We start from the raw sequence: 83,950 nt of genomic DNA on the forward strand, positions 1-83,950 counted from the left end.
GCTAGGAAGCCTAGCCAAGTAGTTCCCTGGCTCACCAGCCGCCCGCGGCAAAGAAGACACTGAGAAAGCGATCGTAGGAAGCTTGAACAGATGTCGCACTTGTGCTGGAAGTGAAAGCGAAGTGTATTTTCCGTAGCGGTCAAATTCACACCACCAATAAGATTTGCTCACAATAAAAGATCCGAACAAATATTGTTCGGATCTTAACATCTAAAATACTTTTGTCCCAGGCTTCATTTCTATATCCTAGTGACCACTTACTTCTGCTCCATCATCTAGGCCATCTTCTGTAACTTTGATATAGCCAACAGCTCCTTTAGTAGCGTGGTTAAATTGGTGTGTTACAAATGGATAGACGCCCTCTTCTATGACTGTGAACTCAACTACAGCTCCACCACTCGCAGGCAGCATAACTGTTTGCATACCTTCTAATCGGTTTGCAGGGTTTCCATCTAGGTAGACATCATCAAAGATGGTTCCTACGACGTGAAAGCTACTTACTTCATTCGGACCTACGTTATTGATGTAAATTCTTACTTTGTCGCCAACTTTAGCTAATAGAGGCTCATCCTTCAGTGCTGTAACAGTACCATTTGTATTAGGTTGACCTTCATGTAATGCTTTAGCAGAGAACACTACTTGAGAAGGTTCATTATTTGTCATGTCATCTAAATCATTGTATTTATACCATTCATTTTGAATAATCACAAATTCTTTATCTACTTGATCATCTGTTGGGTACCCATCTGCCGGTTTAACAATGATGACGCCGTGCATTCCATTGGCAATGTGAGATAAGATAGGACCTGTTCCACAGTGATACATGAATACCCCAGGCTTAGTAGCTTGATAAGTGAATGTTCCTTCCTCATTCGGCATTACATTCGCAAATCCTTTGTCTGGTGCTGTGTGTACTGCATGGAAGTCCATACTATGAGGAATAGCAGGGTCTTTGTTCTCAAGTGTAAAGTGAATGGTGTCTCCTTCGTTAACAACAACTAGTGGACCTGGTGCCTCACCATTAAAAGTCCAAGCTTTGTAATTGTATCCTTCTTCAATTTCGATATCAGTAATTTGAGCAGTCATATTTATATAAACATCAGTTCCGTCTCTTTCCATATCTAATGGAATCGGTGCATCATTTAAACCTTCATGTGGTTGAAATACAGCTGGTTCCATTTCTTCAGCTTGAACTGTATTGATTGCATTATCATTTTCAGGTGATAGTTCTTGTTTAGCTCCATCTGCTCCACTACAAGCAGATAATAAAATTGCTGCACTCAAGGTAACAACTACGCCATAACCAAACTTTTTCATCATACTAATCACCTCATATTGTTTAATAGATAAGATTTTTTCTATCTCTCCTAAGTAAATCTTATCTTCAATTACATTGTACTTCGACAACTAGCTTCACCCTGTGACGCACATCACACCTAACCTGTTCAATTATGAACAAACTATGACGTTATTAATTTACTAATAAAACCTTTAGTATTTTATAATTATTAGTGAAATGCAATCCATAAACCTTTTAAATCTGTGAAAATATCACAATGTAAATTACCATATATTAACATAAGGGCCACTTATCAGAGTACAAAAAGATCGCATAGCAAAATATTTCTTCTTTGCTATGCGATCCTATTCTTTTAAACACAAGCTATCCAGCATCATATTCTAATGTCTTCCTAAGCACCGACTGATTCGTTTGTAATTTTAACAGTTTCAAAAATACCTCTTCAAGACTTTCACAATTATTTCTAGCATAGATTTCTTCTAGTGATCCGTCTTCCTTTATGGCACCTTCAAAGAGAATAACGACTCTATCTGATATTTCAGCAACATCACGCATAATATGGCTGCTTAATAATATCGTTTTTCCTTCACGTTTTAAATCATGAATAATTTCCTTAAATTCTATTACCCAATATGGGTCTAGGCCATTAGTGGGCTCATCTAAAATATACACATCTACATCTGCTAATAAAGTTTGCGCTAAGTTTACGCGTTGTGACATCCCTTTTGAGAAAGACCCGACCTTCTGATTTCGTACATCCCACAACCCAACTCGCTTTAATAATTCATTTATTTTATCTTCACTAGCATTTAAAAATTTCCCATAATACTTCAAGACTTCAATCGCTGTTAATTCTCCTGGAAAATCCATGGCATCAGGCATAAAGCCAAATTTTTTCTTGTTATCTACTTTAAAAGTAAATTTCCCAGTCGATTGCTTCTCAATACCGGTTATCATTTTAATCAACGTACTTTTTCCTGCACCATTTCCACCACATAGTACAACACATTCACCACGTTTCACCTTTAAATCTACTGGATGAAGAACTTGTTTTTTCCCGTACGTTTTTGATAGTTGAGAGATTGTTAAAACGATATCTTCTTTCATCTAACTCATCCTCTCCATTTCATTACTTGATTAGAAACAAGAATTGCTATGACAATCATTAAAGCAAAAGTTATCAAAATAATATTAGTAAGCATACCACTTGCTCCCCACTCACTAATTATTAAAAACTCAGGTCCGAAAATATAATCTGCATTAAGCTTTTCAATGGACCAAACACGAATGGATTCAATCGGATTTAGTAAGACCATGACTAAAACACTATTTAATTTTTGAGCATATGGTACGAGATCAATTACAGAGAAAATAACGAACTCATACACAAATACTAGTAAGCTCCATGCAAATAATGCTAGCGATAATCCTTGCATTCGCGTAACACTAATTGATCCAATTATTAAAGATAAGGCTGAAAATAAGATTACTAGAAACACATTTAGTAATAGGAATGTCATCAAGAAGGAATTTTCCATTGGTTCACCAAATAAGGAGATACCAACACCAACTACCCCATACGAAATCCCTAATGAAATGATTAACGAAAGACTTAAGGCTATAAATTTACTTAATAAGTAGAAAATATAAGGCATTTGATACGTTCGGTATAGCGCTAACCTTCCACCCTCTTTGTCGGCAATAATTGAGTTTGCTCCTAAGATCAAGGCAATAATAGGAATAATCCAGAGTGACAAGTTCATCAACATAGAAATTGCACGGTTGTATCCAACACTACTGTCAGCCGCTCCACCTCCACCTTCACCTTCCACTACCGTTTCTTCTAATCCAAAATAAGACGGGTCAACCGTTCCAATATCAATATCTGTGCCAACTGACTCCAAACCATAGGTCACTTCTACAGGATCGGTTTCTATTGATTTCAATCCATAAAAGTAAAACAGGGCTGCCATAGCAAAAAATAGGATGGTAAAATTCAGCAACCACTTGCTTCTTAGTAACAGGCGCAATTCATGGACGATCATGGAATTCAATGATTTCCATTTATTCATGAGAACCACCATGTCCCATAGCTTTCAATGCTTTCACATCAATATCTGTAATTTCATCACCCACATACATCTCTCCACCATTATCTTGTTGAAATGCTTCCGCATCTTCTTGAGACTCAAAAGCAATAATTCCGTAGCTCATCGGAGAAGAAATCGAACTATCTTGAATAAAAGTGGCATCTACCATGTCAATCCAATCATTCGAATGATAATCATGCACATACACTTTTCCAACTTCCTCTTGATTATCTACATAATACGTAAGCATACAACCAATATCATCAAATTTTTTCGGAGTACCATCATTTAAGATTATTTGACTTGAAGCACCTTTGTCTTGGATACCCATATGGCAAACATCACAACTATCCACACTTTCATCGATCTCAACTGGCTCCATTGAAACATCCTCTGAACACCCGACTAATATACCAACGCTAATAAACATAAATGCAATTAAGTAGACAATTTTACGCATCTTGTTTCCTCCTCGTCTTCCCAATAATCAAAACTGAAATACATAGTAAACCTACATAAAAGAAGAAGCTTTCCCAGATAATGGATTGTTGTTTATTTTCTTGTTTTCCTACAATATCCACTTCAATACTCGCAGGTTGTATCAGTGGCTTCTCATCAACGATAAATTGATTTGAAGGTATCGGAACATATTGTTCAACCGTATTCCATAATCGAACTGCAGGACTTCCAGTAAAAAGTTGTAGATACGGTTCATCTGATGTCAAGTTATAAAATACGTCACCACTTTTGTAGGCATAGTCATTCAATTCGTCCTGGTTAATATTTAAATGACTTTGATTGTCCCAATAGTTACCATATCCGTTACTTGTAAAACTGTTTTCGTTACTTTTATCCGAAATCACTTGCTGAGTATTTCCAATGAAATTATTTAAATTAATTTGGTTATCATTTGAATCAACACCAATTTCAATCCCAATATCATTTCCCTCAAAGGAATTAAAAAGTATTTCATTTCTAAGCGCATTTTCTAAATAGATTCCTTTGTTATTCATTTCCATAATATTAGCTGAAATTGTGGAATCAAACGTATCAAATATAAACATCCCTGCTCCATCTACAGTAGTATTTGAATGTAAATAATTTTCCTTTATCCGAATACTATAGCTTTGCATAATCATTAAACCGTTCCTACTATTAGAGATAACATTTTGTGCGATAATGACATTTTCTGAATCCATGGTGTGTACGCCATATCTAGCTTTTTTAATGGTATTTCCAGTGATTTCACAGAGATCAGAAAAAGATATATAAATCCCGTCATTTGAATCGTAAATGATGTTTTCTGTTACGATTGAATAAGGTGCTTCAATTAAATAAACACCAAACCCTTTATGTTTTGCATCAAAGAGACTCGTCATCATATTGTTCGTAATTTCATTTCCATACCCGTCTTTTACCATTACGCCATGGAAAACATCGTAGAATCGATTATTTGTAATTCTATTTCGATTAGATTTCACATAAATACCCGCGTTCTGTGTTCCACCACCGGTTATTTGCAAGTTTTCAATGACGACATCATCTGCATGTATTGTTAATACACTCCCATGATCCAATCCTTGAATGGTTGCACCGTCTTCACCGATAAGTGTAACTGTATTTTCAATAACGAAATTCCCATTATAGGTACCTTCCCCTAGTAAAATGACGTCATCTGTTTTTGCTAGATCTAAAGCTGTTTTAAGTTCTTCTTCATCCGTTACTTTAAATTCTTCGGCATGAATTTCTTTATTAACAAAGAAGATAAACAGAATCGATACTAAACCTACAATCAACAACTTCCCTCTCATTGAATCACCTCCAATGTCTCCCTTTTTGAAGTCTTCTTCTAAAGAAAAAGCCTCAATCAAAAGGGGAAAGCACCCCTTTTAATTGCAGGCTTTATACGGCTTTCCAATTACAGGTTACTAGATTAGTGACTCATAGTAGCTTTTCCGTCATCTTCTCCATCTTCTGTAACTTTCAAGATAGCTGTTGCTCCTTTTTGTGCATGTTCAAATTGGTGAGTTACAATTGGGTAGCTTCCTACATCAGTAACCGTAAATTCTACTACAGCACCACCACTTGCAGGTAACATTACAGTTTGTAAGCCTTGCATATGGTTATAAGGATTTCCATCAACATACACATTATCAAAAACAGTACCTACTACGTGGAAAGAACTTACTTCATTAGGACCAACATTGTTAACATAGATTCTTACACGATCTCCAACTTTTGCTAATAGTGGTTCATCTTTTAATGTGAAGGTATCTCCATTAGTGTTGCGATCCCCTTCTTTTAGAGCTTTTGTAGAGAAAACTACTTGGTTCGGTTCACCATTTGTGAAATCATCTAAATCGTTATAGTCATACCATTCGTTTTGTATCATAACAAATTCGCGGTCAATTTGGTCATCGGTTGGATAACCATCTTTAGGTTTAACGATAATTGTTCCATGCATCCCATTTGCAATATGTGAAAGTGTTGGACCTGTTCCACAGTGGTACATGAATACACCTGGATTATTAGCTGGATATGTGAATGTTCCTGTTTCATCCGGATCTACATTCGCAAACCCTTTTGATGGTGCTGTATGAACAGCGTGGAAGTCCATGCTATGCGGAATGGCTGGGTCCATGTTCTTTAACGTAAAGTTAATAACATCCCCTTCCTCTACAACAACTACTGGACCTGGAGCTTCCCCATTAAATGTCCATGCTTTATAAATAAGTCCTTTATCAATTTCAATATCAGTTATTTGTGCAGTCATTTCTACGTTAACTTCATTTTCTCCTACTCTTTCCACTTTCAATGGTACAGGTTCTTGATTTAAATCTTTATGTGGTTCAATGATGATTGGTTCTTTTTCTTGATTGGAATCAGCACTTACACTACTCACAGCATCTTCTACATTTGATGCATCATTTTGTGCTTCTGGATCACTACATGCTGCCAAAAGAATTGCTGAAGCACTTAAACCTGCTACTACTTTAAAACCTAATTTTTTCATCATCATAATAATCACCTCTTATTTTATTTGATAAGATCTTAACTATTTATTTTTTCTTTTTTGTCTTGCTGTTATCTTATCGTTAGCTTTAGTTTACTTTCGATCAAGACCTCCACCCGTGATTTGAATCACTGTTTTCATGTGAATTTATGAACAATATTTGACAAGGATTATTACTACACAATAAATGGTAAATACATTATAAACAGTGGAAAAGAGTAATATTGAAAACGTTTTCTATCTAAGTGTTTCAATCAATAATTTGTGAAGTATATCACATTTAACTCTATAACTAACGTTAGAATAGTGGAAACCATACCAATAGGGTGCGAAACCGATGACAGGGGTGGGATTTAGTGGTAGATGGGACATTTATTCCGTTATGTTGGTAGATAGGATGTATTGGGAGGGAGTTTGGACTTCTGTTCCGTTATTTATCTGAAACACTAGAAAAACCGAGGAATTCTTGGTGAATAAGGTACTGGATGTCCGTCAGATTCTCAAAATATCCGAATCACACAAAATAGCGTATCTGATGTCCAGCTATAAGGGTGAGGCTATAACAATACAAGCAGCAAGGCATTAATAGTACCTACAATAAATGCGTGTCCTTCCTTAACATAAGGGTGCCAGGGAACTTAACCAAGAAGTTCCCGGCTTACCACCCTCTAGCAGAAATCTTCTTCCGTATGATCAGTAAACACATACTGGATGAAATAAAAGATCATGCATGCAGTAATTACGAGCATTCCCCATCCTAATATTTTCTGTTCTGTTTCTAAATAGTTATTACATATTTGGATGGGTGAATCAATATAGAGCCAGGCCATTAAACCAAACATGGACAGATAATTTAAATAGATAAAACTCTTACCAATACCCTCAAGCTTTTTCCAACTATCTCGAATCAATAAACCTACAATTGGTAGACTTATAAATTTAAATATTTCCATTATATTCATTGTCAATGCTTCATCCAACGTACGGGGAATCATCCAATATGTTGTAACAATAGCAACAAATATAATTCCAGGCACCCCATAAGTATTCCATTTACTAAAAAACGAACGATACTTTCCTACAATATATTTACTAATTAACCATCCTGTAAATATAAGTAGAGGCAATTGAACTAACATATGTGTGACCATTATCGATTCTAGATATAGCCGTATTGGCGGTAGCACCAATATAGCGTATAAGAGAATACCAACGAATATCTGTCTCATATTATCAAACTCCTAATATCTACTCACACTTCGATTATTTATGCAACATCCTTTTGCTCTAATTCTCCAAATCCAGTACCACGCTCTCTCATGTAGCGTACAAAGTGTACAATAAATATTGTTGTAGCAATTACTAACAAGATTCCTGCAATACCACCAAATAATGCTGGCCCCATCCATTCAGGGAAGTGAGTTGCCCATCTTCTTGGTGTACTTAAAGCACCAGAAACTAGGAATTGAACACTTACTGCAATCATTGCTAGTGTGTATGCGAAGAAAGCAAATTTATCCAAGCCATTTGTTTTTAAGTTACTGTCAACTTTTGCTAAGTAGTACATGAAAGAGAATAGCATAACTACTGCACCCAATCCCATGTACATATGGAAGTGACCCGGAACCCATTTTGTATTATGCATTACATGGTTAACTACGATTGTGGCATCGATAATTGCTGGTACAACACCAACTGTCCAACCAAACATAGATAGGAATGCTAGTCCTGAAGCCATATCCCATTTAATACCAGATTTATACACAATCATCAATGCACCGTATGCAGTGATAACTAATACTGGTAATCCGTTAGCGTAAGATAATGCTTGTCCCATGATTAACATCCATTTAGGCATTACAGAGTCCATTAACATATGATGAGTATAGATCAATAAAGTAAATGTAGTCGACATTGTCCAAGCAATTAAGAAAATACGATTGGATTTCCAAGGACGTCCTGTATACTTAGATAGCAATTCGTACACTACAATTACACCCATATAAATAATAGAGTTAGCAAAAATATGACCAAATGCATACGTTAAATTTTTAGCTAGTAAAGGATCGAAAGTAAATGCAGGATTAATTACATTAATGATATTCATGATTAATACGGTTGCACCTGCCGTTAAAGCAGTGACATTCACGATTGTTACCATTGTACTTGCTACTACTGTTGGTGATGGAGCGTCTTTTTCTGCTTTTTTACCAGAAATAACATCCCATCCTAATCCTTTTCCTAAACTACCAAACTTCTTAATAATAGCTCTACCTGTATCAATATATAGAAGTAAGAAACCTACACCAAGAATTAACATTCCGAATAAGTAAAGTAATGCACCTACAGTTCCCCAAGCATTAGCAGATAATGCTGGTAGTGGATATAGGAAAGTCCATGCACTAGCATATTCAAAAGAAAATACGCCAACAATTACCATTAGTACTCCGATTAAAAATAATACCATATTAACTTTAAAGATTTTTTCAGATAGAGTAACGTGCTGACGTAGGAAATACCACATTACACCTGCAGCAGCAAATGCTGCTGCTCCTACCATTCCCGTACCGTGAATTGTTAAGAACTGATAAAAAGCCGCTGGTGATAAATCCAATACACCACCTTGAGCTAAAAGCATTAAGATTCCAAATACCATCATTAAAGCAATTACTACTCCACCGATTAATAGATAAGTAGAAATCATTCCATTTTTACTATTTAATTCATTTTTAACAAAAGAACTCATATTCACACCTCCACTAAATTATTCTGTGACCTCGATTGTTGCAATCATTACATGGTGAGCAAGACCACAGTATTCTAAACAAAGAATTTCATATGTACCAGGCTCATCAAATGTAATGTAAACAGTATTTGTATACCCTGGCATTGCCTGAGTTTGTGCAATTAGATTTCGATCTTCATCATAAATTCCAAATCCATGTGTTACATCTGCGCTTGTAACATCAAATTCAATTGGTTCGCCAACTTTAAATTCTTTTTCACTTATATGCCAACCAAATTGGAATGCCTCTACATCAACAATTGTTGGTTCTTGTTCATCCCCATATAAAGGTTGATTATATGGCAACTCACGTAATGTATAAATCGTAATAACTAAAAATGCGATAACTAATGTTGTACCATAGAAGGTACGAGCCTTATACCATTTTTTCTTAATTGGCTCATATTCTCTTTTTTCTTTTGACTTAATCGCCACAAATAAAAAGATTCCAGCGATTGCCGTCATGAAAATTAAACTAACTACCCATGCAACTGTTTGAATCATTTAAAAACCTCCTCAGTTGATTATGAAATATATTTTAAATTGCTGAATCAACACCTATATTAAGCAACTAAAGAGCATTTGAATGTGCAATAAGTCACACCGAACATTAATACTAATTAACACCGTTGCAACAGTTTTTACCTTCATAAAGGAGTAAAATTGAAACAATTGTAATCATAGGAGTTTTAACTTTTATTCCATAAAAAAAGAGGCTATTCATTATAGAATAACCTCTATGTTTACATTAGTTTTCACGATGTGGTGTTGATGGGAATAGTATGCCTAATTCATGATGATCTCCTTCATAAATTGCACTTTGTACAAATCGAATTTCACCATTTATATCCAACAGTTCGATCTTAAAAAATGCTCCAGTATCTTGTAAGGCCTCATAAAATTCCTGTTCATTAGAAATTCGAGTACCATTTACTTTTGTGATCGTTTCTCCAACTTGGATATCCAAACGATCAGCAGGTGAACCTGGTATAATACTTAATACTTTTAGTCCTTGATTGGATTGATAAAAAATTGGTGTTTTCGAATTATCTTCTAAGCGATGTCTATAATTGATATATTCTCTACCCAAGATTGCTATTACAATTGCAACTAACGACAACCATTCGATCATAATACTGCTTATTGCAATTAAAAGAACAAGTATTGCTAACCAAAATAGAGATTTAGACAACCTTACTGCCGCCTCGATAGAGAGCATACCTTTTACTTGATGTTTATAGCCTATAACAAAAGGAAACAGAATAAGCCCATAGTTTTCTCCACCAATTGTTAAATACGGCCAATAAGGCTCTATTGCTGGAATTAAACCAGTTGGGATTAACGTAAAAAATGGAATAATAGCTGCTTTCTTTATAGTATGTTGTCCAATCCAACTCCCGCGAGTTCCTAATGTTAATGAGGGAAAGGTTTCATTCCGTTCTGTTTTAGACAATAAATGCGACTCAACTAAAAGAAATATGGCTAATAAAATTACTAACCCTGTAAAATTAATTTCTTCAAATAAAGTCCAGCTACCGATTGAATCAAAAAATAATGGGAATACGAGTAACAAAATATAAGACAAACCGATTGTATAACTTGCCGATAATAATGATAATTGCAAAGTCACACTTAGAATTATCGTCACAAAACTAAGGATGAGCAATGTTTCTATTGAAAATACCAGTCCTAACATAATGGATATAATAGAAATAAAGATTCCTAATAATAAAGTGAGTACCCAAGTATCTCTCCATTCCGAAAAAATATCAAAAACTTTTATACCGAATTGCTTTCTTTCTTGTTTCACACGTTTATAACCCGTGAAAAATAAGAGAAGAATAAACCAATATAATAATGGATTAAGAAAGAGTCTTCCTATTCCTTTTGCTATTTCTAACAACCATTCTTCTACCATCTCATGATCACCCCACAATGATGTACCAAATTCACTATATCTATTATACATTCGATATTACTACAGCCTATTCCTTCTTTTTACATAATTAAATCCCTATAATTGTAAGATTAGTGTATTTCTCTATCAATATGGAATATATTTAGGATAACATTCGCAAAAAGAAGAGCTATCCCACGTAGAGATTGTAATCTCTATGGGATAGCTTTTTAATCTATTCATATAAAACTTCAAGCGCTCTTTCTAATTGTTGGTCATCTTCACCACTTCGAATTCGTTCGATTAACGTTGCCTCGATTAATCCTACCGTTTGTTTATCAATTTCACCTGTTACAGAGATATCATGGTCCTGTTGAAATGCTTTGACAGCATCCATGGTTTCTTGATTAAAGTAACCATCTAAACGACCAGGGTTATAACCTATACCATCTAACATCTTTTGGATATTGGCAATCTTAGAATCTGATTGATCTAAAGTTAATGTTTCATCTTCTAAATTAATTGGATTAGTATAAAAATATTCAGGTTGATCCACTTCTACTGTAGGTTCTACTCCTGTTTCATGTATCCAATTACCTTCAGGTGAAAGCCATTTATAGTAAGTCAATTTAATAGAACTTCCATCACCTAGTGGTACGGCTTGTTGGACAGTTCCTTTCCCAAAGGTCGTCATCCCCACAACATCATACCCAATTTCTTTCATTGCTACAGCTAGTATTTCTGAAGCAGATGCACTACCTTCATTGATAAGAACCGTAATTGGATAGTCTTTCTTTTCCTCTAATTTAGAAAAATATGGGGATCTATTCCCATTTGGGTCTTCAATTTGTACATAAGGCACATCACTAGGGACAAAATTCATTAAAATTTCTTCTACTGCACTTAGCAATCCTCCTGGGTTACCTCGCACATCGATGACTAATCCGTCCATCCCTTCGCTTTCCAAACGTTCCAACTCTGTATTAAAGTCTGTTGATGTTGTTTCTGAGAAATTAGTAATCTCAATGATTCCTGTATTCTTACCATTTTCACTCTTCATTTCAGCATAAATCGTTTCTAAAGGAATCGTATCACGAACAATTGTTACTTCAAATGGCTCAGATGAACCCGGACGTAAAATAGTTAGCACCACTTCCGAACCTTTTTCACCTCGTATTTTTGCCACAGCTTCGTTTAAATCTAGACCTTCAAGTGACTCACCATCTACTTCAAGGACTTGATCATTCGGTCTTAACCCTTCCTTTTCAGCAGGGGAATCTTTTATGGGAGCTACAATGGTAACAGCACCATTCATCATGCTGACCTCTGCTCCGATTCCTTCAAAAGATGATTCAATTTGTTCATTAAATTGTTCCATCACCTCTACGTCCATATAACTACTATAAGGATCACCTAATGTCGTTAGCATCCCTTGGATAGCACCTTCGATTAATTGTTGGTCTTCTACATCTTCTAAGTAATTTTGCTTAATTAAATGAAATGCTTGAACAACTTTAGTCATATAATCTGGAATTTCGTCAACTTGTTCATTTTCAGTTACATCTTCTGTATGGTTCTCATCTTGATTGGCAATTTCTTCAGTATTTTCATTCGAATTTTCTTGTTCTTCGGAATCTCCTAATTGGACTCCTGCATATGCACCAACAAAGCCAAGTACAAGGGCTCCAATTAGAATCAAAACGATTTGTGGCATTTTTAACTTCATTTTTTCACCTCAAAGACTATGATTAATACATTTTATGTTATATAAAAAAGCATACCACTATATTACGAACTTGACTAAGAATTTCTCTTAATTATTTTTACTTATCTGTTGCATATAGTAGAAAAAGGTATCAAGCTCTCTTAGAGATGATACCTTTTTTAATCAATTATTTTAAATATGGTTTTGGATCGACTGGGTTATCATAGCCACCTGGATGCACTTCGAAATGCAGATGTGGACCAGTTGAATCACCAGTATTACCTGTTTTTCCAATTACTTGGCCTTCCGTTACTTCTTGACCAACATAAACTTCAATACTACTTAAGTGAGCCATCAAAGTCGTATAACTTTGCCCATTAATATAATGAGAGATCATAATTGTATTACCAAAACCACCTGCCCACCTTGCAGTGCTAACAACCCCGTCTGCAGGTGCCCTTAAAACAGTCCCTGTAGCAACAGCATAATCTATTCCATCATGGTTCCGATACATGTGGAAGATTGGGTGCCATCTCATACCAAATGGGGAAGATTCTCGGCCAACTACAGGAGATGAGAAGATTCCATTAGGATTACTAGAGTTATTTTCAGGCTTCTTATTTAGCTGTTCTAACTCTTTCTTCTTTCTCTCTGCCATAGCAATTGCTTTCTGTTTCGCTTCCACTTCAGCAGCAATAATCTTTCTTTCTTCTTCTATATCTAACTGTATTTCATCTAAAATCTCATGCTCTCTTTGCAACTTAGTCATCAAAGATTGTTTATCTTGTTTTTGACTATCTAATTGACCTTGTAGTGCAACAAGTTCAGTTTTTTGTCCCTCTAGTTCTACTTTTTTTTCTTCTACTGTCTTTTTATTTCCTTCAACTTCTGATTTATTTTCTTCGACTACCGATTTATTTTCTTCAACCTGTGTCTTTTTATTTTGTATAACTTCCTTATCTTTTGCTAGTGATTCCATAATAGCTTCATCTTGTTTCATTACAACACTAAGAGCAGCTGCTCGACTGATGAAATCTGAGAAACTAGTAGACCCAAGTAGAACTTCTAAATATTTTAAATCGCCACCATTTTTTTGGATATTACGTAGACGATCCTTTAACATTTCTTCACGTTTACTTATTTTATTCTCTAATTCTTTTATTTCTTTTTTTAAATTTTTTATTTCTTCTCTTAAATTCTCTATTTCTACTTTTAATTCTTCTATTCTGTCATTCAGTTTGGTTATTTCTTGATTCGTTGATGTTATTTCATTTTCTTTTGATTTGATAGCAGCTTCTGTATCACTTAATTTATTCTCTAAGGAAGCAATCTCATTCGTAAGTTTTTCTTGTTCACTGAGATTTTCGTTCAATTTTTTTTCATTCTCAGACTTTTGCCCATCTAATTCATTCTTCTTATTCTCTAAATCTTGTTCTTGTTTTTCTAAATCTTTAATTTCTTTGTCCAAATCACTAACTGATTCAGCGGAAACAGACATCCAATTAACGGAAGTAAAAACAAGTAAGATTATTAGTGCGTATACCAAGTACTTTTTCATCTCATCCCACCTCTCCTTTTACTAGAATATATAGCTCGTCCAACTAGTGCGACGTAAGCCTCCGAACCTCACAAACTAACAATCTATTAAAAGAAAATACACATGATGTTTGTTTATTATGTATCAAAAGGTAGGAAAGGATTGCTTTCCTACCTGTTTGTTTAAACTTTTAGGAATTTACGGACACTCATTACTGTTCCCCATATTCCAATAAGTGCTCCTGTTGCTAATAAAATTGCAGACAGTTGCCATGCAAACGGATTGTATGGTAATAACTCAACAAATCCAATTGTATTAATTTGTTGGATGTTGTTTTCAAAGAATTTGTATCCAACCAAAATACCTACAATCGGAATGATTGAACCTAAAATTCCTAACAACATTCCTTCAATGAAAAATGGCCAACGGATAAATCCATTTGTTGCACCAACTAATTTCATAATCCCAATTTCTTTACTTCTTGCCATGATGGTCAATTTAATCGTATTGGAAATTAAGAAGATTGCTGTTAATACTAGACCCAGAATTAGTACTATTCCAATGTTTCTAGCGTAATTGTTAAATTTGAAAAGGTTTTGTACGACCTCTTCTCCATAAGTCACTTCATCTACATTAGACAAACTTGCTACTTTTTGTGCTATAGACGAAGTATTTTGAGGATCTGTTGCTTTAATGATATAAGCATGGTTTAGTGGGTTTTCTTGTTCGAATAACCGCCAACTATCGCCCAGGCCTTCAATAAGATTATCTAATTCTTCATCTTTAGATGAGAAAACTACTGAATCCACTTCTGCAATTTGTTCGATTTCATCACCAAGTACTTTAATTTGGCTATCGTCAGCCGTCGTATCAATTAACGCTTTAACGACGACATCATCTTCAATCTTTTCTGCCATATGATTTAAGTTAAGCATTAGTGCAAGGAAAGACCCTACCAATACCAGTGTCATAGTCACGGCCCCAACAGATGCTACCGTCATCCAACCATTACGAAAAATATTTTTAATACCTTCTCTTAGATGTCTTTTCAATGTTCTAAATTTCATAACCGTAATCACCTCGATGCTGGTCTCGTACAATTCTACCGTCTTCGATGGCAATAACACGTCGTTTAATTGTGTTTACAATTTCTTTACTGTGCGTCGCCATAACAATAGTTGTTCCTCTGGCATTGATTTCTTCAAAAACTTTCATGATTTCCCATGACGTATCTGGATCAAGGTTACCTGTAGGCTCGTCCGCAATAACAAGCTTCGGGTGATTGACTATTGCTCGAGCGATAGAAACACGTTGCTGTTCCCCACCTGATAATTCACTAGGGATAAATCTTGCTTTATTTTTTAAGCCCACCAATTCAAGTACATCCATTACACGTTTTCTTATATTACGTGGTGACTCGTTGATTACTTCTAAGGCAAAAGCAATATTTTCATAAACAGTTAATCTGGATAATAGTTTGAAATCCTGGAAGATTACTCCGATTTGTCTTCGAAGTAGAGGTACTTCCTTTTCTTTTAGGTCGGTTAAGTCTTTATTGTTGATTATTAGTTTTCCTTTAGATGGTTTTACTTCGCGGTACATTAATTTAATAAATGTTGATTTACCAGCCCCACTTGGGCCAACTACGTATACAAACTCACCTTGGTCAATTTCCACATTTATCCCATTAAGGGCAGTTACCCCATTATCATATGTTTTATATATGTCTTTCATTAATATCATGGTTTAGCTCACCTTTATCATGTTTTGTAGTTCTTATCACGCTTTATTCGAGTGTATAATCTTAATTCTATTACATTATAACATTTTTCAACAGGTTTTTTAGACATAAAAATATTACATTTATATTTCATGTAAATGCATATTAATAATATAGGAGAGATAACAGTATGGAAGTAGCTTTTAAGGTGTGGTTGAGTTATATAAGAGGAATCGTGCTTTTACTATATATACAAACAAAAAAAGTTTGATCCATATTTGAATCAAACTTTTTTAGTACAAATTTAATTATTGTTTTTCTGCTAACCAATCTGCAAGTGTTTGTGCATCATCATCAGACACTTGTTTTTGTGCAGGCATTCCACCGATACCGTTGTGAATGATGTCAACGATTTCATCAGCAGAATATTTTGATCCGATTGCATCTAGTGCAGGACCACCACCACCAGCAAGGTCAGCGCCATGGCATGCTGCACAGTTGTCTTCATAAATTTCTTCTCCAGCAGATGCAGTTTCGCCACCGCCATCATTGTTACCTGAATTGTTAGCGTCATCGTCCCCACCGCCACAAGCACCTAGCACAAGGGCAGATCCAAATAATACTGCGAATAACCATTTTTTCATGTTATATCCCCCTAACATTTATTTTGTGTATAAAGGTTATCATGGTTATTATACCCCAAATACAAAATAATAAAAGTAAGGGAAAAATTAATAACAGGCAAATTATGGCTATAAACATTGACACACCAACGGTTTTAGCAGATTGTGGCAATTTCATGACTTTCTTTTACACTATAAACACTGTGCAAATGTTGTTATATCAATGGTTTACGGCCGTTCAGCAGTTAAGGGATATTACCAAATTTTAGCCCATTTGCGAACGTAAATAAGCGTCAATAAATGGTTCAATTTCTCCATCCATAACCGATTGCGTATTTCCGATTTCAACATTTGTTCGATGATCTTTTACCATTGAATATGGGTGGAAAACATAAGAACGGATTTGACTTCCCCAACCGATTTCTTTTTGTTCACCACGAATATCTGCAAGTTCTTGTTGTTGACGTTCTATCTCCAGTTGGTATAGTTTAGACTTCAACATTTTCATTGCTGCTTCTCTGTTTTTTATCTGTGATCGCTCATTTTGACAAGTAACCACCGTGTTTGTAGGTAGATGAGTTATTCGAACAGCCGAATCGGTTGTATTAACATGCTGTCCACCTGCACCACTAGCACGATACGTATCTACCTTAATATCTTCTGTTTTAATTTCAATATCGACGTCATCTGTCATTTCAGGCGTAACTTCACAAGAAACAAAGGAAGTATGGCGACGACCAGATGAATCAAATGGCGAAATACGTACTAAGCGATGAACACCTTTTTCAGCCTTTAGATAGCCATAAGCATTATGTCCTTTAATTAGGAGCGTAACACTTTTCACACCTGCTTCATCACCTGGTAAGTAGTCCAATGTTTCAACGGAAAAACCTCTATCTTCTGACCAGCGTTGATACATACGTAACAGCATGCTAGCCCAATCTTGAGACTCTGTTCCTCCAGCACCAGGGTGTAACTCTAAAATTGCATTATTTGCGTCATAAGGTTCACTTAATAACATTTGTAATTCAAAGTTATTTATGTCTTTTTGTAAGGAAACAAGTTCTTCATTCAATTCTTCAAATAGTTCTTCATCATTTTCTTCTTTTACAAGTTCATAGGAAACTTCTAAATCATCTAGACGGGATGATATTTTTTCGAATCCATTTACATAGCTTTTTAACCCATTTGTTTCATTGATGACCTTTTGGGCATTTTCTTGATTATCCCAAAAATCTCCTTCAGTCATCTGTTGTTCTAGTTCGGAGATGCGTTCTTTTTTATGGTCTAAGTCAAAGAGACCCCCTAAATTCAGCTACTCGTACACTCATTCTTTCTAGTTCTTGTCTAATTTCTGTTAATTCCATATAGTTCACCTCTGTGTGTATTAATAATTATTATCACGCAAAGAAGCTGAGACAAAAGGAGTGTATCAAAAGAAAGTCCGAACAAAATAAAGGTTAGTCATATACCCTCCGCTCCAGAAATATACTTCGCTTTCCGTGGGGGAGTGGTGAGCCACCTACGTGCTACACACTACGGCGTCTCACCTATCTCCTACTTCCCACAGGAGTCTACGTATATTTCCTCCGCTAGTTTATCATTCTGTTCGATTTCATTGATAATCTTTAATTTATGTCCCAGCCTCATTGAATTTTTTCTTTAATATCTTGTTTAATTTCCGTGACAGTTTTTGTATTTCTTACCACTACCACATGGGCATGGATCGTTACGACCTACGTTTGTTTTCTTGATATAAGGTTTCTTAACTTTTTTCTTCTCGTCTTGGCCACCAGAAACTGCTTGTGTATTTTTCACTACAGCTTGACGTTGAAGGTTGTCACGAATCTGTGCTTTCATGATATACTTCGCAACCTCATCTTCAATACTTGCAACCATCTCTTCAAACATTGCAAAGCCTTCAATTTGGTATTCACGTAATGGATCATTTTGTCCATAAGCACGTAGATGGATACCTTGACGTAATTGATCCATTTGGTCAATATGATCCATCCATTTTGTATCAACAGAACGTAAGAGGATAACTTTTTCAAATTCACGCATTTGTTCTTCTGATAGTTCTTCCTCTTTTTGATCATATTTAGTACGAACTTTTTCCATAACAGCTTCAATAATTTCTTCAACATCTTTACCTTTAATGTCATCTTCTGTTATATCTTCTGGAGTAAGAATGTTTCCATGTAAATACTCAACGATTGCTTGGATATCCCAGTTAGCATCGTCTTCATCTTGCGTATGCGTATCAACAACACGCTGCACAGATGATTCAATCATATTTTCAATAATTTCACGAAGTTCATTTCCTTCAGCATCGATTACTTCAAAGCGTTGCTTATAAATAATTTCACGTTGCTCACGTAGAACATCATCATAAGAAAGAACTGTCTTACGAGCATCAAAGTTATTACCCTCAACACGTTTTTGAGCTGATTCAACAGCACGAGAAACCATTTTACTTTCAATTGGTTGTGTATCATCCATACCAAGACGTTCCATCATATTCGATAGGTTGTCAGAACCAAAACGACGCATCAATTCATCTTCCATTGATAGATAGAATTGGGATAAACCAGGATCCCCTTGACGTCCTGCACGACCACGTAACTGATTATCAATACGTCTTGATTCATGACGTTCCGTACCAATAACAGCAAGTCCGCCTAACTCTTTCACACCTTCACCTAGTTTGATGTCGGTACCACGACCTGCCATATTCGTCGCAATAGTTACAGCACCTTTTTGTCCTGCATTTTCAATGATTTCTGCTTCACGATAGTGATTCTTCGCGTTAAGAACATTATGCTTCACGCCAGCTCTCTTTAATAACTGAGAGATTAACTCTGAAGTTTCAACAGCCACCGTACCAACTAGTACGGGTTGTCCTGCTTCATGACGTTCTTTAATGTATTGGACAGCTGCTTTAAACTTACCTTCCATCGATTTATAAATCATATCCGGTTTGTCATCACGAACAATCGGTTTATTCGTTGGAATTGCAATAACATCCATATTGTAAATATTACGGAATTCTTCTTCTTCTGTTTTAGCAGTACCAGTCATACCGGAAAGCTTGTTATACATACGGAAGAAGTTTTGGAATGTAATAGATGCTAAGGTCATACTTTCATTTTGGATTTTCAAGCCTTCTTTTGCTTCAATAGCTTGGTGCAATCCATCACTATAACGACGACCTTTCATTAAACGTCCAGTAAATTGGTCAACGATGACAACTTCATCTTCTTCAACGACATAATCCGTATCTCTATGCATCGATACATGTGCTTTTAAAGCTTGATTAATGTGGTGTGTTAAAGAAACATTACTCAAATCATATAAGTTTTCAAGATTGAAATAACTTTCTGCCTTATTGATTCCCTCTTCGGTTAACTGAACACCCTTTGTTTTTTCATCATACGTATAGTCAGTTTCATTTTTCAACGTAATAACAAATGAATTAGCTTGTTCGTATAACGAAGCTGATTTCTGTTTGGAACCAGAAATAATTAATGGTGTTCTCGCTTCATCAATTAGAATAGAGTCAACCTCATCAATAATTGCGAAGTTTAATGGGCGTTGTACCATTTGTTCTTTATACAAGACCATGTTGTCACGTAAATAATCAAAACCATATTCATTATTTGTACCATAAGTGATGTCACAATAATAAGCTTCTCTTTTTTCTTCTTTTGTTAGACTGTTAGCATTAAATCCAACTGTTAAGCCTAGAAATTCAAATAGTTGGCCCATTTCTTTAGCATCACGGTCAGCTAAGTATTCATTGACTGTAATTATATGAACACCTTTACCTGATAATGCATTTAAATAAGCAGGCATCGTGGAAGCTAATGTTTTACCTTCCCCCGTTTTCATCTCTGCAATATTCCCCTCATGAAGGGCAACGGCACCCATAATCTGTACAGGGAACGGACGCATATTTAATACACGTTTTGATGCTTCACGCACTACTGCGTACGCCTCTACAAGCATATCATCTAGACTTTCTCCATTTTCATATCTTGACTTAAATTCTTCTGTTTTTTGTTTTAGTTGATCATCAGAAAGCTTTTCCATTTCTGGTTCTTTAGCTTCTATTAAATCAACATATTTCTGAAGTCGTTTAAGTTGTTTTTGGTTTCCATCACCAAATATCTTTTTTAATATACCAGCCATTAACAAACGCTCCTCAATAAATAAACAATTCTATTTCTTCTATTTCCTATCTTTTCATACTATAATCCATACTTTATAATAACACTACTCAATCATTTATGACAACAATAGTAATTGTATGTATTATTTTACGAAGAGTTGTTTAAAATAGTTTTTACCAATTATTTTTCAGGTTGCAAAAAGACGATCCCAAGCCAAGCTGAGATCGTCTTCATCATCTATGTTATGTTTTATTATTAACTGTTTGGCTCAATCAAACCATACTTACCATCTTTACGGCGATAAACTACATTCGTATCACCAGAAACTGCATCTTTATAAACATAGAATGCATGACCTAGCATATCCATTTGCAATACAGCTTCTTCAGAATCCATTGGTTTTAGATTAAAGCGTTTCGTACGTACAATTTCAATTTCATCATCAGATTCAAATTCATCAGTTTTAGCTTCTTTTTCTAATTCAGCAAAAATATGTTTTGCTGCACCATTTTGACGGAATTTACGATTTACTTTTGTTTTATATTTTCTAATTTGACGTTCCAACTTATCTGTTACTAAATCAATTGCAGCATACAGATCCATATGTTGGACTTCACCACGTAATAATAAATCTGTCATAGGGATTGTCACTTCAATCCTTTGCTCATCATTATAGACACTTAAATTTACATGGACATCATTTGTTAGTGGAGTATCAAAGTATCTTTCAAGTTTACTAATCTTCTTTTCAACATACTCACGAATAGCGTTAGTCACCTCAAGATTTTCTCCACGAATGTTAAATTTCATAAAAGTGTCCTCCTTTTTATCTTTATATTATTATTATACTATGTTTACCAATAAAAATCCTGCATAAACCAGAATCTTTTCTTTAAAATAACTAGTTTTGTGACAGTTGAGTGAAACAAGCTATTAGAATGTTTACCAATAAAAAGTGCTAACCCCTATGGTGATAGCACGTCATTGTATTCCTATACTTATTTTTTCTTATCTAAAAACATCCCATCCATTGTCTGAACACTTTGATATGGATTTACATAGTTTTTATTAGATGTTTTCTTTTTCTTCATTTGTTTAATTTCTTTTTTGATTTCAAGAAATATCGCATCCATTTTTGGTTGGATCCTTTGGTTCATGCGAACTACTTCTTTTCCCAGTTTTATCTCTTCATCTGTAAAAGGGTCAGTAGCTTCTTCCATATAGATCCCACGTTTTTCTATAAGTTGATTAATATGATTAATAAGTGCTTCTCTATCACTTGAATCTATTTCCTTATTAAGGCTATGTTCAATTTCTACTGTGATGTCATAAATTTTCTTCAAACGATTCATTAGATATGCGCACCTTGTGCATATTTTTGCTGTCTAGTTTTTAGTATTACTTGTTTCCACGTATCTCTGAATTCAACAACTAATCCTAAAACCTCTTCTAAAATAGCTGCATCATTTTTTACATTAGCTTCCTTCAATTGAAAATGCATGTAATCATATAAAGATAACATTTGCTTCGATATGTCAACCTCTTGATCTAATGTCAACATTAATTCTTGAATTATATTTTGAGCTTTTTGTATATTGGTATTCTTTGCTTCAAAATTCTTACTGTCCATATCCTTCATTGCTTGTTTAATAAATTTTATACACCCGTTATACAGCATTAACGTCAATTCACCAGGTGATGCCGTATTAACAGCATTATTTTGATAGGACTGATATGGCTTATTCATAAAATTACTCCTTTTTACGTCACATTTTTAGCTGAATTGCTAGATCATAACTTTTCATCTACTAACAAACCGATTCGCTCCATTGTGGCTGCATACAAATCTAACAATTTCTTAGGTGGGATTTCTCTGATTACTTCATCTGTATTTGGATTTACTACTTCAACATAGTATTCATTCAATTTTTCATGTAATTTAAATTGAATATTTCTATTTACCGGTTCAAGTGTCTCATTTATTTTATTTACTAAGTTCTCAGCTTCATCTTTCTTAAAATTAGTGCCATGACTTCTAAGAGTATTCTCCTGCATTACAGACTGATTTAATTCTGTAGAACGCTTGATGTTTTCGCTGTTTTGCAAGGGTTGTGATTGATTGGAAATCATATCTAATCGCATTGCCCATGCAACTCCTTATTTAATTTTTAGTGTTACTATTTACATCGGTACAAATTACTAATATTTAAAGTGATAGACTGTTATTTTTCTTTTTTATTTAATAAATCAACTAAATCATTAGGGATATTGATAGCATCATTATTTTGTTGTTGAATTTCTAGGAAAATTTCTTTTCGATAGATTTCAACTGACTTTGGTGCTTCTATTCCCAGTTTTACTTGATCCCCATCGACTGCAAGAACCTTTATTTCGATGTCTTCACCGATTTGGATGGATTGTTGTTGCTTCCGAGTTAAGACTAACATGTTACTATCCCTCCACTCCTACAAGTTTTCCGATAGGCTCTCTAATTGAATAGTCGTCTATGTTTAAAATATATTGTTTTCCACGCTTTTTCATATGATTAATTATAATAGGAGCTTTTAAGTTTATCGTACTTGTGGAGAAAGGGTCTTTTAAAGTAACAATAGATAAAACCATTACATCTTCTTCTGTGTTAATCTCTAAACTAGTTAATAGATGATCATCTAAATCAAAACTATAATCTTCATAAAAATGATAAGGATTTGCCACCACAAATGCGATATCCCGATTATGTATGGACTGTAGGATTTGAAAAACAGGTGATCCAGGAAGTTCTAATAGAATAAAACTCGTTTCCTCTATAAATCCCGGTAAACCAGAAGGAAAGTTAATTATTTTATCTTCTTCTATTTCCATTTCGCCAAAATATTTTGTTAGTATTTTCACGTTGACCATCCTTTCCACTCTAAACAACAAAATCTATTTCTAATTCTGCATATTGTTTCATGCTAATATCAATTGAACCTGGTTCATAATTATGTATTGGCTTTTGAGGTTGTACAGTAATATTAGGCTCGTTTTGCTTCACATCAATTTGAACCTCTGTAGGTTGGTACGATATTTTCACACTGTTATGCGATGGTATAAACTTGATTCCTATTTGCTTCATTGAATCATATCCATTTGCATTAGCTTGAGATACGATCGGATTTCCTCCGTTTTCAATTCTCATTAACTCATCACCTTGTTGCGCTCTCCTACTAATTCCTTCTAACAACCCTTGACGACCATTTTGAGCAAATATCTCATTACTGCGAAACACATGCATTAACCCCATATCTTCCCACGCTTGTGTCTGATCAATCGTTAACTTGGATGGGATTCTTGAAATGGATAGATCTGCTTTTGGCTGCTCTATGGAAAGTTGAGCCTTTGGCTGTTGAATTTCTTGCCTACTAGGTAATGTCTGCATTTGAATTTGGGCAAACTGTGATCTGATTTGTATTTGAGGTGTTTGCACAGTTTCAACCTCCTGTTATTCTTTGAAATGTCAAAATCCGAACTATTTTAAATCATAATGAAAAATTTTGATTCATAGTTCGGATTATTATGAGCAAAAGGTTTTCTCTCGTCACATATTATCTAAGAAAATCTAATAAGGTTGGTTGGATAATTTTAGAACCAGCAGAAAGCGCAGCACGATGAACACTCTCTTGTGTAATAAGTTCTGTTATTACCTTTTCATAATCTATATCTTCATTCTTAGACATCATTTGTGTTGCTACAATTTCTTGTTGTTGAAGTCTATTCTCTACTAAATCTAAACGATTCATTCGCGCACCTAAATCTGCACGTGCATTAATGACATTATTAATATTATCATCAATTCTAGCCATACTTGTTTGAATAGAATTCTGATCATCATCTTCTAATGCCTTTATAAACTGATCGATGTCATCAAAAAGATTACTTGCAACTTCATTTCCATCCTCATCCACAAATGTCGAATTAAATATAGATGCAGGGTCTACATTTGCTTGTAGTTTTGTCCCATTTGCTACCTCGATCATAACCGGTGAATGATCAAATGCTATGCCTTCTTCGTTCTCTCCAATTAATGGTTCGTCTGTCTTAGTCCCATTGAATAAGTATTTATCATTTACCTTTGTATTGGCAATATCAATAATATGTTCTTTTAACTGAGCGACTTCTTCTTTTATATTCTGTCTTTCCTCAGCATCATACGTACCATTACTCGCTTGCACAGCAAGCTCTCTTATTCGTTGAAGAGCTTGTGATGCTTTATCTAAAGCAGCATCAGAATTATCCATCCAATTATGCACTTCGTTCGTATTACGTAAATACTGCTTCACTTCATTCGTTTGGCTTCGATAATTCATCCCATTCATTGCAACGACTGGATCATCTGAGGGGCGATTAATCTTTTTACCTGTACTTAGTTGATCCATATATTTCCCAAGATTGGAGTAACTATTGGATAAGTTCCTCAATGTATTATTAGATAGCATCCCCTGTGTTACTCGCATGATTAATCACCTACCTTCCTACTAATCCCATGTTATTAATAATTCTGTCGATCATTTCATCCATTGCCGTCATGCTACGTGCTGCCGCATTATACGCATGTTGAAATTTAATCATATTGGTCATTTCTTCGTCTAACGATACAGAACTAACCGACATACGTTGGTCTTCTACTTGAGAGCGAAGGATTGTCGTATTATTACTCATGCGATTCGCTTCTTGTGCTCTCACTCCGAGTTTTCCTATCAGTGACTCATAAAACGTCTTTACAGATGTATTTTCGCCTAATCCATCAATGTCTCGGTTACGAAAGACTTCAGATAATTTAACAGCATTACTTCCGTCACCTGAGTTTCCACTTTCACTTGCAGCAATTAGGTCTGGATTATTTTTTATATCCTCTGAAACACCTATGGAAGCAGCAAACCCTTCTGAATCATTACCAGTGAAAAACTCTATACCTGTATTCCCTTCCAAGTCTGTTCCATCTTGATGGACTTTATTAAATTCCTCAGCAAAGACTTTTGCCATTGCATCTAAATCTTCTAGCACAGACTGAAAATTAAATGCACTATCATCGGAATAACCATGTGCATCTAGTAAGCCATGAAGGGAACCATTATTATGAGAAACTGGTAATTTGATAGAATCTTCACCAATTGTAATTTCGTTAACAACAGTAGTTCCTTCGTCATTTTCTTCTACGCTTAAACCAGTTCCATTTGTAAATGAAAGCTCATGGACTCTTGGCTCCCCATTTGCTTCTAGTAAGTGAATCGGATTCTCATATGGTTGTCCATTATCATTCACTAGTTGAATGGAGACCAGACCATCGGCAATATCTTGAGCACCGTCACCGCTTTTTTCGTATTTAACTTTTATATTAACGATATTGGATAATTCATCGATTAACCGATCGCGTTCATCATACAAGTCATTGGCAAGATAGCCATGTGGTTCTAATTCTTTAATTTGGTTATTAATTCCGTCAATTTGGCGAAGAATAGAGTTTGTATCTTCCACGGTAACTCCGATTCGACTATCTAAATCTTCTTGAACAGTACCAAGTGAATTCGAAAGATAATTAAATGTTTCAGCAACAGCTACACCACGTTGAACGACAACCGAGCGAGCTCCAGAGTTCTCTGGATTAACAGATAAATCTTGAAGGGCCTCCCAAAATTTATCCATCGTGTCAGCAAGACCATTTTCTGATGGTTCATTTAAAATATTTTCCATACGTCCTATCGAATCAGACATTGTTTCCCAGTACCCTGATTTACTATTTTCCGTTCGAAACTGTGAATCTAAAAATTTATCCCGAATTCTTTCAACTGCGCCGGCTTCTACCCCTGTACCAATCTGACCTGGAATATGTGGCCGATTACGAGAACCACTTGGATATGGAGTCGTTGATTCGAAGTTTACTCGTTGTCTAGAATATCCTTCTGTGTTGGCATTGGAGATATTATGTCCCGTTGTATGCAAAGCAGATTGTTGAGTGTATAAAGCACGCTTCGCCATTTCCAATCCACTAAAAGTTCCCATTCGTATTCCCCATTTCTTTCCTTAAGCCTTGGAATCAAATACTCCTCTATTCCGATTAGGCTGTTCTTTTTTATTCCCATAGTTCATTGTATTTAACGTAGGATTCATCAGATCCAGTGACATTTGCACAAATTGCATGGACTGTTGAATTAAAGCCATGTTTAACTCTTCTTGCTGCTTCAGTTTAACAATCGCTTCTGTTAACTCAACGGTTTGTTTCTCTAAAAGCTGTTTATCCTCATCATCAGTTAGTGCTTTCAGCATATTCGTAATCGTTGGTTCCTCAGGTGCGATTCCTTTCTGTTTAAACCAGTTCTGAACTAATTCCGTTCTTTTTTCTTCCGTACGTTCCAAAACTTGCGTATATTTACGTTCTTGGATTAATAGCGATTGTAATTGATCAGTATCTCCATCTTTAACGGCGTCCGTCTTCTGTTCAGATACTTTTAATAGATCTTGATGAAATTTTGTTAGTTTCTGTAGGTTTTGCAAGATCGCTTCCATGGACAAAATCTCGTCCTCCTTAATGCTTAGACCAGAAATCAATCATTTTCTGTGCCGTTTTTTCATAATTAATCTTGTAATCACCAGATTCAACCGCATTCTTTATATCTTGTACAAATTCTTGTCGGCTTGCTTGTGCTTTTCCACTTTCCTGCAATTGCTTCGCCTGACTCGAAATTTCTAACTGGTCTTTCTGACTCGTTTCTTTTTTCAACTGCATTTGCTTTTGCAGTTGTTTTTGGTATGGATTAAAGTTGGTTTGGTTCGTTCCGTTTATTTTCACAAAATCACCTCAATTCAATTCGAACACTTCTCTTACATCTATTATCGTCATTTTATTATCATTCTTAAATGTTTTTATGATGTTTATCTAGGGTATAATACGTATTTTTTCGTTTTTCTTCCATTTCTCTATTGCGTGAAACCTCTTCTATTTTTTCAAAGCGTTCCAATTCTTCTTTTAGCTTTTTAGAACAGTTGGAACAAAGTTTCCCGCTAATTATTGGTGTATCGCATTTTTCACAATGATACGCTAACTTAGGAAACTGGGATGTTAGCAACCGTTTCTGTTTAATAAATTTAATCACTAACTCTTCCTCTACTCCAGTTGCTTCTACAACTTCTAAGAGTGTCGATTCTCTATTTTTTTGTTGGCGTAGAAACTGGTAAACCTTTTGAAAAGCCTCTTCCTCTTCCTTGTAGCAATTATGACAAATATCCCGTATCGTTTTAACATATACAGCACCACATTTTGAGCAGTTCGCTAATTCAGTCATGTATTTTCCCCTTTTCTATGATACCACTAACCTCGGATTAAAGTATATGCGTATATGGCTTCGCAACCGACTTGCTTGAATAGTGATGCAGCATGTCGTATTGTTGTACCCGTTGTATATATATCATCGACAAGAATGACTGATTTGTTTATAGTTTTCTTTAACTTAAAGGGATTCTCACTGGAAATTCGTTGATATCTCGTTTTCTTTGATTGTTTTTCACTATGATCACGTTCCAATATCTCTTCACATGGTATTGTCAAAGCTTCTGCCAGCATTAGAGCTTGATTAAATCTCCGTTCTTCTAATCGCTCTTCACTTAATGGAATAGGAACAGCAATTATGTTTTTCATTTTGGAAAACTTCTGTTTAAATCCTTGAGAAAAGTAGGACTGAAATGCTTTTCCCACTTCATAGTCCCCTCGGTATTTCCATTTTGCGATCATGTCTTGCATATGTTGGTTATAGGTGAATAGAGAGTAATTCGATGTTAGTGGGTCTTCCCCTTTGTAATGTTCCTTCCAGTAAGTGCAATCTGAACATAATTTCATCTTGCTTTCTCTACTGCACATCATGCAGCGTTGGCCTGTAATTTTAACCAGTTTATTTTCACATGTGTCACATAAATACGTTGGTGGTTTCGGGATAAGAGTCGACCAATTAACGTCAACAATTATTTCTTCAAAACACCATGTACACTTCATTTTAATGCCTCCCCACGTTTATTCATCTTTTGAATCGAACGAATCGCTTGGACCATTGCATTTGTTTTTCCATCATGAAAAAAGACAACCTCTCCAGTTGGATCATTGCTATTTCTTCCCGCTCTGCCTGCAATTTGTACAAGGGCTGCTTCATCAAACACATCATGACTAGCATCAATTACTGCAACATCAACCGATGGAAAAGTAACTCCTCTTTCTAAAATAGTTGTCGTTAGCAGAATATCAATTTTCTTCTTCCTAAATAATTGCACCTTTTCTTCACGTTCAGGGTCCTCAGCGTGGACTGATTCAACTTTTAATTGAAAATCATGTGACTTCTTTAGGTTTTGGGCTAAATCAATTGTTGAGACGAAAATAAGGAGTTGTCGAGATGGGTTTTTGCGCTTTTGATACCATTTTAGAAAGGGTGTTGGATATTGATTTAGTTTGAGTTGTTTTTTTAAGGAGAAACAAAGGGTAAGAGTCGGTACAGGTAAAGGAAATCCATGATAACGAATGGGGACGAAGACGTGAGGGATTTTTTTCTGTTCTACGAGCTTTCGGTGTATTTTACGAGGAGTGGCTGTTAAATAAATTGTTGTGCTTGTTGTTTTTTTAGCACGATTAGCAGCAAAAGGTAAAGAAGGATCCATATGAAATGGAAATGCGTCTACTTCATCAATGATCATTAAATCAAATGCTTCCTGGTATCGAATTAATTGATGAGTAGTTGCTAATATTAATTGTGCATTCCCTGCTTTGTCTGGACTTCCTCCATATAATGCTTGAATGGACACATCTTGAAATGCTTCTTTAAATCTAGGGAATAATTCTCGCACAACATCAGCACGTGGAGTAGCTAAACAAATTCGTTTTCCCATTTTTAATGCCTCAGTAATGCCTGGGAATAGCATCTCGGTTTTTCCAGCTCCGCACACTGCCCATATGAGAAGTACCTTTTCTCTGTTTTGAATTGCTTCAACCATGCGTTTTGATGCTTTTTCTTGTACTGACGTTAACTCACCAGACCAGGTACATGGGTTTTCATGCATTTCCCAATTCGCCTCTGGACCATTCCATATATATAATGGCGTACATGTCATCACTCGTCCCATTTCTACGCATTTCCGGCAATAATAATGATTCTTTTGACAAACAGCACAAGGAATGGTTCCCAGATAATATTTTTTATTGTTACCACATCGTTGGCATTGATAGAAAAATGATTTGCTTTTAAAAGGAGGGGTTTCAGAAAATAGCTGGTGTTTTATTGCCGAGGAGAATTCATCTTGAGTCATGTCAATTTCTTGACGTAGGAGTAATTTACCAGAGTATCGTTTTGTGAGTTCTTGTAGATCGGTCGTGGAGTAGAGGGGGTTTTTAGTATTCAACATGTATCAACTCCATTTCAGTGGATTTGAATAAAGCTATCTCTATAAAAGCATAGAGATAGCTAGTAAAATAATTTATAATTGCTATACCGTATACCAACAAACTCCAATTGCACCTTCACCTAAATGTGTCCCGATAACCGGTCCAAAATAACTAAGAGTTGCTTCGGATTGTGGGTATTTTTTCAAAAAGTCATCTTTTAACTCATTAGCTGCTTCTTCAGCATTCGCGTGAATAAATGCAACCTTAAGCTTTCTATCTTTTGCATCTTCTTCCAACATTCCAATAATACGATTTAATGCCTTCTTACGAGTACGTATTTTTTCAAACGGAACAATAACCTTGTCCACAAAGTGAAGGACCGGTTTAACCTGAAGTAGGCTTCCAACTAATGCTTGCGCTCCATTCAATCGTCCTCCACGGTGAAGATTCGTTAAATCATCCACCATAAAATACGCCTTAATGCTAGCTTTAATTTGATCAAGACGTTGAATGATTTCTTCTGGAGTTTTATCTTGTTTAGCTAATTCTGCTGCTTCAAGAACATAAAATCCTTGAGCCATACAGCTAATTTCTGAATCAAACGCATATACATCAATGCCTTCTACCATATCACCAGCACTTACAATTGCTTGATACGTACCACTAATACCACTTGATAGATGAATCGAAACAACAGCATCATAATCTTTTGCTAATTCTTCAAGTTTTTCAGTTACATAGCCGATTGAAGGTTGAGATGTCGTTGGTAGTTCCTTTGCATCTTTTATCTTTTGATAAAATTCTTCTGTTGTTATATCAATTTCTTCTTGGTAGGAATCATCACCAAAAACCACGCTTAAGGGTACCATATGTATATCTTTGTCTTCACGTATATTTTTGGGAATGTATGCCGTGCTGTCAGTCATTACAGCAATTCTCATCGGTTACCTTCCTCTCATAAATAATGATTCTATGATTGCTAAACTATTTCCTTATATTTTACATGAATCCCCTAAAAAATGCATTATTTAAAGTTATATTTGTGAATAAATTATGTCGGTGATGGGTTGGTTGGATTGATTGTATGTAGTAGATGAGTGTTGGGTTATGGGTGACAATGAGGCGTCATCAGTGACCGGAGAAAATGGAAATGATGTGCTACGGGCATCGAGATGGCCTATCGATTACTGTAGAGACTGGCGGTGGCGGGCTACGGGCATCGAGATGACCTGTCGATTACTCTTTGAACTCAAGTACAGGCCAAAAGGGAATCGAGTGATCTTAATCAAACAAAAAAACCGAACTAATTCAAATCAGAACTAGTTCGGATACATAAAATTATAGTACTTCTACCCAGCCTTTTCGAATTGCCGAAACAACTGCTTGTGTACGATCATTTACGTTCATTTTTTGTAAAATATTACTTACGTGGTTTTTAACCGTTTTCTCACTGATATATAATGTTTCCGCTACCGCACGATTACTCTTTCCTTCTGCAAGCAATTGTAATACTTCACACTCACGCTTTGTTAGGATATGAAGTGGACGTTGGTATTCAACACCACTATCTAATGTTGCGGCAATATTATCTTTCGTTAAACGACGATATTCTTGAACCAGATTATGCGTTACTTTCGGATGTAAATAAGATCCTCCTTCAGCAACTACTTTAACGGCTTCAACTAATGAATTCGAATCCATTTCTTTTAATAAATATCCTTGGGCGCCTGTTTTCAAGGCATGTGTCACATAACTTTCATCATCATGGATTGATAGAATAATAACTTTGGTTTCAGGGAAATGTTTAATAAGTTCTGCTGTAGCTTGAACACCATTCATATTCGGCATATTAATATCCATTAAAACAACGTTAGGGTTATATTCTTTTACTAGTTTTGTAGCCATACTCCCATCATCACCCTCAGCAACAATTCGGAATGAAGGTTCAAATTCTAATATCCGTTTTACCCCTTCTCTAAACAACTTATGATCATCAATCAATATTATATCTATTGCTTTGTCGGTATTCATATTGTTTTTCCTCCCATTTATTTCTATTTCCCCTATTACGCCCCATGATAGAAAAAAGTCTATTTTATATAATTATTCTCTCTAAATTCATATAATCAAATGTTCTGATAAGGAACAGAAACAATAATTGTCGTTCCGCTCCCAATTTTGGAGTTGATATTTATCTCTCCATCGAACATCTCAACACGTTCACGCATCCCCATAATCCCAAATGATTTATCACGTCTTATTTTAGGGTCAAAACCTTGTCCATTATCTTTAACTACTAATGTTAGATTACTAGAACAAATTTCTATCTTCACTTGAATCAGTGTAGCGTTTGCATGTTTAATGGCATTTTGTAAGGCTTCTTGAACCAATCGGAAAAACGCTATCTCGTACTGTTGTTTTAATCGTTTATCCTCACCAATTGCTTGAAAGTCTATTTTAACATTATTATAGTCTGCTGTCGTTGCCACATATTTCTTTATTGTTGGAATTAATCCTAGATCATCTAGCGCCATAGGTCGAAGGTCATAGATAATTCTTCTAACCTCGTAAAGAGAGGAACGAACCATTCTACGTACACTTTTAATTTCTTGTAGCGCTTCCTCAGTACTACCTTCTCTAAAGGTACGATCTACTAATTCTGAACGAAGTAATATATTTGCTAACATTTGTGCTGGACCATCATGTATCTCACGGGATATCCTTTTTCGCTCTTCTTCTTGCGCCTCAATAATCTTCAAACTGAATTCCTGCTTCTCTTTCGCTTCATTCAATAATTCATTAACTTGCCTAAAATCATCTGTAATATAGGTTAGGATAACAGATATTTTATTCGCAAGCCCTTCTGCACGCTCGATTGTTTGATGTAACGATATTAAACGTCTTTCTAGCTCATCACGTTTATCCCTTAAACGCTTTTCTTCTTGGCGAACCATTGCAAGCTTTGTCTGCAGTGCATGAGTTGTTTCATAAACTTCTCGAATCTCATCTTCCGAGTAACGATCAAAGTACTTACTGACTTCAGAAAGTCGACGTCTAGAATATGCTACGTTCTGCTCCAGTTGGTCCCCTGACTCTATATATTGGATGACTTGACTCCTAGTTTCTTCTAACTCACGGGAAAGCATTTCGTGTTCTGAACGTGCTTCTTCACTTATATGAAAAATTTCATCCTTGCTATTCTCTACTACATCTACCATCTCATCCAGTATATAATCCAAATCTTTCTCCTTGGTTTTCACTGTCATTCATTTCCACCAACCTATGTTATAATTATACGAAGTAATGAATTTATTTTATAGAGGTCTTTTAGCACAAATTGAAAAACACAATCAGTACATACGACCTATTATTCTAAATTTTGTTGAAAATATATATGCTTTTACTTAACCTATTATAACATCAAAGGGGAGAAAAATGACATGTTATCGCAATATTATACGGTCAAGCCTTCAGGTTCTGATGAAATAATCATACAAAAGTCACGCTTTATTGGATATGTCCGTCGTGTGGAAACAGAAGAAGAAGCTCAAACGTTTATTCAAGAAATAAAGAAGAAACATCATGATGCCACACATAACTGTTCAGCGTATATGATCGGTGAAAATGATCAAATTCAAAAAGCTAATGATGATGGCGAACCAAGTGGCACAGCGGGAGTTCCAATACTTGAAGTGTTAAAAAAACAAAACTTAAAAGATACAGCGGTGGTAGTTACCCGTTATTTTGGTGGAATTAAACTAGGAGCTGGTGGATTAATCCGTGCTTATAGCAGTACAACTTCCCAAGCAATTAAAACTACAGGTGTTGTAAAACGTCAGTTGATGCAGGGATTTTCCATTACTGTAGATTATACTTTACTAGGAAAATTAGAAAACACGCTTAGAAACTCTGATTATATACTGGAAGAGATCAATTATTTAGACAAAGTGGCGTTTATTGTATTTGTGGAAAATGGACTGGAAGATAAGTTTATAGAGTGGATCGTTGACCTGACAAATGACCAAGCAGAAATTGAAAAGAAAGATGTAAAATATATAGAAATAGAAGTATAGGCATAGGACCTATACTTCTTTTATTTGGCTTAATGCTGCTTCATCAGCGATGATCGTAACATTTGAATGTTTTTGTAAGATAGAAGCTGGGAATTCTTCCGTCACTTCCCCTTGCACTAATTTTTTAACTGCTTCTGCTTTATTCTCACCGGATACTAAAAGAATGATTTCTTTACTTTCCATTATAGTGTCAATTCCCATCGTTATCGCATGTTTAGGAACTTCATCAATACTTGAAAAGAAACGGGAATTTGCCTGTCTAGTCGATTCATCTAACTCAACAACATGTGTACGGCTGTTAAATGGTGTACCTGGCTCATTAAAACCAATATGACCATTCAATCCTAATCCTAGAATTTGAATATCAACAGGCCCTTTTTCCTTTAGTTCTTTTTCAAATGTCTCACATTCTGCATTCATATCAGAAGTTTCCCCATTTGGGATATGCGTGTTTTCAAGTTGGATATCAATATGATCAAATAATTTATCATTCATAAAATAACGATAACTATTTGGATCATTCCCTTTTAAACCAACATATTCATCTAAATTAAAAGTTGTTGTGTTATTAAAAGAGATTTCGCCTTGTTGTTGTTTTTCAATTAAGCAACGATATAAACCTTCAGGTGTCGAACCCGTTGCAAGGCCTAATACTGGATTATCCGTAGTTTTAAGAAATGAAGTTAACTTTTCACACGCTTTCAAGCTCATGCTTTCATAATTAGCTACTTTTACTATATTCATGTTGTTCCCCTTTCAATTACGCTATTACACCGCGACAAATTGTAGTGTGTATTGTTAAATCGTGATCTACAAGTAAAATATCAGCATCTTTTCCCACCGTAATACTACCTTTACGATCAAAAACATTCAATTGTTTTGCTGGATTCACAGAAGCCATTTCGATTACGTCTTGGATAGACACTTCAGGTAGTTGCAACATTTGCTTAGCACCGTCTTGTAATTTTAAAATACTTCCGGCCAATGTACCATCTTCTAATACGGCACGGTCCTCTGTTACCACTACTGGTTGCCCACCTAATTCATAGTTACCTGGCTGCAAGCATTTGGCACGCATAGCATCCGTTATTAAAATCAATCGTTCCCTACCTACGTTTTTATAGATTAAGTTAAGCATATCTGTAGAAACATGGATACCGTCTGCTATGAGTTCTGCACGTAATTCTTCTAATTCAAATGCGGCACCTACTACTCCAATGTCTCGATGATGGATTCCACTCATCGCATTACATAGATGTGTTACCTGGCGAACCCCATGGGAAACGGCTTTCTGCATTCCAGCGAAGTCCGTACTCGTATGTCCTGCTGATACATTAATTCCAGCATCATACAGGTGCCTGATGAATGTTCCATCCTCATCATGTTCTGGTGCCATAGTAATTGTTTTAATTTTGTTCCCAGATAACGCTTGCCATTTTTCAAATTGTTCAATGTTCGGCTTCATAATATGCTGTTCGGGTTGAGCGCCTTTTTTACTTTTTTCAATAAATGGCCCTTCCAAATGCACTCCAATGACTTCTGCATAACCTCTTTTATTTTCATACTTTGCCACATTGATTAGGGCTTTATCAATATTTTCTACAGATTGTGTAATCGTCGTAGCTAAGAAACTTGTTGTTCCTTCTACAGGGAGAACACTAGCCATTGAATCCAGTGCTTCCTCGGTTGCATCCATTACATCCGAGCCATTTGCTCCATGGATATGGCCGTCAATGAATCCCGGTATGGCATTTAAATTGGATCCATCAACTATTTTTAATGGGCTGGGATAGGATTTGGGTTGTTCATTTTGCTTATAAACACCTGTAATTTTTCCATCTACCACTAATAAATTTCCGTTTACAATTATTTCATCTTCAGCATAGATTGATACATTTTTCATGTATATATTACTACTATTCATAAGAAGTTCGTTCCTTTCTAAATCTTCTTAGCATGTTTAACGTAGCATAACTTATATTGATTGTCATCTGTTTATCTATAAGAAAAACTAGCTCAAAAAGCTAGTTAGTCACCGGTCGGGATTTTCTTTTATCTAATTGTTCCGATAATTCATTGATTAAAGTTTGAACCATTTCTTCTTGAGAACTAATTCTATTCTTTTCAGTATCATCGATAATTTTCTTTAGCATTCTTTTATAAAATTCTTGCTCTCCCACAGAAACCCACCCTTATTCTAAAAATCAATGAAACTATTATACCATATATTTCAAGTTGGTGGGCAAATAGTACTAAGTCCTTATGTGTTTAGTGTTGGTACATCATATGTAATGATTTAAAAAAAGTGTTTTTGCAATCGTATAGTTTAATAGGGTTAGTTCATTGGGTTAAAACAAAGTAAAAAACCGCAAGCAGCAATGCTTTACGGTCTAGTTTTAATATTATTCTTGATCTTTTTTCCATTTGTTAAATTCCAAATATTCTTTAAATTGCTCTTTCGAAACGCCTGAATCCATAGCTTCTTTGACTATAGTTAGCCATTCTTGATCTAAATCTTCTGTTTGCTCATTAAGATCTGGATTAATTAGATCATTGATTGAAACACCTAATACTGCGCTGACCTTATCTACAAACTGGATCGATGGGTTTGACTGGAGGTTTCTTTCAATCGAACTTAAATAGGATTTGGCTACGTTTGCTTTTTCGGCTAATTCTGAAAGGGACATTTGCTTTTTCTCTCTTAAATGTTTGATTCGCTCACCGATCAAGTTTCTCACCTCTTTTAATGAAATTATACCATAATGAGATGAGAAGTTCTATTTGAAGCACATCTTTATAAAAAATTATGTATATTTCTGCGCTTCGGCCAGAAAAACCCTGACTTCTTCAACGGTCATCCCAATATCCTTTGCTTCTTTCATTAAAGCTATCCACTCATAGTCAAGTTTGACTGAATCCATTACTTTCTCCAATTACAGTCCCCCAATTATACTCCCTCGGTAATCCAGCCGTCATAGCAATGAAGCTTTAGACCTGTGACTTTGCGACCCCATCTTTCAATGGGTATGCCCTTGACTTGGGATTATTTGTTAAGACTATTATACTATACGTAAGAGTGAATGTGTCTGTCTTGTTTTGTCGGATGGTAACTAGTTTTGTAAGATTCAGACTTTAACAAATAACTATAAGTACCTCTTTTTCTTATTTACTTTTATTTTATTTATGGTAGCTACTATACTGAATAATATACCGATAGTTAACAAAATTCCACCAATTAATAATATATTAAAAATATTAGTTGCTGTATCTGGTAATGGCGATCCACTACTATCTGAATCTCCTGTACTTCCAATATTACCTGTCACATCCTTCTCTTCTTTTTTATCGTTATTTTCACCGCTGGCTGTAAAAGTTAGGGTAAATTGGGAATCTAATCCTTGATACTCATTGCCAAGATGTTCAGGCATTCTAACTGTAACATCTAATACTTCTTCCGACGAAGCTGCTAAATGCCGTACTGGAAGTGAACTGAATTCAGCTAACCTACCATTATATAATTCTCCTTCTGAATCATTTATCTCTAAAATAAATTCATTAAATAATTTGTCACTACCATTATTGGTGAGGGTCATTTGGTAAGAAAAATCTTCTCTACCTGTATTTTGTATTGTAATTGAACGAGGCGCCCAATCTCCTGGTTTCATGTTAGTGATATTAAAGAGTACATCTCCAGGTGAGATATTCAAATTAAAGTCTTCTCTTCCTTCATTTGATGAATTTTCGCCAGTACCATCAGCATTAACTTTAATACCAGTTATACTAAACAAGATTATAAGGACAAAACTTATAATTATAATTTTCTTCATTACGTCCCCCCTTTTTTGTTCCGAAAAGGTTATTATGTGGATTCTGTCACTTCTTTCCCGTCGCTTTGTTGTTTCTCAGAGGGCTCCAACTCTCTTATCGCCTTCCAAATCGTAAACCCAGCATACCCAAGTAATAATATTCCTGGAATAAGTAGTAGGAAAGCTCCATTTTGTGTTTGAGCAAAATTTACAACATAACCAATAAACGGTATTGTGAATCCAGTATACTGTGCTACAACATTATCTGAGAGCACCAGACTTGAATCTGGCGCATTGTTATTATCACCTTTTGTTTCATACATAACATGTTCGCCACTATTAACAACGTCAATCACCCTATGGGTAATGAGTTTTCCATCTTCTTCTTGAAAGGTGATAATATCGTTTTCTTTAAATCTTGTCATATCTCCACCTGGTTTAACTGCGATAATAGATCCCGTCATAAATTCTGGCTCCATTGAACCAGATAGTACCGTTTTAAGTTGATATCCCATAATTTCTGGCTCACCACCTGAAGCCTTAGTTGCTACTACTACACATGCCATAAATATGATAGCAGCCATCATTGTTATCGATATTATATTACTAATCCATTTCCTAATCTTCTTACCATTCATCTTCATTTATTCTTCACCTTCCTCTTCTATTCCGGAATTAACTTGGTTTTGTTCCACATCTTCACTATTTATTTCTTCTTCCTGATCTCCTTGTTCCATTTCATTCCCATCTTCAAGTTTGCTTTCTTCATCCCCTTCAAGTCGCTCATCTTCTGGTAGACTTTCTTCGGTTTGGTCGCTAGAATCAGTTTCCTCATCGGTTTCATGATTGGCATCTCTGTTTGTATCATCTTGTTCTTCTGATTCTGTAACTTCTTTATCTTTACCCTCTATATTATCTTCTGTTTCGTTTGTTTCCTTTTCTTCTTTAGGTTGTTTGTTTTCAATACATTTAATTTTAAACTCTTTGCTCCAAATTACACTACGCTCATCATAATTATCGTTATATCCTACACTTTGATAAGCTTTAAATACATACCAACCTTCTTCATTGGCTTCATAACTTAATTCAGTGCTTTCACCATTTTCAAGTGGGGGAATAATACCATCCCCTATATGTTCACCATGTTTTTTTGCATTTCCTTCTTGTGAAGAGTAATATACTTCATATTCAGTCCCTTTTGACATATTCTTTCCTTTATTTTTAATTTCTGCAGATATCTCGATAGTTGAACAACTTTTAATAACTTCATTACCGTTTCCTAAAAATTTTAATTTACTTCCGTCCCACCAGTCACTAGCTGTTGATATTGGGGTATTTACTGTACTTTTACTACTATAGTAAGCTACCGTATTATTTGTAAGTAAAGAAACAGAAACAATGGACGCATAAAAAATTACTATAATTTGGACTAACATTATTAATTTTCTATGCTTCTTCTTATATCTATCCAAACGAGATCTCCTCATTTTCAACCACCTCGGTGTTTTATTATTTACTATAATAAGTATTCAATTAATAAATTAAATAATCATGATAATAAATAATATATAATAAATAGTTAGAAAGGTGAGGTAGACTCACCTTTCCAACTAAATCTAATAATTATCTCTCTTCACCGTCAGTTTGGAATCCTTCAAATGTCCATTCTAGTTCTAATTGTAAACCTTGAAGATCATTTTGCCTTTCACCAGTATCGTTAAAGCGGAATTGAACATCAAAGTCAGCAGAATCATCTACATCAATACCTGTTACCTCAGTTGGAATATCATCGTATTGTGGAGGACCAACCCATCCAATAATTGGAATCCAAACTAAGCCCGGTTGCGTCATTACACGCTCAATATCAATTTTAGTAGCCAAATCTTCAGGAGAGAGATTCTTCAAGTCATATAAGGATACTTCAAATAGGACCTCATAATCATCATCACCTGATGTATTATTTAAGAATTGTACATAAAGTTGTTTTGCATACTCATTTGCCAAGTCATCATTAACAACCTGACCTTGACCATTCCTTACAGTATATTCTGTACTAAGGTCTACATATTTTATATCCAAAGAACCATTATTTTGCAGTTCAAATGACCTTGGCATCCAATCACCTGGCTTCAAGTTATTCATTGGAACTTGAACTGTTGGATTTACTGCTAAATCAATTGTTCCAGAAGTAAAATGATTCGTTTGCTCTGCTGTATCACTAAAATACGCAAACGTTCCTCCTCCTACTAACGAAATTCCTAGTGCAGCTGCTGCAATACCCATACCTAATTTTTTCTTAACGCTCATTCTCGTTTCCTCCTTAAAATTTAAAATATATTTTAGACCTATGTAGGTCAAAATAACTGAGAAGTTATTTTGTTGCATTTGAGTCACGCGCATGACTTTTTACCTAAGATAACACCCTTAGTCGTTCTCGTTAACGAATACAATTATGAGTATACATCACATATGTTCTTAATACAAAACACTAAAATCAGCTGTTTTTCTTAATAAAGAACACAAATTCTCTACTTCCCTCCATTTTGCTTACAATAGCTTAGTATTTCATTTTTTTGTATAAAATTTTCACTTTATGAATTATATAAAAAGGCTTAATAATGAGGGATATAGGCATAGTTTAAGTACTCGATACCTTCTTTATTTCTTTATTGAGAACAAAGTTTTATTATATACTAGCTTAGATATTATTAAATTTTCATAATAATACATTGTATATAAATAAAATTACTTATATACTATTTAATATAATTAAAGAGGTGAAGAGGTCTTAAAAACTTATCCGCCCATCTTACAAATTAAAATTTTAATTTCAATGGGTTATAATCAATCTAATTATTAATAAAGGTGAGATCTTAATGAAAAAACTTTCTATATTATTGATCATCGCAGGTTTATGCTTTTTAGGATTCGGTGGTTTTCAGTTAGTAAAATCCAATTTAGATCAAAATAAATCACTTGCCGAGGCACAATCACTTCTAGAAGAAAGTAAAAAATCAACCAAACAGAAACCTAACCTTCGTACAGATGACAGTACAGAAACGCAATTATCTTCTGAGGACTTTTATCCATCAGAAGGTGAAACAGTTGGTATTTTACATATTCCTAGGTTGGAATCAGACTTGCCAATCATTGAAGGAACACATGAAGATGAATTAGCAAAAGGTGTTGGTCACTATGCCGGCACAGCATATCCACAGCAAAGTGACCAGATTGTGTTATCAGGTCATCGTGATACGGTGTTTCGCCGAATGGGGGAACTTGAACTTGGGGATATTTTGACTGTTCAACTACCATATGGTGATTTTTCTTATGAAATCGTGGAAACAAAAATAGTCGATGCTGATGATCGTACAGTGATTGTACCGACTGCACCAGATGAGGTACTTACGGTGACAACCTGTTATCCATTTTCATATGTCGGAAATGCTCCAGACCGGTATATAATTACGGCATTACCAGTGTCGAAAAATGAATGATTATAGGTAAAAAGGAATAGACTAATATCATAAATTCAGATATAATTTATAGTATTAGTTTATTTTAGTAATGGAGGTAATTTTTACCTTCTTCAGAGGAGAATTTGAGTGACAGATTCTAGAGTAGAAAAGAAAAAAGAAAAGAAAAAACGTAAATGGCCATATTGGATTGGTGGAATCCTTTTGTTCTTTATCTTATTAGGTGGAGGATTTTTATGGTATATCTACGACAAGGTAGGAGATACAGTTTCTGACATGCACACTCCACTTGAACGGGATACAAATCCGGAAAGACAAAAGGAAATTAAAGAAATATTTAAAGAGAGAAAGTCACTTAATGTACTGCTACTTGGTGTTGATCAACGTTCAGGTGATAAGGGTAGATCTGATACGATGATATTAGTATCTCTAAATCCAAATACTGAAAAAATGATTATGCTAAGTATCCCACGTGATACTTATGTTGATATCCCTGGACGTGGAATGGATAAAATAAACCATGCTTATGCATTTGGTGATGTTGAATTATCATTACAAACCGTTGAAAATGCATTTAACCTTCCTATCCATTTTTATGCCAAAGTAAACATGGAAGGTTTTCAACAAGGAATTGATGCTATTGGTGGGGTTACCATACAAAACAACCAAGAATTTTCTGCTGGTGGTCATAATTTTACACCGGGAGAACTTCATCTAGGCGGAAAAGAAGCATTAAGCTATATACGTATGCGTAAAAACGATCCACGTGGTGATTTAGGGCGTAATGAAAGACAACGTAGTGTCATTACAGCAGCAATGAATGAAGCAGCAAGTTTCTCCAGCATTACAAAAGTAGGCGAAATACTTGAGATCGTTGGAGGAAATGTGACCACTGATATGGGAATGGATAATTTTCAAAATATGTTTTCCAATTATTTAGGCACTCGAAAGAATATTGAGACCTTAGAGCTAAGTGGAAGTGGACAAATGATTGGTGGAATTTGGTATTACATTGTACCAGATTCAGAATTTAATCGAATTAAAACAACCATCGAACAACATATGGCAGAAAAGTAATCAGAAGAAGTCACCTGTTAATAAGCAGCGTGACTTTTTTTATTATTTCAGATTATCTGTTAAACTGATATAATTTAAATATATTAGATTCAAGGGGGATGACCATGAAAAAAATCGCATTTATTATGTTAGTTATCCTAACTATTTTATTTGTCGGGTGTTCAAAGGATGATGATGAGGTTATAACACCAAATGATGTCTTTAACACCTACACAGACCATTGGCAAGAAGAAAACTTTTCTGCCATGTACGACATGCTTACCGAAGAATCACAGCAAGAATATCCATCAGAACAATTTATTGATCGTTATCAAAAAATATATGAAGATTTAGAGATTACTAATGTTTCCATTACATATTCCGGGTTATCCGAAGCTCAATTAGAAGCAACTGATGAAGAAGGCAGTGCTACGATTCCATTCTCTGTAGATATGGAAAGTATTGCAGGACCCATAACTTTTAATTATGAAGCAACACTCGAGAAAAAATTAGAGGGTGAAGAAGAAGAAGAAGTGAATTGGTACCTTACGTGGGATCCTGGATTTATTTTTCCAGAAATTAAAGATGGTGGTGAAATTGGAATAGATTTCACTCAACCGATTCGGGGACAAATCTTAGACAGAAATCAAATACCTCTTGCAGATAATGATGAGGTATGGGATATCGGAATTGTACCAGAAAAGCTGGGACCAAATAGTAAACAGCAAATCTCTGAGTTACTAAACATTTCGGTGTCCGCAATTGATAATTACCTAGATGCATCATGGGTAAAGCCTGACCTCTATGTTCCAATTAACAAAAAAATACCAAAATCTAATGAAGAATTAGTTGAACAGATTTTCCAAATCGATGGGGTTGCTGGTCGAACTGACGAAGGCCGAACATATCCATTTGGAGAGATTACTGCTCATTTAACGGGTTATATTGGTCAAGTAACTGCCGAAGACTTAGAAAACCTAGACCCTGACTTATATGGCCCAAATGATGTTGTAGGAAAAGCTGGGTTAGAATATCATTTTGAAGACCGCTTAAAGGGAAGAACTGGTGTTGAAATTTATGTTACTAAAGAAGATGGGGACAAACTTACAATCGCTGAAAAGGAAGTTCAGCATGGGGAAAATATCATAACAACCATCGATATTGATGTACAAGAAGAGATTTATCAATCCTATGATGGAATGGGTGGTACAGCTGCTGCCATTCAACCAAAAACTGGGGAAACACTAGCACTTGTAAGTAGCCCTGCTTATGATCCAAATGATATGGTTTACGGAATTTCACAAGAAAAATGGGATGAATTACAAAATGATCCACTAAACCCATTATACAATCGTTTTACAGCAACTTATGCACCGGGTTCAACAATAAAACCAATTACAGCTGCAATCGGTTTAGATAACGGAACTTTTACTCCAGAAGACACTGTGGAAATTGAAGGCTTAAGATGGAGCCCTAACGATGAAGATTGGGGTGATTATAAGATTGCTAGAGTGTCTGAGTCAAACGGACCTGTTGATATCCGTGACGCCCTAATACGTTCAGATAACATTTATTTTGCAATGCAAGCGTTAAATATGGGAAGTAATGCATTAGTTAGTGGACTTGAACTATATGGCTTTGGAGACAGTTTGCCATTTACTTATCCGATTTCTTCATCAACAATTTCATCAAGTGGTGCTATTGAAGATCCGATTCTTTTAGCAAATACTAGTTATGGTCAAGGAGAAATGCAGGTTAGTCCATTGCATCTGGCAACGATGTATTCCACTTTTATAAATAGTGGTAACATGGTTCGACCTATTCTTTTAGCAAATGATGAACATAATCAATTTTTACAAGAAGGACTTATCTCTAATGACCAAGCAGAATTTATCCAAGAAATATTACAGGAAGTCGTTGAACAAGGTTCTGTTGGCCGTGTAGTGGAAACTGATTTTCCTATTTCAGGTAAAACAGGGACCGCTGAATTAAAGCTAACGATTGACCAAGAAGATGGTAAGGAGAATGGGTGGTTTGTTGGATACCCATCTGATGACCAAGATATCCTAATTGCCATGATGATGGAAGAAGTTCAGGATATCGGAGCAAGTCTGTATGTTGCAGAGAAGGTTGGAGAAATATTGGGAGCTTTGAAGGAGTAGCTGATGTGTGGGGTGTTTGGTACGCTGTGGGGTTGACGGCTTGTGATGCGAGGACATTGGTTCCGTTATTTGTTAAAAAAGGGGCGTTTTTTGTTTTTGGAGGACATCGGTTCCTTTATTCACTCAAAACTACATCCTTTAAGAGTAAATCTTGTAAAATAGCGTATCATATGTCCGTATACCCTAGAAATAATACTAATTTCATAGAATAAAGGATTATTTGTCTGACACGATACCCTACAATGAAAAAGAAGTCTACCAATCCAGTAGACTTCTTTTTTCATTAGGCTTATAACTTTTTCAATAATTGTTTAAACGTTTCTTCATCTCGTTCATCTAGTGCTTTATCGATTAGTCTTTTTACATTCATTCGTTCTAATTCATCGATAATAACGTCGGTTTTATCTTGAATCGTTGTTTTATCTTCTAATTTCTTTTGTTCCATATATGGTTTCGTAATAAAGTAGAGCTTAATGAGAAAATCAGGTAAGTCAATTAGCTCTTTCATCGTAATATAAAAAGTGTCATCTTCATTATAGAATGCAAATATAGCTTCAGTATTTACAATTTTTTTCGTCTTGCGATCTATTTTAATTTCCTTTGCATTATCTGGTACAAATTCATATTGTTTGTCTTCAATTGTAATGGTGAAACACTTTTCTTCAAGCAATACGTGTATATACTTAGAGCTAATTTTTACATAATAAGGGTTAAACATGTTAACAGTAACCATTTAGTTTTTCCTCCAATTCGAGTAACTACACGCTATTGGTAAAGATATACCCGTATTATCAGATAACTAAACATGAATTTTTAATTTTTATTAAGAAAATTTCGTCATTGTTATGTGGATAATGATTTATGAAGGGAAATTGTGGGATAAAAAGGCACCCCATTTTTTAGTTCTGGGATGCCTTTTAAAGGAGCTGTACTAGTTTACGAAAAACTTCTTCATCACGTTCGTCTAGTGCTTTGTCAATCAAGCGTTTTATATTTTGATGTTCTAATTCATCGATTATGACAGCGTTTACATCTTTAATCTGTTTCGAATCCATTTGCATGCTATCATAATACGGTTTTGCGATAGAATGTAGCTGAAATAAAAAATCCGGTAGGGAGATTAGTTCGCTCATCGTCATGTAGACAATATCTTTGCCCTTTTGAAAAGCAAATCTGGCACCAACATTCTCTACTTTACGTGTTTTTCGGTTTATTCTAATTTCCTTCGCCTCAATAGGGATGAATTGATATACTTTTTTATTAATTACCACTGCAAAATACTGGTAAGCCAAAATAATTCGTACGTACTGATCATCTGCTTTTATATAATACGGCTTTAACATTTTTACGGATATCATCTGTACACCCCCCATTATCATACTCCAAATTTTCAGTTAATTAATTTTACAACATATTCACATAAAATACAAGGAAAATTTCGATATGTATGACTACAGCCTTGCTCATCATGCAAGGCTGCCTTCGTTACTGAATAATTTTACCTAGTATAAAGGTGACTATTTTACTGACATCATGTTCTTCAAAATGATATTGCATTTCGACTTCCTCATGAAATTTTCCTGCCTCTTTTAAATTTACAATTCCTTTTTTCATAAATGATTTGTAATTCGTATTTAAGGCATCAATTTCGGTTGCATACTTCTCATCAGTGCCAGGAGTTACAGCTTCCTCATACAGATCAATGATTGAATGGCCATCCTCACTCGGGAAAAATTCATGGGGATCTGTGCTATCAAAAATACAGAAATCTAATTCACGTACAAGCACCATATCAATACTACTTGGATCAAAGCTACAATGGTATAGTTCTATATCGTATCCATAGTCATGACACGCAGACATTATTTTTTTCATAAACGTCGATTTCCCTGTACCAGCACGTCCTTTAACAAAATAACATGTCGAGAGAGTCTTCAATATTTCAGGGACTTCATTAACAACGCCATCTTTCGTATTCGTACCAAATAGGCGATGATAAATATTCGCTTTTCGATTCTGCTTTTCTTTGGAATTAAGTAACTTCGTAATAAATTCTTCTGCGATCTCATTCGCCTTTTCAAAATCCATTTCATTGATATAGACTTTCTCTAAATCATCATGAATTTTTAAACCTGTTTCAAAATTTGTATAGGATTCTTCAGTTAATTGCTTTATTTTTTCCTGTTTATCCGGATAACTCTCTTCTGATCTTGCTAAAAATAAGCCTAAATCAACTTCAATAGCTCCATTTAAATCAGGCGTTGCAATTGTATCAACGACAACAGCAAATGAATGCCCACGAATAATGACACCATCTAAAAATTCACTACCTAATGGGCTTAATAAAACCTCTAAATCTGATTCACTTTCATACTTGTTTATTATTTGTTGAATCACTTTCGTTTTTAATGTTGCTGAGGGATGATTCAAAATTATGACATGATGGAAATCTTCCACATTGGTCGACAAAAAATTAACAAAACCATCCGCAGTATTTCCACTGACATAATACGCTTGTTTGCTAGGCAAGGAGACACTTCCTTTGCTAAAGATTCTTGGTTTAGTTTATGTATATGGCCTAAAAGTGGTGATATGTTTCTATTATAACATTTCATTTTTATGGGGAAAGGGAATGGAGTTGATGAGTGGGATGTATGAATGGTGCGAGTGTGTGGGATTTAATGGGGAGCGAGTTGCACCTGGGGGCGAGCGAGTTGACATCGTTGGGGAGCGAGTTTTATTCGAGAGCGAGCGACATGTGCTCGATGGGGAGCAACTCTCAACCGGCGGCGAGCGAGTTTACAGCCTTTGGGAGCGAATTCCACCGGCGGCGAGCGAATTCACATCCATGGGGAGCGACTTCCACCAAGTACGAGCGAGTTCTCTACCACGGGGAGCGACTCCCACCAGGGGCGAGCGAATTTACATCACCAGGGAGCAACTCACACCCAAGTGCGAGCGAGTTCTCTACCACGGGGAGCGAATTCCACCTAGTGCGAGCGAGTTCTCTACCACCGGGAGCAATTCACACCCAAGTGCGAGCGAGTTCTCTACCACCGGGAGCGATTCCCACCAGGGGCGAGCGAGTTAACATCGTTGGGGAGCGAATCCTCCCCAACACCGCCCCCCACAAACCCTATCTAAGATATACTCAATTCCCTCCTCTCCTCTTCCGTAAACACCCTAGACCTAGTCAAAAACCGCTTCCCTTCTGGCCCTTCTACAGAAAACATGCCACCTCTTCCATCCACTACATCAATAATTAACTGCGTATGCTTCCAGTATTCGTATTGATCCTTGGACATATAAAATGGTGTATCTCCAATGTCGCCCAAGTAGATATCCGAGTCTCCTACTCTAAATTCACCTCGTGGATAACACATTGGTGAGCTTCCATCACAGCATCCTCCCGATTGATGAAACATCAATTCTCCATGTATCGTCTTCAACTTATCTAGCAATTGAAGTGTTTCTTCCGTTGCAGTTACACGTTCCACCATACTAGCACCTCTTTTCATGATTTCTACCAATATATGCAAAAAGGAAGCCATCCATGAATTGGCTTCCTTTTAAGAAGAGCGCCGACCCGAGCACCCGCTTTACGACGTACAAAGTGATCTTGCTCCTTGTCATGAGTAACTAAGGCACATCCTTCGCTAGTCGCAGGTGCTCGGATTTAGAGTTCAGCGCTTCCAGTTTAATTAAAACAGACCAGCTGCACCTTCACTATAACTAATCAGTAGATTCTTAGTTTGTTGGTAATGGTCTAACATCATTTGATGATTTTCTCTTCCAATACCAGATTTCTTATATCCACCAAAAGCTGCATGTGCTGGATACTGGTGATAGCAGTTCGTCCATACCCGTCCTGCCTCAATTCCACGGCCAAAGCGATATGCCGTATTGATATCACGAGTCCATACCCCTGCACCTAAACCATATAATGTGTCATTAGCAATTTCCATCGCCTCATCCTTATCCTTAAACGTAGTTACGGATAGTACCGGACCAAAGATCTCTTCTTGGAATATACGCATATTGTTGTTTCCTTTGAAAATAGTAGGTTCTACGTAATATCCTTCTGCAAGTTCCCCTTCTAATTTATTCACATTTCCACCAGTAAGAACATCGGCACCTTCTTGTTTTCCAATATCAAGATAGGATGTGATTTTTTCCATTTGCTCAAGAGACGCTTGTGCCCCCATCATCGTATCCGTATCAAGAGGATGGCCAATCTTAATTTGCTTCACACGCTCAACTGCACGCTCCATAAATTGATCATAAATCGATTCATGAATTAATGCTCTTGAAGGACAGGTACATACTTCCCCTTGGTTTAATGCAAACATAACCATCCCTTCAATTGCTTTATCTAAAAAGCCATCATCTTTATCCATCACATCTTCAAAGAAAATATTTGGTGATTTTCCACCTAATTCTAATGTAACAGGAATGATGTTTTCTGAAGCATACTGCATGATTAGTCGACCAGTTGTGGTTTCCCCAGTAAAGGCGATTTTTGAGATTCGGCTGCTTGATGCTAGTGGTTTTCCTGCTTCTAGACCAAAGCCGTTAACAATATTGATAACTCCCGGTGGTAATAAATCTTGAATTAACTCCATAAGTACATGGATGGATGCTGGTGTTTGTTCTGCAGGTTTCAAAACAACACAGTTTCCTGCTGCTAAAGCTGGAGCAAGCTTCCACGTTGCCATAAGGATTGGGAAGTTCCATGGTATAATTTGTCCAACCACACCTAGTGGCTCATGGAAATGATAAGCAACTGTATCATTATCAACTTGGCTTATTCCACCTTCTTGTGATCTGATGGCACCTGCGAAATAGCGGAAATGATCAACAGCCAATGGGAAATCTGCAGCTAACGTTTCTCGAACAGCTTTACCATTGTCCCAAGTTTCTGCTACTGCTAACATTTCCAGGTTTTCTTCAATTCGGTCAGCTATCTTATTTAAAATATTCGCACGTTCTGCCACTGATGTACTTCCCCAAGCATCTTTTGCATCATGTGCTGCATCAATTGCTGCTTCGACATCATCCTTATTGGAACGAGCAATCTCGCAAAATACCTGTCCCGTAACTGGACTTACGTTTTTAAAATATTGCCCGCTTGCTGGTGGTCGATACTCCCCACCAATAAAATTGTCATAGCGCTCTTTGAAATGGACAAGCGAACCTTCTGTATTTGGATTTGCATACTTCATACGTTCTTTTCCTCCTCCTTTTTATTCGTTGAATATCTAGGTGAGGCCTCTATTTGATAGGTATTCTTGTCCATAACAAAATATTCCATATTGGTGAAAAATAATTGCCAAACAAAACACGAAAAAAGAAGCACCTACTCTAATAGGCACTTCTTTAAAATGTATGCTTCTATTCAGTTGTATAGTGATTACTTTAATTCAGGTAATACTCGAACTTCTCTTTCCATTCCAGATTGGCATAACGGACATTGTGGTTCTTCCTCAAAACTATAGGATTCGCGCATCCATCCATTACAATCATCGCTAGCACATGACCAGATATTTGTTTCCACCTCTGGTACTGGCTCTTTAGGTCCACGTGAAAAAGCCATGACGGCATCCCCTTTCATCGTACTACTCCTATTATACTCTTTTTCCTGTTACAATGAAAGGGAACCTCATCTAAGATTTGTTCGTTGCCTTCCAGTTTAGAAACTTAATATATTCTCGGAATTCCTCCAAGTCCACCTTATGAAGATCTTCGTTGAAAGCATTTTTAATGACTGTTACTAGCTCATCATCCACGTCAACTAATTTTTTCTGGTCCATAATCAACTCACCTAGCAAGTATTCCAATGTACAGCCCAAAGTCTGTGCTATTTTGGTCAATACTTGTAAAGAAGGATTTGTCCGAAGCCCCCTCTCCAAGTAACTTAAATACGACTTGGAGACACCTGATTCTTCAGCTAAACGGGATAATGAGTAACCTTTTTCTAACCTTACTTTCTTTAACCGTTTGCCAACCATAGGCATTTCCCCTTATCCAATAACTTAAAGTCTCTTATGTGCATTATAAAGAACATACCAAACTTTTAAAAGAACCAAGTTACCCAGTAAATAAGAGGAAAATAAAGAAATATAAAGCAATTTGTTCTTAATAAAGAAGAAATGGTCTTTTTTGAGAAAATGGACAAAATGATAAAAAAGCCCCATATAGAGGCTCCATCATTATAATACATATTTTTCAATTGCTTTTGCTACACCATCATTGTTATTCGTGTCTGTCACGTGGTTTGCAACTTTTTTAATTGCTTCTTGTGCATTTCCCATCGCAACCCCAACACCTGCATCTTGAATCATTTTTATGTCATTTAAACTGTCCCCACATGCCAATACGTTTTCCATAGTGATTCCAAGTTCTTTGCAAACCCTTCGTAAAGCTCTAGACTTACTCACACCTTCTGGATTCACCTCAACGTTCGTTGGCAAGGAATTGGTTAATTCTAACCCCTCCATGTAGGATAACTCTTTATTAAAATCATCGAGTTTACCCATATCATTAGAGTTACATCCGAATTTTAGCCATTCATGGGTATAAAAATCATCTGGACGATTATTATGGAAAAGTTCAGTTGTGGAAATCATCCAAGGAGAAACGCCCATCTCAATAGCTAAGTGCCACATTTTCTCAATGTCTTCTGTCTTAAGTAAATGCTGTTCGACTAATTCTTTATTCATTGTCCAGATTTCACCACCATTACAAGTTACTAAAAATGATTGTAATTGTAATGATTCTGCGTATGGATAACAGGATTCTAACCATCGCCCCGTACTCAGAACAACTTGAACGCCTTGATTCAGTGCTTTTCCGATGACTTCTTTCGTGTAGTCCGTTACCTCATGATCTCTATTTAAAAGCGTTCCGTCCATGTCTAATGCAATTAATTTAATATCAGCCATGCAAAAACTCCTTTTAATTAGCTTGTGCTAATTCTTGTTGTTGTTTCACACCACGGTCGAATATCAATGTTGTTATAAAAGGAATCACTAAAAGAATTAATAAAATAAAGAATAACAGCTGGATGTTGAATAAATCAACAACAAACCCTCCGACAACTGGTCCCATCATTCGACCTGCAGCTGCCACACTATTTACAAATCCTTGATAAAATCCTACCCTTCCTTTTGGTGCCAATTCATTTGCTAATGTCGGAATGGCCGGCCATACTAAAATCTCTCCAATCGTTAGTATAACCATCGCTACAGCAAACATCGTAAATTCCTCTGCATACATCGCTACGACAAAAGAACCAATAAAGATAAAGGTTCCGATATAGATATGTTTTTTAACCGATGTTACTTTTTCCGTAACCCACTTCACTAATGGCTGCAATAGTACGATAAGAAAACCATTGATTGCCCATAGTGTACTGTATTGCTCTAATGGTATACCTAAGTCTTGGGTATGGGAAGCAATCGTAGACTGCCACTGACTATAGGCAAGCCAAGTGATAAAAAATCCACTACTCAAAATGATTAGAGCTGTAAAAGCTGCTTTGTTTTGGATTTTTTTACTTTGAGCAAGTACTGTTGTATGCATTTGTTGGTCTCTATCTTGATCCATCTGTTTAAACGTAAAGAGTACAACCAAGAAAAACAGAAGGAAAAATGCTGCGTTTGCGATAAAGATGTAATCAAACGAAATACTTGCAACAAATCCACCAATGGTTGCTCCCAGTGCTACACCTAAATTCTGAGCAACATACACCGCATTAAAAGCACGTCTTCCACCTTCTGGCCAGACAGAACCTGCCATCGCAAACATGACTGGACCTGTAATTCCTGACCCGAAACCAATCACTACAAGTAGGATGGAATATGGCAAAATACTATGATTAAACGACAAAATAATCGCAGCAACAAGGGAAAGAAAGATTCCGAATAAAATTGTCTTATAAGCACTAAATTTATCAAATAGTGTTCCACCAATTAAATTCCCAATGATTGCTGCTCCTTGATTTAACATTAAAATAACTCCAGCAAAAGCAAGACTTTTACCAAGTTCATTATGCATATATATCGTGTTCAGTGGCCATAAAAAAGAGGCCCCTGTCACATTAATGGTCATTGCAATAACCAATAACCAAATCTTCTTAGGCATCTCCATCACTCTCAATCTATTATATCATCAACTTATTCTATTACATTGGAGTAACGGATGGCAATATAGAAGTTTTGGAAATGATTACTTTAATTTTAGCATTTTAATTAAATAATAAATTGTTGTTCCAAGTACAATTGTAATGAGTACGATGAGAAGAAACCCTGGTAACTCGACACCTTTTGCAGTCTGTATCATATAGAAAGTTAAGAATAACATTATCACTCCAACTTGGAAATTCATCACTGTTAACATTTGCCTAGCCAAGACAAATAATGATTCAGCATTTTCTTCGGTTACTTTAACAGGATAGTTATACGTACTAGGGTCTTTTGCTAAGAAATATAACAGAAGGAAAACAACTTTAAATAAAAGAGGAAAAATCAGTATGATCGCTTTATTTCCCCAATTATCCGCCTCCCCTGCTAAATTAAAATGAATTGGAATTTCATCAGGGAGACTAGGAAACGACACAAAAATATAAATGATATTCCCAATAATGATGAACAATAACAGTCGGTTTAAAATTCTCACTGTATAACTTGGTGGTAGGTTAACATCCATCTTATTTTTCAAAAGGTACACCCCTTTCTGTTATCTCGCTTTAATCATTTTTGTTATGTAGATAACAATGGTTGATATTGGGATTACAAAAATAATAATTAATAATAAATGAACAGAAAAACTATTTCCTATTTGAAATTGAATCATTTCCCAGGAAATGTAACAAAATATGACAACAGCCTCCAAATTTAGTGTCGTTATAAATAATCTTCCTAGAGAATATTGCCGTGAAACATTTTGTTCTGTTACTTCTACTAGGTAATTTAGTTTATGTGGAACTCTACTTAGAAAATACAACGGGATAAAAGTAATAATTGCTATAATAATAGGTCCAAAGATAATCCACTTGCTTCCCCATCCATCAGCCTCGCCCTCATTGTTGAAATGAATCGCAATTGTATCTGGCAGGTTTTTAATTGATAGAAAAACATAAATAATAGTTCCGATGATTACGAGGATCGATAGTGCATTCAGTATATGCTCCCATTTTGATGGTTTAACATTTATTTTCGGTTGTTTTTCCATTTTACTCCCCTTCCTAAATGAAACTGCCTCATATTTTATACGAGGCAGTTTATCGTTTGGATTCATTATAGGCAGTTAATACAGACTTTTATTGCTTTTTCTAAATCCTCTTGAGACCAACTTGGCATATTTTTTTCCACAGCCAACTTATGGGATGCTGGTATATGTATAAACCCTGATGGTCTATCAAGGTTATTTTTCTTATTGTAATATAACCCGTGGTACATCACGTTATTGCAAAGATACGCACCAGCAGTGTTTGAGATTTTTGCTGGTAAACTGGCCTCTTTTAAAGCATCAACCATTTTATTTATCGGCAGGGTAGAGAAATACCCATCATCCCCATCTTCGACTATTTTTTCACCATTTGGCTTATGTCCTCGATTATCAACCGGACCATCATTACAATTGATCGCGATTCTCTCAGGAGTAATACAATTTCTCCCCCCAGCCAAACCAAGAGAAATGACAGCATCTGGGTTATGCTTTTCTATCAAATTGAGTAATTGTTTCCCAGATTTTTGAAAGTCTACGGATAGAACCTCACCGATAATTTCATAATCATTAATCGTTTCCCCATTTAAAGACGTAGCAATTTCCGTAGTGGGATTGATTGGAAATTCCAAAAATGGTTCAAATCCTGTTAAAAGTAGTTTCTTCATCATTCCACCTCATTTTTATTTATAGCACATATTTATTTCTACCTGCGGCCATTCCAAATAGAGCGACTAGCAATGACACCACAATCAACGTGATCAAAGGTATCGTCCAAACATGAGTTACATCATACAGGTATCCAATAAATATTGGCCCAATAGCAGCAAACACATAACCCAATGCTTGCGCCATACCTGATAGTTCTGCTGCTTGCTTGGAATCTCGAGCACGCATCCCTAAAAATGCCAATGCTAATGCAAAACTGCCACTTAATGCTAGACCAATTAGAGTTGTACTAACAATCATCAATACAAAAGATGAACCTAGAAGCAGTCCACTATATCCTGTGATGGAGAACACCCCTATTACTAGCACAATGCTTCGTTGTGATTGTAAACGTCCTGCAATTACAGGTACTAGAAAACTAGCAGGTAAACCGATAAATTGGGTAAAGGATAGCATCCATCCTGCCGTCTCCATCGTTACCCCATTATTATGTAGAATTTCTGGAAGCCACGATATCGTAACGTAAAATAAGAATGACTGCAGTCCCATGTATGCTGCAACTTGCCATGCCAGAGGTGACTTCCACATTCGATTTTCACTTGGCACATACTGCCCCTCAACGTCAGATTCGCTTTGTTTTTTACGAGATAGATAGAACCAAATTCCAATTCCTATAACTGATGGAATCGACCATACGAGTAAGGCTAATTGCCAGCCCAAATCCATTCCACTAGCTAACGGAACACTTACACCGGATGCTACTGCAGCGAAAATGCCCATTGCTGTAGAATAGATACTTGTCATCAATCCTACTTTTGCAGGGAACTTCTCTTTTATAACACCTGGCAACAAAACATTACAAATCGCAATTCCTACCCCCACCAAAAGGGTCCCCACAAACAAGAAGAAAAGGACGGAAATGGAGCGAATTGAAATTCCAACTAATAAAACAATAAGCCCCCATAGCAATGCACGTTCATTTGTATAACGATTACCAATCCGAGCAACAATTGGCGACATAAACGCAAATGCAATAAGAGGCAAGCTTGTCAGCAAACCAGCACTCCAATTCGACAGCCCAATATCATCACGTATCGTACCAATTAATGGCCCAACCGAAGTAATTGCCGGACGCAAATTAAAAGCAATAAAAATAATACCAACAACTAATACAGCCCGATACCACTGACTAGAATTAGCCTTACTTTGTTGCAAATCAACCATAGCTGCGACCCCTTTCCACATCAACTAATATAGCATAAGTGGATGATGGATTGGTAAGTAATAGTGTTGAAGATTAGGAGAATGAGGTTGGAAATATGAGTTTGTATTGATGTGGGTGGAGCAAATTCGTGCTGGGATGGAGCGTGTTTTACTTGGTGGGGAGCGTATTCGTGTTGGGATGGAGCGTGTTTTACTTGGTGGGGAGCGAATCCGTGTTGGGGTGGAGCGAGTTTACCTTGGTGGGGAGCGTATTCGTGTTGGGATGGAGCGAGTTTTACTTGGTGGGGAGCGAATCCGTGTTGAGGTGGAGCGAGTTTTCCTTGGTGGGGAGCGAATTTCACACGTGGCGAGCGAGTTTGACTTAGTGGGGAGCGAGTTTCTCCTGGGGCGAGCGAGTTTGACTTAGTGGGGAGCGAGTTTCTCCTGGGGCGAGCGAGTTTGACTAACCGGGGAGCAATTTTTCTCCTAGGGCGAGCGAATTTGACTCACCAGGGAGCGAGTCCACACCCGAGGCGAGCGAATTTCCCTCACCGGGGGTGCATATCCACACCCAGGTCGAGCACACCACCTTCCTCCCAACAAAAAAAGACCACACAACACAGAAGCAATCGCTCCCATATCGTGTAGCCTTTTATAAAATTGCACTTCATAAACTTTCTTTTAAACGGTTGCTCGAACTTCCATTTCGCCGCCATCATCCTTGCGCTGTTTTTGTAGGAACCAAACAGCTGCCATAAGGACAATACCAATAGCACTTGTTAACACTTCAGGCCAGATCATCAGGATTCCACCACCGAACATAACGAGTCTTTCCCAACTCTTGGAGTGTCTGATGAAGAAACCAATAAGTGCACTACTAATTGCCATCATACCGATTATTGCTGTCGCTAGCGATATAATTAGCTTGAAGGCCGTTACATCAACTAACACGAGTATTGGGTTGTAGATAAATATATACGGTATGATAAAGGCGGCTATGGCTAGTTTAACCGCAGTAACCCCTGATTTAAACGGATTCGCCCTGGCTATCCCTGCACCAGCATATGCCGCTAAGCAAACTGGTGGAGTAATGTCAGCAACGATTCCGAAGTAGAATACAAACATATGCGCAGCAATTGGTGCAACAGCAAATTCATTGATAAGTACTGGTGCAGCAATAGTAGCTGTAACAACATAGTTTGCAGTTGTCGGTAGACCCATTCCTAAGATGATACAAGCAATCATCGTAAAGAATAGAGCAAATGGTAAAATTCCACCGGATAGAGCGATAATACCTGAAGCAAACTTAGTACCTAAACCAGTGATACTAACAACACCAGCGATAATACCTGCAGTCGCACAGGCAGAGATTACTGGAAGTGCAACACGTGCACCTTGTTCGAATACATTGATAAAACCTTTTAAATTCATTCGTGTTTCTTTGCGGATGAAGCTAATCGCTAAAGCAATGATAATTCCCCAAAAGGCTGCTCTTTGAGGAGTGTAACCGATAAGGATGGTTCCAACAATGAAAAATAGAGGTAAGAGCATAAATCCATTTTTCATCATTAGATCTTTAAATACTGGTAATTGATCTTTTGGTACACCAAATATTTTTAGCTTTTTGGCTTCGAAATGAGTACCAATAAAAATACCAGCAAAATAAAGAATAGCTGGGATTACAGCTGCTAGCATAACGGTACTGTAATCAACCGATAAGTACTCCATCATAATAAAGGCTGCTGCCCCCATTAGTGGTGGCATGATTTGTCCACCAGTTGAAGCAGAGGCTTCCGTTGCGGCAGCAAATTCTGGTTTAAATCCTGCTCTTTTCATCATTGGAATTGTAAAAGAGCCAGAAGAAACCGTGTTCCCAACAGAACTACCAGATACCATACCAGTCATTGCACTGGCAGCAACAGCTGTTTTAGCCGTACCACCTGTGTATCGCCCTGTTAATGAGAATGCTAAATCATTAAAGAATTTTCCAATTTTCGTGTGAACGAGAATTACTCCGAAGAATAAGAATAGGAAAATGAATTTTGCAGAGATTTGAATAGGTGTTCCAAATACACCACTCGTTCTGAACCATAGATTATTCGCAATATCATCTACAGCAAAACCTGCATGTGAGAGTACTTGAGTTGGAATGAAGTTTCCAAAAATCGCATAGAGAATCATGATACTTGCCACAATGATAATCGGTACACCAACGGTACGGCGCGTTGCTTCTAAAAGTAATAGTATAGCTACAATCGAAACGATCGTATCAAGCGTTGTGTAACCGGAGACAATGGCAGTAGATAGACGGTCATAGAAAAATATTTTATGATATCCACAATACATTGCAATAAATGCTAACGAAACATCATACCATGGTACCGTCTTTTGTACTTTTTGAAGTCCTTTTTTCGCTGGGAAAAGTAAAAAGATAATCCCAAGGGCTGTACCTAGGTGGATTGCACCTTGTTGTTGCGAAGGTAGAACACTAGAAGAAGCAGTATACAAATGGAATAAAGTAAAAGCAACTGCCAGAAAAGTAACAACCCATTTCCATCGACCAATTTTAGTCCTAAAATTACTTTCCTTATCGTACTTTTCCAGTATTTCCTTTGCATCCACTTGCTCTTTGCCGTTGTTATTCTCATTAACGTTTTCTGCCATCCCATCACATCCTTTCTTTTTTTGAGTAGAAAGAAAGGGATCTCTAACAAAGATCCCTTTCCAAATTCTTATGAAAATTCGATGCTATGAAACTAGGATGTTTGACTATTTAACTATTATTTTAAATCTTCAAAGCTATCAATGTCTGTAGACTCACGAGTTACGATTTGTACAACCTCTGGATAAATATGACCGATAAATGCTGCATTTTCGATTGGCGCATCGAACTCTCCTTCACCATTCACACCATCCATTGCTGGTCCGTGTACAGCCATTCCTAAGTCCATGGTTCCTTCACCAATTCGTGCCATATTTTCAAGAGAAGCACCAGTTTCTTGTGAAGTTACATTGATTCCTTCAATGTTGTCTTTCCAAATTGTTGCCATTTCTCCACCAAGTGGGAAGTAAGTACCACCAGAACTCCCTGTACCAAGTGTTAATTCAGTAACGTCCTCAGTAACATTTAATTCAGCAATTGGATTATCGAATTCTAATCCTTGCTCCTCATAGTATCTAGCAGCACCTGGATGGATTGGCATATCTTCTAATCCATTTAATGCATTGTCAAGCGTCATTTGAGCACCTTGAGCATGAGAAATATCACTTGAATTCTCAATCATAACTTTCGCTAACTGATAACCTAATTCTTCACTAATTGTATTCGTGTTCCCCATTAGAATTGCATAAGCAGTTACTGTTGTAACATCTTCCTCAAGGAATTCATAGGAATCAGCTGGGATAACCATCTCTCTATAGGCACTGTTTTCCTCAATATAAGCTACAGCTTCTTTAGACAGACTTAGCATTTTGGCATCTCCTGCAGATGCATGTAAGTTCTCAATACTACCAGCTGGTAATCCTAAAATACCAATAGAAATATCGATATTTCCATCTTGGACACCGTCAGCAGCATCTCCAAAGCCTTCTTCAAATGCCGTATAATCTCCTTCTTCAATACCATAAGCTTCCAAAATTAGTGAGGAAACGGTATTTGTCGCACTACCTGCTGGTCCAACCGCAATATTAGCCTTATCGCCACCACAAGCAGCTAGAATAAGTACTAGGCCAATTAAAGCCATTGAAATACCTACTATTCTCTTTCTCATGTACATACCCCTTTTTCTAAGTTTTTTTTAGCTTCTATTTGTCAACGCTTTCACCCACTGGCGATGTAAAAGGTCATGTATGTAATGGGCGTAAAATTAGAAGCATACTTCAATTATACTTATTTTTCTATATATTTCAATAGTTTTAAAGGTATTTTCTGATAATTGTAAAAGATGGATAAGTACAAAAGTAGGACAATCTCCTCTTCACACCAGCAAAATCCCACCTTTTTTTATATATAAAAAAGAGGCACAAGGAATCTCATCCTTATACCTCTTATCCATACTACAGTCTAAACTGACGCACGAGCTGATTTAATTCCTCAGCTAATTTCGCTAATTGGTCAGAACTACCAGCAACTTCCTCCATCGTACTACTTGCTTGCTCTGTAGATGCAGTTGTTTCCTCAACTCCTGCTGCCGACTGCTCTGAAATAGACGCAATTTCTTCGATAGAAAGATTCATATCTTTTGTTCGTTCATCAATTTCGGCTAAGTTAGTTGTAACTGTATTAATATTTGTCGCCATGTTCGTTACTGCATCTGCAATATTAGCAAATGTCTCATTCGTTATTTCAATTTGGCTGCTTCCTTCTTCTACTTCCTTGTATCCACCTTGAAGTGTATTGGCTACGTCACTGGATTCTGTTTGGATCGTTGTAACGATACCAGTAATGTCAGTAACGGAAACAGAAACTTGCTCTGCTAATTTTCGGACTTCATCTGCTACAACGGCAAACCCTTTTCCATGCTCCCCAGCACGAGCCGCTTCAATCGCAGCATTTAACGCAAGTAAATTCGTTTGGTCAGCTACATCTTTAATTACCGTTACTAAACTAGTAATTTTCTGTGATTGTTCATCAAGACCTTTTACTTTCAAGACCGCTTCCTGAACAATTTGGTCAATTTTTTTCATTTGACTTGTTGTCGATTTCATAATTTCCGTACCGTTATTAGTCATGCTTAGTACGTTATTTGAATTTTCACTGATTAAAACTCCATTTTCATTCGTATCTTTTACTTTTGTTGAGAAAGTGCTCATGACTTCTGCTAAACTACTAGCACTATTGGCTTGCGTTTCAGAACCTGCAGCTAGCTCCTGCATTGTCGTTGCAACTTGTTCGGTTCCTGCTTTTACTTCATTGGCAGATTGTGTTAATTCCTCACTTTGACTCGTTACGGTTTCAGAAACATTTGTAACCTGTTGAATCATCCGGCGTAAATTAGTACTCATCGTATGTACAGCATTTCCAAGCTTACCAATTTCATCTTTTCCATTATAATCTAGCTTCTCAACGGCTAGATTTCCATCTGCAATATTCTCACTAATATCGACTAGCTTCGTTAAGTTTTTAGAAATTCTTCTACTAATAAAAATAACGAGGGATACACCTATAAATGTTGAAATTGCAAATGAAACAATTTGAATCATAAACGTTAAAGCTTGACTCTCTTTTGCGTCATTCACTGCAGCCGTTCTTTCTTCATTTACAGTAACTCGCAGTTCTTCTAATAAATCAATCATTTCTGTTCGGACTTTATTTGCTGCAAAAACGTTATTTTCAGCACTTATAATATCATCTGTATTAACATTGGTGCGCATCGTTGCAAATAATTCATTCAACTCTTCATCCATTGAAGCAACTTGATTGATTATTTCTTTTTGTTCATCTGTATCTAAAGTTTCTCGAAGTGTTGCTTCTAGTTCGTTAAACTCTTCCCCACGAGTATTAAACTCTTCAATTAACAAAGGATTTTGTTCTTGAAGATAATTGACAATTCGAATAGCCTTCGATCGAGTAAGGGAACCCATCTCTGTAATTTGGATGGCGTGGTTTCCTTTATTCTCTACCTCTTCAATATCGTTTCCTACACCAGTAAGCAATACAGATACCAAGCTTGTTGAAATCGCAAACATGGCGAGCATGATCATTACAATAAATCCATATTTCCAACCTATTTTAATATTTTTAAATGAAAATTTTCTAGTTGATCGTTTTTTTGCTATTTTTATTTTTTTTGCCATTATTTATCTACCTTCCTGATGCGATCGATTTTTACGCTAATTTTGAAATAGCATCTTCTATTCTGTCTGCTGTAAAAGGTTTAACTATAAAATCATTAGCCCCAGCTTGGATTGCATCTACAACCATTGCCTGCTGCCCCATCGCAGAACACATAACAATCTTCACATTTGGTGCTATTTTTTTGATTTCTTTTACAGCCTCCACCCCGTTCATTTCTGGCATGGTAATATCCATCGTCACAAGGTCAGGTTGTAATTCTTTTACCATATTAACGGATACTAACCCATTTTCAGCTTCTCCTACAACCTCATGGCCCATTTTTGTTAAAATATCTTTCAGTTGCATTCTCATAAATGCTGCATCATCGGTGATTACTATTCTAGCCATTTAAAAAATTGCCCCCTATGTTATGTAATATGATTCTATGTAATCTATCTGTTTGATAGAAAGTGCATCTATGTACTATCAATCTAGTAATAAGTAAAGACCCAATTCTTCACCGGACTCTAAACGCACACGCAGATTAATTGCTTGTTTATACCCAGATAAGCTTGTATTTCCTTGTAGAATCGTTGGTGCTGTTATATCGATATTTAGTCCGTGGTCGACGATATTCGTTGCAATTCCACCTGCTACCATGTTTCCTAGCTCTCCGCTGAAAGAGGAAAGCATCTCTCCTTCTAAAGCCATTCCGAACATAACTTTTCCTATCGAACCGAAAATACTAGGTTCTCCTAGTAAAACTAGTTTTCCTTTTAAATCTCCTGTTACGCCGATTAAAACGGCATATGATAATTCTATTTTATCCTTCTGAAGGATTGGCTTTGACAATTCATGCTTCATTGGTAATACATTATTTAAAGAGGCTATTGTCCCGTTTAAAAGTACTGTTATCGACTTATTTCTTGAATGTGTTGTAGGCGCCATCATGCCACTCCTTTTTTCCTAAAAATTATTGCCTGTCTTAATAAAAAATAGCTATTCATTATAACAGAATAGCCAGGTATAATTGAAAACTATTAAGTCTAGTATACAGGACTTTTAACCCTTAGCTTATGTTCCATTTTTTCGAATGGTTTTATTTTTTCAGAAATTAGTAAATAAAATAATTCTGTAACACTATTGTAATTTTATTATAGTTCCTGTATTGTTGCAATAAATTATTAGAAATTTAAGTTTTCCAAATATTTCTGTATTAGTATTATTTGCCAATAGTTTAAAACAGGTTTATGGGGAAAAAACATTAATAGAAGTCTCAATTGTGGAGGTGACTTATGGAGAGTCAGCGTGTAGAAAATATGTATACGATTCTTGATGAGATGAGCAAAAATGAAAATAAAACGATTGTGGCAAAACTTGATGTGGATAGGTGTAAGAGAGTCATTCAAAGGTTGGATTCTTTCTCTTCTGATTGTGAGGAATGTGAAGAACATTTTGTTGACCTTGAAAGTCATTTAATGGAACTTCATGAAAAGGTTGATCATCTTGATGAGGATGACCTTAAGAAGCATGGTCAAAAATTGGAAAATATTAGCTCTCACTTAAAAAATCAACATAAGCTGGTAACGAGTGGGTATTATATGAGTATTTTTATTTCCATTGGTACTAGTTTAGGGTTAGTATTCGGACTAGTGCTATTTGATAATCTTGCATTAGGTTTACCTATTGGAATGAGTGTTGGATTAGCTATAGGCGTTATGTTAGATGAGAATGCTAAGAAGAAAGGGATGACGTTGTAATTTATTTGCAGCTATTAATAGTGAGTTGCTAGGTTCCCTATCGCTCCAGAAATACACTTCGCTTTCCGTGGGCGGCTGGTGAGCCTCCTCGGACAAGCCCTGTGGGGTCTCACCTATGCCTCTGCTCCCACAGGAGTCTACGTGTATTTCTTACGCTAGTTTTCTAGCGAAAATAATATATGCTTTTTTCCTTTGTTTTATACCAATAGCGCTAATAAAATACATATTTGTGACAATTTATCATATAAAAAAACCCGTCCGAAAATGAGTTTTTAATTGGAAGCATTCACTACTTCTTTGATTTCATTTGATTCTTCAAAGTTTAATATTTGTTCTAAATCGACTAATAGAAGTAATTCCTCTTTTAATTTGGCAACGCCACCTAAGAAGGTATCTTTTACCCCACCAATAATATTCGGTGGCTGTTCGATTGAGCTATGATCGATGTCTAATACATCCGTTGCTGCATCTACTATTAGGCCCACTTGAACATCCTGGGCTTGAACAATTAAAATTCGCGTTTGTTCAGTGAGTTCGGTACTTTCTAGTTGAAGTCTTTCTTTCAAATCAATGACTGGAATGGTCTCGCCACGCAAGTTAATAATTCCTTTGATAAAGTCTGATGTCCTTGGAACACTAGTAATTTCCTGATACTTTTCAATGGAAAGCACCTGTTGTACGTCCACTCCAAAATGCTGCTCTCTAAGCTTAAATACGATTATTTTTATGTATTCTTCCATCATGACACCTCCAGTGGAACAAGTATATGTCCCGTATTCGACAGATTTCTACCCACATTGTACCACTAAATCATACTTGTTTACTAGAAAATTATGATACTAAGTATGGTTGAAAGGCCTTGTCTAATAGTTCTTTCCTCTTTGTAAATTGAGGAATGGTGTTAAACTGTAAGACTTCTTGGATTTTCACATAATTCTCATCCTCATAACATGAAACAATTAGTTCTAATGATTCTTTTATTTTAGATGTTAGTTCATGAATTTCTGTTGAAGTAACCTCACTTGGAATCACCTGCAAGGATTTCTCAATCGTGATAAATGCTTGTACAATGTCCCCAAATAATTGGATCGTTGCCTCGCCCTTACCTTCTTTCAATAAAAATTGAATATGTTCTAGACCTTCCTGTACCGTATCTTGTAGATTCTTTGATTGGTGCATCATATCGATGTATTTTTCCATTGTGAACGCTCCTCATTTGGTAAAAAAAGATCCTAGCAGAACTAGAATCTTCTTTGGTTGTGGTAATTTTTATGATCCGGTATTAATACCCACCGAATTGTTGCATCATGTAACTCATTTGGCTATTTGCTTGTTGGATGGCTTTTTCCATGGCAGTGAATTGGCGCCAATAGCGATCCTCGATTTGTGTTAATCTGTCTTGAAAGCGACTGATTTGGTCATCCACATTTTCGATATTTCTACCAATCGTAAATTGGTTATTGGAATAAGACGACCGACCAGCTCTTTCATAGATTTTATCCATCGTTTGGTTCACAGAGTCATAGAGACGTCTAGTAATCCCTTGTTCTTCCTTCGTGTCACCATTACCACGGAATAAGTTTTCTACCGATGCTGGATCATCTTCAATTGCAGCTTTCAGTTTTGCCTCGTTTATTTCTAGCTTACCACCTGACATCCAATCTCGAGTAGTAGTAATACCGATTTTTGCCAATTGATCATATGAACCAGAAACGTTTGGATTGTCGACAGGGGCATAAAAATCAGAACGCATACTAGAAAGTGCTCCAGATAGCGTTGAATCACCTCGTAATAAACCACTACGAGCCATCTCTTCCCATTTTTCTTGTTGCTTATCCGATAACTCTTCACGTTCTTGATCCGTCAGTGGTTTATAACTACGGTGAACATCTTCGGTTAACTTGTCATTGATTGCTTCAATTAATGTATTGTAGTTTTCCACGAATTCTTTTATATTCTCAAAAACAGCTTCACTGTCGTTGTTTACAGATAGAGTTGCTGCTTCTTCATCTTCAGTAAAGGTTTTCTTTAATGAAAAAGTAACTCCAGAGATATCAAAGGTGTTGGAATGGCGCTCAGTTGTTAGTTCATTGATTGTGAATTTGGCATTTTGGCCACCGGTTTCAGTTCCATTACCAAAGCGGAACAGTGAATTCATTAAAAGGCCATCCGTTATAATTTCACGGTTATTCAGGCCTGTTACAGATTTTCCATCGAATTCATTTGCACCTTCACCATTAAAATTACCTGTTTCATTTCTGGATAGTGTCATTTGATCGGTGAATGAGTCATAGAACATCGTTAAGCCAACCTGAGATGAGTTAACCGAGCTCATGACTTGGTTAATGGAAGTGTTTCCAGATACAAGAAATGTTTCATGAGTCTCACCTTCTGATGTATGAGCACCTAACGTGAAATCTGTATAGTTTTGTTGATATGTCGCTTTAATTTCTACGTCTGAATCATCTGGTATAATATCTTTTAATTTATCTTGATTAAAATTAATTAATCCTGTTTCTTTATTTATGGTACCAATTGAGGAACCTGATGTATCTACTAAGTGAAATTCATTATCCGCTTCTTCTTTAATAGTAAACGTATTACCCTCACCAATTTGTAGTGTAAAAGCTTCATCTGCAATCGACTGTTTAGACAATCTCCATCTTTCTATTGGTTCACTGATTGTTGTCGTGTCAGTTTTACTATCAACAATATACTCGGCCCTTACTTTAGAGTTTTCTTTCAAAACCCCATCTGCAAATGTTAATTCACCAGGAGTCTCTCCATCGGCAGGTGTATACAGTACTTCATTTTTAGCTAATTCGCTCACTTCTTTGTCACGAACTACTTTATAGCCTTTACCATCTACTCGAATACTCATGGAACTATCCGGCACAGTTTCTATATCAAATTCGATTGTAGATAGTACTTTTTTATTTTCATCGACAGTTGAAGTAAAATCTTTTCGCTCAATAATTCCTTGTTTCCAAACCTCTCTGCTATTCTCCCAGTTTTCAGGTTTGACAGCAAACTTATCTCGTTGACTAAATAACCCTTTGGTCAAATCCACTTTTTCACTGTTTGGAGAGGAGATGCTTCCCACATTTCTTAAGGTAGCTGCTGTTGCTATTTGAGATACGCTTGAAATATTGTAACTAGATAGTGAGGCTGCACTACTAGCCGTTGCCGTTACCTTTGATTCATCGGATGTCGAGACAGTTCTTGAACGGTAAGAAGTTGTCATATTCATCTGCGTTAATTCCGAACGAAAATCTAGCAATAATGTATTGATAGAACGGTAATCTTCCTGTTTCCATTCTAATATTTGTTTTTCTTGTTCCATCTTATCCAACGGCATCCGTTCAACTTTCATCATATCTTTAACGATAGAATCAATATCCATCCCACTCGCTAAACCACCGACTCTAATACCAGCCATTTCTTCACGTCCTTTTATGATTACAATGTATAGTTAACTAGTTATATTTTATATTTAATCACGATTGTATTCTATATATTATATCGGATAAGATGGGGGAATGTTTAAGGGGGGATTGGTTGAATTACTAAATTTTAATGGTAACTAGTATGTTAGAGGATAAAATTCTATTTCTAAATAGAGAAACGTTCAAATATGGTAAATCAAAATAATTACTTTAGCACATTAACGTTTTATTGTGGTGGGGGTCTGACACATTGGTCCCTATTTATTCTTGTATTAAGTGCGTTGATTTCATAATCTAGCAAATCATGTTCAGCGGCATATAGCAATTCTTTTCATTTGATGGAGCTTTTCATCTATTTAATCTAGGATACGATCCTGTTCTTTCGTCCATTCTAATTGTTGTTCAAGAAACTCTTTTACTTCTCTTTATTCTTTATCCATATTGTACCTTTCATTTTGGGACGCAAAATCAGATTAATCTAATTATCAAGAGTAGGATAATTTGTCCAGCATTAATTTAAATAAAAGAATAATAGTCGGAACTTTACAAGGTTTCTACTGTTTTATTAATAAATTTACAAGTGACCAAATAAATTTAACTAATTATCTTTATAATCTTCTAAAACTTTACCTAAAAAGTTTAAGGAACCTTTTATTATTATATCTCGGACTATCTCTTTTGTTATCGACACAGTATAAATACTAAAGTTCTCTTCTCCCATTGTATATATTGAAAGGAAGGAAGTTTTCTCTTTGGGAATTAAGCCAATTTGGTCATTTCCTTCTTTTTCTGGAAAAGTAAAAAACCAATATATCCCTTCATGTGCAACCATGTTCCTTACAGTATTGAACATATCAGCTACTGTATTTATAGTTGTTTTTTCAAAAGGTTTATCACATCTTGATATACTTCTTATCAGTAATTTTTGATCCGCCTCATTAATGTAATCTTTAAAAAAGTTTCTTACTATTTCAGATTTTTTTAATTTAGAATAAGGTGTTTCAGCCTTAAAAATTGCTTCAATAGTTACAATCCAAAAAAAGACTTGAAGACTATCCTTTACTGAGCCTGTTTTTAGATAAGCCATCTCATCCGATAAAGAGATATGTCTGTATATTTGGTGTAATACTCGTTTAGGAGTTGGATTGGGATGTTCTTCACATATTTTTATAAATTCCTCAGCTTCTTCGTTGGATTTAAAATATGGCGCTAAAAATAAAATCAATTCCTCAATCAAAGCCTCTGTAACTCTTTTTTGATCATCTTCAAAAGATTTAGCAATTATTTCATCCACTTTGCTCTCTCCTTTTTTATATTTTCTCTCAAATGGTTACTATCTGGTAATTAGTTAAATTCATTGGACACTTAAAATGTAACATAAATAATTGTCTTTATAAATGTCCAAATACATTCACTAGAATCAATTGGAGTTACAAGGTTTATACACTTTGGCTTGTAATCATAATACAAAAACAAATCAGTAAAAAATAGACCCTAGTAAAACTAGAGCCTCGATATATCTGAAATTAACGAAGAAGTTGTAGAACTACTTGTGGTAATTGGTTGGCTTGAGCCAACATAGTTTGTGGCGCTTGAGAAAGAATTGAATTCTTCGTTTGTTCCATCATTTCTTTCGCCATCGTGCGAACATTTGCTTTCACAAATGACTAGACTATATCTTCACCCTCTATCAATCTAGTAGGGGTCGGCACTTCGGATTCAAAATGCTGATGAACATTGTTTCACCGACGGATTTCATCATCTTAAGCTAAACTTTTAGATGGTTTATCCTATTCGTTGAACCTTCTCCACTCTTTCGAGACAGGAAATTGGCTGCTGATTGCCCATATCTTTTCTTTTTTCAAACCATCACGCTTGTTGTTTCCAGCTACGTTGTGGTAAGAAAAGTTATCAGGGATTACCAGCAATTCACCCGATAATGTAGCAGCAGTAACTGTAACGTCACTTCCGCTTTTCTCCATCAGTCTTCAAGTTAGCAATATCACTTGCAATCTGATCAGTTGATTTTCCATTTATATCAATTACATGATCTGTCTCTAATTGTTGAGTAGCATCAGCTGAATCTGCATAAGATTTTGCACTACTATCCCAAAAAGCAAAAGCAGTGGGGACAGGCACCTTTTTCTAGGTAGTTATTATACGAATGCTGTGGCCATACTACTTCCACATGACCCAAACTCTCTCCTAATCAAAACACAAAGTGAATCACCCATCTATTCTATCAACAACACTAAATAAATACGTAGGGGTATGGTTGAATACTTTAACAGACTGATAATTATACAATTGTAGGAATTCATTAAGTTTTTGATATTCTTCTTTATTCTCTGCTTCTATATAAACTAAAGGCTTACTAGTATTTATTATCTGCCGAGCACCTTTTAATACTTCTAAACCCATACCTTCAACGTCAATTTTTAATAAATGAATATGCTTTTCTTTGTTAAAAAGGATATCATCTAATGATACAACTTTAATATTTCCGAAATCGCTCAATTCTACTTTACTCATTCCCAAGTTTGTTTGTTCCTTTTGGATAACATTTCCTCTTCCACTATTTTCAGCAACTCCTTGTTTAAAAGCTGTAACTTTTGTATTAACATCATTAAGTTCTAAATTTTTCTGTAATATCTTATAAACCGATTCCTGAGGTTCGAAAGCATACACATGTTTAGCCTTACATACTTTAGAAAAAAATATAGTATGGTTGCCAATGTTAGCTCCTACATCTGCCCCTACTTTTCCTTTTAATCCTCTTTTGTTAATATCCATAAGCATATCTTCTTCGTAAAAATTTTTATTTTGTCTTATTAACTGTTGTATATGATCATCTGGAAATGGTAAATAAAAATTCACTTCATTATCTCTATAATCAAACCTGTATACAGAACTTGACTTCTTGATTTTTAGATAGAGATTTAATTAATTTCTTCGTACTATTGATTTGTTTTTTTAGTGGATAGTTCTCAAAAATAAACTTACGATATTCCTTTGAATTATATACATCTTTTAGTATCATACTTATTGCATTATCAATTGTATTAAATAAGTACTTTTCTGACCAAACTTCTTTTGCGTAGGGAAAATTATGAATTATTGGTTTTATTCCACTAGCCATAGCTTCAGCAATAAAATACCCAAAACTTTCATGAATAGTAGGGGCCAAAATATAGTCTTTATCCTCTAGCCATTGATTAACATTGGACTGCCAACCATCAAAAACAACATTATTTTGTAAATTTAATTCACTAACTTGATAATCCCAATATTCCTTTATCAATTGATCAGTAAAAACACCCGCAATGTGCAATTTATACTTTGGATTAACATCAACCAGTTTTCTTAAAATTTGCAACATGAAGAAAGGATTTTTCCTATAATTCATATCACCTATAAAAGCTAGGTTATACCCAGATTTCCTTTCTTTAAATTGATATTTTGAAAGTTTCACACCGTTCTCAATAGTTTCTATTGATACCTTTTTCCTTATATCAGGTACCTTTTTTTCTATATAGTCTATCAAATGATTTGTAACAACAATCAGTTTATCAACATTATCCCAATGCACATTTTTTGAATTATCTGTAAATACTTCATATCTGTGAAGTCTACATATAAGTTTCCTTTCTTTTGCTAAACTATGTCTGCTACCATATGCAATAAGGTGATCACACCATTCAAACCAGCAAATATCTGCCCATTTCATTCCTTCATCTATTTGAGATAGGTTAGTAACTATTATTTTCCTTACAACATATTCTTTAGATAATTCATGAATAATATCATGTAAGAACTTATCCCCATTTTTTATAGAGAAAAACGCTAGTTTCTTAGGCTTAGGATACGTATCTACTTTTTCTGGAACTATTGAATCAAATACTCCACTTAATCTATGAGTAAGATTTCTTCTTTCAAAGTTAATAATTTTTTGACCTGCTTCAAATTTGGTAGTTTCACCATTTAGCCACTTCTTATATTCTTTTAATATACTTTCTTCTATTCCATTTATGTCTTCGAAATCACAGTTATTTCCACGTTCTGTATCTTTAATTAGATGCTCTACTACACCATCCTTTGGAGATAGAGAGATTATAGGTTTATTAAGTCTAAGGTATTCAAATAATTTACCTGGATACATAGCTTTATTCTTTTTTCCAGGTCCGACTACTAGTAATAAAGCGTCAAATTTTTGAGCTTTTTCCAAGCTTTCCTTGTGATTTAAATAACCACCAAAATATATTACACTATCTATATTTTTTTCTTTTATAAGTTTGTCCCATAAATCCTTATTCTCAGTCCATCCAAGATCTAATTTTATTTTATCCTTATTAATTCTCCCTTTGCTAATTAAATTATGAACTGCTTTTATAATTGTCTCTGGAGTTCTAATGGAATAAAAAAGGCCATTATGGAAAATAGAGAAGTAATCATTGCTTTTTACAACTCTAGTATCCAAGTTCTTAAAATCCATTTCATCATATCCATTTGTCAAAGTTTCTAACTTTCCCTTTTCCACATTAAATATTTTTTCGCAGTTTTTTGTAGACATTGGGGTAACATTTATAACCTTATCTGCAAAATGAACTATTTCTTTTTCAAGTTCAAAACTTAACTTATGATAAATATTGTTTTCATCGTAATTAAAATAAGGATTATTTGACCATTCATCCCGAAAATCTGCGACCCAAGGCTTTAAGTATTGCTGTTTTAGGTAGTAACCAATAATATGGTCTGAATACGGGCCTGAAGTACTATAAATTAAATCGATATCATCCATATCTATTAAATCAGATACCTTTCTAATCGTTTCATAAGCAAATAAAATCTGATTATCTGGAACTAGAGTTAACTGTTGTGTTTTATTAACATGGTTAACAAATTGTTCAATAACATTGTTGTCCTTAATAATTTTTTGATAAATCTTTACAATTTCATTTAAATTCTCTGTAGTTATTTTCTTTGGTTCTGAAATTCTAACAATTTCAATATCCTTTGGTAGTTCTTCTTCTAGAGTATTGTCTATTAAATCACCCTGATATTCTAAAGAGTCTACTGTAACCACAATTGGTTCCCAACCAAATTCTCTTAAATACTTCACAAATTTCAGTGTGCGTTGCACTCCTGACCCCCCCAATGGTGGGAAGAAGTAAGCAAGTACTAACACTTTTTTTTGAGTCTTACTAAAATTCTTTGTTGCCTCTATATAGTTATCTTTCAATTTACTTATTTTATCTTTAACTTCTTCACGTAATTCGTTTTCAGTAGTTAGCCGCACTACATTATTATATAATTCAACTGCCAAATCTATTTCATTATTTTGTTCATAAATAAAAGCTAAATTATATAGACAATCAACATGTTCAGGGCTAACTTCTAATCCTTTTTTTAATGTTTGCTTAGCTTCTTCATACATTTCTTGTTGCATTAGAATAACTGCTTTAATAGAGTATAATTCTACATCCTCAGTTTCCTCTAGCAATGAATCTTCAGCTAATTCCAAAGCTTTACTATAAGAATTCTGGGCAAGTAGTTTAATTATCTTTTCTTTAACATCTTCTGTTTTGGTAATTTCAACACTATTTACATTAAAAGAATTATCCACATCATGTAATATATTTTTTATTTCCTTTTTAATTTTGATTTTAGACTCTTTGCTTAGATACCTGATCTTGGTATATAGAAAATCTACCACTTCGTCTAACTTTAAAACACTTGCTTGTTTCAAAATCGATATAAATAATTCCTCTTCTAGTGCCGATAATCTTTTGTTTTTCTTATTAAACACCATATTTAATAAATTTACTATTGGACTGTCAAATTTTATAGTTTCAAGGACCCTTTGATATTTATCAATATTCATTTCCATTGATAAAAGAATAAAGTCAATTACATTAAATATCCCTTTAGATAATACTGATACAATTTCATTAGATGACTTCTTTTCTAATATTTCAACAATATCATCATTTAATCTATCTAATTGAAGATTTTTAATATACAATGCTTCTTTTTCCACAGAGGAAAATTCCGATTCTTCTAGTAATGATCTTGTTAACTTCTGAACATTTATATTAGGAACATCTAGTAGGATTTTAATAACTCTCTGTGGAGTAATACTTTTTTTATTTAATAGATTATTATTAAGAAAGTCCGTTAGTTCTTCTAATGTTGAATGTTCTGCTAACAAATTTATAAGTCTCATCCACACATAATCATCAGCATCGTTAATAGATAAAGCTTTTGAATAATGTTGAACTGCAACTTGTAACTGGCCTTCAGTCTCATAAATCTCTCCTAGGAATCTGCGAGGTAAAAACTCTAAAAAGTCTTCACTTGAATCTGCTTTATATTCGTCTTTCCTCCTAAGAATTTCCTGGAATATACCTTTTGATTTTATGAAGTCTCTTTTTTTAAAATAGATAATGCCTTTGTAAAACTTAAAATCCACCAAATAGTAATAAATATTTTCACAAGTTTCAATAATATCTAATGCATCATTATCTCTTTTAGTTCTATGAAGGGAATCAACAAGCTTTAGTAATAATTTCTTTACCCAATCTAAACTGAAATCGCTTTTTAACTTAAAACCTTTTTGATAATATTTAATCGCCTTATCTAGTTCCTCTGATTGATGATATTCATTTCCAATAAAATAGTAATCTATTGGCTCTTTTTCTTTTTTGTTTATTAATATTGTTAAATTCCTTTTTTGCTTTTCTTTTTCTTCTACAACACTCTTCATATAGCCTGAATGGAAAATTTGGAATTCAGAAACCCCCCTATTTTCCATTGAATCTTTATGCTCTAACAACTCATGAATACTTCTATAATAGCTTATTTTCCCATCATTTCTATAGATTCTTTCATGGAAATTTAAAGATGTATTCTTTCCATTAATTCCAACAAAATTGACTATTTGAACTGCTAAAATATTATAAACAGGTGGTTTTTCCATTAAATCTTTTTTGAGTTCAGAAAAACTATCACGATCAACAAATTCATCTGCATCAATTGCAAAAATCCATTCACCATTAGCTTTGGATGCAGCAAAATTGCGAGCTTTCGAAAAATCATCTTCCCATATATAGTCAAAGACCTTTTCCGTATATTCAAGTGCTATACCTTTAGTTTTATCAACTGAACCAGTATCAACAATAATTATTTCATCCGCTATTCCTATTACTGATTCAAGACATCTTTTTAGTACTTTTTCTTCATCCTTTACTATCATACACACTGATAAAAAAACGCTCATTCGCTGACACTCCTTAGTAGTATTTCTATTTAAAAAAAGATCGTATAACACATATTATACGACCCTTTTTTAAATACCTATCCCCAGCTAGTAGGGATAGGTATTCTCTTATCGTAGTAACTGTAAAACACCCTGTGGTTGCTGATTTGCCTGAGCTAGCATTGCCTGTGAAGCTTGAGCAAGAATAGAATTCTTTGTTTGTTCCATCATCTCTTTAGCCATATCAACATCTCTAATACGAGATTCGGCAGCAGTTAGGTTTTCAGATGCGTTATCTAGATTTGAAATCGTATGTTCTAAACGATTTTGCATCGCACCTAAGTAAGAACGCCCAGAAGATACATCGCCAATTAATCCATCAATACTATCAATTGCAGCTGCTGCACTAGCTTGACCACTGATATCTGCAGCGCTTGCAGTCGATACTATAGAATTTAAATTCACACCGGATGTTGTTAAATCCAGGCTTATAATATCATCTTTATTCGCACCGACTTGTAATTGTAATACACCTGAAGAGTTAACATTCGACCCTGCTCCTTCGAATAATTCTTGGGTATTGAATGTAGACTTTTCTTTAATCCTCCCAAGTTCCTCAGCTAATTCTCCAAATTCATCATTTAGTGCTGTTCTATCTTCTTCAACGTTAGTATCGTTAGAAGATTGAACTGCTAATTCTCTCATACGTTGTAAAATAGAATGAACTTCATTAAGCCCACCTTCTGCAGTTTGGATTAGAGAAATCAATTTTGTTATCGCAGCAGTTTTTTATCTGCTACTTCTTTATGTTTCCATAAAGTTCAGATCATATCTTCATCCCGTTAGGATGCCCCGCGCTCGTGGGTGGGTTATTGGTATGATTCCTCACCACCTGATCGTTACACCTTCCTAATTACATCAAACCACCAATTCATTAGGCTTGGCTCGGTATTGCCCACCATCCACATAATGCTGGTTTGGGGTTCCACCGAATTCACGGGGTTTTCATCTAAACATTACTGCTTAGAGCGGCATTTCCAGTCTACCGTCTTGAGCGTTTTTAGACGCCATATCTAATCCACGAATTTGTCCACGCATTTTTTCAGAAATCGCTAGACCAGCCGCATCATCTCCTGCACGGTTAATACGAAGACCTGATGATAATTTCTCCATCGAACTTTGTTGTGCATTATTTGCATTACCTAACTGACGATATGTGTTAAGTGCTGCAATGTTGTGATTAATTCTCATAATTTCCTTACCTCCATGTAAGTGTATTTTTACGAGTCACATCCTTGTGTCTCGTTTTATAACAACTCTTATTGAGTTATTATCCAATTAAGTATTTTCTTATGTTATGGCCAATAACATGTCATCATGATGATGTACATTACTTATATCGGCACAGTTCGATAAGGTTTTAGCTTTTTCTTTAAAATTTTTCAAAATAAAAATCCGCCCCCTATAAAAGAGAACGGAAAACTAGTAATCTACTTACCTTCACGTAGTATATTTCCTGCCAATGCGTACAACACAACTGTACTGACAAAGTGTGCTGAGTTATCATTGGCATCTTGTTGTGGATAGACTTCGACATAATCCATTCCTTGAATCCCCTTCTTAGCAAATGCATGTACTAGCTCCACCAATTCAAAGGAAGTTAACCCATTTCCATCCACAGGGCCACCGGGATTAAACGCAAAATCGAGCACATCACTGCATATACTCAAATAAACTGCTTCCGTACCTTCACTCGCAATTTCATATGCCTTCTTAGCCATTGCCTCCAAATCGCCAGCTAATCGTATATCACGGGAAGTAATCGTCGTTGCGCCGACTTTTTCTGCATACTGTCCTGTCTCTGGTTTATTTCTTGGCCCATGGATGCCCATATGTACAATACTTTCATTTCGAACACTATCACTCTCGTATATTCTATGAAACGGCGTATTCCTAGCATACAGCTCCCCTTCATAATCTGGATGATTATCATAATGAGCATCTAAGTGAATGATTCCTACTTTTCCATCTACTTCTTCACTTAATGCCTTCACAATTGGATACGTAATTCCATGATCTCCACCGAAGGCTACCGGGAACTTTCCTGTTTTCCAAACGTTTGAAGCAAATGTTTCAATTCGCAGCATCGTTTCATCTGTATCATGTGGCACCACGTCGATATCCCCTAAATCACCAACCGTATAATGCTCTAACACATCAATATGATTTAGCTCTGGCAAATAACCAGAATACCTGGCAGAATTTAAGCGAATTGCCTTTGGTCCAAGTTCACAGCCTGTATAATCTCCCCAAGTAACCGCACCTTCCCAAGGTACCCCGTAAACCAATACATCACTATCTTCTATATTCTGTAAATCTATCTTTTTCCCACCTAAGAAACAAGGCGTATTTCCATATATTTTTTCCAAAACACTCACTCTCCTTACAAAAAGGACCACCGCCCAAACGAACGGCAGCCCACTATGAATCTACTATTTAATCCCACTTACTTTGTCGTACTCTTCCAGCATGTCTTCCGATGGACCTTTTCCGACTAAACTAAAGACAATAATCGCCACACTGGATAAAATAAATCCGGGAACCATTTCATATAATGCAGACCCTGTTAATGGCCATAAGAAGACGGTAATTCCACCAACAAGAATCCCAGCAATTGCTCCATTTCGGCTCATCTTGCGCCAGAATAACGAGAACAGGATGGCTGGACCGAATGTTGCACCGAACCCTGCCCATGCATAGGATACGAGATCCAATACAGAACTTGTTTCATTCCAGGCTAAGAATAGAGCAATAATCGCAATCAATAGTACCGATGCACGTCCGAACCATACAAGTTCCTTTTGACTTGCTTCTTTTCGGAAATAACGACGGTAAAAGTCTTCCGTCAATGCACTGGATGATACCAGTAACTGTGAATCAACCGTACTCATTATTGCTGCTAGAACGGCAGCTAATAAGAAGCCTGCAACCCATGGATCATACATGAATTGAACAAGCTGAATGAAAACCTGCTCAGAATCGGCTAATGGTTGATCAAAGGTTAAAATCCCTAACATCCCAACTATTAATGCACCATATAATGGAATAACTAGTCCAAGTGATACACTAATTAAACGCGCTTTTCGTACTTCTTTATGGGAACGAATCGCCATGAAACGTGCCAGAATATGAGGCTGACCAAAGTAACCAAGCCCCCATGCTAATGCCGAAATAATTCCAACAGCACCGATTGCACCAGCTGATTCCCAAAGAATCCCACCTGGCTGATCATAGGAAGTTCCAGCAAATGCATCAACTAAACTTGAGTTAATGGAACCAAGTCTATTAAACAGTTCCCCGAATCCACCAATTTTAAACAATCCATAAATCGAAGTGAATAATAAGGCAGCAGACATCAATGCACCTTGGATAAAGTCTGTGTAACTAACAGCCAAGAAACCACCCAAGAATGTATAGGCAACAATGATTAATGCACCGATTACCAATGCCATATGATAATCAATTTCAAATGTACCTTGGAAAAGCTTTGCCCCAGCAACAAGACCGGAAGCCGTATAAAATAGGAAAAATGCTAAAATAAAGCCCGCAGAAATAACCCTTAATAAATGGGAATTATCACGAAAACGATTTTCAAAAAACTGTGGCAATGTAATCGAATCACCCGTATATTCGGTGTAAATTCTCAAACGCTTCGCAACAAATTGCCAGTTAATCATCGCACCAATCGCCAAACCAACAGCAATCCATAAACTCCACGTACCAAGACCAGCGGCATATGCTGCACCAGGCAAGCCAATTAACAACCAACCACTAAAGTCACTGGCAGATGCTGAGAAAGCTGTGACCCAACTATTTAATTTTCTCCCACCAAGAACGTAATCCGACAATGTATTCGTCATCCGATACGTAATAATCCCGATCGTGATCATCATTGCTAAATACAAAATAAATGTGACCAGTGTTGCATTCATTCGTCATCACTCCTCCTCTCCGTGTAGAAGGTAATGACTGCCCAAACCACCAACAGCGGCATAGGGACATAGAACCAAAATGCCGTCCAAAACGATAACTCACCCATCGAAGCTCCCCTTTCCAATTTAACTCCCCGTGACGGGATGGACAGGAATAACCTGTCTTATAAGTAAGACTTATGATAGGGGATGGGAGAATATGAGTGGAGGGTGGAAAAAGAGACCTCTATGTGAGAGGTCTCTACTATGTTTTATTTAGTTTTCCTTAAAAAGTTCTTCAATATCGACAGCAAATCCTTCAAGAACGATTGATTTTGCTATCCCATTATTTTTAACGACATCGATTAGATGGTAAGTTCCTATATTATTCATGTTATAGATTTGAACGGTATTTAATAGGGGATTAATGATCCAATATTCCTCAACATTATATTCCATGTATAGATTGAGCTTGGTAACCAAATCATGTGAAGGTGGAACGTGATCTTAGGTTAGAGGAGTTTTGCATGAAGTTTTAAGTAAAGTCGTTCGAGCCAGGTGGTTTTGCGCTCGGCAACTAACTCGCTCACACCATGTGCTCCCACGCTCGACAATGATAAGAATTCGCTCCACACTGCAACAAACTTGCTCGCACTAGGTACTTCCACGCTCGTCAATGAAGAGAATTCGCTCCACACAAGCATCAAACTCGATCACACCGGTTTATTTTACGCTCGGTAAATGAGAAATGTTCCCAAAGTTTCTGGGATTCTCCACGAAGTTTTTACTAAATGTCACCAAACATGCTTGCTCAAATGATGCTCTATAATATAAAATATAGTTTCTAGAATCCTTGAATAATTTAGCGTACCTAAGTTATAATAGTAATATAAAATAAAAATACCGAGTGGCTCGAACCACCCGGTAGTAGCAATTATTAACCGCATAAGAGCGGTTGACTAGGTATTATTGTATTTTCATGAAGTAACCGTTAAACCTTGTCAGTTTGGGCGGTTACTTTTTGTTTATCCAGACGACAAGCGTTACAATCAGTGTCAAAGTTGTTATTAAAGTGAAGGTAATCTGAGTAACTAGACTAAATGCTTCATATGTCGTCATGATAACCACCTCCCTTCAGAAAGGGGATGGTCAACCGCCCAAATGCTTCAATAATTGCTAATATTATTATAACATTCCTACTACTTAAATAACAGCATTTTAACGAACGTACATTCTGTATTTTCTAATCAAAATAACTTCATTTGTTTTACCTTCTCACTTGTATTTTCTTCAGTTTCTATCACATAACCTAAGGAATTATATCCTTTCATTCTTTTTTTAAACATCCTATTTAATACTTCTACATGATTATCCACGTAATCATACACCCTAACTATCTCTTTATTCTCTCGTACTCTGTGCAATCTACCAACATATTGTTGTAAGGTACCTTTCCATGAAATTGGTAAAACTAGAAACATAGTATCTAACCTATCAAAATCAAACCCTTCTCCAATATATTTTCCAGTTGAAATTACGAGTAGTTCTTGGTTATCTGGTATTTCCTTTAACATTTTTAATTTTTGTTTCTCGTCCTTTTTACTCAATCCACCAGTTATTACTACAAGATTCTTAACAAAGTTTTGGAACATGGATTCTAATATTTTCACATGTTCGATTCTTTCTGTGAGGATTATTGGACAAGAACCTTTTTCTAATTCCTCAAGAACATCATTAAATATCATTTCATTCCTGGCTTTGTTAGTCGCAAGTTCATTGTACATACTTTGAATATCTAGATCTTCTTCGCTACTTTTATAAGAACTGTTTCTAGGGATTAATACTTGTTTAAACGGTAATGTTTTCGATTGTTGTTTTGCGCTTACTTTATACCGAATAAGTCCGCATTGCATTTGCATAATTGGATGTAGTCCATCTTTTCTAGTAGGAGTAGCCGTTAAGCCATGCACATACTCTGCTTTAACCTTCTTTAAAACATTTTCAAAGCTAAATGCAGAGATATGGTGGCACTCATCTACTATAATTTGCCCATATTGGTTAACTACATCTTTTACTTTTCCCTTATAATTCAAACTCTGAACCATTGCAATATCAATAAACCCTTTAGCAGTATTCTTCCCACCACCAATTTGTCCAATCATACTATCATCAATATTCAAAAAAGCAGTTAATCGTTCTTTCCACTGCTCCATTAACTGTTTTCGATGTACAATTATTAGCGTATTAACCTTTCTCCTCGAAATCATTGCTGCAGCAACAACCGTTTTTCCAAATCCCGTAGTTGCAGATAGAATACCATTTTTTCGTTCAAGTAGAGCATTAACTGCCTTCTCTTGTTCTAGTCTTAAATCTCCACGAAAATCCACATTTATTTGTTTACCTTTATTTTCTTGATAATTTAGCTGTACCTTTACCTTTTTATCTTTTAATAGGTTTAATATTTCCTCTTTACGTCCCCTTGGTAAAATTAAATACTCTCCTTCATCCTCAAAACATTCAATAACCCTTGGAATATTCTTTGTAGAAAAACGTTGGGCTTTTGCTTTATAGTACGCTGGGTTATTTAGTGATGCTAGTTTTGTTAATTCCTGCTGCAGTTTTGATGTAATCTGATCCTTAGGAATATAGATTCCATTTTTCTCTATAATCTCAAGCTTGTCAGGTAGGTCCACATTAGTTATCTTAGTGGTTTTCTCAGAAGTTGATGAGTCAATCAAGGATAAAATCTTTTCATATTCCATTCTCTTAATTTTTGCCATATACTCCCACTGGTTGGGATAGATATTAAAATTCTTATCCACAAATACGCTATTCCCATCTTTTCTGGGATGGTGTTGTAATGGGAGAGCAATTAAATTTCCAATTCCTCCTTCGCTTAACTCATCTTGACTGGGGAACATTCTATCATAGGAATCAAATTTGCTTTGAAAGCTGTTTGTTTGTGCTTTTGTTAATAATAAATCCCCTAAATTGCGTGCTTCCTTAGCAAAGATTGCTTGTGTAAAGAAAATCCACACATGGCATCCATTTCCTGATCGTGATATTTCGAGATTAGCCGGTACGTCTAAATCGTTGCAGACCTTCAGGAGATTTTGTACATCCACACGCCAGTTCTTTTTGTCAAAATCTATAGCTAGAAACCAACATTTGTTGTTTTTCATTAATGGATATAACCCTATGGTCTTTTCTCCGGCTAGGTGTTCATAAATGTCTTGGTCTGTTAATGCACGATATCCATTACTCTCCCTAACAGGAACATATATATATTTATTATTTTTATTTCTTTGACGAACGGCATATACATCACTACGGCCTTTAAACAGACTTTTAAAGATCTCAATTCTATCCCTAATTGCCTGTTCACGTATTTGTTGTGGCGTTGTGTTCATACTACCAATAGGAATGTTATGTCTTTGCAATAAATCCTTTAAATAATTATTCTCTTTTATTAGCCGTTCATTTTCATATTGCAATTTTTGAAGTTGGTTAAGATTTTCCATAATAAACCCCACTTATATCATAAGTACTAAAGTTATTATACAAGTTAACCAACTATTCTTACTATCAAACTATATTTTTTATTTTATATTCAATCTATTTAGGAAGTACCTTGATTAAAATCACATATTTATCCTATAATAGTAATATACATTTAGAAAAGCGTAGTGTGCCCGATTTGCGACGTACGGACTGGACTGAGGCGTAGGAGATAAAGGAAATCATGCCCCTTCATAGGGGTATGCCGACGTTGGACGCATAGTCCGGTTTTAGTCGGCCTTCCTTCGTATCGGAGTCGATGTTGACTTATCGTACGGAGGCGAAGGAAGTCTCGCTAGTCGCAGGCGCACGTAGCTAGACATTAAAAGTACCGAGTGGTATGCACACCACCCGGTAGTAGCAATTACACGCCGTTTTAGAGCGGTTGACCAATGAAACGAAGTTAATCATGAAAGTAACCGCCCAGTCCACTGGTCAGATGGGGGCGGTTACTTTTTGTTTATATAGACGATCAAGCTTACAATGAACGTCAGTATCGCAATCAACGCTAACGTCACTTCAGCAACCAGACTCAAAGCCTCATATACCGTCAGAATTACCACCTCCCTTCTACAAGGAAGATGGCCAACCGCCCCATGCAACTGTAATTGCTTGTACATCAGTATACCACTTTACACCACATTTTAAAACATACGTTCGTATTTTTGGTTCAAATAGCCTACGGGGTGGAGGGATTTCCCGATAAAACCACAAATTTCACTGATACCCCAATCACTTCATCAACTCATCCAAGACTTTAAACACCAACTTGATCCCTTTCCTGTGATCAAAGAAATTATTCAAGCTGCCGATTATATAAGTTTCCAGTTCCGGATGATAAAACATGAAGCTGCCTACTATCCCAGCATTGCCCCACATTTCATATTTTTTAGGTAACACTAGTGATTTTGGAGTGAATTTCATGAGCCCATATCCATAATCAACACCTGGTGCAAATTTTGCCCAGTCTTGCATTTTTTCAAATGTTTCTTCATCAATGATTTCATTTTTTACAATAGCTTTCATAAACTTCAACAAATCCCTACTAGGAGCGACCACTCCACCACTAGCATAATCAATCCCTATACTCCTACAATCAATCATATTTTTCCCTTTATAATACACATTTGCTGTTGGGGCATCGTTTCCCGTAATCGGTTGGGAGTACTGGAGGAGGAATGAATGATTCATCTGGAGTGGTTGAAAAATGTACTCGCGCAACACGTTATGAAATGGTTTTCCAGTCACACGTTCAATAATTAATCCTAATAAATGGTAGCCTGTATCGGAATAATGAAATCCCTCACCAGGTGGGAAATGAGACCCCAGATGTTCTTTTGACCATTGAATAACCTCTGTTGGTTGCCAAAATCGATTCGGTTCATTCCATATTTTTTCATGCATTGGTTCCTCTGACTGTGGTTTATCCTCAAAATAATCATTGATTCCTGATGTATGGTTTAACAAATGCTTGATTAAAATTTTATCGGAGTAATCCGTTTCCTTATAGACATGCAATCCATATAGTAACTCATCTTCTAAGTACATCGCAATCGGATCATCAAAAGCTAATTTTTGCTTTTCCATCAATTTTGTAATTAGCACTGACGTAAACAATTTTCCTATGCTTGCCGTATAAAAAGCTTGATTGGAAGTTGCCTTTTTATCGCCTGTCATTCCTTCAGCCATATTTAAATGAATTCCATGCTTGTCAGAATGCACCAGTAAAAAAGCATTGTGAATCTCTTTATCTTTTTGCACCATTTTTCTAAAACGGTCTTCAATCGCCTGCAGTTTTTCATTTACCATAGTTGAATCACCTGCACTTTCTTAAAAGAGTTCACTTTCAAGTCCCCTACTTACATACCTATGTTCACGGTCCTGGCACTATTCTTTTCAATGCTTTTACGAATCCTACCAAATTTAACCTTAATTTCTCACTTTTCCTTCCTCTAAAAATAGTCTATGATGAAGAAGTGACATTTTTCGTACATATTTTCCAAAATAGTCTTTGTTGAACAGAATATATTATTCTTTCTATCAAAACACATGGAATACCGACAACAACATAAAATAAGAAAAGCGCAGAGCGCCCGCTTTGCGACGTACGGACTGCGCCAGCGCAACGCTGGTGGTTCGATGTTATCGCGCAAAACGATGGTTTTAATCGAACATTCCCCGTAGGAGATAAAGGAAACATGCCCCTTCATAGGGGTATGCCGACGTTGGACGCAAAGTCCGGTTTTAGTCGGCCTTCCTTTGTATCGGAGTCGAT

The 83,950-nt window shown here is 35.8% G+C and carries 80 protein-coding genes, 3 pseudogenes and 1 riboswitch; of the genes and pseudogenes, 6 read left to right on the forward strand and 77 right to left on the reverse strand.

Annotated features, from left to right (window positions below):
• Nucleotides 1-246 precede the first annotated feature (246 nt).
• The 34 genes from BUB12_RS05400 to BUB12_RS05570 all read right to left on the reverse strand — a co-directional run bounded on the left by BUB12_RS05400 (nucleotide 247) and on the right by BUB12_RS05570 (nucleotide 33,505).
• Entirely contained in the window at nucleotides 247-1,317 is a 1,071-nt protein-coding gene (locus BUB12_RS05400; RefSeq protein ID WP_072889017.1) for a multicopper oxidase domain-containing protein, read from the reverse strand.
• A 346-nt stretch (nucleotides 1,318-1,663) separates the two neighbouring features.
• The gene (locus BUB12_RS05405; protein WP_072888847.1) at nucleotides 1,664-2,407 is read right to left on the reverse strand and encodes an ABC transporter ATP-binding protein; all 744 of its coding nucleotides are present in this window, start codon (nucleotides 2,405-2,407) and stop codon (nucleotides 1,664-1,666) included.
• A gap of 5 nt (nucleotides 2,408-2,412) precedes the next feature.
• Complete coding sequence (locus BUB12_RS05410; RefSeq protein WP_072888849.1) at nucleotides 2,413-3,372, reverse strand: ABC transporter permease; 960 nt, start codon at nucleotides 3,370-3,372, stop codon at nucleotides 2,413-2,415.
• Complete coding sequence (locus tag BUB12_RS05415; protein WP_084063223.1) at nucleotides 3,365-3,850, reverse strand: nitrous oxide reductase accessory protein NosL; 486 nt, start codon at nucleotides 3,848-3,850, stop codon at nucleotides 3,365-3,367. Before BUB12_RS05415 ends, BUB12_RS05410 begins: the two co-directional genes overlap by 8 nt.
• Nucleotides 3,843-5,201: a NosD domain-containing protein gene (locus BUB12_RS05420; RefSeq protein ID WP_072889020.1), complete on the reverse strand. Its 1,359-nt coding sequence runs from the start codon at nucleotides 5,199-5,201 to the stop codon at nucleotides 3,843-3,845. Before BUB12_RS05420 ends, BUB12_RS05415 begins: the two co-directional genes overlap by 8 nt.
• Before the next feature lie 122 nt (nucleotides 5,202-5,323).
• Nucleotides 5,324-6,406 carry a multicopper oxidase domain-containing protein gene (locus BUB12_RS05425; protein WP_143155599.1) on the reverse strand — a complete coding sequence of 361 codons (1,083 nt, stop codon included), beginning with the start codon at nucleotides 6,404-6,406 and terminating at the stop codon, nucleotides 5,324-5,326.
• A 665-nt stretch (nucleotides 6,407-7,071) separates the two neighbouring features.
• Nucleotides 7,072-7,632 (reverse strand): hypothetical protein, encoded by a 561-nt coding sequence (locus BUB12_RS05430; protein WP_072888851.1) that lies wholly within the window; start codon nucleotides 7,630-7,632, stop codon nucleotides 7,072-7,074.
• Between the two features lie 38 nt (nucleotides 7,633-7,670).
• Nucleotides 7,671-9,149 carry a cbb3-type cytochrome c oxidase subunit I gene (locus BUB12_RS05435; RefSeq protein ID WP_072888853.1) on the reverse strand — a complete coding sequence of 493 codons (1,479 nt, stop codon included), beginning with the start codon at nucleotides 9,147-9,149 and terminating at the stop codon, nucleotides 7,671-7,673.
• Nucleotides 9,150-9,167: 18 nt separating this feature from the next.
• Entirely contained in the window at nucleotides 9,168-9,692 is a 525-nt protein-coding gene (locus BUB12_RS05440) for a cupredoxin domain-containing protein (protein WP_072888855.1), read from the reverse strand.
• A 244-nt stretch (nucleotides 9,693-9,936) separates the two neighbouring features.
• Nucleotides 9,937-11,157: a PDZ domain-containing protein gene (locus tag BUB12_RS05445; protein ID WP_234982578.1), complete on the reverse strand. Its 1,221-nt coding sequence runs from the start codon at nucleotides 11,155-11,157 to the stop codon at nucleotides 9,937-9,939.
• 163 nt (nucleotides 11,158-11,320) lie between these two features.
• Complete coding sequence (locus tag BUB12_RS05450; protein WP_072888859.1) at nucleotides 11,321-12,811, reverse strand: S41 family peptidase; 1,491 nt, start codon at nucleotides 12,809-12,811, stop codon at nucleotides 11,321-11,323.
• A 166-nt stretch (nucleotides 12,812-12,977) separates the two neighbouring features.
• Nucleotides 12,978-14,348 carry a murein hydrolase activator EnvC family protein gene (locus BUB12_RS05455; protein WP_072888861.1) on the reverse strand — a complete coding sequence of 457 codons (1,371 nt, stop codon included), beginning with the start codon at nucleotides 14,346-14,348 and terminating at the stop codon, nucleotides 12,978-12,980.
• Between the two features lie 161 nt (nucleotides 14,349-14,509).
• Nucleotides 14,510-15,394 carry a permease-like cell division protein FtsX gene (ftsX, locus tag BUB12_RS05460; protein ID WP_072888872.1) on the reverse strand — a complete coding sequence of 295 codons (885 nt, stop codon included), beginning with the start codon at nucleotides 15,392-15,394 and terminating at the stop codon, nucleotides 14,510-14,512.
• On the reverse strand, nucleotides 15,384-16,070 hold the full coding sequence (ftsE, locus tag BUB12_RS05465) for a cell division ATP-binding protein FtsE (protein ID WP_072888874.1): 687 nt from the start codon (nucleotides 16,068-16,070) through the stop codon (nucleotides 15,384-15,386). The genes ftsX and ftsE overlap by 11 nt, the downstream gene beginning before the upstream one ends.
• Before the next feature lie 285 nt (nucleotides 16,071-16,355).
• Entirely contained in the window at nucleotides 16,356-16,691 is a 336-nt protein-coding gene (gene cccB / locus BUB12_RS05470) for a cytochrome c551 (RefSeq protein WP_072888876.1), read from the reverse strand.
• A 244-nt stretch (nucleotides 16,692-16,935) separates the two neighbouring features.
• Nucleotides 16,936-18,037, reverse strand: a protein-coding gene (prfB, locus tag BUB12_RS05480; RefSeq protein ID WP_143155597.1) for a peptide chain release factor 2 whose coding sequence is annotated in 2 segments (ribosomal slippage) — nucleotides 16,936-17,964 and nucleotides 17,966-18,037 — 1,101 coding nt in all. Because the reading frame shifts where the segments join, the coding sequence is not laid out codon by codon here.
• 307 nt (nucleotides 18,038-18,344) lie between these two features.
• Nucleotides 18,345-20,861: a preprotein translocase subunit SecA gene (gene secA, locus BUB12_RS05485; protein WP_072888880.1), complete on the reverse strand. Its 2,517-nt coding sequence runs from the start codon at nucleotides 20,859-20,861 to the stop codon at nucleotides 18,345-18,347.
• A gap of 236 nt (nucleotides 20,862-21,097) precedes the next feature.
• Nucleotides 21,098-21,652, reverse strand: a complete 555-nt coding sequence (gene hpf / locus BUB12_RS05490; protein ID WP_072888882.1) for a ribosome hibernation-promoting factor, HPF/YfiA family — start codon at nucleotides 21,650-21,652, stop codon at nucleotides 21,098-21,100.
• Nucleotides 21,653-21,840: 188 nt separating this feature from the next.
• Nucleotides 21,841-22,194: a flagellar protein FliT gene (locus BUB12_RS05495; protein ID WP_072888884.1), complete on the reverse strand. Its 354-nt coding sequence runs from the start codon at nucleotides 22,192-22,194 to the stop codon at nucleotides 21,841-21,843.
• A complete protein-coding gene (gene fliS, locus BUB12_RS05500; RefSeq protein ID WP_072888886.1) occupies nucleotides 22,194-22,589 on the reverse strand; it encodes a flagellar export chaperone FliS in 396 nt (131 codons plus the stop codon). Before fliS ends, BUB12_RS05495 begins: the two co-directional genes overlap by 1 nt.
• A gap of 44 nt (nucleotides 22,590-22,633) precedes the next feature.
• Nucleotides 22,634-22,984 carry a flagellar protein FlaG gene (gene flaG / locus BUB12_RS05505; RefSeq protein ID WP_072888888.1) on the reverse strand — a complete coding sequence of 117 codons (351 nt, stop codon included), beginning with the start codon at nucleotides 22,982-22,984 and terminating at the stop codon, nucleotides 22,634-22,636.
• Between the two features lie 80 nt (nucleotides 22,985-23,064).
• Nucleotides 23,065-23,289 (reverse strand): carbon storage regulator CsrA, encoded by a 225-nt coding sequence (csrA, locus tag BUB12_RS05510; RefSeq protein ID WP_072888890.1) that lies wholly within the window; start codon nucleotides 23,287-23,289, stop codon nucleotides 23,065-23,067.
• Nucleotides 23,290-23,293: 4 nt separating this feature from the next.
• On the reverse strand, nucleotides 23,294-23,743 hold the full coding sequence (gene fliW / locus BUB12_RS05515; protein WP_327196133.1) for a flagellar assembly protein FliW: 450 nt from the start codon (nucleotides 23,741-23,743) through the stop codon (nucleotides 23,294-23,296).
• A gap of 10 nt (nucleotides 23,744-23,753) precedes the next feature.
• Nucleotides 23,754-24,308, reverse strand: coding sequence for a DUF6470 family protein (locus BUB12_RS05520; RefSeq protein WP_072888895.1), 555 nt, complete (start codon nucleotides 24,306-24,308; stop codon nucleotides 23,754-23,756).
• 118 nt (nucleotides 24,309-24,426) lie between these two features.
• A complete protein-coding gene (gene flgL / locus BUB12_RS05525) occupies nucleotides 24,427-25,335 on the reverse strand; it encodes a flagellar hook-associated protein FlgL (protein WP_072888897.1) in 909 nt (302 codons plus the stop codon).
• A gap of 10 nt (nucleotides 25,336-25,345) precedes the next feature.
• Nucleotides 25,346-26,881, reverse strand: a complete 1,536-nt coding sequence (gene flgK / locus BUB12_RS05530) for a flagellar hook-associated protein FlgK (protein WP_072888899.1) — start codon at nucleotides 26,879-26,881, stop codon at nucleotides 25,346-25,348.
• A 21-nt stretch (nucleotides 26,882-26,902) separates the two neighbouring features.
• Complete coding sequence (locus tag BUB12_RS05535) at nucleotides 26,903-27,385, reverse strand: flagellar protein FlgN (protein ID WP_084063227.1); 483 nt, start codon at nucleotides 27,383-27,385, stop codon at nucleotides 26,903-26,905.
• Nucleotides 27,386-27,404: 19 nt separating this feature from the next.
• Nucleotides 27,405-27,668, reverse strand: coding sequence for a flagellar biosynthesis anti-sigma factor FlgM (flgM, locus tag BUB12_RS05540; protein ID WP_072888903.1), 264 nt, complete (start codon nucleotides 27,666-27,668; stop codon nucleotides 27,405-27,407).
• A gap of 64 nt (nucleotides 27,669-27,732) precedes the next feature.
• Nucleotides 27,733-28,161 (reverse strand): TIGR03826 family flagellar region protein, encoded by a 429-nt coding sequence (locus tag BUB12_RS05545; RefSeq protein ID WP_072888905.1) that lies wholly within the window; start codon nucleotides 28,159-28,161, stop codon nucleotides 27,733-27,735.
• A 26-nt stretch (nucleotides 28,162-28,187) separates the two neighbouring features.
• On the reverse strand, nucleotides 28,188-28,865 hold the full coding sequence (locus BUB12_RS05550) for a ComF family protein (protein ID WP_072888907.1): 678 nt from the start codon (nucleotides 28,863-28,865) through the stop codon (nucleotides 28,188-28,190).
• Nucleotides 28,862-30,259: an ATP-dependent helicase ComFA gene (locus BUB12_RS05555; RefSeq protein ID WP_072888909.1), complete on the reverse strand. Its 1,398-nt coding sequence runs from the start codon at nucleotides 30,257-30,259 to the stop codon at nucleotides 28,862-28,864. Before BUB12_RS05555 ends, BUB12_RS05550 begins: the two co-directional genes overlap by 4 nt.
• 81 nt (nucleotides 30,260-30,340) lie before the next feature.
• A complete protein-coding gene (locus tag BUB12_RS05560; protein ID WP_072888911.1) occupies nucleotides 30,341-31,180 on the reverse strand; it encodes a DegV family protein in 840 nt (279 codons plus the stop codon).
• A gap of 397 nt (nucleotides 31,181-31,577) precedes the next feature.
• Nucleotides 31,578-32,270: a response regulator gene (locus BUB12_RS05565; RefSeq protein WP_072888913.1), complete on the reverse strand. Its 693-nt coding sequence runs from the start codon at nucleotides 32,268-32,270 to the stop codon at nucleotides 31,578-31,580.
• A 95-nt stretch (nucleotides 32,271-32,365) separates the two neighbouring features.
• Complete coding sequence (locus tag BUB12_RS05570; protein WP_072888915.1) at nucleotides 32,366-33,505, reverse strand: sensor histidine kinase; 1,140 nt, start codon at nucleotides 33,503-33,505, stop codon at nucleotides 32,366-32,368.
• Nucleotides 33,506-33,679: 174 nt separating this feature from the next.
• On the opposite strand from BUB12_RS05570, the gene BUB12_RS05575 reads away from it, so the two are divergent.
• Nucleotides 33,680-34,312: a YigZ family protein gene (locus BUB12_RS05575; RefSeq protein WP_072888917.1), complete on the forward strand. Its 633-nt coding sequence runs from the start codon at nucleotides 33,680-33,682 to the stop codon at nucleotides 34,310-34,312.
• A 9-nt stretch (nucleotides 34,313-34,321) separates the two neighbouring features.
• Here BUB12_RS05575 and nagB read toward each other — a convergent pair whose 3' ends face one another.
• The 9 genes from nagB to BUB12_RS05615 all read right to left on the reverse strand — a co-directional run bounded on the left by nagB (nucleotide 34,322) and on the right by BUB12_RS05615 (nucleotide 40,425).
• Nucleotides 34,322-35,056: a glucosamine-6-phosphate deaminase gene (gene nagB / locus BUB12_RS05580; RefSeq protein ID WP_072888927.1), complete on the reverse strand. Its 735-nt coding sequence runs from the start codon at nucleotides 35,054-35,056 to the stop codon at nucleotides 34,322-34,324.
• A gap of 16 nt (nucleotides 35,057-35,072) precedes the next feature.
• Nucleotides 35,073-36,215: an N-acetylglucosamine-6-phosphate deacetylase gene (gene nagA / locus BUB12_RS05585; protein ID WP_234982579.1), complete on the reverse strand. Its 1,143-nt coding sequence runs from the start codon at nucleotides 36,213-36,215 to the stop codon at nucleotides 35,073-35,075.
• A 121-nt stretch (nucleotides 36,216-36,336) separates the two neighbouring features.
• A complete protein-coding gene (locus BUB12_RS17820; protein ID WP_200801024.1) occupies nucleotides 36,337-36,492 on the reverse strand; it encodes a hypothetical protein in 156 nt (51 codons plus the stop codon).
• 222 nt (nucleotides 36,493-36,714) lie between these two features.
• Nucleotides 36,715-37,041 carry a helix-turn-helix domain-containing protein gene (locus BUB12_RS05590; protein ID WP_072888931.1) on the reverse strand — a complete coding sequence of 109 codons (327 nt, stop codon included), beginning with the start codon at nucleotides 37,039-37,041 and terminating at the stop codon, nucleotides 36,715-36,717.
• A gap of 75 nt (nucleotides 37,042-37,116) precedes the next feature.
• Entirely contained in the window at nucleotides 37,117-37,245 is a 129-nt protein-coding gene (locus BUB12_RS05595) for an anti-repressor SinI family protein (protein WP_072888933.1), read from the reverse strand.
• A gap of 23 nt (nucleotides 37,246-37,268) precedes the next feature.
• Nucleotides 37,269-37,353: riboswitch (cyclic di-GMP riboswitch) on the reverse strand.
• Nucleotides 37,354-37,455: 102 nt separating this feature from the next.
• On the reverse strand, nucleotides 37,456-38,139 hold the full coding sequence (locus tag BUB12_RS05600; RefSeq protein WP_072888935.1) for a hypothetical protein: 684 nt from the start codon (nucleotides 38,137-38,139) through the stop codon (nucleotides 37,456-37,458).
• 32 nt (nucleotides 38,140-38,171) lie between these two features.
• Nucleotides 38,172-38,762 carry a signal peptidase I SipW gene (gene sipW, locus BUB12_RS05605; RefSeq protein WP_072888936.1) on the reverse strand — a complete coding sequence of 197 codons (591 nt, stop codon included), beginning with the start codon at nucleotides 38,760-38,762 and terminating at the stop codon, nucleotides 38,172-38,174.
• Nucleotides 38,763-39,590, reverse strand: coding sequence for an amyloid fiber anchoring/assembly protein TapA (tapA, locus tag BUB12_RS05610; RefSeq protein ID WP_072888938.1), 828 nt, complete (start codon nucleotides 39,588-39,590; stop codon nucleotides 38,763-38,765).
• Nucleotides 39,591-39,741: 151 nt separating this feature from the next.
• Nucleotides 39,742-40,425, reverse strand: a complete 684-nt coding sequence (locus BUB12_RS05615; RefSeq protein ID WP_072888940.1) for a TasA family protein — start codon at nucleotides 40,423-40,425, stop codon at nucleotides 39,742-39,744.
• A gap of 569 nt (nucleotides 40,426-40,994) precedes the next feature.
• Between BUB12_RS05615 and BUB12_RS05620 the strand changes: the two genes are divergently transcribed.
• From BUB12_RS05620 to BUB12_RS05630, 3 genes are all read left to right on the forward strand, one after another.
• A complete protein-coding gene (locus tag BUB12_RS05620; protein ID WP_072888941.1) occupies nucleotides 40,995-41,615 on the forward strand; it encodes a class D sortase in 621 nt (206 codons plus the stop codon).
• A gap of 108 nt (nucleotides 41,616-41,723) precedes the next feature.
• Nucleotides 41,724-42,671, forward strand: coding sequence for an LCP family glycopolymer transferase (locus tag BUB12_RS05625; protein WP_072888943.1), 948 nt, complete (start codon nucleotides 41,724-41,726; stop codon nucleotides 42,669-42,671).
• Between the two features lie 104 nt (nucleotides 42,672-42,775).
• Nucleotides 42,776-44,812, forward strand: coding sequence for a penicillin-binding transpeptidase domain-containing protein (locus tag BUB12_RS05630; protein ID WP_072888945.1), 2,037 nt, complete (start codon nucleotides 42,776-42,778; stop codon nucleotides 44,810-44,812).
• Nucleotides 44,813-45,101: 289 nt separating this feature from the next.
• Here BUB12_RS05630 and BUB12_RS05640 read toward each other — a convergent pair whose 3' ends face one another.
• The 13 genes from BUB12_RS05640 to BUB12_RS05705 all read right to left on the reverse strand — a co-directional run bounded on the left by BUB12_RS05640 (nucleotide 45,102) and on the right by BUB12_RS05705 (nucleotide 55,930).
• Nucleotides 45,102-45,545, reverse strand: coding sequence for an IDEAL domain-containing protein (locus BUB12_RS05640; RefSeq protein ID WP_072888949.1), 444 nt, complete (start codon nucleotides 45,543-45,545; stop codon nucleotides 45,102-45,104).
• A gap of 184 nt (nucleotides 45,546-45,729) precedes the next feature.
• Entirely contained in the window at nucleotides 45,730-46,170 is a 441-nt protein-coding gene (locus tag BUB12_RS05645) for an IDEAL domain-containing protein (protein ID WP_072889023.1), read from the reverse strand.
• A 127-nt stretch (nucleotides 46,171-46,297) separates the two neighbouring features.
• The gene (locus tag BUB12_RS05650; protein WP_072888951.1) at nucleotides 46,298-47,341 is read right to left on the reverse strand and encodes a hypothetical protein; all 1,044 of its coding nucleotides are present in this window, start codon (nucleotides 47,339-47,341) and stop codon (nucleotides 46,298-46,300) included.
• A gap of 611 nt (nucleotides 47,342-47,952) precedes the next feature.
• Nucleotides 47,953-48,312, reverse strand: a complete 360-nt coding sequence (locus BUB12_RS05660) for a DUF779 domain-containing protein (RefSeq protein ID WP_072889025.1) — start codon at nucleotides 48,310-48,312, stop codon at nucleotides 47,953-47,955.
• Nucleotides 48,313-48,513: 201 nt separating this feature from the next.
• The gene (gene adh, locus BUB12_RS05665; protein ID WP_072888955.1) at nucleotides 48,514-50,034 is read right to left on the reverse strand and encodes an aldehyde dehydrogenase; all 1,521 of its coding nucleotides are present in this window, start codon (nucleotides 50,032-50,034) and stop codon (nucleotides 48,514-48,516) included.
• A gap of 188 nt (nucleotides 50,035-50,222) precedes the next feature.
• Nucleotides 50,223-50,405, reverse strand: coding sequence for a cold-shock protein (locus BUB12_RS05670; protein WP_072889027.1), 183 nt, complete (start codon nucleotides 50,403-50,405; stop codon nucleotides 50,223-50,225).
• A 70-nt stretch (nucleotides 50,406-50,475) separates the two neighbouring features.
• Nucleotides 50,476-50,820, reverse strand: a complete 345-nt coding sequence (locus tag BUB12_RS18175; RefSeq protein WP_072888957.1) for a helix-turn-helix domain-containing protein — start codon at nucleotides 50,818-50,820, stop codon at nucleotides 50,476-50,478.
• Between the two features lie 201 nt (nucleotides 50,821-51,021).
• Nucleotides 51,022-51,753 (reverse strand): Cof-type HAD-IIB family hydrolase, encoded by a 732-nt coding sequence (locus BUB12_RS05680; protein ID WP_072888959.1) that lies wholly within the window; start codon nucleotides 51,751-51,753, stop codon nucleotides 51,022-51,024.
• Nucleotides 51,754-51,766: 13 nt separating this feature from the next.
• Complete coding sequence (locus BUB12_RS05685) at nucleotides 51,767-52,954, reverse strand: MDR family MFS transporter (protein WP_072888961.1); 1,188 nt, start codon at nucleotides 52,952-52,954, stop codon at nucleotides 51,767-51,769.
• An 84-nt stretch (nucleotides 52,955-53,038) separates the two neighbouring features.
• Entirely contained in the window at nucleotides 53,039-53,530 is a 492-nt protein-coding gene (locus BUB12_RS05690) for a DUF1648 domain-containing protein (protein WP_072888963.1), read from the reverse strand.
• A gap of 18 nt (nucleotides 53,531-53,548) precedes the next feature.
• The gene (locus tag BUB12_RS05695; protein ID WP_072888965.1) at nucleotides 53,549-54,043 is read right to left on the reverse strand and encodes a DUF1648 domain-containing protein; all 495 of its coding nucleotides are present in this window, start codon (nucleotides 54,041-54,043) and stop codon (nucleotides 53,549-53,551) included.
• Nucleotides 54,044-54,108: 65 nt separating this feature from the next.
• Nucleotides 54,109-54,705 (reverse strand): pyroglutamyl-peptidase I, encoded by a 597-nt coding sequence (locus BUB12_RS05700; RefSeq protein WP_072888967.1) that lies wholly within the window; start codon nucleotides 54,703-54,705, stop codon nucleotides 54,109-54,111.
• Between the two features lie 19 nt (nucleotides 54,706-54,724).
• Nucleotides 54,725-55,930: a CynX/NimT family MFS transporter gene (locus BUB12_RS05705; RefSeq protein WP_072888969.1), complete on the reverse strand. Its 1,206-nt coding sequence runs from the start codon at nucleotides 55,928-55,930 to the stop codon at nucleotides 54,725-54,727.
• Nucleotides 55,931-56,036: 106 nt separating this feature from the next.
• On the opposite strand from BUB12_RS05705, the gene BUB12_RS05710 reads away from it, so the two are divergent.
• A complete protein-coding gene (locus BUB12_RS05710; protein WP_234982580.1) occupies nucleotides 56,037-56,336 on the forward strand; it encodes a hypothetical protein in 300 nt (99 codons plus the stop codon).
• 254 nt (nucleotides 56,337-56,590) lie between these two features.
• Here BUB12_RS05710 and BUB12_RS05715 read toward each other — a convergent pair whose 3' ends face one another.
• The 5 genes from BUB12_RS05715 to BUB12_RS05735 all read right to left on the reverse strand — a co-directional run bounded on the left by BUB12_RS05715 (nucleotide 56,591) and on the right by BUB12_RS05735 (nucleotide 62,633).
• Nucleotides 56,591-58,573 carry a TRAP transporter permease gene (locus tag BUB12_RS05715; RefSeq protein WP_072888973.1) on the reverse strand — a complete coding sequence of 661 codons (1,983 nt, stop codon included), beginning with the start codon at nucleotides 58,571-58,573 and terminating at the stop codon, nucleotides 56,591-56,593.
• Between the two features lie 116 nt (nucleotides 58,574-58,689).
• On the reverse strand, nucleotides 58,690-59,679 hold the full coding sequence (locus BUB12_RS05720; protein ID WP_234982581.1) for a TAXI family TRAP transporter solute-binding subunit: 990 nt from the start codon (nucleotides 59,677-59,679) through the stop codon (nucleotides 58,690-58,692).
• Between the two features lie 286 nt (nucleotides 59,680-59,965).
• A complete protein-coding gene (locus tag BUB12_RS05725) occupies nucleotides 59,966-61,705 on the reverse strand; it encodes a methyl-accepting chemotaxis protein (RefSeq protein WP_072888977.1) in 1,740 nt (579 codons plus the stop codon).
• 31 nt (nucleotides 61,706-61,736) lie between these two features.
• On the reverse strand, nucleotides 61,737-62,093 hold the full coding sequence (locus BUB12_RS05730; RefSeq protein ID WP_072888979.1) for a response regulator: 357 nt from the start codon (nucleotides 62,091-62,093) through the stop codon (nucleotides 61,737-61,739).
• Nucleotides 62,094-62,171: 78 nt separating this feature from the next.
• On the reverse strand, nucleotides 62,172-62,633 hold the full coding sequence (locus BUB12_RS05735; RefSeq protein ID WP_072888981.1) for a chemotaxis protein CheX: 462 nt from the start codon (nucleotides 62,631-62,633) through the stop codon (nucleotides 62,172-62,174).
• A gap of 347 nt (nucleotides 62,634-62,980) precedes the next feature.
• Between BUB12_RS05735 and BUB12_RS17975 the strand changes: the two genes are divergently transcribed.
• A complete protein-coding gene (locus BUB12_RS17975; RefSeq protein WP_072888983.1) occupies nucleotides 62,981-63,445 on the forward strand; it encodes a glycine zipper domain-containing protein in 465 nt (154 codons plus the stop codon).
• Nucleotides 63,446-63,717: 272 nt separating this feature from the next.
• Here the strand turns inward: BUB12_RS17975 and BUB12_RS05745 are convergent, their stop codons facing one another.
• The 16 genes and pseudogenes from BUB12_RS05745 to BUB12_RS05810 form a co-directional block, all read right to left on the reverse strand.
• Nucleotides 63,718-64,185, reverse strand: a complete 468-nt coding sequence (locus tag BUB12_RS05745) for a chemotaxis protein CheW (RefSeq protein ID WP_200801025.1) — start codon at nucleotides 64,183-64,185, stop codon at nucleotides 63,718-63,720.
• A gap of 91 nt (nucleotides 64,186-64,276) precedes the next feature.
• On the reverse strand, nucleotides 64,277-64,645 hold the full coding sequence (locus BUB12_RS05750; protein ID WP_072888986.1) for a DUF8042 domain-containing protein: 369 nt from the start codon (nucleotides 64,643-64,645) through the stop codon (nucleotides 64,277-64,279).
• An 82-nt stretch (nucleotides 64,646-64,727) separates the two neighbouring features.
• Nucleotides 64,728-66,884, reverse strand: a complete 2,157-nt coding sequence (gene fliD, locus BUB12_RS05755) for a flagellar filament capping protein FliD (protein WP_072888988.1) — start codon at nucleotides 66,882-66,884, stop codon at nucleotides 64,728-64,730.
• Between the two features lie 605 nt (nucleotides 66,885-67,489).
• Nucleotides 67,490-68,185 carry a hypothetical protein gene (locus BUB12_RS05760; RefSeq protein WP_072888989.1) on the reverse strand — a complete coding sequence of 232 codons (696 nt, stop codon included), beginning with the start codon at nucleotides 68,183-68,185 and terminating at the stop codon, nucleotides 67,490-67,492.
• 232 nt (nucleotides 68,186-68,417) lie between these two features.
• Nucleotides 68,418-68,531, reverse strand: a pseudogene (locus BUB12_RS05765) (flagellin); the annotation flags it as partial.
• A 150-nt stretch (nucleotides 68,532-68,681) separates the two neighbouring features.
• Nucleotides 68,682-68,873: a hypothetical protein gene (locus tag BUB12_RS17980; RefSeq protein ID WP_234982582.1), complete on the reverse strand. Its 192-nt coding sequence runs from the start codon at nucleotides 68,871-68,873 to the stop codon at nucleotides 68,682-68,684.
• Nucleotides 68,854-69,030, reverse strand: coding sequence for a hypothetical protein (locus BUB12_RS17985; protein ID WP_234982584.1), 177 nt, complete (start codon nucleotides 69,028-69,030; stop codon nucleotides 68,854-68,856). Before BUB12_RS17985 ends, BUB12_RS17980 begins: the two co-directional genes overlap by 20 nt.
• An 87-nt stretch (nucleotides 69,031-69,117) precedes the next feature.
• A complete protein-coding gene (locus tag BUB12_RS05770; protein ID WP_072888993.1) occupies nucleotides 69,118-69,768 on the reverse strand; it encodes an FkbM family methyltransferase in 651 nt (216 codons plus the stop codon).
• Between the two features lie 16 nt (nucleotides 69,769-69,784).
• Complete coding sequence (locus BUB12_RS05775; RefSeq protein WP_072888995.1) at nucleotides 69,785-74,167, reverse strand: glycosyltransferase; 4,383 nt, start codon at nucleotides 74,165-74,167, stop codon at nucleotides 69,785-69,787.
• Between the two features lie 108 nt (nucleotides 74,168-74,275).
• Nucleotides 74,276-74,911, reverse strand: a pseudogene (locus tag BUB12_RS05780) (flagellin); the annotation flags it as partial.
• A 279-nt stretch (nucleotides 74,912-75,190) separates the two neighbouring features.
• Nucleotides 75,191-75,397, reverse strand: a pseudogene (locus BUB12_RS05785) (flagellin N-terminal helical domain-containing protein); the annotation flags it as partial.
• Between the two features lie 239 nt (nucleotides 75,398-75,636).
• Nucleotides 75,637-76,575 carry an agmatinase family protein gene (locus BUB12_RS05790; protein WP_200801026.1) on the reverse strand — a complete coding sequence of 313 codons (939 nt, stop codon included), beginning with the start codon at nucleotides 76,573-76,575 and terminating at the stop codon, nucleotides 75,637-75,639.
• 63 nt (nucleotides 76,576-76,638) lie between these two features.
• Nucleotides 76,639-78,138, reverse strand: a complete 1,500-nt coding sequence (gene putP / locus BUB12_RS05795) for a sodium/proline symporter PutP (protein WP_072889002.1) — start codon at nucleotides 78,136-78,138, stop codon at nucleotides 76,639-76,641.
• A gap of 255 nt (nucleotides 78,139-78,393) precedes the next feature.
• Nucleotides 78,394-78,576 carry a Uma2 family endonuclease gene (locus tag BUB12_RS05800; RefSeq protein ID WP_072889004.1) on the reverse strand — a complete coding sequence of 61 codons (183 nt, stop codon included), beginning with the start codon at nucleotides 78,574-78,576 and terminating at the stop codon, nucleotides 78,394-78,396.
• Between the two features lie 788 nt (nucleotides 78,577-79,364).
• The gene (locus BUB12_RS05805; RefSeq protein WP_072889014.1) at nucleotides 79,365-81,638 is read right to left on the reverse strand and encodes a DEAD/DEAH box helicase; all 2,274 of its coding nucleotides are present in this window, start codon (nucleotides 81,636-81,638) and stop codon (nucleotides 79,365-79,367) included.
• Between the two features lie 769 nt (nucleotides 81,639-82,407).
• A complete protein-coding gene (locus BUB12_RS05810; protein WP_072889016.1) occupies nucleotides 82,408-83,484 on the reverse strand; it encodes a serine hydrolase domain-containing protein in 1,077 nt (358 codons plus the stop codon).
• Nucleotides 83,485-83,950 lie beyond the last annotated feature (466 nt).

It is taken from the genome of Ornithinibacillus halophilus (assembly GCF_900129485.1).
Classification (GTDB): domain Bacteria; phylum Bacillota; class Bacilli; order Bacillales; family Amphibacillaceae; genus Ornithinibacillus; species Ornithinibacillus halophilus.

What these genes read in the sequence shown, in the direction of transcription:
- BUB12_RS05400 (WP_072889017.1), bottom strand. Translation starts at nt 1,317, where the DNA reads ATGAAAAAGTTTGGTTATGGCGTAGTTGTTACCTTGAGTGCAGCAATT.
- BUB12_RS05405 (WP_072888847.1), bottom strand. Translation starts at nt 2,407, where the DNA reads ATGAAAGAAGATATCGTTTTAACAATCTCTCAACTATCAAAAACGTAC.
- BUB12_RS05410 (WP_072888849.1), bottom strand. Translation starts at nt 3,372, where the DNA reads ATGAATAAATGGAAATCATTGAATTCCATGATCGTCCATGAATTGCGC.
- BUB12_RS05415 (WP_084063223.1), bottom strand. Translation starts at nt 3,850, where the DNA reads ATGCGTAAAATTGTCTACTTAATTGCATTTATGTTTATTAGCGTTGGT.
- BUB12_RS05420 (WP_072889020.1), bottom strand. Translation starts at nt 5,201, where the DNA reads ATGAGAGGGAAGTTGTTGATTGTAGGTTTAGTATCGATTCTGTTTATC.
- BUB12_RS05425 (WP_143155599.1), bottom strand. Translation starts at nt 6,406, where the DNA reads ATGATGAAAAAATTAGGTTTTAAAGTAGTAGCAGGTTTAAGTGCTTCA.
- BUB12_RS05430 (WP_072888851.1), bottom strand. Translation starts at nt 7,632, where the DNA reads ATGAGACAGATATTCGTTGGTATTCTCTTATACGCTATATTGGTGCTA.
- BUB12_RS05435 (WP_072888853.1), bottom strand. Translation starts at nt 9,149, where the DNA reads ATGAGTTCTTTTGTTAAAAATGAATTAAATAGTAAAAATGGAATGATT.
- BUB12_RS05440 (WP_072888855.1), bottom strand. Translation starts at nt 9,692, where the DNA reads ATGATTCAAACAGTTGCATGGGTAGTTAGTTTAATTTTCATGACGGCA.
- BUB12_RS05445 (WP_234982578.1), bottom strand. Translation starts at nt 11,157, where the DNA reads ATGTATAATAGATATAGTGAATTTGGTACATCATTGTGGGGTGATCAT.
- BUB12_RS05450 (WP_072888859.1), bottom strand. Translation starts at nt 12,811, where the DNA reads ATGAAGTTAAAAATGCCACAAATCGTTTTGATTCTAATTGGAGCCCTT.
- BUB12_RS05455 (WP_072888861.1), bottom strand. Translation starts at nt 14,348, where the DNA reads ATGAAAAAGTACTTGGTATACGCACTAATAATCTTACTTGTTTTTACT.
- ftsX (WP_072888872.1), bottom strand. Translation starts at nt 15,394, where the DNA reads ATGAAATTTAGAACATTGAAAAGACATCTAAGAGAAGGTATTAAAAAT.
- ftsE (WP_072888874.1), bottom strand. Translation starts at nt 16,070, where the DNA reads ATGATATTAATGAAAGACATATATAAAACATATGATAATGGGGTAACT.
- cccB (WP_072888876.1), bottom strand. Translation starts at nt 16,691, where the DNA reads ATGAAAAAATGGTTATTCGCAGTATTATTTGGATCTGCCCTTGTGCTA.
- secA (WP_072888880.1), bottom strand. Translation starts at nt 20,861, where the DNA reads ATGGCTGGTATATTAAAAAAGATATTTGGTGATGGAAACCAAAAACAA.
- hpf (WP_072888882.1), bottom strand. Translation starts at nt 21,652, where the DNA reads ATGAAATTTAACATTCGTGGAGAAAATCTTGAGGTGACTAACGCTATT.
- BUB12_RS05495 (WP_072888884.1), bottom strand. Translation starts at nt 22,194, where the DNA reads ATGAATCGTTTGAAGAAAATTTATGACATCACAGTAGAAATTGAACAT.
- fliS (WP_072888886.1), bottom strand. Translation starts at nt 22,589, where the DNA reads ATGAATAAGCCATATCAGTCCTATCAAAATAATGCTGTTAATACGGCA.
- flaG (WP_072888888.1), bottom strand. Translation starts at nt 22,984, where the DNA reads ATGCGATTAGATATGATTTCCAATCAATCACAACCCTTGCAAAACAGC.
- csrA (WP_072888890.1), bottom strand. Translation starts at nt 23,289, where the DNA reads ATGTTAGTCTTAACTCGGAAGCAACAACAATCCATCCAAATCGGTGAA.
- fliW (WP_327196133.1), bottom strand. Translation starts at nt 23,743, where the DNA reads ATGGTCAACGTGAAAATACTAACAAAATATTTTGGCGAAATGGAAATA.
- flgL (WP_072888897.1), bottom strand. Translation starts at nt 25,335, where the DNA reads ATGCGAGTAACACAGGGGATGCTATCTAATAATACATTGAGGAACTTA.
- flgK (WP_072888899.1), bottom strand. Translation starts at nt 26,881, where the DNA reads ATGGGAACTTTTAGTGGATTGGAAATGGCGAAGCGTGCTTTATACACT.
- BUB12_RS05535 (WP_084063227.1), bottom strand. Translation starts at nt 27,385, where the DNA reads ATGGAAGCGATCTTGCAAAACCTACAGAAACTAACAAAATTTCATCAA.
- BUB12_RS05545 (WP_072888905.1), bottom strand. Translation starts at nt 28,161, where the DNA reads ATGACTGAATTAGCGAACTGCTCAAAATGTGGTGCTGTATATGTTAAA.
- BUB12_RS05550 (WP_072888907.1), bottom strand. Translation starts at nt 28,865, where the DNA reads ATGAAGTGTACATGGTGTTTTGAAGAAATAATTGTTGACGTTAATTGG.
- BUB12_RS05555 (WP_072888909.1), bottom strand. Translation starts at nt 30,259, where the DNA reads ATGTTGAATACTAAAAACCCCCTCTACTCCACGACCGATCTACAAGAA.
- BUB12_RS05560 (WP_072888911.1), bottom strand. Translation starts at nt 31,180, where the DNA reads ATGAGAATTGCTGTAATGACTGACAGCACGGCATACATTCCCAAAAAT.
- BUB12_RS05565 (WP_072888913.1), bottom strand. Translation starts at nt 32,270, where the DNA reads ATGAATACCGACAAAGCAATAGATATAATATTGATTGATGATCATAAG.
- BUB12_RS05570 (WP_072888915.1), bottom strand. Translation starts at nt 33,505, where the DNA reads ATGACAGTGAAAACCAAGGAGAAAGATTTGGATTATATACTGGATGAG.
- BUB12_RS05575 (WP_072888917.1), top strand. Translation starts at nt 33,680, where the DNA reads ATGTTATCGCAATATTATACGGTCAAGCCTTCAGGTTCTGATGAAATA.
- nagB (WP_072888927.1), bottom strand. Translation starts at nt 35,056, where the DNA reads ATGAATATAGTAAAAGTAGCTAATTATGAAAGCATGAGCTTGAAAGCG.
- nagA (WP_234982579.1), bottom strand. Translation starts at nt 36,215, where the DNA reads ATGAAAAATGTATCAATCTATGCTGAAGATGAAATAATTGTAAACGGA.
- BUB12_RS05600 (WP_072888935.1), bottom strand. Translation starts at nt 38,139, where the DNA reads ATGAAGAAAATTATAATTATAAGTTTTGTCCTTATAATCTTGTTTAGT.
- sipW (WP_072888936.1), bottom strand. Translation starts at nt 38,762, where the DNA reads ATGAAGATGAATGGTAAGAAGATTAGGAAATGGATTAGTAATATAATA.
- BUB12_RS05615 (WP_072888940.1), bottom strand. Translation starts at nt 40,425, where the DNA reads ATGAGCGTTAAGAAAAAATTAGGTATGGGTATTGCAGCAGCTGCACTA.
- BUB12_RS05620 (WP_072888941.1), top strand. Translation starts at nt 40,995, where the DNA reads ATGAAAAAACTTTCTATATTATTGATCATCGCAGGTTTATGCTTTTTA.
- BUB12_RS05630 (WP_072888945.1), top strand. Translation starts at nt 42,776, where the DNA reads ATGAAAAAAATCGCATTTATTATGTTAGTTATCCTAACTATTTTATTT.
- BUB12_RS05640 (WP_072888949.1), bottom strand. Translation starts at nt 45,545, where the DNA reads ATGGTTACTGTTAACATGTTTAACCCTTATTATGTAAAAATTAGCTCT.
- BUB12_RS05645 (WP_072889023.1), bottom strand. Translation starts at nt 46,170, where the DNA reads ATGATATCCGTAAAAATGTTAAAGCCGTATTATATAAAAGCAGATGAT.
- BUB12_RS05660 (WP_072889025.1), bottom strand. Translation starts at nt 48,312, where the DNA reads ATGGTGGAACGTGTAACTGCAACGGAAGAAACACTTCAATTGCTAGAT.
- adh (WP_072888955.1), bottom strand. Translation starts at nt 50,034, where the DNA reads ATGAAGTATGCAAATCCAAATACAGAAGGTTCGCTTGTCCATTTCAAA.
- BUB12_RS05670 (WP_072889027.1), bottom strand. Translation starts at nt 50,405, where the DNA reads ATGGCTTTTTCACGTGGACCTAAAGAGCCAGTACCAGAGGTGGAAACA.
- BUB12_RS18175 (WP_072888957.1), bottom strand. Translation starts at nt 50,820, where the DNA reads ATGGTTGGCAAACGGTTAAAGAAAGTAAGGTTAGAAAAAGGTTACTCA.
- BUB12_RS05680 (WP_072888959.1), bottom strand. Translation starts at nt 51,753, where the DNA reads ATGGCTGATATTAAATTAATTGCATTAGACATGGACGGAACGCTTTTA.
- BUB12_RS05685 (WP_072888961.1), bottom strand. Translation starts at nt 52,954, where the DNA reads ATGCCTAAGAAGATTTGGTTATTGGTTATTGCAATGACCATTAATGTG.
- BUB12_RS05695 (WP_072888965.1), bottom strand. Translation starts at nt 54,043, where the DNA reads ATGGAAAAACAACCGAAAATAAATGTTAAACCATCAAAATGGGAGCAT.
- BUB12_RS05700 (WP_072888967.1), bottom strand. Translation starts at nt 54,705, where the DNA reads ATGAAGAAACTACTTTTAACAGGATTTGAACCATTTTTGGAATTTCCA.
- BUB12_RS05705 (WP_072888969.1), bottom strand. Translation starts at nt 55,930, where the DNA reads ATGGTTGATTTGCAACAAAGTAAGGCTAATTCTAGTCAGTGGTATCGG.
- BUB12_RS05715 (WP_072888973.1), bottom strand. Translation starts at nt 58,573, where the DNA reads ATGGCAGAAAACGTTAATGAGAATAACAACGGCAAAGAGCAAGTGGAT.
- BUB12_RS05720 (WP_234982581.1), bottom strand. Translation starts at nt 59,679, where the DNA reads ATGAGAAAGAGAATAGTAGGTATTTCAATGGCTTTAATTGGCCTAGTA.
- BUB12_RS05725 (WP_072888977.1), bottom strand. Translation starts at nt 61,705, where the DNA reads ATGGCAAAAAAAATAAAAATAGCAAAAAAACGATCAACTAGAAAATTT.
- BUB12_RS05730 (WP_072888979.1), bottom strand. Translation starts at nt 62,093, where the DNA reads ATGGCTAGAATAGTAATCACCGATGATGCAGCATTTATGAGAATGCAA.
- BUB12_RS05735 (WP_072888981.1), bottom strand. Translation starts at nt 62,633, where the DNA reads ATGGCGCCTACAACACATTCAAGAAATAAGTCGATAACAGTACTTTTA.
- BUB12_RS17975 (WP_072888983.1), top strand. Translation starts at nt 62,981, where the DNA reads ATGGAGAGTCAGCGTGTAGAAAATATGTATACGATTCTTGATGAGATG.
- BUB12_RS05745 (WP_200801025.1), bottom strand. Translation starts at nt 64,185, where the DNA reads ATGGAAGAATACATAAAAATAATCGTATTTAAGCTTAGAGAGCAGCAT.
- BUB12_RS05750 (WP_072888986.1), bottom strand. Translation starts at nt 64,645, where the DNA reads ATGGAAAAATACATCGATATGATGCACCAATCAAAGAATCTACAAGAT.
- fliD (WP_072888988.1), bottom strand. Translation starts at nt 66,884, where the DNA reads ATGGCTGGTATTAGAGTCGGTGGTTTAGCGAGTGGGATGGATATTGAT.
- BUB12_RS17980 (WP_234982582.1), bottom strand. Translation starts at nt 68,873, where the DNA reads ATGGAGAAAAGCGGAAGTGACGTTACAGTTACTGCTGCTACATTATCG.
- BUB12_RS05775 (WP_072888995.1), bottom strand. Translation starts at nt 74,167, where the DNA reads ATGAGCGTTTTTTTATCAGTGTGTATGATAGTAAAGGATGAAGAAAAA.
- putP (WP_072889002.1), bottom strand. Translation starts at nt 78,138, where the DNA reads ATGAATGCAACACTGGTCACATTTATTTTGTATTTAGCAATGATGATC.
- BUB12_RS05800 (WP_072889004.1), bottom strand. Translation starts at nt 78,576, where the DNA reads ATGGAATATAATGTTGAGGAATATTGGATCATTAATCCCCTATTAAAT.
- BUB12_RS05805 (WP_072889014.1), bottom strand. Translation starts at nt 81,638, where the DNA reads ATGGAAAATCTTAACCAACTTCAAAAATTGCAATATGAAAATGAACGG.
- BUB12_RS05810 (WP_072889016.1), bottom strand. Translation starts at nt 83,484, where the DNA reads ATGGTAAATGAAAAACTGCAGGCGATTGAAGACCGTTTTAGAAAAATG.